Genomic DNA, 115,343 nt, shown 5'->3' with positions numbered 1-115,343 from the left:
GGCGCACGCCAACGCGCTCGGCAATAATGTCCGCTCGCGTCAGGGGCCGGGGCAGGTCCAGCAGGGCGTTGGCATTGGCCAGCACAAAGTCCCGGTCGTCGTCGGTCACTTCCACTTCGGGGCTGTTCACCTGGGTGTCGGTGGTGCCGATGCAGGTTTTCGGGCCCATTGGAATGAGAAAAAACAGGCGCCCGTCGCTGGCAAAAAAAGTCAGCACCCGCTTGTTGTCGGTGATGCGATCCACAATCAGGTGAATGCCCTTGGAAAACAGGTGGCTGTGGCGGGTGTGGATACCATCGCGGCGGTTGTTGGCGTCCACCCAGGGGCCCGCGGCGTTAATCAGCACTTTCGAGCGTATGCTGAATGTCTCGCCGCTTTCGCCGTCGCGGGCCTGGGTGTGCCACTGGCCGTTCTCGAAGGTGGCGCTTTCGGAGGCCACGTAGTTGGCCGCCACACAGCCGTAGTTCAGGCTTTTGCGAATGAAGTTGAAGACAAAGCGCGAGTCGTTGTCGTAGAGGTAGCAGTCGCTGTATTCGAGCCCGCCGGCGGCGTTTTCGGTGTTGATTTCCGGCTCCTGCTCTTCAATGTAGCGGGCGGTGAGGTAGCGCGGGGCTTTGGTGACGCAGCGGCCCATCAGCCAGTACAGCACGCTGCCAAGGAACACAAAGAAGGACCAGAACCGAAAGCCCTTCTGGATGGTGGTGAAAAAGCGGATTTCCTTCACGGTGCTGGGGTAGGCGCGCATCAGGGCGTTGCGCGATTTGCACAGTTTGTTGACCAGCAGGTATTCGTGGCTTTCCAGGTACTTGATGCCACCCCAGGCGAGGTTGGAGGAATTGGAGCTGACCCCGCCGGCAAAGTCGCCGCGATCGATCAGCGCCACCTTCACACCGCGCCCGGCCAGGGCCGCGGCCGACACGGCGCCGTTGATGCCGCCGCCCACAATCAGTACGTCGAAATCCTGCTGCCGTAGCCGCTCTACATTACTGTTGCGAAGACTGATGGTCATCCCTGCCCCTCCGGCGGCGTGGCCTTCACTCTACCGTTGCCAGTGTTGTTCGCACAATGCAATGAAGGCCCGGGCGGCCGGACTCAGCGACAGGTTGGCGCGGTGGTACAACCCCACCCGCTTGTCGATGCGGCCAAAGGACAGGTCGTCCATGATGTGCAGGTCGCGGCAGCGCGGGTGCTCCTTGAGCAGGCGGCGATCCAAGAAGGTCACCCCCATGCCCTGCGCCACCATGTGGATGCGCAGGGACAGGCTGCTGACCTCCCACACGGTGCTGAACTGGTCCCGCAGGCGCTGGATGGAGGGACGCATTTCCGGGTTGTCCAGGGCCGAGGCGATCAGCGGCGTGCGGCGCAACGCCCCCGCATCGCCGGCGATCATGGCGTCGAAGGCCGGGTGGCGCGGGCTGACCACCAGGTGACGGGTGTCTTCATAAAGCGGCACCGTGTGAAAGGCGGACATCTGCTTCTGGAAGGGCCCGAGCCCCAGTTCCACCTGCCCGCCGAGCACCGCGTAGATCATGCTGCGGCTGGGCAGTTCCTGCAGGCGCAGCGTTACAGCCGGGTTCTGTGCGTAGTAAGCGCTTATTAACTCCTGCGCGTGAAAGTAGTTGATGGACCCGCTGATGGCCAGGCTCAGGCGTTCCCTGGCGCCGTCCCGCAGGCGGGCAATGTCCTCCAGGGTCTGCTGCTCCCGCCCCAGCACCTCCACGGCGTGATCGAACACGCGCCGCCCGGCGTCGCTCAGGCTCAGGTTTTTACCGCGCTGTATCAAGGGCAGGCCCAGCTTGGCCTCCAGCCCCGCCACCGCCTGGCTCACCGCCGACTGGCTCAGGTGCAGGGCCTCGGCAGCCCGCCGGAAGCCCCCGGCTTCCACCACGGCGCGGAAGGCGCGCAGTTCGCTGTTCTCCAAACGCATATCAGTTTTACTTATCAATTAATAAGACTGTTTAACTCTACTGATTGAACAGTGAAATTTATACTGGCCGCCGCAACATCGCCCCGCCGCCTGTCACTGGCCGGGCCCCAATGGAGACCCCCTCATGACAACCAACCAAACCCTGGAATCCTTCGACCTCGCCGGCGTGGTGGTGGGCGAAACCGCCATCTCCAACGTGGAGGGCGAGGCCGGCCGGCTGTCCTACCGCGGCGTGGACATCAACGACCTGGTGCAGCGCCCCTTCGCGGAAGTAGCCTGGCTGGTGCTGTTTGGCCGCAGCGCCGACGCCGCCCAGCAGCTGCAGCTGAACCGCTTCCTGTGCGAGCACGCCGACCTGACCCAGGAGGAGTGCGACATTCTAAAGCGCCTGCCCCCGCACCTGCACCCCATGCTGGTGCTGCAGGGCATGGTGCCGCTGATTGAGCTGCCCACCGAGCAGACCCTGGGCCTTGGCCTGGACGCCGAGCAGGGGCTGGTGCTGGCCGCCAAGCTGTCTGGCCTGATCGCCGCCTGGTATCGGGCGGAGCAGGGCCTGGCGCCGCTCGGTGGCGGCCCGGACGACAACTTTCACGCCAACTTCCTGACCCGCCTGCACGGCCAGGTGCCCGATGCCGACGCGGTGAAGATGCTGGACGCCACCCAGATCCTGCAAATGGAGCACAGCTTCAACGCCGGCACCTTTGCCGGGCGTGTCTGCGCCAGCACCCTGGCGCCCATCCAGAGCGTGATTTCCGCCTCCATCGGCACCCTGTACGGGCGCCTGCACGGCGGCGCGGATCAGGCTGCACTGGAAATGGCCCAGGCCATCGGCGAGCCGGAAAAGGCCGCAGCCTACGTGGCCCGCTGCCTGGCGGAAAAAACCAAGATCATGGGCATGGGCCACCGCGAATACCGCACCGTGGACCCGCGCGCCAAGCTGCTAAAGCCCATGGCGACCGAGCTGTGCCACGACGCCGACAGCCGGCGCCTGCTGGACACCCTGATTGCGGTGGAGCAGGCCTGCCAGCAGGAATTTGCCAAGCGCGACAAGGAAATCTGGGCCAATGTGGAGTTCTACAAGGGTGCCGTGTTCCACAGCCTGGGCCTGCCCAGCCACTTCTTTACCGCCATGTTCGCCATGGCCCGGGTGTACGGCTACATCGCCCACTTCCTGGAGTTCAGCCGCGACAGCCGCCTCATTCGCCCCCGGGCGCGCTACGTGGCGGATGACACACCGGCATAGGCAAGCCCGCTTAACAACCCACCCGGCCCGCAAACCGCGGGCCGACTTGCACCCCTCTCATAGCGTGTTATAACTCCGGGACCTCGCCGCCCGGAGTTGCACCATGCCCCGCATCCTGCACACCCGCCTGCACCTTTGCCGTTACCGGCTGTGGCCCGCGCTGCTTACACTGCTCACACTGCTGCTTGGCGCCTGCGGCGGCAACGAGCCAGACCAGGCCCTGGGCACCCTGGAGCGCGACCGCATCATCCTGCGCGCCACCGCCAGCGAGATCATCACCGAACAGCCGCTGCAGGAGGGCCAGCCAGTACGCGCCGGGCAACTGCTAGTGCAACTGGACACACGCAACCAGCAGGCGGTGGTCGCCCGCGCCCGGGCCGAGGCGTCGCGGGCTGCGGCGCGCATGACAGAACTGCGCAACGGCGCTCGCAAGGAAGACATTGCCGCCGCCAGCGCCCAGGTATCCGGCGCCCGTGCCACCCTGCTGGATGCCGAGGCCAGCTACCAGCGGGCCAGCAAGCTGGTGCAGCAGAAGCTGGCCGCCAAGGCCACGCTGGATTCGGCCCTGGCCAGCCGCGACGCCGCCGAGGCCGCGCTGGAAGCTGCCCGCGAGCAACTGCTGCGCCTGACCAACGGCACCCGGCCAGAACAACTGGAGCAGGGCGCCGCCGAGCTGGAGGCCGCCCGTGCGCAACTGGCGCTGGAAGAGCGCCACCTGGACGAACTCAGCGTCACCGCCACCCGCGACGCCTGGCTGGACAGCCTGCCCTGGAATGTGGGCGAACGGGTGCCGGCGGGTGCCACCCTGGCCATCATGCTGGCCAACAGCAGCCCCTTTGCCCGGGTTTACGTGCCGGAACAACACCGCGCGCGCCTGCAGCCGGGCACGGCGTTACCGGTACAGGTGGACGGCATAGACCACCCCTTCACCGGCCGCCTGCGCTGGATTGCCACCGAGCCCGCCTTTACCCCCTACTACGCCCTGAACGCCAGCGACCGCGCGCGGCTGGTGTACCTGGCGGAGTTCGACCTGAGCGACGCCGACACACTGCCCACCGGCGTGCCGGTACAAGTGCTGCTGGATAGCGGCGAAGCCCCCCAGTGAGCGGGCTTGCCATCAGCGCCCGCGGGCTGACCCGCCGCTTCGGCGAGCTCACCGCCGTGGATCACATCGACCTCAGCGTGGAGAAGGGCCGCATCTTCGGCTTTCTTGGCCCCAACGGCTCCGGCAAAACCACCGCCATTCGCATGCTCTGCGGGCTGCTCACCCCCAGCGACGGCAACGTGGAGGTGCTGGGCCGGCGCATTCCCGCCGATGCGGAACCGCTGCGCCGTGAAATCGGCTACATGACGCAGAAGTTCTCCCTGTATACCGACCTCACCACCCTGGAAAACCTGCGTTTTATGGCCCGGGTGTACGGGCTGGGCCGGGGCGAGCGCCGCCGGCGCATAGACGAGGTGCTGGAACAGTTTGCCCTGACAGAGCTGCGCGGCCGGCAGTTGCAGGCCATGAGCGGCGGCCAGCGCCAGCGGGTGGCCCTGGCGGTGGCCACCCTGCACCGCCCCACCCTGCTGTTCCTGGACGAGCCCACCTCGGCGGTGGACCCTGAAAATCGCCGTGATTTCTGGGAAAAACTGTTCGACCTGAGCGAAGCCGGCACCACTATTCTGGTATCCACCCACTACATGGACGAGGCCGAGCGCTGCCACCGCCTGGCCATACTGGAGCGCGGCCGGGTGCGTCGCGACGACAGCCCCCAGGCCCTGATGGGGGCGCTGGACGGGCGCGTGGTGGAGGTGAGCGGCAGCGACCTGCGCACCCTGCGCGCCCAGCTGATGGTGCGGCCCGAGGTGGTTTCCGCCGCCCAGCAGGGCAGCCGCCTGCGGGTGCTGTTCGACGCCGGGGCCGAAGCGCCCCTGGAGCAGCTGCACAGCGCCGCGCAGGGCCACACCTGCCAGCTGGCGAGGCCCAACCTGGAAGACGTGTTCATGGCGGCCACCAGCGGCGGGCGCGCATGAGCAGCCCCGGCCGCATTGCCGCGGTGGCGCACAAGGAATTCCTGCAACTGGCGCGGGACCGCATGAGCTTCGGCATGATTGTGATGATCCCGCTGGTGCAGCTGCTGCTGTTTGGCTACGCCATCAACACCATGGTGCGCAACATTCCCATCGCCGTGGTGGACCTGAGCGGCAGCGCCACCGCCCGGGTGATTACCGAGCAGGTGCGGGTGAATCAAGTAGTGGACATTGTCAGCTACCTGCACACCCCCCAGCAGGCAGAGGCGGCGGTAATTGCCGGCGAGGTGCGCGCGGCGCTGATCTTCCCGCGCGACCTGGCGCGGCGCATTGCCAGCGGCGACACCGTGGGGCAGTGGCTGGTGGATGGCTCCGACACCACCGTCAGCCAGGTACTGCTTGGCCTTCGCAACATGCCCCTGCAGCTGCAGGCCGGCGCCCCGGCGGGGGCCTACCAGGCGAGCGAGCCCAGCTTTGAGGTGAGCCTGTTCTTCAACCCGGAGCGGCGCTCGGCGGTGAACATAGTGCCCGGGCTGACCGCCATTGTGCTGACCATGACCATGATCCTGTTCACCTCCCTGGCGCTGGTGCGCGAGCGCGAGCTGGGCAACATGGAGCTGCTGATCACCACCCCCATTCACCCGCTGGAGCTGATGGTGGGCAAGCTGGTGCCCTACACCCTGGCCGGCCTGGTGCAGGTGGCCATCATCCTCGGCCTGGGCCATGTGATCTTCAAGGTGCCCTTTGCCGGGGGCCTCGGCACTCTGGCGGTGGCCACCCTCAGCTTTGTGGCCGCCAGCCTGACCCTGGGCCTGCTGCTGTCCACCATCGCCCGCTCCCAGTTGCAGGCCATGCAGCTCACCGTGTTCATCCTGCTGCCGTCCATCCTGCTGAGCGGCTTTATGTTCCCCTACGACGCCATGCCCGAGGTGGCCCAGTGGATTGCCGAGGCCTTCCCGGCCACCCACTTTGTGCGCCTGGTGCGTGGGGTGGTGCTGCGCGGGGCACAGCTGGAGCAACTGGCCGGCGACATACTCTGGCTGTGCGCCTTTACCGCAGTGGTGCTGCTGGTGGCCACCGCGCGCTTCAACAAGCGCCTGGACTGAACAGCCCGCACAGGTGGCGCAAAATGGCCACTGGCAGGTATCCATTTTTGTACCTGCGGCGCTGCGCATCACGGCGCCAGGGGATATGCTGTCACCCTGCCGTGTGCCCCAAGCCAACACCGGGCCTTCATGCATTCGATTGCCCTTTAGCCACGCTGCAAGCAGCCCTGTAACCCTTTCGATAACCCTGATCAATAAAAAGGCCAACACCATGAGCTACAACTTCGACCCCGAGATTGCCCCCCTGCTGGAATTCATGCCGCCGGTGGACGTGGCCGACCCGGCCGCCGCCCGGGCCGCCTTTGCCGGCGCCACCGCCGCGCTGATTGCCGACCTGGACACCAGTGGCCTGGACATTGCCGACCACGCCGTGCCGGGGTTGAACGGCGCCCCGGACGTGCCGGTGCGGGTGTACCGCCCGAGCACCGCCAGCGGCCCCGTCCCCGGCCTGGTTTACATTCACGGTGGCGGCTTTGTGCTCGGCAGCCTGGACAGCGAGCACGGCATTTGCGCCAACCTGAGCCGCGCCCTGGGCATTGTGGTGGTGTCGGTGGACTACCGCCTGTCGCCCGAAACCGCCTACCCCGGCCCCCAGGACGACTGCTACGCGGCCCTCACCTGGAGCGCCGCCAAGGCCGGCGAGCTGGGCATCGACCCCCAGCGCCTGGGCATCGGCGGCCAGAGCGCCGGCGGCTGCCTGGCGGCGGCCTGCGCCCTGCGCGCCCGCGACGAGGGCGGCCCCGCCCTGTGCTTCCAGTTTCTGGGCATTCCAGTGCTGGACGACCGCATGGACACCCCCAGCATGCTGCAGTTCACCAACACCCCCTGCTGGGACAGCGGCAAGGCCAAGCTCAGCTGGCAGTACTACCTGGGCGATGGCCTGGCGGCGGGCGATGACAACGTGCCGGCCTACGCCGCGCCGGCCCGGGCCAGCGACCTTGCCGGCCTGCCGCCGGCCTACATCACCACCATGGAGTTCGACCCCCTGCGGGACGAGGGCCTGCAGTACGGCATGCGCCTGCTGGCGGCGGGGGTGCCCTGCGAGCTGCACAATTACCCCGGCACCTTCCACGGCTCCAGCGTGTTCGCCCATACCGCCATCCACCAGCGCGAGCTGGCCGATACCCTGGCCGTGCTGCGCCGGGGCCTGGGGGTCGATAGCGCCGGCTGAAACGGGCGGCGCCTTGATGTGCCCTGCCCGGCGCGCCCGTGCGCGCTGGGCAACACCCCCGGTGAGACGATAGACCACCGAAAACTGGCCTAATTGTCCCTGTCACCCCCCTTCCTGCGGCCCTAGAATCATCCCACAGACAGTGTGTGCTGCCCTGGTAGCGCGCCGACCCTAACAAACCGGGGAGATACCATGAGCCAAGACGCCCTCTACCATCCGCCGCTGATGCCCCACCTGCTGGTGGAAGGCCTGAACCGCTACAACGACGAGCCCTGCCTGTTCCTTGGCGACAAAGTGGCCAGCTACCGCGACGTGCGCGAGCAGACCAGCCAGCTCGTACAGGCCCTGCGCGCCAGCGGCCTGGGCAAGGGCAGCCGGGTGGCGGTGATCTCCACCAACCGGCCCGAGGTGCTGTCCAACATTGCCGCCATGCAGCTGGCCGGTTGCATTGGCACCCCCCTGCACCCGCTGGGCTCGCTGGACGACCACACTTACGTGCTGCAGGCCGCCGAGGTGGATGCGCTGGTGTTCGACCCCACCGCCTTCGCGCCGGTCGCCGCTGCGCTGAAAGAGCGCATCCCCAGCCTCAAGCTGCTGTCCTTCGGCCCGGCGGACTGTGGGGATGACTACCTGGCCCTGGCCGCCGGCTTCACGCCCCAGCCCCTGGTGGCCCCGGATGTGCAGCCCGAGGACACCGCCTCCATCAACTTCACCGGGGGCACCACCGGCAAGCCCAAGGGCGTGATGAGCGCCTACCGCACCACCGCCTACATGACGCAAATCCAGATGACCGAGTGGGAGTTCCCCGAAGAGCTGCGCATGCTCATCGCCACCCCCCTGTCCCACGCCGCGGCGGCCTTCCTGATCCCAGTGCTGCAAAAAGGCGGCGCCTTTTACGTGATGCAGGGCTTCAGCCCCGATGAATTCTTCGACATGGTGGAGCAGCACCGCATTACCGCAACCATGCTGGTGCCGGTGATGCTCTACTTCCTGCTGGATTCCCCGCGCTCGGCCAGCGCCGACATGAGCAGCATGGAAACCATCTTCTACGGCGCCTCACCCATGAGCCCGGCGCGGCTTAAAGAGGGCATCGAGAAGTGGGGCCAGGTGTTCTACCAGTTCTTTGGCCAGTCCGAGGCGCCGATGGTGATTGCCAACATGCGCCGGGCCGAGCACGACCTGTCCAAGCCCGAGCGGCTGGCCTCTTGCGGGCGGCCCTCGCCCTGGGTACACCTGGCCCTGCTGGATGGCGACAACCAGCCCGTGGCACCTGGCGAGCCCGGTGAAATCTGCGTGCGCGGCCCCCTGCTGATGAAGGGCTACAAAGACATGCCGGAGCAGACAGCCGAGGCCTTCGCCGGCGGCTGGCTGCACACCGGCGATGTGGGCCGGCTGGACGACGACGGCTTTCTCTACATTGTGGACCGCACCAAGGACATGATTGTCACCGGTGGCTTCAACGTCTTCCCGCGGGAAGTGGAAGACGTGCTCTCCACCCACCCGGCGGTGGCCCAGGTGGTGGTGGTTGGGGTGCCCGACGAGCGCTGGGGCGAGGCCGTCAAAGCCGTGGTAGTGCTAAAGCCCGAGCAGCAGGCGTCGGAGGCGCTGAGCGCCGAGCTGATGCAGCTGGTGAAGGACGCCAAAGGCTCGGTACAGGCCCCCAAAAGCGTGGACTACGTGGCCGGCATTCCCCTGACCCCGGTGGGCAAGCCCGACAAAAAGGCCGTGCGCGCCAGCTACTGGGAGGGCAGCGAGCGCGGCGTCGGCTGAGCGGCGCTCACTGTGGGCGCTGGCGTGCCCGTCGGCGCCGGATGGGCGCAGCCGTGGGTTGACGTGGGTTGAATAGCCGCACAGTGCCCATCCAAAAGCGCCGGCGGGCGCCCTGCAGGCTGGACAGCCACGCCCCCAACGCCCACCATAGCCGCCTCTGATCCCAGCGGACCCCACCATGCTTAACGACCCCAGCGAAACCTTTCGCGGCCTGACCTACCCCTTCGGCCGCAAAGCCAACCCCGCCCCTGGCCAGCCCGAGCAAATCGCCCCCGGGGTGTACTGGGCGCGCTTTCCCATGCCCATGTCGCTGGATCACATCAATATCTGGCTGCTGGAAGACGGCGACGGCTGGACCGTGGTGGACACCTGCCTGAACCTGCCCGACAGCCAGAAAATCTGGGAGCAGTTGTTCAGCGGCTTCATGGCCGGCAAGCCCGTCACCCGGGTGATCGTCACCCACATGCACCCGGACCACATTGGCCTGGCCGGCTGGCTGGTGGAGCGCTTTGGCTGCGAACTGTGGATGACCCGCGACGAATTCCTGATGTGCCGGGCCATGGTGGGCGATACCGGGCGCCCCGCGCCCGAGGTTGCCATCCGCTTCTACCACGCCGCCGGCTATAACGAAGAACAGTTGCAGAACTACCGGGAAAAATTCGGCGGCTTCGGCAAGGCCGTGTACACCCTGCCCGACAGCTACCGCCGCCTGACCGACCGCGAAACCCTCACCATCGGCGATCGTTACTGGCAGGTGATCGTCGGCAGCGGCCACTCACCCGAGCACGCCTGCCTGTACTGCCCGGGACTGAAACTGCTGATCTCCGGCGACCAGGTGCTGCCGAAAATCACCCCCAACGTCAGCGTGTTCCCCAACGAACCCCACGGCGACCCCATCTCCGAGTGGCTGGATTCCTGCAACCGTATCCGCGCCATGCTGCCCGACGACCTGCTGGTGCTGCCGGCCCACGAGGCGCCCTTTTACGGCCTGCACACCCGCCTCACCCAGATCATCGAATCCCACAAGCGCGACCTGGCCACCCTGTACGACTACCTGAGTGAGCCCCGGCGTGCCGTGGACTGCTTCCCCGCCCTGTTCAACCGCACACTGGAAGGCCACAACTTTGGCCTTGCCACCGGCGAAACCATGGCCAACCTGAACTGCTTGGTACGCCGACGCCAGGCAACCTACGAACTGGATGACCAGGGTGTGAAGTGGTACCGGCAGCTGCCAGAGGGCGCCGCCTTCGACTAGGCGGGCCCTCCCAATGCCCGGCAATACACGCAAAGCAGAACGTCGCGTTGCCTGCGCCGATGCGGGTGCATCGAAACGTTTGAGGGTTTTGGACTGGCTCTAAAAAGGCTGGATCGGCCGGCGCTCAGCTGATACCGGTCAACACCCCCGGCCTCAACCTGTCTTTCGCAGGAAGCCCTGGTTGCCGCCATTGCGGTTCGGTGCAAAGCCATTCGCCTGCAAACTTTCTTCGGCCGTTTCATAGAATACGTCGATTCTGCTGATCTCACGCGCCTGTTGAGCGGTGGCGATTGGGCGGCCGAATTCATTCGAAATTCGCACCAGTTGCTCGACCTGCTCAACCGTGGACATTTTCTCTGTCTGCGCCTGGTTCCAGAGGTTGTCCTCAATACCACAGCGGACATGAAGCCCCATAGCAATGGCTATCATATTGATTGGCAGCACATTTCGCATTGAGCTCTCCAGCGTTACCACTGCACCGTCTGGTACGGCACGTATGAAGTTGGCCAAACTGTAGATATTTGGCGAGTCCATGCCGCCACCGATCGCCACCCAGTTCATCACGAGGGGCCCCTTGTAGATACCCCGGCGCATCAGCCGCTCTACCGACTCGAAGCTGTTCAGGTTATAACACTGGAAAGCACTCTGGATGCCTGCATCCGTCAAACGCCGCACGTGTTCCTCAACCCACCCAGGCTGAGCCGGCACCGTCATTTCCTTGAAGGCGTTGTAGCCTTCGGGCCCTTCCATTGAAGTACCCCTGACATCCTTATCGTCCCAGTGCTCAACAACATTCATCTGTGATGTATTCACAGTCACTGTGACCTGATCGGGCTTGGGCGTAAGTTCCGCCAGCATGTGCCGCGTATCATCGCTAAGCCATTTCGCCACCTCACCTTTCGTTTCTGGCGCAAAGCTGATTGACCCTCCCACCTGGATAATCATCTCGGGTACGGCCTCACGCACACCGGCAATCAATTCATTGAACTTGGAAAGGCGCTTGCTGCCCGAACCGTCAAGTTCACGCACATGTAAATGCAGCACAGTGGCGCCCGCGTTGTAGCAATCCACCGCTTTTTGAACCTGCTCTTCCATCGTAACGGGGATGTCTTCCGGGAAGTCGGATGGAATCCACGACGGGGCATAGGGGGCTGCGGTGATGATCAGAGGCTGCTGGTGTTCGGGAAAGAGGTGGCCATCAAGAAAGTTCATGGAATCTCCATTACAAGGCTATTAATGAGCGAAAACGCCAGAAAAACCGCGTCGACAATAATTACGTTGCGATCAAGTATAGGAATGCAAGATCGGCTTCGCTTAACATTTGGCGTCAAGCGATTTTCATTTCACGACATAGCGCCGCGACGAAAAAACAAAGAATAAGCGTTCATTTAAGGCCCTTCTTCTATAAAGGCTTCTGTTCTGAAGCATCAAAAAGCCGACGGTATAGTGTATAGAGCGTTGGTATGGAACACGCCCGCTCAGACCGACCCTGCGGCGTTGAACGCCAGCAGCTTCAGCGCTGCCTCCCGTACGCCGGCAGGACGTATCGGGAGGTGCACTATCATCGACTCAGGGATTGCCGCAGAACCATCCCGCCGCTCGTGCTGGTGCGCGAGCTGACCGGGTTTACCCACATTCACGTGTGACGGCAGCGACAAGAACAAGCACAAGCCATCAGAAGTTATACATAACATCCACGCCGTAGGTCAGTGGCGCGCCGTGGGAACCGCGAATGCCCGCGGCGTTACCGACGACATCTTCGAAGTACTCGTCTTCATCCGTCAGGTTCTTGCCCCACACTGCCACCTGCCAAGTCTCTGATGGACTTACATACGTGGCGCGAGCACTCAGCAAACCGTAGCCCTCTTGAATCAGAGCGTTCGAACTTGGATGCGCCACAAAGTCGTAGTTGTAGTCGTCCTTATAGGCGTAGGTAAGTACCACCGGTATCCGCGCATCACCCGCGCTGAACTCATAGCTCACGGAGGCAAAGGCCGACCAGTCGGGCGCACGCAGTAGGCTCTCTCCGTCCGCATCAAAGGCCACCGTCGTCATACCAGGTCTACCGGGAGTGACTACATTGTTGAAAATGTTGGCAGACGCGGCAAAGTCCTGATACTCGGAATCGAGCAGATTCAACCCTGCGGTCAGGATCAGGCGATCGGTGGGCAACCAGGTGATGTCGAGATCAAGGCCCATTACCTCCGCATTAGCGGCATTTTCGGTTACGTTGAAAACAGCCCCGTTGTCGTCGGCAACGCCACGTGTAACCTGGAGATCCTGATAATCGTAGTAGAACAGGGCACCATTGAACCGCAGGCGCTGGTCCAGTAACTCGGTTTTCCAACCCAGTTCAATCATGTCGAGAATTTCGGGATCCAGCGCCGCCTGTGCTTCGCCAGTGAGTGGATTGGGTGTGCTGGCGGGGTAGTTGAAACCACCGCTCTTGAAGCCGCGGGCATAGCTCAGGTAAGCCATGCCAACATCAAAGTTGTATTCAAGTGTGAGCTTTGGAGTGAATTCGTTCCAATCTGCTTCGTCGTCAAAGGGATAGGGCACCAGGCTGACGACGCCTGTGGAACTTGGCGCCTTTACGGCCACTTCTTTCTCTTCGCTGCTGTAGCGGCCGCCCAGGGTCAGCGACCAGGCTTCGTTGAAGTCGTAAGTCAACTGGCCGAAGCCCGCATAGGCGGTAGTAAGCGATGACTGATTTCCCTGAGTGAAGATTGTTTCGGTACCAAGCAAGTCCTGCAACCCCACCTCCAGTTCGAACAGGCGGTTGTTTTCCCGAAAGTAGTAAAGTCCGACAATCCAGTTCCAGTCACCGCCAGTGTTAGACAACCACTGGAGTTCCTGTGAGAAACTCTCCGCAGCCTGCGGTACACGGTAGGCATCGCTGTCGCGCCTACTGGTGCCATCGGCATCGACAGAGGCAACCAGGTCAAAATCCCAATACGTTGTAATCGACGCAAAATCAAACGCATCAAATACGCCATCCAGCCTTAACGTGGCCGCATAGTCTTCGGAATCAGCCTTTTGGTTAGTCGCCGTATAGACTTCATCCACATCGTTGCCAGAAAGTCCGCCGTTGGCTACCGCGCGGTTTAATCCCGGCGGGCTGATGTCTACCTGATCGGAGCCTTCAAGATCGTTCCGGTTGGAATATTCCAGCGACAGGCGACCGGTCCACGTGTCAGACATATCCCAGCGGAACTTGGCTTTGTAGCTTTGGTAGTCCTGGTCATCCAGTTCAGCAACGCCTCGTGGGTCAAGATTGTCGGCGTAGCCGTCACGCTGCTTAACCAGCCCCGACAGCCTCACTCCCAGGTCGTCGGTCAACGGCACACTGACAGTGCCGGAAAAGCCCCAATGATCATAGTTACCGGCAGTGGCAGTGACTTTTCCCGTCAACTCGTCGTCTACATCCATGGTTACCACACGAATTGCGCCGCCGGTTGCATTACGGCCATACAAGGTGCCCTGCGGGCCCTTAAGCACCTCGATGCGTTCCACGTCTGCAAAGTCAAAGATGCTGGCTTGGGCACGACCTATATAGCGGTCATCCACATAGGTAGCCACACTCGGATCGAGGCCAGCAAAGGCGAAACGGGTCCCCACCCCGCGCAAGTAGATCTGGGCCGATGTGCCGCTATTATTGACCACCAGCCCCGGTGTAATGCTCTGCAGCGCCTGAGTGTCGGTAATACCGAAATCGACCAGTGCCTCGTTTGAAAACGCCTGCAGCGTGACGGGTATATCCTGCAAACTTTCCGCCCGTTTCTGCGCCGTTACGATGACCTCCTCAAGTTGGGCCTGGGCATTTGCAGCAGCCAACGCCAAACCGATGACACTGGCTGCAGTGGTGAGGAACGCCGGGTATTTATCATTGTAATGACAGACGGTCATTTTTCTCTCCTTCCTTCTAATAAGGCAGTTTAAATAAAGTCATCTCAGGCGTTGGCAGCGATTCTTTGCGGTGTGAATAACATCTTCCGCAATGCGGCCTGGCCACGGTGAAGTGGCCGAAAAATCGCAGCCTTCCAACTAGAGGGTGGGCTGGATATCCAGCTGTTCGATAAACGCGTCAGCCTGTGGCCAATCGCCATATCCGGAGGCCGGATTCAAATGACCAACATCACCCAGATTCACCAGCGTTGCCTGCCAATCCCGCGCCATGGACTCAACCGATTCAAAACTGGCCAAGGCATCGTTGGAACTGCCGGCGACGATGCTCGGAAACGGCAGAGGGGTACGCGGCAGAGGTACCCAGCCGTGGACACGCATGGTTTCGGAAGATGGATAAGGGGACGGCCACTCGATTTCCAAATCGGGGGGCGCCACTAACAGAGCCCCCTTGATGGAGCGTTCATACTGCGCTGCCCAGTGCACCGTCATTAGGACGCCTGCGCTGTGGGCCACCAGAATGACAGGGCCGTCAATCTGCTCAAGTGCCTGGGCAATGGCCTGAACACGGGCGCTGCAACTCAGCTTTTCGGTGGTGAGCGGCGTTACGGTACGAACATTTGGCAGGCGATGGGCCAGCAAAGTCTGCCAGTGATTTTCTACATGATCCCGCAACCCGGGGACGATAAGAACGGTCGTGTTTGCATCCAGATTACTCATAGAGACAACCTTTGTCTGAGTATTAGATTGTTATCTGACAGGCTGAGGCGAGGTGTAATCATGAGTGGTTTTACCCCGTCGGGCTTTTCATTTTGCGACACCGGGTTTTCAAATGGCGACAGACCCGGTGGAAGTCGCGGACCTTCCCATGGGCTTTTGGCGCAGCGCCAGGCGTGGTGTTACCGCGTATGTGAAAGGCTGCAATCTCGGCAGCACTGCTGGGGCAATCGTGCTGTAAATAAAGCCACGGGCAGCCTCTACCTACGCCAGGCATTGATTGCCAAGACGCTCTCTGCATCTAGCGGTTCGTTTTGGATAATGGATGTACGCCAACGGCGTGGAAAGGGTCAGGGCCTGGTCGCTTCGGTTATGTATGCTGCCAGAGCGCTCATCTCCGTTTCGGTGAGTTGCGAGGCAAAACTGGGCATAGCACCCACCCCCTGGCTGAGCGCCGCCAAGACCTGTTCGCTACTGGGTCGCAGCGTATCCAGGTTGGGCCCGATCGCCCCCTGGGTGCCTGCCTCATCAAGCCGGTGACACAGGCCACATGAGGGACGGGTTCGCTCCAGGAATAGGTTTCGCCCCTTGCGCGCCAACGACGACAGTTCTACCGAGCCGCCAGTTTGACGACTGGCGTCACGCTCCGCTGGCGCCAGTGGAATTTTATCGTCGATCACAGGGCGGTTTTTTACGACCTGCAGCGTCAGCGCCGCATCATGCCAGGCATTGTGCCCGTAACCCCGCTGGTTCAGATTCGCCATCCTGGGCTGAACGTCGCCCTCTTTATCGGTCGCACGCGATACGAAACGATATTCTCCCGGATTCAAATGGACCTTAAAGGCAAAGCTCCGCCAGGCGTTGGGCCCGAGATCTGGCCCGAGCAATTCCGCCTGCTGCCAATGGTCTCCGTCATCCCCGGACACATCAACGCTGCTGATTCCCCGCTCTCCGGAGAAGGCGACACCATGCAATACCACATCTCCGCTGGCTATCGGATCGCCATCCGCTCCTGGGCCGTTGATCCAGGACTTTACCGGCATGCGCCACATCGAGGGATGCTGCGGGCCACCCGCCTCACCAATGTTTCTGAATCGATAGCCTGACGCTTGAATGTGTGAAGAGGATTCCCGCTCGGTCAGCGAAAGGCGTTTTACCCATTTCACATTGTTCACGCCATAGTAACCCGGCACGATCAGGCGCAATGGACCACCATGGACCAACGGCAGCGGCGAGCCGTTCATTTCCCAGGCCAACAGACAGTCGCGCAGGCCTTTCTCCAAGGGAATCGAGCGCTCAACAACCAACTGATTGGGATCGACGCCGCTCGGCAGCGGCTCGGCTCCGGTGGCAGTGAGAAAACGGGCTTCAGGCGCCGCTCCTCCCAGGGCCTCAACGACGTCTGCCACCCGCACTCCAGTCCAAAGTGCGCAACCGGCAGCGCCAATGCCCCAGGGAGAACCCGAGGGTTGATGCGCGAAAAATGCTCGCCCGTTTCCTGAGCATTGCAGAACCGTTGCAACTACCTGGATCGGCAATTGCTTGAGTTCCCCCAGGGTGAGCCGCCCGGCACGATTGGTCCCCACGATTTCGAAACGCCACTGATCCGGCTTATCGATTATCGATTCGGGCGGCATCGGCAAATTATTGCGTACAAAGAAAGCCGACTGCGGGGTGATGGGCGCTACACCAAAGCTGGATCGACGGGTCTCAAGCGCCCAGGGTAGATCGTTATGGATGATAAAGTCGCCGGCTCGCTTGCCGGCAGGCAACTCGCGGTGCCGCGGGGTAGCGTAAATGGGAGCACTTAGCGGGCCTGCCATTGCAGCGCCGCCCAGCGCCAGGGTCTTCATCAGCTGACGACGGGTCGGTCTGTACATCATGCACCAGGAAAAGCGTAATTTTTGAACTGTTCGCGCAAGACAATCTTCTGGATCTTACCGGTGGCCCCGTGGGGCAGGGACTCAACAAACTGTACGGCATCTGGTGTCCACCACTTGGCGATCCTGCCTTCAAACCAGCACAGCATCTCCGTCTCGTCCAGGTCATCACCGCCCGGCGCACGCACCACCACCAGCAAGGGACGCTCGCTCCACCTGGGATGATAATGGCCGATCACCGCAGCCTCGGCGACCTTGGGATGATCTGTGGCAACGTTCTCCACCGCAATAGAGGATATCCACTCGCCCCCTGACTTGATCACATCCTTGGTGCGGTCAGTAATCGCCATATAGCCGTCCGGGTCAATGGTCGCAACGTCACCGGTTTCAAACCAACCGTCTTCATCGTGAGCATCGCTTTCGTCTAGCTTGAAGTAACTTGAGCAAATCCAGGGACCGCGCACCTTGAGCGAGCCGAAGGCAACACCGTCCCAAGGCAATTCTGTACCCTGGTCATCGACGATTTTCATCTCCACCCCGAATATGGGACGCCCCGCCTTGAGCCTTACCCTGGCGAAATCTTCCTGGCTGTAGTGGTCACGGCGCTCTTCACTGGTATTGACACTGCCGAGTGGGCTCATCTCCGTCATACCCCAGCCCACGCGGGACTCGACCCCATAGCGTTCGAATTCTTCCATCACCGATACGGGACAGGCCGCACCACCGATGATCACACGTCGGAGTGACTCGACGGTCCTACCTGTGACTTTCAGGTAGGCGAGCAGGGCCAGCCAGACCGTGGGGACACCGGCGGACTGGGTTACGCCTTCCTCGTCAATGAGGCCGGCCAGCGTTTCACCATCGCCAGCTTTGCTGCCAGGTAGCACGAGTTTGGCACCGGCTATTGGACACGAATAAGGTAAACCCCAGGCGTTGACATGGAACATAGGCACGATGGGCATTACCACATCGCTGCGGGCCAGGCCCAGGGCATCGGGCATCATGGAGGCGTAAGCGTGGAGAATGGTAGAACGGTGCGAATACAGTACGCCCTTGGGATTACCGGTGGTGCCGGAGGTGTAACACAGGGCGCAGGCACTGCTCTCATCCACTTGCGGCCAGTTGAACTCCCTGGACTGATGGGCAATCAACGTCTCATAGCACAGCAGATCCAGCGTCTCGCTGCGCGGCATGTGCGAGGCGTCGGCCAGCAGTATCCAACCTTTAACACCCGGGCATTGGTGTGCAATGGCTTCTACCAGCGGCAGGAAGTCTGGATCGAGCAGTACCAGCTGATCCTCCGCGTGATTGATAATGTAAACCAGCTGTTCGACAAACAGGCGTGGATTGATGGTGTGGCATACCAATCCCGAGCAGGCCACAGCATAGTAGGTCTCAAAATGGCGATGGTCGTTCCATGCCAGAGTGCCTACGCGCGCGCCCTCATCGAGATTGAAACGCGCCAGCGCATTGGCCAACTGACGCGCGCGGGAAAAAGCGTCGCGATAGGTATAGCGATGGCGTTGATTGCCTTGGGTGAGCGAGACAATTTCCGCACCGCCATTGACCCGCTCCGCATGGGTCATGATGGACGTCACGCTCAGCTCGGCGTTCATCATTCCTCCAATCATAGACATCTTCCTTCGACTGACAAATTGATAGATTGCATACGCATGGGGGTCGCAGCACTGGTGCTACCCGGCCCTCTATTGGCCTGCTGGCCACTTGGCGCTTGGCGCAAACAGCGAAATAAAAAGCCTCTTGGAGCAACCCTAGTCGATGAGCGAGGCGAAATTCTGCGCAACTGGCCCGGAGTACTCGATAGCCCCGCTCGCCATGGCTTCACGCCAGGAAAGACTGCGCGCCCACAGCTTGATCAAGGTGCCCCGATGTAGCGACAAGGTATGGGTAGCGGCACTGCCGCCCTCGCCTTTGAAGGCAAGGGCATAGGGCGAAATCTCGAAGACATAGGTGTCCGCTTCATCTTTGATGGTCACGGCAAGGTCATACCGGGGTTCGCTCGCATTCTCCACCCGGTAGCGGTAACGCATGTCGGCAAGTAGTGCCGCGGAGTCTCGCCCGGCTGCGAGCAGTTCGGCGCGGGCACTGAGCAGGGTATCCCAGTCAATGCCCTGGGTTTCGTCCTTAAGTCGCGTAAGCAGATAGTTGCGCTCGGCGGCCGATCGGGTCTCGGCGGCAATACGGTGCAGGGCGTCCAACCGAATATCCCGTGCCGCTGAATCGGCGGGGTTCAAATCCAGCACTCGCGTTGCGAGCGACAAAGCCCAACGCGCCTCACCATCGTCCAATGCGTCCTTAGCGGCTTTGAGAATTCGCGGCGTACCACCAGCCAGCGCAAACAAACGCCTGTCTTCTTCTGTCTGGGTGAGGCGAGTCAGCGAGGTGATATCAGAAGCGAAGCCGGTCACTTTCAGCGTTGCACCGCGAATCAACCAGTCGAGACGGTGATAGTAGGGCTGCAGATCCGGATGACTGGCCAGCGGCTCAGGAATTTTCAGCTGGTCAATCATTTGATCGGCGGATTTTCCCTGCGCCGCAAGCCGGAATACCTGATCGGAAAGATAACGGATCACATCGATATTGGCCTGCAGCACATCATCGACGTCATCGGCTCCCAACAGTATCCGGCCGTGGCCAGGCACCACCACCTCTGGATGCAGGGACATGGCCGCGGCCAGCGAATCAATAAAACCCTGGGGCTCGCGCTCGGGCTCAAAACGCGGTGTGACCATAAAGGGGAGCGTGCCACCCAGGGTATCGCCGCTGAACAGCACTTTTTGCTCGGGCAGCCAAACCATCATGTGAGAGGCAATATCCCCAGCCGCCGGGATCATCTCCACCCTCACCCCGGCTATCGTCACGGTGGTGTGCTGGCCGATGCTCACTGTTGGCGAAACGATATCCGGCGTTTGGCCACCCAGCCTGGGAGAAGGGCCGATGCCAGAACCAATCGTACCCTGTGGTCCTTCCTCCAACAGGCTACCCATCTGGGACAGCACCCGCTCAGTGATCAGAAAGAACTTGTGGTTATCCAAATAGTTCAGGTATCTCTGCCAACCTTCAGGTGCATAGATGGCGACATCATCCGTTGCTTTTTCCATGAACACCGAAGAGCCACCAAAATGGTCTCCGTGGACATGGGTATAGACGATGGCCTTGACCGGCTTTTTCAATTGAGAGGCAAGCGTCTCCCAAGGCGGACGAACTGTATCGGGCAGCCAGCCGGTATCGATAACGATCAGTCCATCGTCCCCCTCAACAACAGAAAAGTTGGCGTAATCGGTACCAAAAAACGCGTAAACCCCCTTTGATACCTCGACAGGTGGCGCCTCGCGATCAAACTGACGATGAAATTGCATCAGCTCGGTATTCGCAGAGGTTTCTCCGAGAACGCCAGAAGCAGCAACAACAGCCAGGGTGAACACCAAGGATTGCAGGACCATGGCCGGCCCCGGGGCCAGCAGGCTCTGCCGTACTGATTTACAACGTTGCATATTCGCTCCTGTTTTAAGGCGCATTCCAATGAGTTCAACGCGATGGTTATTTGGCAAACAGCGGCCGACGTGGAGGTGTTGCTCGGTGGCCACCCGGGCGCACAGACAGTACAACGCCCTGCGAATCGCATGAAAATTTCAAACCGAGTTGCCCACCTTTTGGACGTCATTCAAGTAGGTCCATCTGGCAAGGAAGAACACACCTGCCGCCAACAGGCTCATAAAGGGGACCAGCTGCAAAGTGGCCTGCAGGCCAACCATGTCCGAAATCCGTCCTGTAAGCAGAGGGCCCGGCGCCATTCCCAGGAGATTGTTGGCCAGGGTCAGGGTGGCAAATGCCGTGCTGTGTATTCTGTAGTTGGTCAGGTTGGCAACCATAGCGGTAGACGGGCCGTTGGTGCCGCTGACCACCATCATGCCCAGTGTGAGCAGGGCCAACTGCAGGCCGCCATGGGGCAGGGCGAAGGCCAGCGAGAGCAGCAGAAATGTGGACACGCTGTACGCTATTGCCAATGAGACCTTGCGCGCGGGACAGTGGCGAGCGAGATAGTCCGACAGCATGCCGCACAGAATGGTGCCTACGCCGCTGCAAACCAGGAAGAATGCGGCCAACAGTCCGGCCTGGTCGGTTTCCATGTTGTAGTATCGATTAAGATAGCTGGGAACCCACACGATCAGGGTTCCAGCGACGAATAGTTGAAAACCGCTACCTATATACGCGCACAGGACAGAGCGTGTACTGAAAAGTGTACGCAATGGGTTGCTGTCCAACACACCCTTTTCCGATGCCGCCAACCGGCACGACCCTATGCGTTTCTCGGTGACAATGAAGGGGTACAGTACAGCCAGTACCAAACCAAACAATGCCATGCTGCTAAAGGCCGACCGCCAGCCAAAGTGCTCGGCGATTACTCCACCAAAGCCAACACCCAGCACCGAGCCAAACATGCCTCCAGCCATAAAGGCCGAGGCAAGGGTTGCCCGGAGCCCGACAGGAAACACCGATAGCACTACCGCAATGCCGACGCTGCCATAGGCCGCCTCGCCAACCCCCACCAGGAATCGTGCCAGGAACATCTGCTCGTAACTCTGTGCCAGGGCACAACCAAGAGTAGCCAGACTCCAGAGAATCGCCATTAGCGCCAGGCTGCGTATACGCCCCCAACGATCGGCAAGCAGCGACAACGGAAACGTCAGCAGCCCCACCATCAAGGCAACAATACCGCTGAGCAGGCCCAGTTGCTGGTCGGTCAGCAACCACTCATCCTTGATCAGTGGAAAGACGGCATTGAGCACCTGGCGGGACATGTAGTCTGAAATCAGCAGACCAAAGGTCAACGCAAACACCACCCAGGCATAGCGCCTGGTCACAGGGTTGTGCGATGTATCGCTGCTATCCAGCGCTGGAATCGAATGAGCCATGAATGCCTACTATTTTTTTCGTTAGCTGAATGGCTTTGAACTGCTCTTATCATCGGTGGCCAATGTACGCTACCAAGCGCAGCCCAGCTTTTCATTACACGACGAACGCTTTTCATTACACGACATGGACAGGACCCTGCGTCGCACGGCTGCCGATCAAGGGCATCGACAAAACACTACCGGCCAGTGGCTGCGGACAAGATAGCCAATCTATTAGAACACCGAGCAACCGGCATTCAGATTCCGGCGAGTCGGCACCTACCCCATACGAAGAATCATTAACACCATGCCGGCAAGAAAAAGCGTTTCTATAATCATCAGAAGCACAGGCTTAATACCGACGGCAGCCAACTCCCGCAATTGCGTCTTCATGCCCAGCGCAGCGATGGCAATCACCAAAAACCAGCGCGATACCTCATTGCCGAAGCCTTGAACTATTGGCGGCACCCATCCGGTGCTATTGAACGCGGCCAGTAGCACAAACATGACTGCGAACCAGGGCAATAGAGGCGGCCGCTCGGCACCGTTTTCTCCGCCCTGCGCGCGGGCGACCATCACAGCACAGACAATGACCGGCAACAGCATGGCAACCCGCATCAGCTTTACGATGGTAGCGGTATCCCCAGCTTGCGACGAGATGCTGTAACCCGCACCGACTACCTGGGCAACATCGTGAATGGTGCCACCCAGAAAGATCCCGGCGTCGATGTCACTCAGGTCGAACCAGTGCACAATCATGGGATAGACGATCATCGCCACCGTGGACAGAGCCGACACACCCACCACCGTGAACAGGGTCGCCCGTTCTTTGCCCGGGTGCGCCGGCAGTGCCGCGGAAAGCGCCATCGCTGCAGAAGCGCCGCAGATCGCGGTTGCGCCACCGGTCAGCAAGCCGAAAAGGGTATTGAAGCGCATCGCACGTGCCAAAACCATTGATAGAGCGATAGTGATGACCACCATACCGATAACGAGCGCGACCGGGCCCCACCCCAATGAAGCGATCTGATCGAAAGTGATACGCAGGCCAAGCAGCCCCACACCTACACGCAGCACGCTGCGCGCCGTAAACTCGATGCCCACCTTGCAGGGCCCATCCACGGCAAGGAAGTTCATTGACATGCCCAGCAGCAGGGCAAACAACATGACCGGCGCATCGTAGTGCTCCGACAGGAAGGTTGCGGCCGCCGCAACCATCGTGCTGGCGATCACACCTGGCAGTAGGGTCTGAGATCTTGTGCGTAATGTGGTCCAGGTGGTAACAATCATAGAAAATTTCTTTATCGGTGCGCGCGACAGGGTGCAAAACGGGTTGTGCCTCACAAAGTGATCAGCGCCCCGCTCATTGGTGCGCCCCAGCAGCGATGCATTGCAATAGGGTTTGGTGCAGAACGTCCGGGGGATGTGCCCCGGATACGAGCCGGTGCTTATCCACCACAAAACTCGGTACAGAAGAGGGCGCGGGCGAGGCGCCGGATCCGAAAGGCGCAGGATCATTCAGTGCTTGCGCTATCGTATCCCTATCAAAGCCACACTCTAACGCTGCGGCCTGCAGCAGGTTCGCATCACCCAGGTTAGCGCACTCTTCAAAGTGCGCAGAAAAAAGCCGCTCAAGCAGCACATTCGATCGCTCCACGGCCGCTTCACGGTGGCTGCAGGCCTGAAACAGATGATGGGCCATACGCGTATTAGGCATCCGAGGAATGTTGGACAGGTTCAGTGTCAAACCCGCCCGACCGGCGGCCTCCTGCACCTGCAGTTGGCGCTGGCGTACCGCGTCCTCGCTGCCCAGCCGGTTCAGGTAGAAGGCGCGATAGGGCAAACCGTTCGGTGGCAGATCGGGCAGTAACTGTACCCCCTTCCACCGTTGGCGCACTTCGACTTCCGGGTGAGTCTCACGCAGTTGTATAAGCGCACGTTCCAGATTCCTTTTGCCGATCAAGCACCAAGGGCAGATAAAATCAAAGTATATGTCGATGTGAAGGGTGTGCGTCATGCGATTGCCGTCAGTGTTGTATCAATGTCATGTACTCGCCCGGGCATCGCGCCGGCAGTGCCGCTGCACCCGCGCAAGGTGTTGCGCGGCGCCGCCGCGACGCCGATGACCGAGACTAAAATGATCAGCATCGTAGTCCGTATCCTGTGCTTGAGTGGCCAACAAAAGGCACCCAAGTGAATTCCCTGGAATACCTGTGATAGCTGCTCGGAGGATGGGTCAGTACGGCTTGTCACCGATAATGCCAGCACGCTCCATCTTGCGATGACATGGCGGATAGTCCATCACCGCATAATGCTGGGTGCTGCGGTTGTCCCAGATGGCAACACTGTAGGGCTGCCAGCGCCACCGCACTTGGTACTCCGGGATGTAGGCCTGGCTGACTAAATAGCGCAGAAGATCAGCGGCACCGGGATTGGCATCCTGGCCAAAGCGTACTCGATCAGGTGTGTGGTAGTTGCTGAAGTGGGTCGTGAACGCATTTACGAAAAGAACCTTTTCACCGCTCTCCGGATGTGTCCGCACCACGGGATGCTCGGCGTCCGGATACTGTGCTTTCAGTGCCAGTCGCTTGTCCATCGCCATGGCGGCGCCAAAACTGGCCTCGATGGAATGTCGCGCCCGAAGATCGGCAATCTGCTCCTTTATGTGTTTGGGCAGCATCTCATAGGCCAGTGCCATGTTGGCCCACAGGGTATCGCCGCCCACAGGGGGACACTCGATACAACGCAGTACGCAACCGAACGGTGGCGCTTCACGCCAGGTGGCGTCGGTATGCCAGGCATTTTCGTAGCGATCCACCGGTTGATCGGGCTGCTTGTAAATGCGCACCAAGCCAGGATGTTCGGGGTCGGATCCGGCTACCGGGTGATCTTCCAACGCACCAAAGCGTTCTGCAAATGCCACGTGTTCTGCGCGCGAGAAGTTCTGGTCCCGCAAAAACAGCACCTTGTGCCGCACCAGTAGACTGCGCAGTTCAAGAAACAGGCCATCGTCGTGAATGGCGTCAGCAAGATTAACACCGCTGAGTTCGGCGCCGATATTACAGGTCAGTTGATGGATACGCATGTTGGCAGCCTCAGATGACGAAGATGGACGAGCCGGTCGTCTTGCGCGCTTCGAGATCGCGGTGGGCCTGTACCGCATCCTGCAGCGCGTAATGCTGGTTGATTTCGATCTGAATTTGCCCGCTCCCAACAAGGTCAAACAGCTCAGTCGCCAGCGCCGACTTTTCCGCCGGATCTGCGATGTAGTCCGCAAGGGCTGGCCGCGTCATATAAACCGAGCCTTTCATGGCCAGCAATTGTGGGTCGAAGGGTGGAATAGTCCCGGAAGCGGTGCCCACACAGACCATAAGCCCGCGGCGCTTTAGGGAATCCAGTGAAGCATTGAAGGTGCTCTTACCGACACTGTCGAAAACCACGTCAACCCCGGTACCGTCTGTCAAATCGCGAACGCGCGTCGCTACATCGTCGTGGCTGTAATTGATAACGTGCTCGCAGCCGTGAGCCAGGGCGAGTTCAGCCTTTTCCGGTGAAGACGTCGTGCCGATTACCCGCAGGCCCAGCAGCCGTGCCCACTGGCTTACAATCAGGCCGACTCCGCCGGCGGCGGCATGGAGCAGAATCGTGTCGCCCGCCTTGAAGTCATGGATACGGCGAAGCAGGTAAGCCGAGGTAAGGCCGCGCATGGTCATCGCCGCGGCGGTCTCAAAGGCAATGGATTCCGGCAGTTTGATCAGCGGTCCTGCTGGCACCAGCCGTTCGGTGGCGTAGGCTCCGAGTGTGTTGATGAAGCCAGTGTAGGTGACGCGGTCGCCTTCCTTCACGTTGTCGACCTGCGGCCCAACCGCTGTCACTACGCCGGCGGCCTCAACACCCATGCCATTGGGCAGTGAAATAGGATAGGTGCCGTTGCGAAAGTAGGTGTCTGCGTAGTTCAGCCCGACGGCCACCTGCCGCAAACGAACTTCTCCCGGGCCAGGTTCGCCAACCTCGACGCTCTCGTAGCGTAGGACGTCGGGGGCCCCTGTCTCGTACATGCGAACGGCTTTGACCATGGCGGCTCTCCTCTTAGCATTTATTGGATTTGGCGGGTCGTGCTGAGGCATTACTTTAGGCCGCAGAAGATGCTGCAGCTTCACTTTGCGCGACAGCGGCTTTTCATTTCACGACAGGGGGGCGATAATTCCTGGGGGGAAGCGGTTCTTGCCCATACCGTCAATGGAGTAGAGGATGGCCAGTAAGATACGGGCAGCATCGTTAAGACACTACGTAGAGCTGGCCCGGCAAATGGGGCTGGATCCACACCGGCTCTTGGCCGAAGTGGGGCTGAACGCGGCGCTGCTAGAGCAGCCTGACAACCGCATATCCACTGATGCCTCAGTGGCACTTCTGGAAAATTCCGCACTTGCCAGCAACTGCCCTACCTTCGGCCTGCGCATGGCGGAGACACGGCAGCTGTCGGATTTAGGCGCCATGAGTCTTTTGCTGCTGCACCAGCGGACTCTGCGCGACGCCTTACATATCACCATTCACTACCGCCACCTTCTCAATGAAGCGCTGGTAATGCACATTGAGAGCGCCGGCAATCTGGTGATTATCCGCGAGGAGGTGGTGACCGAGAAAGCCATACCCGCGAGGCAATCTACTGAATATGCCATGGGTGTACTGTTCCGCTTGTGCCGCGCCATAATCGGTACCCACTGGCTCCCACACAGTGTCAACTTCACCCACGCCCCACCCCCCGATCTCCAGTTGCACCGGCGCATGTTTGGCGCTCGGGTGGAATTTGGCGCCGAGTTCAATGGTATCGTTTGCCCCGCGGCCGACCTCGACTTGCCCAATCCCCAGGCAGAACCCACCATGGCACGCTATGCAGAGGATTTCGTTTCCTCACTGCAAGGGGTCGAGCCGCTGTCGGAAATACAGGAAGTGCGGCAGGCCATCTATATGCTTCTGCCCATGGGGCGCGCAAGCATTGAGCAGGTTGCCCAGGCGCTGGGGGTTAACGCCAGAACGCTGCAGCGCAGGTTAAAAGATGACGACGCTACCTTTTCAGACCTGATCAACGAAGTGCGCTCCACTCTGGTACAGCGCTACCTCAGCAATCCCCGCTATTCCCTCAATCAAATCGCCGATCTCCTGGGCTATTCTGTACCCAGCTCCTTTACTCGCTGGTTTAGCGCTCGGTTCGGTATGGCACCGGTACGGTGGCGGGCTCTGCACGGCGTTACAACAGCAGACTCGCAAAGGCATGGTAACTAGTGGCGACCGGTTCTCGTGAAAGGGATTGATTCTCCTTGGGCCCATCCCATTCCGTAACGAGAGAATCGCCCAACATCAGTGCTGGCAACTCGATAGATTGTTTCAAAGAGCGTATGCGTGGCAGACAATACCGAAAAAAAGACCATTGAACGACACTATCTCGGCGTCATCAAATCTCAAGCTGACCGTTGCCTAAAAGGCCGTTTAGACCCGGAAAAGTATGACGCACTAATACGTGACATCAATCGGTACACAGAACCCTCGGACGAAGGTGAAGATCCAGTCGCCAAGGTGTTGCAGGCATTATGGAAAGCAACAAACGACGAGTATTTTGGGCTGGCTCCGGAGAAGGTTCCAAAGGGCACTTTTGCCCTGGTTTGCGATTACATGGCACGCGAGGACACACTGCAAGAAGCCCTGGTCAGAGGCGAATTGATACTGGATTTCCTACCACCCTCTTCACTACGACTGAACGTGAAACGCGTTGAGAAGCAGGTACATTTGTCGGTGCGCACCTACATCGGCCCTGAAGACCCGGATCACTTCCTGATCGAATTCTATATGATGCTCTGGCACCGCTTTCTTTCCTGGTGTATCGGAACGCCACTCCCCTTGGTAAGGGTGAACTTTTCGCACGCGCCAATGGAACCAGAAGCCAGCGGCTTCAACCCCTTCAGCTGCCCCGTTCATTTTCGAAGTGACAGCAGCCGCCTGGTATTCCCCGAACTCTACCTGGAATATCCGGTGGCCAGAAGCAGAACCGAACTGCAATGCTGGTTGCGGGAGTCACCCGGTGAAGTGGTCAGTGTCTTTCGAGAATCGGGTAATCTCAGAGCGCGGGTCAGAAGTGAAATTCAGGATGCGCTGGATACCGACGGCTCCATTCCGTCATTTCAAGATATTTGCAAGCGACTGCAACTTAGCCCCCGCGTAGTACGCGATCGATTGGCGCGTCTGGGCACAGACTACCGTCATATCAAGGATGACTATCTTCGCAAGCATGTGGAAGTCCTCCTCCGTGATAGGCAACGGGATATGAAGGAAGTACTGCTACAGTCCGGCTATAGCGACGCAGCGAGTTTAATACGCGCCTGCAAACGCTGGTTTGGCCTCACACCAAAAGGCTATCGGGAGACGCTGTAGGCCCACCGTTGTCCAGCTATCTATGTCGCCAACCGCCTGTAACGATCCAGATCAGTCGCGCAGCCCATTCACTTGACCGATTGTGCAGTCGCATGGGCTACGCGTCTTGCGCAAAAGATAATCCAGCCGCCGGCACACAACCATCGTATTTGCGCTAAGCTCAACACACACCCTGCCGAGGAGAAGGCCATGTCATCCCCGTCACAGCACACAGGCCATTGCCTGTGCGGCGCCGTCAAGATAACAGCCACCTGCAAGAGTGAACACGTTGAAGCCTGCCACTGCGGTATGTGCCGCAAATGGGGCGGCGGGCCGCTGCTGGCGGTGGAGTGCGAGAACGATGTGAACATCGAAGGCACTGACGACGTTGCCATTTTCAGCTCATCCGAATGGGCGGAACGTGGCTTTTGCAGGCACTGCGGTACCCATCTTTTTTATCGCCTCAAGGAAGGCGGCCATTACGCGCTGCCAGTAGGGCTGCTGGATGCCGGAGCAGGCTGGGAACTGACCGGGCAGATTTTTATCGATGAGAAGCCGACCTACTACGACTTTGCACAGAACACGCGCAACCTGACCGGTGAAGAGGTGTTCGCCCAATTCGCCCCGACGCCGGGTGACGGCTGAAGCAGGCAATGCGAAAGCGCCACATTTACACGAGCCCCTGATGCCCAAGAACCAACCACCCTCGCAATGTGACGCCGTGCTGCAGCGCCCACTCAACCCGGACGATGCAAGCGGCTGGACCTTTCTCGTATTGCCGCGTGCGGTGAGCGACACCCTGCCCCGACGCGGGCGAACCTCGGTGGAGGGCACGCTGAACGGCCAGCCCTTTACGGCGCAGCTGGAGCCAGATGGCAACAAAAGCCACTGGCTACGGGTGGATGATGCCCTGCGCAAAGCCGCCGGCGCCGAGGTGGGGGATGCGGTAGCACTCACCATCCAGCCAGTGAAGAAGGAGCCGGAACCGGATGTGCCCGCCGACCTGGCGCAGGCCCTGGCGGCGACGCCAGCCGCCCATACCACCTGGCATGCAACTACCACCCTGGCCCGTGTCGACTGGATTCACTGGATCACCAGCGCCAAGCAGGCCACCACCCGGCACAAGCGGGTGAACGACGCCTGCGACATGCTGGCCTCGGGCAAAAAGCGCGTCTGCTGCTTTGATACCTCGGGCTTTTACAGCAAGGCCCTTGGCGCACCAATAGCCGAGGGCTAGAACCCCGCCCCCCCCCGGCAACAGTTCAACTTGCACGACCACCCGCAGGCCTTTAAGGCCGGCAAGTTTGCTAACCTCAATGGCTTGCCTGTGGTGGAGATCGATAATGAAAAAAACACTGGCGCTGGTTCTGGTGGCGCTTCTGCTGGTTGGAGGATTACTGGTTTACCTCACCTGGGATACCGGCAAACTGGTGGCTTCGCGCCGGCAGCACAACGACGCGCTGATCGCCGAGAAAATGGCCGAGCACATCGGCGTGCTGGCCTACCTCTACGGCTACCCGCTGGTGGACATGGCGCGCCAGATGCACAACGAGACCCACCGCATCAGCGAAGACCAGCAGACCCTGGCCCCGGTGAACCGCTTCTACCGCTTCCCGGACCTTGTCACCCCGCAAACCCAGGCCAACTTCCGCGCGCCCAACAACGACACCCTGTACTACACCGCCTGGTACGACGTGCGCGAGGAGCCCCTCGTTATCCACACCCCGGATACCGGCGGCCGCTACTTCACCATTGCGGTCACCAACCAGTTTGCCGAAGTGACGCACATTGGCCGGCGCACCACCGGCACGGATGAACAGTACTTCGCACTGACCGGCCCCGGCTGGCAGGGCACGCTGCCGCCCGGGGTTCAGCAAGTGCCGGTAGACACCCCCACCGGCTGGCTGCTGGGCCGCATGCTGGTGGATGGCAAGGCCGACTTTGACGAGGCCATGGCCCTGGTGAATGCGGTGTGGGCGGCGGGCCTGTCGGAATTTACCCCCGGCCTGCGCCCGGCCATGCCCACGCCGCCGCGCGGCGAACCGCTGGAACCCCTGGACAGCCTGGCATTTTTTGACATTCTGAACAGCAACCTGCGCACCCTGCCACGCCGCCTTGGCGAAGACGCCCTGATGGCCCAGTTCGACGCCATTGGCGTGGGCCCCGGGGTGGACTTTGACGCCGAGGCCCTGAGCCCGGCCACCCGCCAGAGCCTGCTGGCGGCCATTGACGAAGGCCGGGCCATCGTGGAGGCCTCTACAGCCCGCACCATTGCCGACGTGAACGGCTGGATGATCTCCCGCAACATCGGCCGCTACGGTTTCGACTACATGCACCGCGCCTCGGTGGCGCGCGGCGGCTACGGCAACCTGCCGGAAGAGAGCCTGTACCCGGCCACCCTGTTCGACGCCGAAGGCGCCATGCTGAGCGGAGAACACCGCTACCGGATGCACTTTGCGCCCGGCCAGCTGCCGCCGGTGGACGGCTTCTGGTCGCTGAGCGTGTACACCCTGGACGCCAAGCTCGCCCCCAACCCCATCGAGCGCTACAGCATTGGCGATCGCAGCGACCAGTTGCAATTCAACAGCGATGGCTCGCTGACGCTGTACCTGCAGCACACCCCGCCCGACGAACAGGCCAACTGGCTGCCCACCCCGGCGGGCCATTTTCTGGCTGTGATGCGCCTGTACGAGCCCGCCAAGGCGGCGCTGACGGATGCCTACCAGTTGCCAAGGATTGAGCGCGTTGAACCGATTGAGGATTAGGACGGTATCGCCCTGATACACACCGGCAGCCACGCTGGCCGCCCAACAGCAGGCCCTGCCCGGCTGGGATGGCCGCTATCGGTGCGCGGCCAGGTCGAAGTCGCCCAAGAGCCGCCGCAAGTGCGGGCGTTAAATGCCAGTGACCAGAAAGTCGATTGCAGCGACGATGTCATCGCGACTTGCAGCGAATGCGCTCTCTTTCTTTTGAAGAAAACTGACAGATACGCTGGTTAACTGGTGAGAGAGCAGCACAAAATTTTGGGGCAACAACCTGCAATTTTATGAGCACGGCATGCGCTCGGTGCCGGAGAGCAGCGCCTGGCGGGCACCGGCCTGACCGGCCAGGCCGGCGGCGCTGTGAATTTTTCCGCTGTCATACATTTCCTGATTCACTCTGCTATCATGGCCCACCCCAGCGGCGCACCCAGAATGCCGCGGTCTGAATCACCGCCAATGCCCCCGTAAGTTCGGGTCCGACACACCCCATAACTCATCTTTATTGAGGAATGACGTGTATGAGTCAGTTGGTTGATTTGGTTATTTTTGGCGGCACCGGAGACCTCTCCACCCGCAAGCTGTTGCCGGCGCTGTACCAGTTACACCGCCACGGCCTGGCCGAGCGCATCGGGCGCATCATTGCCACCGGCCGCGGCGAAATGGACACCCCCACCTTCCGCACCGAGGCCGAGGGCAACCTGCGCCGCTTTCTGGCGGATAATCACTGGAACGAGGCTTACTGGTCGCGCTTTCGCGACAGCCTGCACTACGTTCAGGTAGAGGCCGACGACAACAACGACTACGCCGACCTGGCCGCGCTGCTGAACGAAGGCGGGGCGCCGATCCGGCTTTACTACCTGGCCACCCTGCCCTCGCTCTACGGCACCATCTGCCAGCACCTGGACAGGGCCGGGGCCATCAACAGCCACAGCCGCGTGGTGCTGGAAAAGCCCCTCGGCCACGACCTCGAATCCTGCCGCGCCATCAACGAGGATGTGGCCAGGGTGTTCAGCGAAGAATCCACCTTCCGCATCGACCACTACCTCGGCAAGGAAACAGTGCAGAACCTGCTGGCGGTGCGCTTTGGCAACCCCCTGCTGCACCCGGTGTGGAAGAACACCTTTGTCGACAACGTGCAGATCACCGTGGCCGAGGAGATCGGCGTGGAGGGCCGCGGCAGCTACTACGCCAAAACCGGCGCCCTGCGCGACATGGTGCAAAACCACCTGCTGCAGGTGCTGTCGATTGTTGCCATGGAACCCCCCGCCAGCCTGGACGCCAGCGACATACGCGACGAGAAGATGAAAGTGCTGCGCTGCCTGCAGCCCATCACCGCCGCCAACGTCAAGGCCTGCACCGTGCGCGGGCGCTACGACGCCGGCGCCGTGGGCGGCCAGGCGGTAAAGGGCTTTTTGGAGGAGGCGGAGTACAAGGACGCGGAAAACACCGAGACCTTCGTGGCCCTGAAGGCCACCATCAACAACTGGCGCTGGGCCGGCGTGCCCTTTTACCTGCGCACCGGCAAGCGCTTAAGCCGGCGCTACTCGGAGATTGTCATCGAGTTCAAGAAGCAGCCCTTCTCGCTGTTTGCCAACGACCCCAACGAGCTGACCAACAAGCTGGTGATTCGCCTGCAGCCGGACGAAACCATCACCATGCACACCCTGAACAAAAAACCCGGCCTCACCCGCAACCTGCGCCTGCAGCCGGTGGAGTTGCAGCTGACCGACGATCGCAACGACGATGACGACAGCTACGACGCCTACGAACGACTGCTGCTGGACGCCATCAACGGCGACCAGACCCTGTTCATGCGCCGCGACGAAGTGGAAACCGCCTGGCGCTGGATTGACACCATCATCGAGGCCTGGGAAGAAACCGCCATGCCGGTAAAGTCCTACAACTCCGGCACCATGGGCCCCAACGCCTCAACCGCGCTGACCGCACGCGACGACAGGAGCTGGTATGAGTGAGCCAACAGACCCCGGCATGAAACCGCAGTGGCACACCTTCGACAGCCATGAAGCGCTGGCCGTTGCGCTGGCCGAACACCTGGCCGCCCGGCTGCGCACGGATATTGACGCCCGGGGCGCGGCCAGCCTGGCGCTGTCTGGCGGCAGCACGCCCACCCCGATGCTGCAGGCACTGGCGCAGCAGACGCTCAACTGGAGCGCTGTGCACCTGACCCTGGTGGACGAGCGCTGGGTGGATACAAGCCATCCGGACTCCAACGAACGCCTGCTGCGCGAGCACCTGCTCAGCGGCCCGGCCAGCAGGGCCCGGCTCAGCGGGCTGAAAACGCCCCACCCCCGGGCCAGCGAGGGCGAAGGCGAGGCCGCCGCGCGCATTGCCGCCCTGCCCCGCCCCTTCAGCGCCGTGGTGCTGGGCATGGGCAGCGACGGCCACACCGCCTCCTGGTTCCCCCAGGCCGCCAACCTGCCGCGCCTGCTGGACGCCGACGGTACCGAGCTGGTGGCCGCCACCGAGCCGGTGACCGCACCCCATGCACGCATGACCCTGACCCTGCCGGCGGTACTGAACAGCACGGAAGTCATCCTCCACATAACCGGCGCAGAGAAAAAAGCCGTGCTAGGGGAGGCGCTGAGCCGGGGCTACCCGGTCGCCGCCGTGCAGAGACAATCCACAACACCGCTGTCTATCTGGTGGGCACCATGACCAACACACAACTTGCAGATATCACCGCACGCATTGTTGAACGCAGCGCCAATTCCCGCCGCGCCTACCTGGCGCGCATGCAGGAAATGCGCGGCACAGGCCCCCTGCGCGGGGGCCTGCCCTGCTCCAACCTGGCCCACGGCTTTGCCGCCTGCGGCGAGAGCGACAAGCAGAGCCTCAAGCTGACCGAGGCGGCGAACATCGGCATCGTCAACGCCTACAACGACATGCTCTCGGCCCACCAGCCGCTGGGCGTGTATCCGGACCAGATCAAGCGCGCCGCCCACGCTGTTGGCTGCACCGCCCAAGTGGCAGGCGGGGTGCCCGCCATGTGCGACGGGGTCACCCAGGGCACGCCAGGCATGGAGCTGAGCCTGTTCTCCCGCGACATTATTGCCGGCGCCACCGCCATTGCCCTGTCCCACAACATGTTCGACGGCGCCCTGTGCCTGGGCGTGTGCGACAAGATTGTGCCGGGCCTGTTGATGGGCGCCCTGCCCTTCGGCCATTTGCCGGTGATCTTCGTGCCCGCCGGGCCGATGACCTCGGGCCTGTCCAACAAAGAAAAGGCCGCCGTGCGCCAGCAGTTTGCCGAGGGCAAGGTGGGGCGCGACAAGCTGCTGGAAGCCGAGAGCCAGGCCTACCACGGCCAGGGCACCTGCACCTTTTACGGCACCGCCAACAGCAACCAGATGCTGCTGGAAGCGATGGGCCTGCACGTGCCCGGCGCCGCCTTTGAAAACCCCGGCACCGAACTGCGCGAGCAGCTGACCACCGCGGCCACCGAGCGCCTGTGCAGAATCACCGCCCTTGGCAAGGAGTACACGCCGATGGCCGAGGTGGTGGACGAGCAGTGTATCGTCAATGCCATCGTTGCCCTGCTGGCTACCGGCGGCTCCACCAACCACGCCATTCACTGGATTGCGGTGGCGCGCAACGCCGGCATCATCATCGACTGGCAGGACTTCAGCGAGTTGTCGGCCATTGTGCCGCTGATCGCCCGGGTGTACCCCAACGGCAGCGCCGACGTGAACCACTTTCACGCCGCCGGCGGCAGCGCCTTTGTAATTCGCACCCTGCTAGACGCCGGCCTGATGCATGAGGATGTCAACACGGTGTGGGGCAAGGGCCTGCACCACTACACTTACGAGCCGCGCCTGCAGGAGGGCCGCCTGACCCATGTGCCAGGCGTGCGCGAGAGCGCCGACACCGAAGTGCTGCGCCCGGCCAGCGCGCCCTTCCAGCGCGAGGGCGGCCTGCGCCTGCTGGATGGCAACCTCGGCCGCGCGGTGATCAAGGTTTCCGCCGTGGCGGAAGAGCACCACACCGTCGAGGCCCCGGCGCGCATTTTCACCGAGCAGGACGACCTGCGCATTGCCTTCGAGGCCGGCGAGTTGGACCACGACGTGGTGGCGGTGGTGCGCTTCCAGGGGCCGCGGGCCAACGGCATGCCGGAGCTGCACAAGCTCACCCCCTTCCTCGGTGTGCTGCAGGACCGGGGCCACAAGGTGGCGCTGGTGACCGATGGCCGCATGTCCGGCGCCTCCGGCAAGGTGCCGGCGGCCATTCACCTGACGCCGGAGGCCCTGGCGGGCGGCCCCATCGGCAAGCTGCGCGATGGCGACGTGGTGCGCCTGGATGCCAGCGCCGGCACCCTGGAAGCTTTGGTGCCGGCTGATGAGTGGGCCCAGCGCAGCCACGCCGCGCGCCCGCCCCACCACAGCGACTACGGCACCGGCCGGGAACTGTTCGGCTTTATGCGCGATGCGGTGAACGACGCCGAATCGGGTGCCACGGTGTTTTAAAAAGCAATCAGGTGGCCGATCTGTCAGGGCCCGTCGGGGGAATTGGCCCTGACCTTGACCCTGCAGGAAAACTCCCCCAAGTGGCATTGAGGGCGTTTTTGCAGTGCGTGCGCACGGACATTGAACAAGCATCCCGGCATACGTGTTATTCCCCGGTCGCCCCCGGTGCCAGCGCGCCGTTGCGAACGAATACTACCTGTAACATGACATCTCCATCCCGGGCCGCAGCCCAGTGCTCGCCGCCCTCAGCCGGCACTTCGAGAATGGTGCCGGCGGGGTAGACCCGCTCCATCGCCGGGTCCACTTTGGTGCCTTCACCCCAAGAGAGATTGCCAGAGAGCACCGTCAGCAAGCGCAGTCCACCGCCAGCGCCGTGCGGCGGCAGAAAATCGCCATCGCTGAGCCGAAGGACGGCCACCATCGGCCGCTGCTCGCTGTCGATGGCAAGAATGCTACGTTCGGCCACTTCATGCACAGTATCGTACTGGAGCTGGTCGAAGAGGATCGGTTTCGACTCAGCCATGACCGTCGCGGTGGTGGTCAGTGTCAGGGCCAGCAGAATGGCGTTAAGCGGTGTTTTCATCGTCATTTCCTCATGTTGTTAGAAGAGCAGCTCTATGCCTGCGAAAAAGCCGCGCCCGTCGCCGGGTAGATAGGCGGCTTGGTCAGGCCGTGCCTGGTCTACAATCAAGGTAGACGAGGCGTAGTTCTCGTCGAAGACATTGGCGGCTTCGACGAAGAAGGCGGTACGATCATTGAGCCGGTAATCACTGCGCAGGTCGAAAACGGCATACTCTTCGTTGTCCAGCGTGTTGTAGTTATCCAGCGGGTAATCCTTCATCATCCAGCGCAGGTTGGCGCCAAGGGACCAGTTGTGGGTGATGCGGTAGTCTGCGTTGAGGTTCAGCCAGTCGCTTGGCGCACCGGCAAGCCGGTTGTTCCCACGCAGCCGGTCGCCGTCGAACTCGAACTTCTGGTGGTTGTAGACCAGGCGCCCCTGCAGGCGCGAACCGAGCTGCGCCTGCAGGGAAATTTCCGCGCCGGCATGGATGGTCTTGTCGGCATTGGCCGCCGCCAGTGCGACGCCACTCAAGTCGCGCAGGCTAAGCAGCTCATTGTCGACCCGGGAGTAATACAGCGTGGCATCCCAGCGAAACATGCCCGCGCTGCCGCGCCAACCCGCCTCCAGGGTATCGGCGCTCTGAGCGTCGAGATCCGGCGTTGCGAACGCCGCCGCCGGCAAGTTGGGCGCCGGTGGCGCGGGGCGGCCGGCACTGCTAAAAGGCGTACCATTGACCGTGGCCAACAGGTCGTCGTGGGTGGGCGGTTCGAACGCGCGGCTGTACGCTACAAACAGCAGGTGCCGGGGGTTGACCTGCCAACTCAAGGCGAGGGCCGGGCTCCAGCCCGAGTAGCTGTAGTCGTAGCTGTTGGCGACGGTGGGTACAGCGCCGTCCGGCAGCCGGCTGTCAGGGCTCATCGGATGGTAGGAGGCGGTGGGGCGGGTCGCATCACCGAAGACATCGCGATTTTCCCGGGTGGCGTGCGAATAGGCTACCGAAGGCGACAGCGTCAGGGATGCGCCGAGGGGGATATGCAGGCCGAGGTTCAGGGAGGTGGTGTCGGCATCCAGTTCGTTGGCACCGATATGGGGCCCTTTCTCACCCGAAAGATTGATGTAGTAATCGCGATCCGCCGAGCCGGTGAAATGCTGCACGGTAACTTCCAGTAGCGGTAGCGCGCGGCTTTCGTCAGGCTTGTAGGCATAACGCAACACGGCGCTCAAATCATCGCTCTCAGTCTCGCGCAGGCCAGCGGAGATCGGGAAGCGGAAGCTGTCGTCACCGTGGCCGTAGCCCAGTGACAGGTCGACGATATTGGCGCCGAAACGCCCGCTGGCACGCCCACCCAGCAGCAACTGTTCAACGGCGCGCCGCGGCCGGTCGCGAATAACATCGGGGCCGGGATTGGCCAGCCCGATGGGGGTTACGGTGGGGCCCTCGTAGACCGATTCCGGGTCGTCCCGGAGCAGATCCCATGTCAACGGCCCGGCGACATCAAAGTCCAGATCCGTGTAGCTACCAAACAGGCGCACACTGATATTGTCGTTCAATTGCTTGCCGATATTGCCACCCAGGCGATAGCGCTCCGATGCGTTATAGTCACGGTAACCGTCGCGCTGACTGACGTCCGCCTGCAACAGGGCATCGTAGGAACCGGCATCCAGGCCGTACTGGCCGAGGGCACTCACCTGCCCAAAACTGCCACCGCTGAGCGCGAATTTCCCACCCGGCGCACTGGTGCCGGTCGGTGAGATGAAGTTCAGTGCACCACCAAGCACCGTCGCTCCCAAGCGGTTGGCCAGGTAGCCGCGGTAGACTTCTATCGATTCGGCCTGGGCGGGGTTGCCGAGACCGATCACGTAGGAACCATCGGCGCGATTGATCGGCAGCCCGTTTTCCAGCATCAGGATGCCGCGCTCCACTGGGTTTTGCTGCAACCCGGATCCGCGCACCTGCACTCGCGGCTGGTCGTTGCCGCCGAAGAAGTCCTGCACGATAACCCCGGGCGTGGCGGCCAGCGCACGAGACAGGGTCAGGTTGGCGGTGACGGGTATTTCGCTGGTGAGGACGATATCGGCGCCCCCTGCCAGTGACTCCAGGCGCCGCGCGGCCTCGCCCCGCTGGCCGACCACCACGACCTCTTCGATGACTGTCGAGCCCGGGGTCGCCGACTGTGCCAACGCAACGTCGGGCAGTGTCAGGACGCTTGCGCCGAGCACTCCGTAAAGGGCCGCCAGGCGAGATTGGCACCGCAAAGGATGGGCCTTGCTTGCCGTTGTGGGGTTCGGTAAACGCATGGTAATTCTGCCCTCCACCAATTGGCATTGAGAATCATTACCATATACCATCAGCACTCGCTTGCTGTTTGCGCTGGCGCAAACAAGCGCGCACTTTTCAACAGCAACCAAAAACTGTCAGCTCAGTTCCCCCGCTCAGGCAGAGCGTTGCACAGGGTAGAGTCGATCCGTGAACCATCGCGAACAGCAAGACTTACACGACTTCATCGCGGCAACGGCCTTGTTCGAAGGTGTGGCAGGGGAGGGTATCAGCGATATTTGCAAAACCACCCGGACGCAGGCAGTAGCACCCGGCACGCTCGTCTTCAGGCAGGGTGGCGAGGCAAAGCGAGCCTACGCACTGATGGCCGGAAGCCTGCGTATCGTTCAGGCTGGCATTGACGGGAGACAATCGGTCAATCGCTTTATCATTCCCGGCGAAATCTTCGGCGCCGTGCCGATGTTCTGCGACAGGAAATACCCGGCCGACGCCGAAGCCATGGAGGCCTCGACGGTGCTGAGTTGGAGCGAAGCCGATTTGCTGCGGCTGATAGACCAGCACCCACGGATCGCGATCAACATCATCCGCACCATTGGCGCGCGCCTGGCGGAAGTGCAGACCCGCCTCAACGAATTGGCCAGCCTGAGCCTGGAACGGCGCATCGCCAGTGCCCTGCTGCGGCTGGCGAAGCAGGCCGGCAGCCCGCGCGACAGTATGACCGCCATCGACATCCCCCTGCGCCGCAAGGATCTGGCCGAAATCACCGGCACTACCCTGCACAGCGCCAGCCGCACCCTGGCGGCCTGGGAAAGCAATGGCCTACTGGTCAGCCTTGAACGCCGGATCGTCATCAAGGATCTCGCCGCCCTTACTCGTATCGCGCAAGAATCGCCGCCCCGTTAGTAACGGCCCCCGCCCCGCCCGGCCCGGCCCGGAGAGGATCACCAACGGGTTGCGCCAGCGCAAAGACGCGGCGGCACCCCAGTGTCATGCTGGCGATGAATGTCCGCAACTGGCGGGGAGAGATGCAATGAACGACTTACTGCTGATGCGGGCCCTGCATGTGCTCGGCGTGGTTATCTGGATCGGCGGGGTGTTCATGGCCACCACCGTGATTTTGCCCGCTGTGCGGCGCGGCCAGTTAGGTGATGACAAACTTGCCGCCTTCCATGTCATCGAGCACCGTTTTGTGTGGATTGCACGCGCCGCGGTGCTGGTGGTGGGCATCAGCGGCTTCTATCTCATCATAAGAATGCAGCTCTGGCCGCGTTTCGGCGATGGCGATTTCTGGTGGATGCACGCCATGGTCAGCATCTGGCTGTTGTTCGTGTTCGTCCTGTTCGTGGGCGAACCGCTGCTACTGCGGCGCCATTTTCCTCGCTTGGCCGCCTACGATCCGGATCTCGCTTTTGCGATTCTGCATTGGGTACATCTGTTTCTGCTCGCCCTGTCGCTGGTTACTGTACTCGGCGCGGCCGCGGGAGCGCATGGCTGGCGGTTTTTAACGCATTGACGTACACACGCTAGCTATCGCGTATCCGCCATCGGCCAGGCGTGGTACAGGCAGGGTTAAAGCCGCTGAAATTTCCCGGGCCGGTGCCGGTGAGCCTGCGGCCTGACAGATTCTCAAAAAACGGAAATCCCGCCCATAGGCAGGCCAGTAGGCACATTCGTGGGAATTACCACTGCAAGTAACAGGGCGGGAAAATGACTCCACCCGGCAGGGAACCAGGTGGAGCGCGAGCGCTTCAGAGGAAGTCGAAGGTTACGGTAAAGCCCACGGTGCGTGGGGTAACAATACCCACCAGGCCGTCGGGAGAACCGCGCCCCGGGGGTTCGCGCACAGTGAATGCTTCTTCATCGAACAGGTTGTTGACGTAGGCAGAGATGGTCCAAGCACTGCCGCTGTAGTTGGCCGTCAGGCGCGCCAGGGTGTAATCGCCGGCTTTGCGCTCTTCGGTGTTTTCCAAATCACCGTAGTACTCGTCCACGTACTGGGCGAACAGGCCAGCGCTGAAGCTGTCGCTGAAGTGGTAATACAGGCCCACGTTGCCAGTCACGTTGGGCGCGGTGCTGAGATCATTGCCGGTAACGGCGGCATAGCTGGCGCCAGGCTCGGTGATCTCGGTTTCCAGCAGGCCAAGGCCGGCGGTGACTTCCAGGTTCTGCCACAGCAGGGCGCGCGCCTGCAGTTCGAGGCCGTAGGTTTCCACCTCTTCCATGTTGGTGATTTCCCGCGCGGAATTGAGCGCCTGGTAGCCTTCGTAATCGTTGTAGAACAGGTTGGCGCTCAAGGTGGCGTTGCCATCAGCGAAGGCGCTGCGCAGGGTGGCCTCGTAGGTGTACACCTCTTCCTCGTCGAACAGGTAGTAATTGCTTGAAATAAAGGCAAAGGCGCCGCCGGGGGCGTTGTAACCCTTGCGCGCGCTGAGGCCCACGGTGGTGTCATCGGTCAGGTCGTACTGCACAACCAGCTTGGGCAGGGTGAGTGTCTTGTCGTTCTCCAGCACGCTTTCCAACCCCTGGGAGGTGTAGTTGAAGTAGCGATCCTGCTGCTCTTGCTCCACTCGCAGGCCGCCGGTCAGGCGCCAGCGCTCGGTGAGGGCATAGGTGAGCTCGCCGTACACCGCCTTGGAGTCGCTCTCGTCGTTGCCCTGGTAAAGCACGCCGCCGGTGCTGTCAAAGTCCTGCTCGCGTTCAAAGTAGAACAAGCCGACAAAGCCACTAAAAGTATCGCCGGACCGGCCGAGGTTCATCTTGGCATCCACCGTCACGTTCGATTCATCGAAGATGAGATCCTGCTCCAGCGCCGGGTCGGCCTCGTAACCCTCAAAGCCCCACTCGTAGTCCATGGTGGCGGCCAGAATGTCGAAGGAGACGTAGTCGTTGAGGCGATAGTCCAGCCGCAGGCTCACCGTGTCGGACTGGGTGTCGATGTTGCGGAAGAAAGTCCGCTTGTACTCGAAGGGGTCATCGGCGCTATAGAACACGCGCCCGGTATCACCCTGCTCGTTGTTGCTGGAGTAGGTCAGCAGTGCGCTGAAGTCCGCCGTGGGCGCCCACAGCAGCTTGGTCTTCAGCCGCCAGGTGTCGATTTCGTTAGGGTCGTAGTCCGGCGGGTTGCTGTCAAAGCCGCTGGTGTCGGTGAGGGTCTGGGCATCCAGGCTCTCGGCACTCACCCGCAGGCCCAGTGTATCGTCGATCAGCGGCGCGTTGAGCATGGCGGCGGTGTCGAGGTAGCGCTCCTGGTCGCGATAGCCAACCCGCGCCGCGCCGTCCCACGCGCTGAGGTCCGGGTCGTTGGTCTTGATGTACACCATGCCGCCAATGCTGTTGCGGCCATTGCTGGTGGACTGCGGACCGCGATAGACCTCGATCTGTTCGATGTCCCAGATGCCCGAATCACCGGTGAGGTCGGCCACGAAGGGCTCCGCCACCCCGTCGATCAGCGTGGAAACACGGGCCTTGGCGCCACCGGTGATGGAGTTGAAGCCGCCGGCGGAGCCGTTGCCGGTGACACCACGGATGTTGGGCACCGTGCCGGTGGTCACCACCACGTTGGGCACCTCCGACAGCACGCCGTTGACCGTGTAGTTCTGCAGGGAGTTCAGGGCCTCCTCACTGATCACCGACACCGAGGACGTGGTGTCGCGCAACGAGCGCTCGGTTTTCTCCCCAATGACCAGGATGTGCTCCAACACCGCGCGCTCCTCGTCGCGGGTGTCTTGGTCCTGGGCCAATGCGCCCCCCGCGGCCAGTGCGGCGCTGACGGCCACGGCAAGCGCGGACGGTGCCCGGCGCGGTACGTTGTTTGGGTAACGGTTCTCCATGGGATGTGCCTCGTGGTAATTGCCCGGTTGCTCAGGCATTGCAGGTGTCCACCACGCCGGGCACCCCCCTGGTGCCTTGTGCTGCTGGCGCAGCGGCTGACAGTTCAGGCGCGAGAATATAAATGAGAATCAGATGCAATTGCAATATCATGTATGCGAGTGCGATAATTTGCCGCCGTTGCAGCCGCCCCGGCCCGGCCCGCGCTGGCAAGCGCCCGGCCCGGTGCCAGGCTGCGCCAAACCCGGAGACATTGCTGTGAACACCCTGTTGGCGCTGGCCACCCTTGCCTGCCTGATCGCCGCGGCCCTCGGCCTGTACCTGGCCAGCCCGCACCAGAAACTGACCACGCGCACCCTGCCGGCCCGCACCCTCGCCCTGTCTGGCTGTGCCCTGGTAGGTGTCAGCTTCTATCTGCTGAACCGATACTTCGGATCGGCCACCTCGGTATTTCTTCTGCTGACAGCGCTGATGCTGCTGTGGTCGCTGCCGCCACTGGCAGTTGCCTACCTGCGCCACCGGTCGGGGGGCGCCGCATGAAGCCCTTTCGTTACAGCAGCCACGACTGGCTCGGCAAGGCCAGCGCCGGCCTCATACTGGGCTTTCTGCTGGCCCTCAGCCTTGGCGGCCTGCTGGTGCGCTACGGCCTGCAAGGCACCACGCCCTACAGCCTGCAGCACCAGTTCACCATGTGGATGGTGTCGCCGTTGCTGGTGACCATTCTCAGCACCTGCTTCCTGTTCCGCTCCACCGCCCAGGCCTGGCTTGTTCTGGGCGCTGCAAACCTGCTGGCCTGGGGCCTGTTGGTCATCTAGTCGCCGTGGCCGCCCAACTGCACTTTCCGCCCGCCTGACGGGCCATCACACAAGCGGGCCCACCCCTAACGCACAGGCACATCGCATGCGCAGTGACATCATCAAACTCTACAAAGACGTACACACCTGGACCGGCATCGTTAGCGGCCTGCTGCTGTTTATTGCCTTCTATGCCGGCGCCATCACCATGTTCGAAAAGCCCCTGCAGCACTGGGCCTCGCCGCCCTCACCCTTCGGCGCGCCCACGCCACTGCAGGACACCCAGCAACTGATCGACCGCGTGCTGGCCGACTACCCGGACGCCCGCGACGGCTACCAGATTGTGTTCCAGCCCAATGCCCAGTTCCCGGCGCGGATGTCTTGGCAATTGCCCAACCCCGACGCCCACGACCACGACCCGCCGCAATTCATGCACGCCAACCTCACCGCCGATGGCAGCCTGGTGGTTGGCGAGAGCGGCGCCTCGCCGGTATCGCAGCTGGTGGACGATCTGCACCGCCAGGTGGGCCTGATGCTGCCCCACGAGATCGCCATGCCCATCATGGGCGCCGTTGCCCTGCTTTACGGGGTGGCGTTGGTGTCCGGGGTGATCGTACTTGTTCCGACCCTGGTGAAAGATCTGTTCGCCTTTCGGCTGGGCAAGAACCTGAAGCGGTTGTGGCTGGACTTCCACAACCTGCTCGGCATTTTCAGCCTTCCCTTTCACCTCATCATGGCGCTGACATCGGTCATCTTCGCCTTCCACGACCAGATCTACGACGCTCAGGAAGCCCTGGTGTACCGCGGAGAAAACGCCCTCACCCAGCCTTCCCGCGAAGCAGGCAGCGCGGAAAATACCGGCGCCAGGCTGTCACCGGCAGCGCTGGTGGCACGTATGCGCGAGCAGCAACCCGAATTCCAGCCCCAGCGCATGATAATCAGTACAGCGCCGAGGCAGGGTCCCTCCCTGATGGTGTTTGGCAGCAACCCCCGCTACGGCAACCGCTCACCCGACGGCGGGGTGGTAGGGCTTGACCCGTACAGCGGCGATATCGTGGCGACTGACTACATGCCCGGCATGCAAGATGGCTGGGGCGCTACCCTCACCAGCTTTTTTACCCTGCACTTCGGCTCCTACGGCGGTAACACAGTACGCTGGGCCTATTTCTTCCTGGGCTTGGGCGGCGCTGTGCTGTTTTACACCGGCAACCTGCTGTGGCTGGAAACCCGGCGCAAAAAGCAGAAGAAAGCAGCCACCGAAACGGCCGTGCAGCGCCCGTCGGCGCGTTTTCTGGGGCCGCTGACCGTGGGGGTGGCGCTGGGCTGCGTAGCCGGTATTTCCACCAGCATTGCCGCCGCCAAGGTGCTGCCGGCGCTGGTGTCACCCATCGGCCACTGGCACACGGTTATCTATTATCTGGTGTTCTGCGCCTGCATCGGCTGGGCTTTTCTGCGCGGCACCGCAAACGGCGCCGTTGAGCTGTTGCGCGCCGCGGCCCTGGCCACCGGCCTCATACCGCTGGCCAGCCTGGCGGCTCTGGCGCTGCCGGGGCTCAGCTGGAATCACCGCGACGGCGGCCTCATTGTGGATGTTGTGGCGGCACTCGGCGCCGGGGTGCTGGCCCTGCTGGCGCGACGCACAGCGCAGCGCATTCACCGGGCGCCCATCGACAGCATCTGGTGTGTCGCACCGGCGGCACCGCCCCTGCGCGCGGACGCCCGGACCCTGGAGCGTGCATAATGCCAAACGGACTGATAACGCTTGTCATTTACCATCCGGCGCCACCACACTTCTCCACTTTGCAGACAATAGCCCTTATCCCGTAGCAGGAGCACCCCATGCCCGACCCTACCCAAGGCCGCCGCTGGCGCCGTAAACTCCTACCCGCCCTGATCGGCTCACTGGGCCTGTCGGGCACCGTCCTGGCACAGAGCGACGCCGACGCTGGTGCCCGCAGTGCCACCGGCGATACGGACGAGCGCCTGGAACATATCCTGGTGTACGGCGAGAAGCTCAAGCGCCCCTATCTTGAGACCTTCAGCAGCGTGGGCATTGTCACCGCGGAGGACCTGGACGGCTACGACATCGCCGACACCAGCGACGCCTACAAGCGCCTGGCCAATGTGCGCGCCTTCTCCCAGGGCGCCGGCAGCAAGAGCATCGCCATTCGCGGCCTGAACGCCGATGGCGTTACCCAGCCCTCCAACTCGGCGGCACTGATTTCCGTGGTAATCGACGGCGTCACCCAGTCAGCGGAGGGTCTCAAGCGCGGCTCCCGCGGCCTGTGGGACGTGGAGCAGTTGGAAGTACACCGCGGCCCCCAGGGCACCACCCAGGGCCGCAATGCACTGGCCGGTACGGTGAACATCAAAACCCAGGACCCAACCTTTGAGCCCGAGTACAAGTTCCGCGCGCTGTATGGCGAGTTGGAGCGCAAGGAAGTGGCCGGCGCGGTGTCCATGCCCCTTATCAAGGATCAGCTGGCTTTCCGCCTGAGCGGCGAGTACGCGGAGAAAACCGCCGACATCGACTTTACCGACCCGGCCAATGAAATTTTCGCCGAAGACGAGTACCACAATATCCGCGGCAAGCTGCTGTACACGCCCAAAAGCCTGGATGGGCTGGAAGTGCTGCTCACCGTCAGCGACATCTTCGATGCGCCCGCTTCGTCGCCGGTTTCCGGCCCCGACTTCTACGACCGCGAGTTCGCCGCCAGCTCCCAGTTCGCGGAAAAGCGCGAGATGAACCTGCAGAACTACAACCTCGACATCGGCTACGCGCTGGGCAACGGCATGGTGCTGCGCTCAATCACCGGCTACAACGATACCGACCTGGAAATCACCAGCGTGCCCTCGGCCGCGGATGTGTTCTTCCGCCAGGACAACCGCATGGACGGCGACTTCATGCAGGAATTCCGACTGGAGATGAACGAGGAAATCGCCGGCCTCACCGGCGTCGCCGGCCTGTTCTATGGCGACTTTGACCAGCATTCCGAATCCTACATCCTGTACTACCAGGCCTTCCCTGTGCAGGATGGCACCTTCGACAACAGCACCGAAACCTGGGCGGCCTACGCCGACTTCCGCTATCGCCTGACGGATTCACTATCGCTGTTGTTCGGCGGCCGCTACCAGGATGACACCGTACGCAACCAGGCCGATATCGAATCGGCACTGAGCGGCGGCAGCCAATACGACCTGGAATCCGGCTTTGATGTGTTCCTGCCCAAGGCCGGACTGTCCCTGGATATCACCGACAACCAGACCCTGGCCGCTACCGCCAGTCGCGGCTACCGCCAGGGCTTTGCCGAGCGCCGCCTGGGAAGCGAAGGGGGGCTGGTTGATGTCGATCCGGAATTTGTCTGGGCCTATGAAATCGCCTATCGCATTTCCGCGCTGAATAATCGCTTGCTGCTGGGCGCCAACGTGTTCTACAACGATTACACCGATCAGCAAATCACCGTAACCAACCCGGATTTCGCACCCCTGACGAATACCCTGAACGCCGGTGACTCCGAATCCTGGGGCGCCGAAATTGAAGCCCAGTACGCCTTCGACAACGGGCTGCGCATCTATGGCTCCCTGGGCCTGCTGGAAACCGAGTTGGGGGATTTTCCCGCAGAGGACTGCATCAACGGTAGCTGCGAGGGCAACCAGTACTCCGAAGCACCCGAGGTCACCGCCTCACTGGGCGGCGAATATCGCCACGACTCCGGCTTCTTCGCCAGTCTGGCTTCCAGTTACACGGACAGCTTCTACCGGAGTGTCGATAACGCCGACGACCTCGAAGTCGACAGCAGCTTTGTCGTGGATGCCAAGGTCGGCTACGACTTCGGCCACGTCCGCGTCAGTGCCTATGCCAACAACCTGTTCGACGAGGAATATCTCACCGGCATCAGCAACGCCAACTCGGCTTTCATCGGCGATCCGCGCGCCATGGGCGTGGAGGTATCGGCGGAGTTCTAACGACGGATGCGCCAGACCACCCGGCCCAGCACGCTGGCGCCGGGCACCGCCCCGATACACTCGCTGGCCGTGCTGGCGGCGCTGTTGTCGCCGGCCAGTTGCAGGGTATGGCCCGCCTGAATGGCGGCGATACGCTTGATGATCGGCCCCAGGCGCTGGTGTGCCACAGCGATCACGTCACCTTCACGCAGGGCGTCAGCCGTACAGCGACGGGTGACCACGTAGTCGCCGTCATTGAGATAGGGGCACATGCTGTGCCCCGTTACGCGAAACAGCCGCAGGGGCATGGCGCTAATCCAGCTTGGGGTAAACCACCGCCTCCGCCGGCGGATAGGGGCAGGTGGCGGTAAAGGTCGCCACGTCCTTGGTGGTCCAGAAAGCCTCGGCAAACTGGTTGATCAGTTCCAGCAACTTGACGCCCTTATCGCGCTCCAGCCCCTGTTTACAGGCCGAACCCGCCAGCATGATGCTGTGTACCAACGCGTGGGTGTCAGGGAATTTCTCGAACTGCGGCTGCTTGAAATAGTCCCCCCAGATCACCCGCACCTCGTGCTTGGCCTTCTCGGCGTGGGTTTCCTTTTCCGTCACCAGCCGGCTGAGCTGGGCCTGGTCGGCCAGGCTCAGGCTGTCTTTTGCCGCAAGCTCGGCAATCAGGTCCATGAAACGGATCACACTCAAGGCCGCCAGTTGCGCCGAGATCGGATCGTAGATTTTGCACGGAATATCGCAGTGTGCCGCCAGCGTGGGCAGAGCGTTGTGCGCCTCCAGGCGCCGTATCAGCGTATGCAGCAACATGGTGTGCTCCCTATTTTCCCTGTGATTGTCGTGCGCCGCGCTTGCGCAGCGCGCGCACCGCAAGGGCCGCCACCAAACCCACGGCCAGCAGGGTCAGGGCGTGCACCGTGGGGCTGAACCAGTGCCCGTGGTCATGCCCCGGGTGGGCCTGCAGCACCGGCGCCAAGGCCAGTGTCAGCGCCCCAAGAACGCCGTGTTCAACGTGTTTCAATGGCATGTAACCTCCTCGTGGTGTGATGTTGCCAATTGGGTTTTTTGTGCCAGCGCTTCCAGCCGTTGCCGCGATGCGCTCGACAGCTGGCCCAGCCGCTTCAGCTTGTAGAGAATTTCCGCCCCCAGCCTGCGGATGGCGCACTCGGCGGCCCTGCGCGCCTCAAGGCTGCGCCCGCGACCGTGGCGGAAATCCAGCAGTAAATCCTGCAGGCGCCGGTAGGCGGTGATACCCGCGTTGATCCGCGACTGGGTGAAATACAGGTCCGCCAGGTTCTGGTAGCTCACCGCCACCGCCGCCGTGGCGCATTCAACGTCGCGCCAGGCCAGCAGCAGCTGCTCGGCCTGCTCGCAGGCCTGCAGGTAGTGCCGCTCGGCATTCAGGTGGTCCTGCTGAGCGTAGGCCTTGTTGCCCGAAACGATGGTTTGCTTCCATTGCTCGTCCATACCCACCTCCCTGCCAAATTCGCAAATGATAATTATTATCTTTTAGATTATATTCACCCTACAAGCAAGTGCCGGCCTACAAATTGGCCACATTCACGCCGTTGCCCGCCTTCGGCCACCTCAAACCCGGACGAGACCGACCATGGACCAAACACTGCCCCGCGCCGACGGGCCCGAAACGCCCACCGCCATTGGCACGGCAGCCGCCACCGGCGCCCGCCCCTTCAGCTTGGCGCCACTGATGTTTGAAACCTTCACCTGCACTATGGCCATCATGGCCTTTGTGGCCCTGGTGGGGCCGGTGGCGCACACCCTGTCGCTGCAACCCTGGCACATCGGGGTCACGGTGACGGCGGGCGGGCTCACCTGGATTGCCGCGGCCCGTTGGTGGGGCGGCCTCAGCGACCGACGCGGACGCCGCCCGGTGATACTGGCCGGCCTCAGCGGTTTTGCGCTGTGCTACTTCCTGCTCTGCCTGTTCATCGACTACGCCCTGGGCACTGCGCTACCGGCGTGGCTGGCCTTTGCCGGATTGGTGCTGGGGCGCGGCCTGGTGGGCCTGTTCTACGCGGCAGTGCCGGCCACGGCGGCGGCGCTGGTGGCCGACCACGTTGAACCCGCCCGGCGCGCCGGCGCCATGGCGGCGATCGGTGCCGCCAGTGGTGCCGGCATGGTGCTGGGGCCTGGCTTTGTCGGCCTGCTGGCACCCATGGGGCTGAGTGTGCCGCTGTACATCACCGCTGTGATGCCGGTGCTGGCGCTGTTCGCCCTGTGGTGGATACTGCCCCGGCAGGAACAGCGCGCCCCCGCCACCACGGCCCCGCCGCGCCTGGCCGACCCGCGCCTGCGCCAGAGCGCACTGCTGGCCTTTGTGGCCGCCTTCAGTGTGACCATCGCCCAGGTTACGGTGGGGTTTTACGCCCTGGACCGCCTCGGGCTCAGCGCGGGCGCCGCGGCACAGGCGGCCGGCATCGCCCTGACCGTGGTGGGCGTGGCACTGGTGATTTCGCAGAGCGTGCTGCGCTGGCTCAACTGGCCCCCGCTGCGCCTGATTCGCGCCGGCGCGAGCGTCGCCGCCCTGGGCTTTGTCTGCGCCGCCTTCAGCAGCGACAGCTGGAGCCTGTGGCTGTGCTATGGCATTGCCGCCGCCGGCATGGGCTGGGTCTATCCGTCGGTCTCCGCCCTGGCGGCCAACGCCGTTGACGCTCACGAACAGGGTGTAGCAGCGGGCACTGTCAGCGCCATGCAGGGGCTCGGCGCCGTTGCGGGGCCGCTCGCCGGGACGCTGATCTACAGTGTTTCCGTGGGCGCGCCCTACCTTATGATTGGCATACTGCTACTGGCCGCAGGCTGGGTAACAAGGAGCACGCCGTGACAGACGAACTGACGCAACTCAAGGCGGTACAGGAGCGGGTGGGCAAGCTGCCCGGCCCGCGGGACCTGAAAGTCATTGACTACATGGACAAGCACGCCCAGCGCTGGATTGCCCGCTCGCCGCTGCTGTTCGCCGGGCTGGGCGGGACGGAAGGTGTTGCGATCGGCCTCGCCGGTGGCGACCCGGGCTTTGCCGATGCCTCCAATCCACAGCGCCTGCGCGTCCCGCTGGATGCCTTCGACGAGGGCGTCACCCCCGACAGCGGGCAGCCCTTTGGCTCCCTGTTCCTGCTGCCGGGGATGAATGAAACACTGCGGGTCAACGGCCGCATCAGCGCCGTCACCGATGGGTGGTTGGAAGTCCGGGTCGATGAGTGCTATCTGCACTGCGCCAAGGCGCTGATGCGCTCGGCATTCTGGCAGCCCGGGGACACACCACCCGCGCCCCAGGACGAAAGCGGTTTTCTCGCCGCCAGTCGCTTCATGGCACTGGCCACCATCGACAGTGAAGGCAGGGCGGACCTCAGCCCCAAAGGCGACCCCGCTGGTGCCCTGCTGGCCGAGCATCGCGGTGCCGTCTGGTACCCCGATCGCCCCGGCAATCGCCGTATCGACAGTTTCCGCAATATTTTGTCGCGCCCGGCTGTCGCCTTGCTGGCCCTGGTGCCCGGCAGCACACAGGTGGTAGAACTCAGCGGCACCGCCACCATCACCACGGATCAATCAGTGAGCGAGGGCTTCGCCGTGCAGGGCAGGGTTCCCCACCTGGTCACCAGGATCAGCGACTGGCGGGCAACCTTACGACCCAGCGCCGCCCTGCAGCGGGCCAGCCTATGGCCGGCCGGGCCGCCACCAGCGGACATTGACGCCGCCGCCATTTTCAAAGCCCACGTCAAACTGAACAAATCGCGCGGGCTGGCGGCAACGCTGACGCGGGTAGCCACCTCGGTACCGGGACTGATGGAGAAAGGACTCGCCCACGACTACAAGAACAACCTGTACTAGTGAACCGGTACCGTTAAAGGACGAGCGTCCAGCTCCAGGCGTACAGCACCATCACCCCGCAGAGCACGGTGAGCCAGCCGAGGGCCGACCGCCACCGGGTTACCTTTCGCCGCGGGTATTGCGCCATTACCTGCCATCCGTACCAAAAGCCGTCCACACCCAGCCCGGCACTGCGCTGGCGGTGCCGGTGGTTCCTCAGGAAGTTATAGTGCAAATGATAATTATTTACAAATAAGAAACGTACTTAATGCTCATCGCCCCACCTGCGGCGGGGCGGGCAGGGCCTCAGGCAGTGATGTTGGCCAGGATGGCCAGGGTGTTCTCGCGATCCAGCAGGCGCGGCACCGGGTAGTTTTCGCACTCCGCCATGGCGAGGTTGCAGAGGTAGTCGTAGTCACCGGCCTGGATTTTGTCGGAGCGCTCGGGGATGCCGACCCTGGCGCGCAGATCCCTAACGGCCTGGATGAAGGCCTCGGTCAGCTGCGCCGGGGAATCCCCCTCGCGGCCAACCCCGATCAGCACCGCCAGCCGGGCCAGTGAGTCCTGGGCCTCTTCGCGGCAGAATTCCAGCACGTGGGGCAGCACCAGGGCATTGGCCATGCCATGTGGAATGCCATACTTGCCGCCCAGCTGGTGGGCAATGGCGTGCACATTGCCCACGTTCACCTGGTTGATGGCGATGCCGGCATAGTAGGCGGCGGTGGACATGGCCTCCCGGGCCTCGCTGTTGGCGCCGTCGTTCACCGCGGTCTCCAGGTGCTCGAAAATCAGCTTGATGGCCGCGCTTGAATGGGCCAGCCGGGTGCCCCGGTCCCAGGTGCAGATGTAGGCCTCGATGGCGTGGGTCAAGGCATCCATGCCGGTGGCGGCGGTAATCGGCGCGGGCATGCCGGCGGTCAGTTCGCAATCCAGCGCCGCCGCGCTCGGCAGCAGGGTGGCGCCGGAAATAATGCTTTTTTCGTGGGTTACCGGGTCCGAGATAACGGCCCCCATGGTGGCTTCCGAGCCGGTGCCCGAGGTGGTGGGCACGGCGTAGATGGGCATCACCTCAAAGCGCACTTTGCCAAGGCCCACCCACTGGCGGGGGTCTTCATCGTTGCAGGCCGAGGCCGCGATGATTTTTGCCGCGTCGATGGAAGAGCCGCCGCCAATGGCCAGCACCGCGTCGCTGCCGTGGGCCTTCAGCGCTTTCACACCCTCGGCCACGTGGTCGAAGGTGGGGTCGGGCATCACGCCGTCGTACCAGGCCAGGTCGACACCGGCGGCCTGCAGTTCCTGCACTACCTTGTCGGCAATGCCCAAATCGCGCAGGGGTTTGTCGGTGACCACCAGCACCCGCCGGGCCCCGCTGCGGGCGATGTGGCGGCACAGCTGGGCAGCGCTGCCCTTGCCGGCAAAGGCCAGGTAGGCGGCGGCGGGGCCAAGGCCGGCAAAAACCTTCATCAAGCCGATCAGGAAACGGTGTTTGAACTGGCGTAACGCAGAGGACATGAGGCACCCCGAGGATTATTAGTATGGTGTGGTGTAGCCGGCTTACCGTAGCGTGTTCAGCCGTTGGATGCCATACCCACCAGGCTGCGCGCACCGGACACCATCACCACATCGCGCCCGGCGGCCTTGGCATCGTACAGGGCAACATCGGCGCGCTTGAGCAGGGAGGCCAGGTCGTCCTTGTCGCGCCACTCGGCAATGCCAAAGCTGGCCCGCAGTTCCAGCTCAACACTGCCAAAGCGCAGGGGCTGGCGCGCCAGGGCGGCGCGAAAACGCAGGGCAATGGCCTCGGCCTCGGCGCTGCTCATCTCGCCGAAGGTGACCGCAAATTCCTCGCCCCCTATGCGCCCGAGGGCATCCTCCACCCGCACCGATTCACGCAGAATGCGGGCAAAATGCTGCAGCGCCCGGTCGCCCATGGAGTGGCCGTAGCGGTCGTTGATGCGTTTGAAGTAGTCGAGATCCGCAATCATCAGCGACAGCGGTTTATCGGCCCGGCGGCAGCGGGCCCACAGCCCCTCGGTGGCCTGCATGTAGCCGCGCCGGTTGTTGAGGCCGGTGAGGGAATCCACCAGCGCCATGGTACTCAGGCGGCTGGCGAGGTCGGTGGCCAGCAGGAAGATGACGGAGATGCCAAGGGCAATAAACAGGGTGGGCATCAGCCCGAAATTCACCGCGGTGTAGAGCTGGACCATCTGCTCCCGGGCGTCGCTGTTCAGGTTCAGGGCAATCGCCGCCGCCAGCCCCTGGGTCAGGCCAAACAGCAGGTGAATGACCGCCGCCACCACCTGGGCCAGGCGCGGCTCCCGGGTGCTGCGCACCAGGGCCAGGGCAATGTGGATCATGGCCAGGCAGGCAAAGCCCGGCGCCAGGGCGGTGCGCAGGTTGTCCATCGGAACCCACAGGATGAACACCGCCGACAGCAGCGACAGCCCGGCAAAACAGGCCAGCAAGTTGCGCCAGTCGGTGTGCAGCCTGAGCCGCTCGCTGTGGCCCCACAGGGCAAACAGCACCAGCGCGAAAGACACCATGTTGGCGCTCTGCCAGTAGAAGTCGTTCGAGGGCAGCGCCTCGCGCAGCAGGTTGATGAGGTATTGCAGGGCCGCCAGGGAAAAGGCCACCGCCCACATCAGGGCGTGGCGAGGTCTCTCGAACAGGCGATACGCGAGATAGTTTGCCCCCGCAAGGACAATGCTGATCACCACCAGGGACGCCAGCAGGTAGTCAATAACCGGGCCCACGGGGGATCAGGGTGCAGCCAGGAGAATCATGCGGCGAATAATTACCCAGCTGTGGGACGGTATTCAACCTCTTGGGACATTTTGCCGCAAAGCCGCGGGGCAATTCTCATTACCCCGCCACGTGCTACGCGGGTTCCATCAACCCCGGCGCGGACCGCCGTTGCTGCCCGGCCAGCGGGAGCCGGAGATGGTATCGGCGAAGGGCATGAAGCCTTCCGGGTCCAGCTTGCCGGCCAGGGTGATCTCCCGGTTCAGGAAGATCGGCCACCACAGGTGAGCCGACACCTGCTCGCGCATGGGCAGGCGCGAGGCCAGCGGGTCCCAGGGGCTGTCGCGCAGCACCAGTTCGCCGTCCACCGCTTCCTTCCATGCCGTGCCGTAGGTACTTTTTACGTGTACCACGTGGGGCGGGAAGTCGTAGCCACGGGCCGGGTCGGGCATCACGCCGGTGGCGCGGGATACCTTGATCCACCACTCGTTCTGCACCCATTCCTGCTGCGGCACGTTCTCGCCGCGGGACAGGCCCTTGAACTCCACAAAGGTGTAGCCCTGGTGGGTACAGCGAGCCGACACCTGGGGCCCCAGGCGGAAGTACTCGGTGGTGCAGGGGTACTTGGGCTGGCCGTTGGTTTCCTGGCTGATGAAAATCGCCGACTCCTGGTCGATACCGTAGCCCAGGGTGTACTCGCCCTCGATGCCGTTGTAGTCCGCATTCACGGTGGTGACGATGCCGTACTCGGGCTCGTCCGGCACCGGGAAGTTGTAGACTGTCAGGTTCACATGCGGATCCTTGCCCGGGGTGATTCCCGGCGGCAGCAGGGCCGCGATTTTGTCCGGGTCGGTGCGATAGACAATCTTCAGCATCGGCCAGTTGACGATGTCACCGGTATTGCCCTGGGGGCTGGTGGCTTGCTCGCTCATGGTGTTTACCTCTTCGTTATGTTCTCAAGGTTGACGGGTTTGCCAATTCACAGGTTCGGTTGCGCGCTATCCCCCCACCTGATCCGGCACCGGCGTCTGCCGGTTCATGATCATGTCGCAGCGCGCGCGGATCTTCGCATCCGTCTCCGGCGTGGTTTTCAGCAGCCAGAAGGCGTCCTTCTGCAGGCCTTCCACCGCCATCTCGGCCACTTCGTCCGGGTGGGTGGTCTGCAACTCAATGCCGAACTCGGCGGCCATGCGCTTCATGTCTTCCACCGAGTTGATGCCGGATTCATTCCCGGTGGCATCCTTCTGCAGGGCCTCGGGCCGCACCCGGCCCGAGTTGAACAGGCCGGTATCCACAATGTGTGGCCCCGGGAACAGGGCGCTCACCTTCACTGGCAGGCCGCCCGCCTGCACCTGGTAGTGCAGGTTTTCGGTAATGGTGTGCACCGCCGCCTTGGTGGCGGTGTAGATGGGCTGGTCGGGGTACACCAGCAGCGCGCCGTTGCCAGAGCCAGTCACCACAAAATGGGTGGTGTCGGTTTGCGCAACCAGCCGTGGCATGAAGGCGCGAATGGCGTTGATAACGCCCCACAGGTTGACGTTCAGGCACCACTGCCAGTCTTTCTCGGAGTAGTCCCACAGGGCGCCGGACTCGCCCGCACCAATGCCGGCGTTGGCAAACACCAGCTGAATGCCGCCGAAATGGGCCTCGGCGGTTTCGGCTAGGGCAATGTTGCTGTCCAGTTGGGTCACGTCGCAGTGCGACACCACCGCCTCGATGCCCGCCTCGCGCAGGTCTGCATCCACCTGCTCCATCGCAGCGGTGTCCACATCACCCACCACAATTTTTGCCCCGCGCTTGCCCAGGGCAAAGGCCAGCGAGCGTCCAACACCGCTGGCGCCACCGGTAATTACCGCTACCTTGCCGGTGAAATCCTGCATCAGGCGACCTCCCTCACGTCCACGTAAAACTGCCGCACCCATTTGCGAAACAGCACCAGCGTCTCATCGCCACGGCAAAACAGCGGCTTGTGTTTGTGTACTTTGTTGGCCCAGATGGGATGATCCTGGCTGAGCCCTTCAATGATGCCGTTCATCACCGCATCACCCGCCATGTCTTCGATTTCGCGGCGCACGGTGAGGGTCCAGCGCAGCAGTGTGGTGTGCCGGTCAATGGGCTGGGCACTGTTGTACACCACCATCTGCGCCTCCGGCGCGTAGGTGGTGCGCACCAGGGCCAGGCCGGGCTGGAACACGGTGGCGTGCAGCTGGTTGGGGAAGTCGGTGTCCTTCATGTCCGAGCGCAGGTGCAGGGTGCGGCCGTCGTCGTCGATGGTCACTGTGGACTGCGGTGTGTGCATCTGCTTGTGCACATACTGGAAGTGCACCGGGTCACAGGAGTTCTCCGCAATGTCCTGGATGTGGGCCGGCACCTCGAACTCCGCGTAGCGCGGCGGGGTCCAGTTGTCATCGTCCAGCTCCACCAGATCCGGCAGGGGGAATTGCGGGGCGGTGTTTTCCGGGTGGAACCAGATGTAGATCTCGCCGTTTTTCTCTTCCACCGGCCACATGCGGATCTGGGCGCGGTCGGGGATTTCGTCGCAGTAGGGAATCTCCACGCACTTGCCGCTCATGTCGAAACGCCAGCCGTGGAAAGGGCATTGCAGCGACTCGCCAACCACTCGCCCCTCCACGCCAAGGTGAGCGCCAAGGTGGGGGCAGAAGGCGTCCTGCAGCACCGCCTTGCCGGTGCGGGTGCGGTACAGGGCCAGTTCGCGGTCGAAGGCGTGCACGCGCTTCACCTCGCCCACCTGTAGTTCGTGGCTGCGGGACACGGAATACCAGCCCATGGGAAAGTCCGGGGTGGTATTGGTCTTGGATTCGCAGGCAGCAATGATCTGGGTCATGGTTGTTCTCCTTGGCGTTGTCGCCAGGCCTGTTAGTGATACAGCTCGCTCAATGGAAGATGCTGGCGTCGGGGCCGATGTCGTCCGCCACCGCCTGCAGGGCGGCGCGGTCCAGGCCGTACCAGTCCACGGCGTTGTCGCCGAGAATCTTGCGCCCGTCGTCCTCCGGCAGGCCGGAGAAGGTCTCTTTGAAATAATCCGCTGTGTTGGGCCAGGTGCCCTCCGGGTGGGGGAAGTCGCTGCCCCACATGAGCTTGTCGAGACCGATGACGCTGCGCAGTTCAATGTCGCGCCGCGGCACGCAGGAGGCACCCACCGCCACGTTGCGCGCAAAGTACTCGCTGGGCGACAGGGACAAATGGCTGCGGAAATCGCCGAGCTTGGCGGAAAACTGCACGTCGTGGTAGTTGTGGTCCAGCAGGCGCAGCCAGGGCGGCAGCATGAACACAGTGCCGCCCTCGGTGAGCACGGCTTTCAGTTTGGGGTAGCGCTCGAACACCCCGCCCCAGATCATGAAGGTGAGGGGCCGGTACAGCCACCACATCACCTCCGACACGTAAATGCCCATGGCCCCGGGCAGGCTGTCGCTGCGGTCTTCCTCGGGCCAGTTGGTGCCGAAGTATTCCGGGTGCGGCGCGGGGCCGGAGTGGAAGTGAATGATAACGCCGAGGTCTTCGCACACGGCCCAGAAAGGGTCGTACTTGCGATCGTGGTAGGGGGCGTGCTCTTCCCACAGGGTGGGGATCATCACCGAAGTCAGGCCGTTGTCCACGCACCAGCGCACCGCATCCACCGCCTGCTGCACATCCCACAGCAGGGGAATGGACGCCACGCCGATATGGCGGGCCGGGTTGTTGGCACAGAACTCTGCCAGCCAGCGGTTGTGGGCCATGGCCCCCGCCCACTGCAGCTCCGCCACGCCGTTGCGCGGCGACAGGCCAAGGCCGGCGCCAAAGGGCGGGGTGTTCATTTCGGTGATGCCATCGGGGAACACGATTTCAGCGGCAATGCCGTCGCCTTCCAGCATTTTCAGGCGCTCTTTATAATCCCAGGCGCCGGTCAGCTCGCGCTCGATGGGCGCCCGCCAGGCGTCGTTGATCTCCTTGATCAAAAAGCTCTGTTCGGCTTTTTGCATCATCTCCATCTGGACCGGCACCGCCAGATCCAGCATCTCGTGATACTTGGACTCGACATAGGGTTTATAGTCTGCGATGCGCAGACCGGCGTGGCAGTCGGACGACACCACGATCAGGCGTTCAGACATGACAGCAGCTCTCATCTCTTGCGGGCTTTGTGGTTATGGACGGCAAAGGGTGGCCCGACGCTGCACCGTTTGCTCTCGTCATGCACTGGCGACCGGGGCCGCAGGGTGTACGCATATGCGCATGGTTGCACATATGTATACAAACTAGTTTAATGCCTACAGGAAAGCAAGGGCCTTACGGAAAATTCATGGAGACATCAGCCCCCCTCGATCGCAGGGAAAAACGCAAGCTGGAAACCCGCGCCCGGATTGAGGAGGCAGCCTATGCCCTGTTCGAGCGCCAGGGCATTGAAGACACCAGTATTGAAATGATCTGCCGCGAGGCAGACGTGGCCCGGCGCACCTTTTACAGCCACTTTCCCAACAAGCACGCCCTGCTCGGCGGCCTTGGCGTGTCCCGCCTGTACAGCCAGGCGGAACCGATGCTGCGCAAGCTCATGGACACCTTCGACAGCACCCGGCAGCGGCTGGAGGCGATGATCGACTACATCGAAGCCAACTTCGCCAAGTACAAGGAGATTGATCGCCAGCTGATGATTTCCGCCCCGGCCACTTTTGCCAACGACCCGGAGCAGCAGCGCCAGATCAACAGCAGCGCCGTGGACAGCTTTGCCCGCCTGATCGCGGCGGGGCAGCAGGCAGGCGATGCCAGCCGCGCCTACTCACCGGAAATCATGGCCACAATGATTGTGGGCACCCTCAACTCCCTCACGGTGAGCTGGGCCATCGACCCCGACTACCCCATCTTCGCCCGGCTGGAAGAAGCCCGCGGCCTGTTTGAAGCGCTGATCTGCGCCGATTAGGCGCCCGGGTAAACGGAGACTAGGCGCCAAGGTAAACGGAGACTAGGCGCGCAGGCAGGCAGTAACGGCGTCGACATCCTCCGCCGTGTTGTACACATGGGGCGACAGGCGCAACCCCTCGGCGCGCTCGTCAAAGGCCACACCGGCCTGCCGCAGACGCGCCACGGCGCCGCTGCCAGCGGGCTTTAGCACCACAGTGCCACTGCGCAGCGCGGGCGCCGCGGGCGAGCGCAGTTCGCCGGCGTCCAGGCTATCGATCAGCCGCTGGGTCAGGGCCAGGTTATGGCGGCGAACGCGCTGGATGCCGATGCGGTTGATCAAGGCGATGCTGTTGGCCGCCAGCACAAAGGGCATCACCGAGGGCGTGCCGCCCATGAAGCGGGCGGCGTCCGGTGCGTAGTCGAAGTGGTGAATGTCGAAGGCAAAGGGGTCGCGGTGGGAAAACCAGCCCACATCCAACGGCTCCAGTGCCTCGAAGCGCTCCGGCGACAGCCACAGAAAACCCGCCCCCGGGCCGCCGCAGCACCATTTCACGCAGGAGCCCAGCACCACGTCGGCCCCCCACTGCTGCAGATCAATGGGGATCACCCCCAGGGACTGGGCCACATCCACCACGCTGAACACGCCGCGCTCGCGCGCCAGCGCGGCCACCTCGGCCACCGGCGCCAGCTGGCCGGTGTTGGACCAGGCGTGGGTGAGCAGCACCGTGTGTACATCCTCTGCCAGCGCATCGGCCCAGACCTGTACGTCCTGCAGGTTGTGCTGCGCCGGCAGCATGCGCGGGCGATAACCCAGCTTCTGCGCCTGCTCAATCACAAAGCCCAGGGAGGGAAAGTCGCGCTCGCTGAACACAATGACATTCCGATTGGCATCCAACCGCTGGGCGCCGAGCACCTTGGTCAGGCCGCTGGACACATTCACCTGGGGGCAGATGGCTTCGGGCCGGGTGTTCAGCAGGCGCGCCAGGGCCTGGGGGAAGGCCTGCAACGCCGCCATCCACTGGGGCCAGGGTTCGCCCTGCCCCGCTTCCCAGGGTGCAAGAAAGCCCTGGTGCAGGGCCTCCTGGGCGCTGGCCGGCATGCGCCCCACCGAGTGCGACAGCAGGTAGATGCCGGGCGTGGCGGCGTAGCAGGCGCGCCAGCGCGGCTCCAGCAGGCCGTCGGTTGCCTCAGTCACGCCCCGCCTCCAGCAGGCCGCGCAGGGTGGCCAGGTCGCGGTAGCGCGAGGGAATGTCATCGCGCTCGGCGCCGGCGCGCAGATCACACAGGGTTTTCAGCGCCTTCAGCAGCACCGGCAGGGGCGGGCCGCTGGCGGTAAGGCCCTTGTCCTGCGCCAGCTCGCCCTCGTCGGCGGGTTTGACGATGAACTTTTCCACCAGCTGTTCGTGGTGCTGCAGGGCGGTGCGGCCGTGGGCCTCGCACACCTCAAGGAACAGGCGCAGGTTGTGCTGGTACCAGGGTGCCGCGCTGTTTTCGCTGTCATCCAGGAAGGCATCCAGCAGGCTGCGCCGGCGCATGCAGTCGCGCAGCACCAGCTGGTCGTCCGGGCGCATGAACAGGAATTTGTCCACCAGGATCTGGGAGTAGTAGGGGTCGTCTGCCCGGCACAGGCCCAGCAGCAGGTCGATGACATTGATGCCGGCAAAATCCCCGGCGTTGGCGCCGCGGTATTCGCGCAGGCCAACCCGGTGGGGTTTGTAGTAGGGGCGCACGCAGTAAAAGAAGCGCTCCACGTCCAGCGCCTCGAACAGTTCGGCGTTGTAGCGGTACACCTCCTCCAGCGAGGCCCTCGCCTGGCGCAGCAGGTCTGCCGCCACCGGGTGGGAAATACCCAGCGGCAGCAGGTGCAGCAGGGCCTCGGCGGCGCGGATGTAACCGAAGGCGCCGCGGGTGTTGTAGGCGATAAAGGTGAGCTCGTCCTCAAGGTCGGTGAAGGACTTGAACACCCCGCCCAGCGCGCGGTTGTGGGTTTCCAGGTGGGCCGAGGCAAAGCGCGGCACGGTGCCAAGGGATGCGCCGAGCTGCATGGCCAGGGCCGAGGCCTCGGTCAGCGGCGAGCGGGTTTCCCGGCTGGGTTCGGTCAGCTCGTGGCGGCGGCAGGCGGCCATGTAAAAGCCCACGTTGCCGAGCAGGTCGAAGTTGGCGTCAAAGCCCTCGTCGGTATTGCCCTCGGCAAGCAGCGCGACAATGTGCTCGCGGCCCTCGGCCAGCAGTTGCTGCTTGAGCGCATCACCCACGCCGGCCACGTTGGCGCGGTTGTGCTGGGCGAAGTACAGGGCCTCCAGCTCGCTGTTGATGTCGCGAAAGGCACCGCGAATCCACTGGTCAAAGGCGGCGGCATTGGCTGTCATCATGGGGCGCTTCCCTCCTTCGATGCGGCCGGGGCGGTGGCGTGGTTGTACTGCACGGCACGGGCATCGCGCATTTTCAACAGGCGCACCAGTATGCCGGCATTGATGAGCATGATGCAGCCGTACAGGGTGGGCACAATGGCCAGCTCCCAATCGTTGAGTATAGAAAGGCTGAGGAAGGTGGCCATGGTGGCGTTTTGCACGCCAATCTCCACCGCCAGGGTCATGCGCTCGCCACCCTGCAGGCGGGCCGCCCAGGCCAGCGCCAGGCCGCCCCCCATGGCCAGCAGGTTCAGCAGGTAGATCACCGGGCCGGCGGTGAGCAGGTTGTCCTTGAGCAGGTCGGCACTGGTAATGACCGAAAGGCCGATCACCAGTACCAGGATGAGCACCGACACCGGCCGCAGCGCCTTGACCAGGGTTTGCGCCAGCACCGGCAACAGGTGGCGCAGGGTCATGCCCAGTGCCACGGGTATCACCGTCATCTGCAGCAGGCGCTGCACGGTCTGGCCCACGTTCATAACCGGGGCGTCGCCACCGGTGTAGAAGTAATCCAGGCCCAGGCCAATCAGCAGCGGCGTGGTGACAATGGTAATCAAGCTGGAACAGGCGGTGAGGGTGACCGACAGGGCCACATCCCCGCGGGCGGCAAACACCACCGCATTGGAGGTAACGCCCCCCGGGCAGGCGGCGAGTATCACCAGCCCCACTGCCATGGCCGGCGGCAGCTGGAACAGCAGGGCCAGGGTCCAGGCGATCAGCGGCAGCAATAACAGCTGCCCCCCCAGCCCCACTGCCGTTGCCCTGGGACGGCGCAGCAGGCGGGTAAAGTCCGCCAGCTTCACCGACAGGCCCAGGCTGAACATAATGGCCATCAGCCCCAGTGGCACCACCCGGGTGTTGACCAGGGTAATTACATCTTCCGACACACCTTGCTCCCTTTGCGATCGCGGGCCGGGGCTCAGGCGCCCCAGACCTCCCGTTGCAGGCGCAGGAAGTTCTGGCCCAGCACTTTTTCGATGATCCGCGCCGGGTGCCCCGCGGCGGCCATCATATCAGCCAGCTGGCGGAACTGCCCCGGCCCCTGCAGGTCGGGGATGAAGGGCACCACCCCGGGCTTTTCGCCACGGGCGGAGATGCCCGCGGCGCGGCGGGCGGCAATCTCCGCATCGATGGCGGCGTGGTAGGCGGGCAGGTCATCCACCGCGGTGGTGCCGCCGTCGGTGCCAATGCCCACATGGTCCTCACCGCAGACCTTGATAGCGTGTTCGATATGGCGCACCACATCGCTGGCATCGGGGAAGCTGTCGGCCTTCAGGAAGGGCATGAAGTAAATGCCGGCCACCCCGCCGCGCTCGGCCAGCGCCCGCAGTTCGGCGTCGGTCTTGTTGCGCGGCAGGTCGCTGAGGGCGCGACAGCCGGTGTGGCTGATGCAGACGGGCCCCGCCGAGGCCGCGATGGCGTCCAGGCAGGTCTGCTCGCCGCTGTGGCTTAGGTCCACCAGCACCCGCTCGGCGTTGAGCGCCGCCACCACCTCGCGGCCAAAGTCGGTGAGGCCGCTGTTCTCGGCCACCATGGAGCCTGCCCCCACCGCGTTGCGGTCGTTGTAGGTGAGCTGGATGATGCGCACCCCAAGGCCAGCAAAAATGCCAACCCGGCTGGCATCTGAACCAAGCATGGTGGTGTTCTGGAAGCCGAAGATAACCCCGCTACGCCCGCTGCGCCTGGCTTCAAGAATGTCGCCGGTGGCAAGCACCTTGAGCAGCCTGTCCGGGTGCTGCTCGATAATGCGGTTCCAGGCGGCAATCTCTGCCACGGTGTATTCAAAGGGTTCCACCGGCCCGGACACATGCCCCATGGTGACGTTGATGGCGCTGGTGCCGGAGGCGTTCAAGTCCTTTAGCGCGCGCTCATCCAGGTGCTCATAACTGCTGCCCACCGGGCCCGCCGGCGCCGCCGCTGGCTTAAGGCGCAGGTTGGGGTTGCCAATGCCGCCAAGGTTGTTGATGACCAGCGTGTTGCCAAAGGCATAGCCGCCGCTGGCGGCGAAGGCCGGCGACAGCGCACCCATGCCACCCACGCCGCCGACAAAGGCCGCGCCGGCCACTGAATACCGCAGCAGGTGGCGGCGTGTCAGTCCGTTCATGTCAGCGCTCCTCGAAGGTGTAGACAAGGTTGATGCCCACGGTGCGCGGCTGGGTGGTGAAGATGCGATCGGGAATGCCCTCGCGCGCTTCCACCTCCCAGTTCACCGGCTCGCGCACATCGGCGATGTTGGTGACATACAACGCCGCCTCCCAGTTGTTCAGGCTCAGCCCCAGGCGGGCGCCGCCAAGGATGTAGTCGCCGTATTCGCGCGCATCGCTAGAGCGCTTGGAGAAGGTGGTAAGGGCCGTGCCCACGTAGGAGGCATCCAGCGAGGCATAGGCGTTGTAGCCGCCGAGCTCAAACTGCTGCTCGACAATCAGGCCGGCGGAGAAGGGGAAGGTGTCCGGCAGGCGGTCGCCGTCGCGGCCGGCGGTGATGTCGCCGGCGTCATAGGCCGGCGTGTTCTCGGCCAGCTCCTGCTCGGAGTAGTTGGCGTTGAAGCGAATGGTCAGCCCCGGCAGCGCCGCGGGGCGAATCACCGATTCCAGCTCCACCCCCATCAGGTCGGCTTCGCCGGCGTTGGTGATGTACTCAAAGGCCTGGGTGGAGTCCAGCAGGCCGACCTGGATGTCAGTCCACTGCATGGTGTACACCGCGCCGTTCAGGCGCAGCTGGCCATCGAGCCAGTCGCTCTTCCAGCCAAATTCATAGTTGTCCACCAGGTCCGGCTCGAAGCCGCGAGACACCGGGCGGCCGCTGGGGGTCTGCAGGTTGAGGGTGTTGGCGCCGCCCTCGCGAAAGCCCTGCGAGTACACCAGGTAGGTGAGGATGTCGTCGCTGAAGCGGTAGGACGCCTGCAGTTTGTAGATCACATCGCTGTTGTCGGACTCCAGCGGCACCTGCAGGCCGGCGGGCTCACCAAAGGGCGAGGCGATTTCATTGGCCTGGGACCAGGTATCCACCTCGAAGGCGCGAAAGCCGGCCAGGAGCTCCAGCTGCTCGGTCACTTCCCAGGTGAGTTCGCCGAACAGGGCCTGGTTGGTGAATTCGGTTTCGGCCCGGTTATCAAAGAAGCTGGCGGGGTTGGCAGGCACCAGCCCGGTGTCGGTATCCACAAAATAACCGATGGAGCTGCTGCTGGTTTCACGCTCCTGGTAGAAGCCGCCGACAATCATCTGCAGTGGCCCGTCGAAGCGCGAGGCGTAGCGCAGCTCGGCACTGAACAGCTCGTTGTCGCGGTTCTGGTTGACGCTGCCGGGCATCGGAACAAACTGCGACACGTCGAAGGAGAAGAAGGTCGCGCGGTCGTACCAGGAGGCGGTGGCGGTGATGTCGCCGGAATCCAGCTCGTGGTCCAGCGTCAGGTTGTACATTTTCAGCTCGTCCTCGAAAGGCAGGCGCACCTGGCCGGGGCGCTCGTCTTCACGCTCGTTGACCAGCGGCTGGTCGTCCACTTCCAGATTCTGGTACCAGGCCGAGGCGTTGAGCATGGTGCGCTCGCCCAGCATCAGGGTGCCCATCAGGCGGCCGCCGTAGCTCTCTTCGGTGTTGGTGCTGCTCTCGCCAAGGTCGGGCAGTTCCACGTAGCCGTCGGCATCGCGGTAAAAGCCCACCGCGCGCAGGGCGAAGGTGTCTTTCACCACCGGCGCGTTCAGCATGCCGTTGAACTGGTAGGCCTCGCCGGCGTCGCGGGAGCGGGTGCCGGCATCCATCTGCACCGAGCCTTCCAGCGCCGACAGGTTCGGCTTGTTGGTGATGTAGCGCAGGGTGCCACCCTGGGAGCCGCTGCCGTACAGGGTACCCTGGGGGCCGCGCAGCACCTCCACCCGCTCCAGGTCGTACAGCTGCAGGTCGGTCTGGGCGACGTTGGTGCCGCCGGTACCGGTGGCGGGGATTTCGTCGAAGTAGGTGCCCACCTGGGCGGCGCCGGCGGAAGACGCCAGGCCGCGGATGATCACCTGTTCGTTGCCGGGGCCGTTATCCACCGCGCTGAGGCCGGGAATAAAGCGCGCCATGTCCTGAATGCCCATGGCGCCGGTCTGCTCCAGCACGGCGCCGCCAATGGCGGAGATGTTGGTGGGAATATCCTGCACCGTGCTCACCCCGCGCTTGGAGGCGGTAACCACCACCTCCTCCAGGGCGGGGTTGGTGTTAGCCGGGCCAGAGCCGGTCTGGGCAATGGTCGAGCCGCCGGCCGTGGTGGCAAGTGCGGCTACGAGAAGGCGCTGTCTGAAATGGGTCATGGCTGTGTGTTCTCCTGTCGTTGGCTGGATGCGCCTTGCGGGCGGAATCCGGCTGGATCTTGTTGTCAGTTGTTGTCGGTTTTGTTGTGAGTCTTTTTGTCGGCGTTGTTGTCGGTTTTGTCATCCGAGCCGCCTTTGGCGGCCTGCGGCGCGCCGGCATTGGCGGCGGAAAACTGCCGCCGCGGATAGGGTTGGCCGTGCTTCACTGTCAGCTCCAGGGTGTGCAGGGCATCAAGGCTCTGGCTCGGGTCGTCCCGCAGCAGCAGGAAGTCGGCGCGTTTGCCCACCTCGAGGGTGCCGGTGTCATCACCGATGCCCAGGGCGCGGGCGCCCACGGCGGTGGCGGAATGAATCACCTGCAGCGGCGACATGCCCGCGTGCTGGGCCAGCGCCTGCAGCTCGTCGTACAGGGCCGGCCAGGGATGCTCCCGGGGGTTGACGAAATCGGTGCCGGTGGCGACAGCCACACCGCGCTGGCTGGCTTCGCGGACCAGTTGGCCGGCAAAGGCCAGCGGGCAGCCCGGGTAGGCCTGGCCGGCGTTGGCCACGTCATCACTGAAGCGCTCCTCGGCCTTGCCATACAGGCCGATGGTGGCATCGAGAATGGTGCCGCGCGCGGCCATGTCGTCGAACACGGCGGTAATACGCTCATCCGCCGGGTTGATGCTGGCGTAGTCCGGTTCGGCACTGTGGTGGTAAATGGCCGGCACGTCGCCGGTGGTTTCAAACACCAGCCGGCAGACGTGGGAGATCACATCCACACCGGCGGCCACCACCTCCCGTGGCGCGGCGGGAAACACGGTGGAATGGGCCCACACCTGCAGGCCCTGGCGGTGGGCTTCGGCGCTGATGCGCGCCACTTCGGGCGCGGGCAGGTTGGCGTAAATTTTGATTGCGCTGGCCCAGGTGCCCTTGGCCCGGGCCACCGCCAGGGGCATATCGGTGTCGGGGGTAATCGCCTGCATCCAGGGCACCTCCCCGGGCACGGCGCCACGGGCCGATGAGGCCGGGCGCGGGTCCTGGAAGAAGCTCTCACCGGCCATCAGCGCCACGTAGTACACATCCGGCCCGGCAATGCGGTTCAGGCGGGTGTCCCGGGCCAGCCCAGCCAGCACCCGCACATCGCCGGCCATGTCGCGCACCGAGGTCACCCCGCCGTACAGCTGGCGCCGCAACAGCAGCAGGGGCTCCTCGTCTTCCGGCGAGGTCGCCAGGTGGACGTGGGTATCGACCAGGCCCGGCAGCACGTAGCGCCCGGCGCCATCGATCACTTCCATGCTGTTTGCCGCTGCCTCCGCCGCCAGCGCTGCCGCCTCGGCGCTGGGCAGAATGGCGCTGATGCGCCCGTCTTCCACCAGCAGGGCCTGGTCGCGCCGCAGGGGCGCGCCAGTGCCATCAATCAGGTTCAAGTGGGTATAAAGCTGCGCGGCGGGCGCGGAAGACTCAACAGGCTCGGCGCTGGCGCCAGTGCCGCCAGCCAGCAGCAGCGCGGCCAGGGCCGCCGCCCGGCCCAGTGCCGGGCGCGAGCACCGGGAAAAAAGGGAAAAGACTGTGTGCATCAGAAGGGAATCTCCGTACCCAGGTTGTCTTGAACGGCGCGCTCATACAGGTAGTGCGCCACCACCAGATCCTGGGCGGCCACGCCCAGTGATCGGTACACGGTAATGTCGCCGTGTTGGCGCCGGCCGCCCAGGGTGCCCAGCAGCACCTCGCCGATTTCGCCGCGCGGGAAGCTGTCGCTGATCAGGCCCTGCTCCAGGCCCGCGCACAGTTCGCCGGCCTGGTCCCAGGCCGATGCCCGGGCATCCAGAAAATAGCGGCACCGGGGCAGTGCCGCCGTGGTGATTTCCTGGCGGTCGCGGGTGCAGGCCCCCACCAGGTTGAGGTGCATACCGGGGGCCAGCATGTGCTCGTCGATCACCGGCGTTGGCGATGAGGTCACCGCGCACACCACGTCCGCCCCGTCCAGGGCGGCGCGGGTATCGCCAAAGGCCGCAAGCGCCACGCCGTCCGGCAGTTGCAGGCCGGCGAAAAAGTCCGGCGCGCGGGCGGTATCGCGAAAGCAGACGCGGATCTCCTGAAAATTGCGCACCGCGCACAGGGCCTCGGCGTGGGCGGCCGCCTGCTCGCCCGAGCCCACCAGCGCCAGCACCTGTGCGTCCTGGCGGGCCAGCAGGTCGGTGGCCAGGGCGCTGGCGGCGGCGGTGCGGCGGGCGGTAATCACCCCGGCATCCAGCATGGCCAGGGGCTGGCCGTGCTCGGCGTCAAACAGCAGCATACAGCCACTGTGCGAGGAATAGGGGGTGCCCTCGTTGGCGGGCATGATGTTCACCACCTTGATGCCAAAGCAGGCCGGGCGCTCGATGAAACCCGGCATCATGCCCAACATGCCGCCCGGCATGTGCATGCCCCAGCGCAGAGGCGCGATGGTCTGGTTTTCGCTGACCAGGCGCATGGCCTGGGCCACCAGGCCAATGGTGGATTCCCAATCCAGCATGGCGCCAATCTGGCGCCCGTCCAATACCCGCAACACACTACTCCACAACTAACAGCAACGGCGCCGAGTATTCAGCGCCACGCCGCGTGCGTCCAATACTGCTGGCGTATGGTTTTGATAGCTTTGGCGAATGGCCGGCTCAGGCCCGGTTGCGCCGACGGGCGTAGTCCGCGCTCACATCGCGAAAGCGGGCCACCGCCGTGGCGGGATTCTCGGCATTCAGTATCAGGTGCACATCCACCGCCGCCAGCGGCTCTACCGCCACAAAGCTGACCTCGGTGTGCCAAGCGGCGGCGGTGCAGGCCGGCACCAGCGCCACCCCCACCCCGGCGGCCACGTAGGCCAGCAGCACGTCGGTCTGCTCCGACATGGCTACAATGTCCGGGCGAAAGCCCGCCTGGCGGCACTGGCTTACCACCTTGTCGTAATTGGAGGGAAACAGGTGGCGCTGCAGGGTGACAAACTTTTCGTCGCGCAGCTCGGCAATGTCCACCTGCTCGCGCCCGGCCAGGGTGTGGCCGGGGTTCACCGCCAGCACCAGCGATTCGTGCACCACCAGTTCAAAGGCCACCTTCTGGCTGCGAAAGCGATCCGACAGGGGCTGCACGGTGAGATCGACAAAACCCACATCGATGCGCCCGTCCAGCAGGGCCTCGTACTGTTCGTCGGAGCGCATGATCACAAATTCCAGCTTCACCAGTGGGTGGGCGGCGTGAAACTCCCGCACCAGGGGAATGATCTCGCGCAGGATGGCCGAGCCCATGTAGCCGATCACCAGGGTCTGTGCCTCGCTGTGGGCCGCCTGGCGCACATCGCCCACGGCCTTTTCCACCTGGTGCAGGATGGCTTCCACACGCTGGTAGAACAGCTCGCCGGCCGGGGTCAGGGCCACCTTGCGGTGGCTGCGGTCAAACAGCTGCACACCCAGTTCATCCTCCAGGTTGTGGATTTGCTGGGTCAGCGGCGGCTGGGAGATGTTCAGCTTGCGCGCGGCGCGGCCGAAATGCAGGGTTTCGGCCACGGCGGCAAAGTAACGCAGGTGTCGCAGTTCCATCGCAGGGGGTCGGCTCAGACTCGGGCTTTGGCTGGGCCGCCTAGCCTACCCCCATTGGCGATGTTGTGCATGCATCCCGCCGGCGGCCTAGCTCCTAGGCACCGCGCCCTGCTGGCGCGCCTGCAGCATCATCTGCATCTGGGTCATCAGCTTGTCGATGGAAAAGCTGGCGGTGGGCTGGCGCGGCGGGAAGGCGCGGAAGGTCGCCAGCCATTCACCCAGGTAGCGCTGGATGGGCACGAACATCCACAGCTGGTCGCCAAAGAAGCGCGAATAGAGCCCGGAGTCGATGGAGGTCTCGTAGGGGTCGCTGCGCAGGTGGATGATGCGCGGGAAGTTCAGCGGCTCCCGCGGCCCGGTCCAGCCCTCCATCTGGAAGGCAAAGTGGATTTTCCAGTCCTTCCAGCGCACGGCGTTGAACTGGCCGTTGTCGTCGAAGTAATACACCATCTCACGCTTGCCGGGGCCCTTGCCGGCCAGCAGCTCAGTCTGGTCGTAGCCGTCCAGATGCACCTTGTACTGCTTGCCACCAGCGCTGTAGCCCTGCTTCAGCTTGCCGGCCACGTCCTCTACCCCCGCCGCGGCCAGCAGCGTTGGCATCCAGTCCAAGTGGGAGAAAATATCGTTGATCACCCGTCCCTGCTCCACCACGCCCGGCCAGCGGATCATGGCCGGCACGCGGAAGCCGCCCTCCCAGGTGGAGCCTTTTTCGCCGCGGAAGGGCTCGGAGCCGCCATCGGGGTAGGTGTTGGACTGGGCGCCGTTGTCGGTGCTGTAGATGACAATGGTGTTATCGGCGATGCCCAGTTCATCCAGCTGATCCAGCAACTGGCCAACGTAGTGGTCGTGCTCGTTCAGACCATCGGCATAGAGCCCGTAGCCGGTGCTGCCGGCCCACTCGTCGGACAGGCGGGTCCAATTGTGCATGCGAGTGGCGTTGTACCAGACGAAAAAGGGCTTTTTGGCCACGACTGACCGGTCCATGAAGTCGATGGCGGCGGTGGTGAACTCCTGATCTACCGTTTCCATGCGCTTGCGCGACAGGGGGCCCGTATCCTGAATGCGCCCGTCCGCGTAGGAGCGGATAACCCCGCGGGGGGCAAATTGCTTACGGAAGGCCGGGTCTTTGGGGTAGAAGTAGGTTTCCGGCTCTTCCTCGGCGTTCAGGTGGTACAGGTTGCCGAAGAACTCGTCAAAGCCGTGGTTGCTGGGCAGGAACTCGTCCTTGTCGCCCAGGTGGTTCTTGCCGAACTGGCCGGTGGCATAACCCAGGGGCTTGAGCAGCTCGGCGATGGTCGGGTCCTCCGCCTGCAGGCCAATCTCGGCCCCGGGCATGCCCACCTTCAGCAGGCCGGTGCGCAGGGGGTGCTGGCCAGTGATAAAGGCCGAGCGCCCGGCGGTGCAGCTCTGCTCGCCGTAGTAATCGGTAAACAGCGCACCTTCCTTGGCAATGCGGTCGATATTGGGCGTGGAGCCGCCCAGCATGCCGCGGTGATAGGCGCTGAGGTTGGACCAGCCGATATCATCGCCCCAGATCACCAGAATATTGGGCCGCTCGGCTGCCGCGGCGAGCACGCTGAACAGGCACAGCGCCACCACGGCGCACAGACGTTGAACAAACACGGGATACCCTCCTCGTCAGGTGTTAGCGCGCCGCAGTCTAGCCGCCCGGGGGCACCGGCACAGCCCTGCGCGCACCCGGCACGGGGTATGGCCTGTTTAGTTGTACCGCCGCCGGGCCTGGCGGGTGCGCGCTTGTGCGGGCTTCAGGCCGGGCTGTGCGCTGCCAGCAAGGCTGCTATCTCGTCGCAACTGTCGCGGTAGAGCCCCAGCGCCCAGTCGCGCACGGCTGGTTCCTCCGGGAGCGCCGCCACCCGCACCTCCAGCGTATCCAGCCAGGCCATCTGCGCGCGAAAGTAACTGGCCGCCAGGTTGGACACCATGGCCGCCGACGGCGCGGTCTGCTCCAGCACCAGGCCCTCGTCCACCACCCGCTGCAACTGGGCGTGGGCGTCGGCCAGGCCTGCCAGGGCCTGCTGACGCATTTCGCTCACCCGCAGCTGCAGGGCCGCCGTGTCGCGGTAGTCCGTCAGGTAGAACTTGAGCAGCGCTTTATGCTCGATGCGCACCGGCTCCCCCGGCCTTTTCAGCCAGCGCTTCAGCTCGCGCCGCCCGGCGGCGGTAATGCGATACACCTTGCGCTGGCGGCCGCCGGCGGCGCCCGGGTGGACGGTGGCCAGGCCGAGCTTCACCAGTTTTTTGGGTTCGCTGAACAACTGGCTGCGGGTGCGCGGCAGAATGTAGCGAATCACACTGCGCTCCATAAATGCGGCCAGCTCGGCAGCTCCCCAGTCGCGCTTGGCCAGCAGGCCGAGCAGGCTGTAGGCCGTTGTGTTCAGGGGGCTGTTGGGAGCACTGCCAGGCGTAGTGTCCATGCTCGGGTTCGCCATCACCGGTTCTCCATCACTTGCGCAAAAGTCCACTTTGGACCAACATAAGTCCAAACTGGACTAAAAAGTATCATGCCATGAAAAAACGGCTTCTGCTCGCCACCCTTGCGCTGCCGCTACTTGCCACCGGCAAGGCCGGCGCCGCCAGCCCCGCCGCCGACCACCTGGCCGCGGCCATCCGCCTGCCCACCATCAGCCACCAGGACCGCTCGCAGATCGACTACGCGCCCTTCGATGCTTTCCTGCGCTTTGCCAGTCAGAGCTATCCCGCCGTGCACCGCCAGCTGCAACGCGACATCATCAATCACTACAGCCTGCTGTTCACCTGGCCCGGTAGCGATCCCGCGCTGGCCCCGGTGCTGTTTGACGCCCACTACGATGTGGTGCCGATTGAACCGGGCACCGAGGGCGACTGGCGCCACCCGCCCTTCTCCGGCGCCATCGCCGACGGCTATATCTGGGGGCGCGGCGCCCTGGATGACAAGGCATCCGTCATTGCCACCCTCGAAGCCATGGAGCAACTGGTCAGCAGCGGCTACCAGCCTCAGCGCACGCTGCTTTTCTCGTTTGCCCACGATGAGGAAATCGGCGGCCACGAAGGCGCCGCGAATATTGCAAGCCACCTGGCTTCCAACAATATCGAGCTCGCCTATATGATCGCCGAGGGCGGCATTATCATCGAGGACAACCCCCAGCTGCCGGGCCGCCCGATGGCCATGATCAACCTGGCGGAAAAAACCTACGCCACCCTCACACTGACCGCCCGGGGCGAGGGCGGCCACTCATCCATGCCGCCGAAGAACAACGCCATCGTCACCCTGTCCCGGGCCCTCGCCACGCTGCAGGACAACCCCTTCGAGCCGGAACTGACAGCGCCGGTGCGCCTCATGCTGGCCACCCTGGGGGAGCAGGAGGGTGGCCTTAAAGGCTTTTTGATGCGCAACCCCTGGCTGGGCAAGCCGCTGCTGCTGTCCACCATGGCCGAGGATCGCGGTACCCAGGGGCTGGTGCGCTCCACCACCGGCATCACCATGTTCAACGCCGGCGTTAAAGAAAACGTAGTGCCACAGGTGGCCGAGGCCAAAGTGAACTTTCGCCTGCTGCCCGGCACCAGCGTGGAGCAGCTCATCGAGCGCGTCACCCGGCTTATCGACAACCCCGACATCGAGATCAGCAGCGAACGCTGGAAGGCGTCGCCGCCCACCGCAAACATCGACGGACCCGGCTACGGCGTGATCCGCCGTGCTATCGCGGACACCGCAGCGCAGGCCCTGCCGGTGCCTGGCATGCTGATGGCAACCACCGACACGCCCCACTACCGTGAGCTGGCCGCCGACATCTACCGCTTCCACCCCATTACCTTGAAAATGGAGCAGGCCGACTCGGTGCACGGCACCAACGAACGCATATCGGTGGACAGCATCGAGCGGGCCGTGCTGCTATCCCGCGCGCTGATTACCGGCGCCGGCGCCGCGCCCTGAGTCATCCCGCGCCGGCAGCGGCTTTTACCGCTGAGGCGATTGGCTCTACACTGGCCGCTTTCCCGTGGAGGGACTGAAAATGCTGCTGGGCAAGGTCAGTCAGTTGTGGCGCTATCCGGTCAAAAGCCTGGGCGGCGAGGCCATGGAATGTGCCAGGCTCACCCACAGCGGACTGGTTGGCGACAGGCACTGGGCCATCTACGACCCGCAAGCGCCGGTCATACGCAGCGCCAAGCAGTGGCCTGCGCTGCTCTCAATGCAGGCGCGCTATCTCTCGGCCCCCGGTGACGGCGACTACCACCCGCGAGTTGCCGCGGTGAATCTGACAGCAGCCGATGGCACGCAGTGCGCCAGCGACAATCACCACCTAACTGCATGGCTCAGCCGGCAGTTAGGTCACCCTGCGCAACTGCGCGCGCGAGAACCCGCCGCCAACCTCGACTTCTACCGGCTGCCGACAGCGCGCAGCACAGAGGATATTGCAGCGGAACTCGGACTCTCCGCCAACGACTCCCTGCCCGACTTCAGTATCGACAGCACAGAGTTGGCCAATGCGCTCGCCACCTGCGCGACCCCGCCGGGCGCCCTGTACGACGCCTACCCGCTGCACGTGCTCACCCAGGATTCTCTGCACTACATCGAGCAGGCATCCGGCCTGAATACAGATTGTCGTCGCTTTCGCCCAAACCTGTTGCTGGAAACGGCACACCCCTCGCCACGCTTAACGGAACAGGAATGGCTCGGAGCCAGTCTCGCCATTGGCGAAGCCCTGATTCACATTCACACGCCCACGCTACGCTGTAGCATGCCAGGGCGGGAGCAGGCGGGTTTCGGGCTTGCCGCCCAACCCGCATTGCCAAGGGCCATTGCCCAACTGGCGGGCCGCAACCTTGGGGTCAACGCACGCGTTCTTCGCCCGGGCACCGTTACCGTGGGCGACCCCGTCTACCTCACCCAAGGCGACCCATAAGCGAAGGAGGCACGCATGGCAATCAAGCACATACAGCCCAGGGGCCTGTTCACCGCGAAGGGCATGAGCCATGTCGTGGTCAGCGAAGGCCGCCTGGCCCATATTGCCGGGCAGGGCGCCTACGACGAGCACTTTACCCTGATTGGCGCCGGCGATTACGTCGCCCAGACGATCCAGGCCTACCAGAATCTACGACAGGCCCTGGCCGCCGTTGGCGCCCGCCCCGAGCAGGTGGTCAGCTCAACCATTTACCTCGTTGGACTCAACGCCCAGGTCACCGAACAGTTCGTGAGTGCCATGAACCAGGCCCTGGACGGCAAGCCCTTTCCTGCGCACGCCTCGACCCTGGTTGGGGTGTCGCAGCTGGCCTATCCGGACATGCTGGTGGAAATTTCCGCCGTCGCCGCCCTGGACTGAGCCGCATGTAGCGGAACCCGCCCCTGTCAGCGGCTGGCCATATCATCCAGCCAGACTTGAAGCGCTCTGCGCCCCCACTGCCAGAGCCGCCGCCTATGGCGCGGCGCAAAGCGGGCAGGAGTCGTACAGAAACTGCCACTGCAGCGCTGCCGCCGCCTTGATGCGCTCGGCATCCTGTGGCAGCAGGAAGCCGGCGGCCACGGCGGCATCAGCGCTCTCGGCCACGGCGTTTTCGTAACCCGCCTGGTCGGTATAACGCGCGGCCATGTGGTCGGCAGAGAACAGCTCGGTGGTGCCAAACAGGAAGCAGAAGGGGTCGCCGCCGTTGGGCTCGCCGGTCAGTATCCCGGGCGGTGCATCCACGTAGGGGGTGCGAATACCGCCGGTGGCAATGCCGTCGCTGTCGCGCAGCAGGGCATCGCCGGCATCGTTGACCGCCAGTCGCGGCGCCGCAGGTGGCGCGGTGCCGTCTTTTACCCAGGCCTCCAGGGCGCGCAGGGCGGCGTTGAACACCCAGGGCATGGGCCCTGCGTTCATCGGCCGTTCGCACTGGATGAAACCGAGAATCGCGCTCTGTTCCACCACCACGGCAAAGTAGGGGTCTTGGCCGGTGTCGGCGCGTCCCGCCACAAAAGAGTAGTAATCCCCGTGGGCCGAGCCGGCCACTTCCCACAGGCGGAAGCGATCGCTGTCATCCTGGCGGTCGGTCACCGCGCCCAGGGCAATCACGTCGGTTTCTGTCTGGAAGTTCAGCACCGGCACGTTCAGGTCATCGCGAATCGTCACCACCGGCGGGGTGGGAATGTCCACCTGCGGCGCCTGGGCCAGGGCGGGGCTGCCATCGCCACGGCTGTGCACCAGGTAGCCATCGAAGGCGTTGTACAGCGGGTGTACGGCGTTGATGAAGGTCACCAGGCGGCCGGCGGACTGGGATTCGCCAAGGGCGATGATCCGCTGGGGCACCAGGCCGTTCAGCAGGTCCAGTTCCGCCGGGCGGCGCAGGGCCTGGCCGGCCTGGGCAAAAATGTCGTAGGCGAAGCTGTCGCCGGGGTGCTCCAGGCTGGCGTAGCGTTCCGGCTGGGCGGCTTTCAGGTGCAGCGGCACCAGGGGGTTCTCGGCGCCTTCGATGCCGACAATCTGCGCCGACACGCCGGCCCACACATGGCCGGCGCGCAGCATTTCCACATGGCCGGAACCATAGCTGGGCGGGGTGTCGAAGCCTGCGGTCACGTTCAGCCATTCCAGCAGTACCGTGCCGCTGAAATCCGCCGCGTTCTGCGGGCGATACACCACAATGCGCGTGCGGTACTGCGCCTGCTCGCCGGGCTCCACCTCCCAGCGGCCATCGCTGCCCAGCTCACCGAGGTTGGTAAAGGCACTCGCGCTACCGCTGATGAAGTACTCCTGCTGCTCGTAGCCCACCTCGGCCAGATCGAAACTGGTGGACAGCAGGGCAATGGCGCCCGCGTCTGGGGGTGCGGCCACCGCCGGCTGGGGAATGCTCAGGTACTGGGGTTCGGGGGGCGCGGTGTCTCGCGCCCGGTCGCTGGAATCACTGCAGGCCACCAGGGCCGCCATCAATGCCAGCGCCAGCGCCGGCCTTGCTGTCTGTCGTTGCATGAAATCACCGTCCTTATTGTTATGGCGCACGCTACCCACAGCCTAGCCAATGGGCGCCGCTGCGCCAATGCCCGGCGCGGCCAGTGCCAATGGCCGTTTTTCCACGGCAATTTCCCGCCCAGCTGCTAAGCTTGGCTGCAACGTTGACCATACTGCGAGAAGCCGCCATGTTCTTCCCCCGCCGCACTCTTTTCTCCGCCTTGCTCGCCGCCCTGTTTGCAGCAAAAGCCAGCACCAGCCTGCCGGCCCTGGCCAAAGACGACTACCCGCGCCAGGCCCTGTTTGGCGATACCCACGTACACACCGGCTGGTCCGCCGATGCCGGCATGGACGGCGCCGTGGTGGACCCCTTCCAGGCCTACCAGTTTGGCCTGGGCCAGGCGGTTACCTCCAACACCGGGCAAAAGGCCCAGCTGCAGCGCCCCTTCGACTGGTTCATGGTGACCGACCACTCCGACGGCATGGGCGTGATCAACCAGATTATTGACGGCAACCCGGAGATGATGGCGGTGCCCACACTCAAGCGCTGGCGCGCGGCACTACAGGAAGGCGGCGCGGCCGCTGCCTCGGCCAAGAGCGAACTGGTGCGCATGCAGTCCAACGGCGAGTTGCCGAGCCAGGTCACCGACCCCAAGTGGATGCAGTCCGCCTGGACCGAAACCATCAAGGCCGCCGAGCAGTATTACAAGCCCGGCGAATTCACCACCTTCATCGCCTACGAATGGACGGTAAATGCCGATGGCGGCGACAACCTGCACCGCAACGTTATCTTCCGCGATGGCGGCGAGCGCGCGGCGCAGGTGCGCCCCCTCACCACCTTCGAAACCCAGGCACCGGAAAAACTGTGGGCCTGGATGAAGGCCTACGAAGACAAAACCGGCGGCCAGGTGCTGGCCATTCCCCACAACGGCAATATGTCCAACGGCCGCATGTTCGAGGAACAGCAGTTCGACGGCTCGCCAATGACCCGGGAGTGGGCCGAAACCCGCGCCCACTACGAGCCGCTGTACGAAGTCACCCAGATCAAGGGCCAGAGTGAATCCCACCCTCTGCTGTCGCCCGAGGACGAATTCGCCAGCTGGGACCTGTGGGACAGGGGCAACCTGATCTTGAAGCCCAAGCCCGAGGGCTCCTACCCCAGGGAGTACTGGCGCGAAGCCCTGAAGGTGGGCATGCGCATTGAAGGTGAACTGGGCGCCAACCCCTTCCGCTATGGCGCCAATGCCGGCACCGACACCCACACCGGGCTCGCCGCCAGCGAGGAAGACAACTTCTTCGGCAAGTTCAAAACCTTGGAGCCGCGCAAGGAGCGCTGGAACTTCCCGCTGCTGGAAGGCGAAACCGACAACTACATGGGCTGGGAGATGGCGGCCTCTGGCGCCATGGGCGTGTGGGCCACCGAGAACACCCGCGAGGCCATCTGGGACGCCATGAAGCGCCGCGAAACCTTCGCCACCACCGGCCCGCGCATGACCCTGCGCTTCTTTGCCGGTTACGACTTCACACAGGACGACCTGGGCGCCGACCTGGCCCGCGCCGGTTACCAGCGCGGCGTGCCGATGGGCGCCGACCTGGCCGCCGATACCGAGGGCCGCGCCCCCACCTTTATCGTAGCCGCCCAGCGCGACCCGCAGGGCGCCAACCTGGACCGGGTGCAGGTGATCAAGGGCTGGGTGGACGCCGCGGGCGAGCTGCACGAGCAGGTGTTCGACGTGGCCTGGTCGGGTGAGCGCCAGCCAGACGCTGGCGGCAAGCTGCCCGCGGTGGGCAACACGGTGGACCTCGACAAAGCCAGCTACGCCAACAGCATTGGCGCCGACGCCCTGACCGCGGTGTGGTCCGACCCGGCGTTTGACGCCAGCCAGCGCGCCTTTTACTACCTGCGGGTGCTGGAAATCCCGACCCCGCGCTGGACTCTGTACGACAAGGTACGCTTTGGCGCCGACATGCCCAACTCGGTACCGCTGGTACACCAGGAGCGGGCCTTCAGCTCGCCCATCTGGTACGCCCCGGCGGCCAGCGAGTCCTAGGCGGGCTGCCGGCACTTAAAAGGCAAATTCCTCCTCCGCCAGCGCCATCACCGATGCCGGTGGCGCCATGGCCGCCGCCGCATGGGCCCGGGCCCGGGGCAGCAGGCGCTGGAAGTAGAAGCGCGCGGTGGCCAGCTTGGCGCGGTAAAACGCGCCGTCACTTTCGCCCTCACCGTCACCCTCACCTTCAGCCCGCTGCAGGGCCGCCAGGCTGGTTTCGGCAATGCGCGCCCACACCCATGCGTAGGTGACGTAGCCTGAGAACATCAGGTAGTCCACCGATGCCGAGCCCACGGCCTCGGCATCGGCCATCGCGGCCTCTCCCACCTTCATGGTGAGATCGCCCCACTCGGCGTTCAGCTCGGCCAGCGGGGCCACAAACTCTGCCATTGCCGCATTGCCCCCCTGGGCCTCGCAGTATTTGTGAATCACCTTGGTAAAGCCGCGCAGCAGCTTGCCACCGCTGCCCAGCACCTTGCGGCCGATCAGGTCCAGCGACTGGATGCCGGTGGTGCCTTCATACACGGTGGAAATGCGGTTGTCCCGGGCGATCTGCTCCATGCCGTGCTCGGCAATGTAACCGTGGCCGCCAAACACCTGCATGCCAAGGTAGCTCACCTCCTGGGCTGTTTCGGTGCAAAAACCCTTGGCAATGGGGGTCAGCAGTTCCAGCAGGGCGCTGGCCGCCTCGGCGTCTTGCGCGCTGCCGTGGGCGATCACATCCGCCTGCTGGGCCAGCCAGTACAGGAAGGCGCGGCCGCCCTCGGTAAAGGCCTTCTGGGTCATCAGCATGCGCCGCACATCCGGGTGTACGATGATCGGGTCCGCCGGGCCGTCGGGGTTTTTGGCCCCGGTGAGGGAGCGCATTTGCAGGCGCTCCCGGGCGTAGGCCAGGGCGCCCTGGAAGGCGCGCTCGCACATGGCCAGGCCCTGCAGGGCGGTGCCGATGCGGGCGGTGTTCATCAACTTGAACATCAGCGCCAGGCCCTGGTTCTCGGCCCCCAGCATAAAGCCCCGGGCGCCGTCGTAGTTCATCACGCAGGTGGCCGAACCCTTCAGGCCCATTTTCTTTTCGATGGAGCCGCAGCTGACGTGGTTGAACGCCCCCAGGGTGCCGTCTTCCTCCACCCAGAACTTGGGCACAATAAACAGGGAGATGCCCGCGGTGCCGGCGGGGGCGCCCTCGGTGCGGGCCAGAATGGCATGCACGATGTTGTCGGTAATGTCCTGGTCGCCGCCGGAGATGAAAATCTTGGTGCCGGTAATGTTCCAGGTGCCATCGCCATTGTCGCTGGCCCGGGTGCGCAGCAGGCCGACATCGGAGCCACAGTGGGCCTCGGTCAGGCACATGGTGCCGGCCCATTCACCGCTCAACAGCTTGGGCAGAAAGCGCGCCTTCAGCGCTTCGGTGCCGCCGTTCAGCAGGCAGGTGACCGGCGCGCCGGACAGGCCGGTGTACATGCTCCAGGCCCAGTTGGCGGCGCCCACCATTTCGGTGACGCACAGGCCCACCGAGGGCGGCAGGCCCTGGCCGCCATCGGCCACCGGCACCGTGAGCCCCTGCCAGCCGCCCTCGCCCCACTGGCGGAAGGCCTCGGCGTAGCCGGCCGGGGTGCTCACCCGGCCATCGGCAAAGTGGCAGCCCTCGGCGTCGCCGCTCTGGAAGGTGGGGGCAACCACCTCCTCGGCAAACTTGGCGGCGTTGTCGATGATGGCGTCCAGCAGGTCGGGGGCCACGGCGGCATCACCCGCCAGGGCACTGTAGTGGCTGTCGGCATCAAGAAATTCGCGCAGCACAAACTGAATGTCGCGGCGGGGGGCGGTGTAACTGGCCATAACACTATCCTGTGATGTCATCGCCCGCTGGCGGGCAAGGCGGTTGCAAGTGCGCCCAGTCTAGGGGCTCTCGGGCGCAGCAGCCACGGCGCACCGGGCCACAAAGCACTGGCATTTGCTCGCGCTTGCGCCGCCCCCCGGCTCCGGTACTATGCCGCGATGGCCGTTACCGACACGCTGATCTACCTCGACCCGGATTCCACCCTGGGCCTGCAAGCCCAGATACGCCAGAAACTGGTGGACGCCATCATGCTGGGCACCTTCCCGGAGGGCCGCCGGCTGCCCTCCTCCCGCAAGCTGGCCGAACAGCTGGGCGTGGCCCGCAATACCGTGGTGCTGGCCTACCAGCAGTTGCTGGACGAGGGCTATCTGATCAGCCGCGAGCGCAGCGGGCTGTACGTCAACGAAAAGGTGCGCCAGGACCGGGTGGGCTTTGAGGGCAGCGAGCGCCAGCGCGGCGCACTCTCACCCCGCTGGCGCCAGCGCTTTCGCGGGCGCAGCGCGCCGGAGCCCGCCTTCAGCTGCCCGCCCAACTGGCAGCAGTATCCCTATCCCTTTATCGAGGGGCAGTTCGACACCTCCCTGTACCCGGTGAAGGAGTGGCGCGAGGCGAGCCGGCTGGCCCTGGGCGTGCGCGAAATCAACCAGTGGGCGGGCGAAAGCGGCGATGCCGACGACCCCATGCTGATCGAGCAGATTCGCAGCCACATCCTGCCGCGCCGGGGTATTCAGGCCTCGCCGGATGAAATCCTGATCACCGTCGGCACCCAGCAGGCCCTGTACCTGGCAGTACAACTGCTGGTGGATGCCGATGTGCCGGTGGCGGTGGAAGACCCCGGCTACCCCGCCATGCGCCGCCTGCTCACCCAGCGCGGCGCGCCGCTGGTGCACCAGCCGGTGGACGAGGAAGGGCTGGTGGTGGACGAGCGGCTGGACAGCTGCCAGCTGATCTACGTCACCCCCAGCCACCAGACGCCCACCGCCGTTACCATGAGCATGGCCCGGCGCCAGGCCGTGCTGGCCCTGGCGGAGCGCAACGACGCGCTGATCATCGAGGACGACTTTGAATTTGAAAGCAATTACCTGAACGCCCCCCACCCGGCCCTGCGCAGCCTCGACGGCGACGACCGGGTGATTTACATGAGCTGCCTGAGCAAGGTGCTGTCGCCCGGCCTGCGCCTGGGCTTTATGGTGGCGGCGCCAGAGGTGATTCGCGAGGCGCGCAAACTGCGCCAGTTGATGGTGCGCCACCCGCCGCTGAACAACCAGCGCACCGCGGCGTTCTTCCTGTCGCTGGGCCACTACGACACCTTTCTCATGCACCTGCACGACACCTTTCGCGAGCGCTGGATTGCCCTGCGCCGGGCGCTGAACTACTACATGCTGTTTTACGTGGAGCTGGCGCCGGCCCAGGGCGGCAGCGCCCTGTGGGTGCGCGGCCCCAAAGACCTGGACGACACCTTTGTGGCCAAGGAAGCGGCCCGCCGCGGCATTCTGATTGAACCGGTGCGCCACTACTACGCCAGCGCCGACGACGCGCCGCGCAACTGCTTTCGAATGGGCATTACCGGCATTCCCCTGGAGCGCATTCGCGAGGGCGTGCTGAAGCTGCGCGAACTGTTCCACGACCTCACCGGCAACAAAACCGAAACCTTCGCCGATGCCCGCGGCAGGCACCTCACCGGCCAGGCCCTGCGCGATGCCGTTACCGACACCACCATGATCTGCATCATTGCCTACGGCGACCCCTGCACCATTGCCATTCACCAGGGCGGCGCCCTGGTGGGCATTGCCGGCTACTCCAACGAAGACCGCGACCAGGGCGAATGGTGGATAGAGAACAACCGCTGGCACCGGCGCTGGTCGCGCTGGGCCTGGGGCGAAACCGGCGTGTACGACGTGCGCCTGGACGGCGACATCATCAAACTGTTTGATGAAGACGGCTGGCTGATCGACCGCGCCATCCTGCGCCGCAACCCGGTGGCGGTGGACGAGGGTGCCCACGCATGACCCTGCCACCGGACGCCCGACAGCAAAAACGCATGGGGCTGGTGATGCAGGCCCTGGCCTGGATTGTGCTGATGGCCCTGCTGGGCGCGTGGTTCTCCGGGCTGCTGGAGCGCCAACAGAACCCCAACCGGCCGGTGAACAGCCAGGTGATTGAGGGCGGGGTGCGCGAAGTCATCCTCAAGCGCAATCGTCAGGGCCACTACGTCACCAGCGGGCGCATCAACGGCGAAGCGGTAGTGTTCATGCTGGACACTGGCGCCACTGGCATTGCCATCCCGGAGTCCGTGGCCGAGCAGTTGCGCCTGCAGCCGGGGCAGCGCCTGACCACCCAGACCGCCAACGGCCTGGCCACCGCTTTTGCCACCCGGGTGGACCGGGTCAGCGTGGGCGACATCGCCCTGGAGGACATGCCAGCGGCCATTGTGCCGGGCCTTGGCAGCGGCCAGGTGCTGCTTGGCATGTCCTTTCTCAAGCACCTGGAATTTACCCAGCGCGGCGACACCCTGACCCTGCGTCAGTACCCGCCGGGCAGCTGAACAGCAACTGGCCTAAACGCGGCTGTGCGACTGGCCCTATCTCGCGCGCAGCCCGCGCCCTACAGTATCGGCCATGCCAGCGCCGTGCCAGCGCTACAAAACAAGCACCCATAAACATCCAGGCCCGGGGGACACCATGAGCCGCTTCGCCATCGCCGCTGTGCAGCTGCAGCTGTCGAACCAGGACAACCGCAGCCTGATCGAGCAACACATCCGCCGCGTGCGCCGGCGCTTTCCCTGGGTGCAGATGGTGGTGCTCGGCGAGCTGGCCACCCGCGGCGCCGACCCGGCGGCGGCAACGGTGCTGAGCACGGGAGCCGACCCCGCCAGCGATGGCATTGTGCCTTTCTACGCGGCGCTGGCGCGCGACACCGGCCTGTGGCTGGTGCCGGGCTCGGTGTACGAGCGCGCGGGGCAGGCCACCTACAACACCGCGCTGGTGTTCAACCCGGCCGGCGAACTGGTAAGGCGCTACCGCAAGATGTTTCCCTTCTGCCCCTACGAAACCGGCGTAACGCCCGGCGCCGAATTCTGCACCTTCGACGTTGACGGTGTCGGCCGCTTCGGCCTGTCCATCTGCTACGACCAGTGGTTTCCGGAAACCTCGCGCAACCTGGCCTGGCTGGGCGCCGAGGTCATCCTGTGCCCCACCATGACCAACACCATCGACCGCGACCTGGAACTGAGCCTGGCCCGCGCCAACGCCATCACCAACCAGTGCTACTTCTTCAACGTGAACATGGCCGGCGAACTCGGTAACGGCCGCTCCATTATCGTTGGGCCCGACGGCCAGATTCTGCACCAGGCAGGCGAGCTGCATGAGGTGATGCCCGTCGAGATCGACCTGGCCCACGTGCGCCGCGTGCGCGAGCGTGGCGTGTTTGGCCTGTGCCAAACCCTCAAGAGCTTTCGCGACAGCACCATGCCGCTACCGGCCTTCGATTTACCCGGGCGCGGCCAGGGGGCACTGGCTGAGCTGGGCGCTTTGCGCATGCCGCCCCGGGAGGGCGAACCACAACTGGACTAACGCACAGGGCGCAACTGGCTCTAGGTCTGCCGCGGCGCCTGGTCAATCCTTATTCACCATTCTCCATTCACCACTCACACAGCACGCCAACAGCCATAACAACAGTTTCGGGGGAAGCACCATGACGTCTGCACCTATCCAAACCCACCCTTTCCGGCGCCGCCTGCTGGCCAGTGCCGTTGCCGCCGGCCTGCTGCACGGCGCTGCACCACTGCAGGCCCAGGGCACCCAGCTTGAGGAAGTGCTGGTCACCGCCTCGGCCAGGGAACAGTCGGTACAGGACATTCCCTACAACATCTCCGCCATGGCCGGCAGCGAGATGGAAGCCCAGCAGATCACCGACCAGGCCGACCTGCTGCGCGCCATTTCCGGCGTATCGGTGGTGGATCGCGGCTATCGCAACTCCGGCACTGTGAACAGCATCATCATCCGCGGCCTCAACGTGGACAGCTCCCTGAACGGCGACGTCTCGCTGAACGCCGTGCCCACCGTGTCCACCTATGTCGACAACACGCCGCTGTTCGCCAACTTCGTGCTGCGCGACATCGAGCGGGTGGAGGTACTGCGCGGCCCGCAGGGCACGCTGTACGGGTCTGGCTCCCTCGGCGGCACCGTGCGCTACATCACCCGCAAGCCCAATACCGAGGAATTCGAGGGCCAGCTGAGCGGCAGCTACAGCCAGACCGACGGCTCCGAGGGTGACAACACCGATCTGTTCGGCATGCTGAACATCCCCATCGGCAACCGCGCGGCCCTGCGCGCCTCTGCCGGGCGCATCGATAACGACGGCGTGATCGACTACGTCAACGCCTACCAGCTCAACGCCTTCGGCGAGCCCCTGATCGACGCCGGCAACGGCAACTGCGTGAGCCCCCGCGATGCCAGCAACGACCAGTTGCTGAACAACGGGGCCTGCTACCGCAACGCCGAAGACGCCGACGATGTGGAGATTGAATACGCCAAGGCCGCCCTGGCCTGGGACATCACCGACCGGCTCAGCGTGCGCGGCAGCTACCACCACCAGCAGGACGAGGTGGGCGCCCGCCGGGCCACCACCCTGGGGGACAACAACCAGCCCCAGGACTCCCCGCTGTATCGCAACTACGGCGAGCACGAAAGCGGCCAGGTTCTGCTGGAACCCTCCTCCCGCGAGGTGGACCTGATGAGCCTGGACGTAGAATGGGACCTCGGCTTTGCCACCCTTACCTCCAACTCCTCCTGGTACGACCACGAGGGCGCGGGCGACTCCGACAACGGCGGCCTGTGGGTGAGCGGCGGCGAGGACGACCCCGCCGCCTCCCGCGACTGGATAGAATCCTTCGGCTACAGCGGCTGGCCGCGCCCGGCCCAGCGCGCCGAACGCGGCTACGAAGACGACACCTTTGTGCAGGAGCTGCGGCTGATCTCCAACGAATCGGTGGCCGGCTTCGACTGGCTGATCGGCGGCTTCTACATGGACCAGGACCTGGTGGTGTACCAGAACAGCTGGAACCCGGGCATGAATGCCTTCAACGAGGCCTGCCGCGCCACCGGCTCACCGGTGTGCGACAACTTCTGGCCGCGCTTCTACAGCGGCCTTACTGAGCGCGACTTTGAGTACCGGCGGGATGTGCAGTTTGAGGAAGTCGCCGTCTACGGCGACCTGACCTACAACGTCTCGGATACCTTCCGCGTCACCGTGGGCGCGCGCTGGTTCGACAACGAAACGGTGAACGACACCCTGATGGGCTTCCCGTTGGTGGAGGGCTGGACCTCATCCGAGGTGCCCCAATCCACCGACGACGACAGCGACATCCTGCTCAAGCTCAACCTCAGCTGGGATGTGAGCGATAGCGCGATGCTCTACGGCACCGTGTCCGAGGGCTACCGCCGCGGTGGCGCCAACGCCATCCCGAGCCTGGAAAACGGCGACAACTTCGGCGAGCCAAACGCCGAGGCCATCCGCAACTACGACAAGGACACCGCCACCAACTACGAAGTGGGCGTGAAGGGCCGCCTGGACAGCCTCAGCTACACCGTGTCGGCCTTTTACGTGGACTGGCAGGACCCACAGCTGAACGCCACCTCCGACTGGTACGGCTTCTTCCTGGCGGCCAATGGCGACGAGGCCAGCACCCAGGGCATCGAGATGGAGCTGGACGGTTATCTGGGCGAGCGCTTCCACTACCACCTGGGCTACACCTACGTGAAGGCCGAGCTGGACGCCGACTTCATCAGCCCCCAGAGCGGCGGCGTCATCGCCCCGCAAGGGTCCACCCTGCCCGGCACCCCGGAAAACGTCTTCTCCGCCTCGGTGGACAACACCTGGGCGCTGGGCGAGGACTGGTCGCTGGTGGCCCGCGCCAGCGCCTACTACCAGTCCGAGGCCGAGAACTACATCAACCAGCGCTCGGTGATCAACCAGACCTTCGACAGCTTCTGGCTGTTCGGCGCCTCCCTGTCACTGGTTGCCGGCAACTGGGACCTAACCCTCTACGGCAAAAACCTCGGCAACGAAGAGGGGGTGACCGGGGCCTTTACCAGCGGCTACTGGAGCTACGACACCGGCGTATTCGAGCAGTGGTACGGCAACGGCAACCGGCAGATGATCGTGCAGCCGCGCACCCTGGGGCTGACGGCCAACTACCGGTTCTGATGGGAATTCTGGATGCCAGTCCATTCATACCCGCTGGCGCCAGTGAATAGCAGGGTCACTGGCGAAGTCTTGCTAGTTCAAACGGCTTTGTTGACTGGGCGAACCAATCGATGACCCGGCAAATCTTTAAGGTACTGCCAGACTGCTGTGCGCGACAGGTGGAGCCGACTTGCAACGTCGCCAATGAGGTCACCTCCAACCGGGCAAAAAACGGCGGACTTTGAGCACGGCCTCCATGCAAAGCTCCTGTCGTGTACGTCGGGTTCACAAAACCGAGATTGAATAGAACAGGGTGGCTAGCTTTCAACGCCGACCACCCAGAATTCCGGACAGTGTTCCACGCCGACTCACAGTCGCACAACGGCAAAAGCGAAAAGATCCAATGCTATTCTGAACGAATTTCTGAATACATCAGAAGCGCTAAAGTTGTGGCCTAAAAGCGTTGCGCACACCCCTTGGCCTTGCTACGTTGTTGAAGTGAGAGGCTCCAAATAGTCTCCGCGAACAGTAAACCGCCAAGGCCCATAGCCTAGGCAGCGGGGTGTCCTATTATGGATAATAAAATGATGCCCGCACACTACCTTGAAGGGCTACTCGCACTGGCAAGGCGCCCCCGAGAGGAGTTGGTGCAGCTACTGAAGACCCATCAACTGCCGGAATCTCTATTGACTCCCGGAAGTACCCTTCAAGGAGTCAGTGTTCTGGCAGCTGGGCGCTTGTTTACTGATTTGGTCCGACGCTCCCAAGAGGACATCCACAGCACTGCTCAAAACGTCGAGAGCATATTGAGCTTAAGCAGCTACCGCCTTCTATATACCTACATGCTGACTGGCAAAACCCTTGAGGAGGCGCTTCAAAAAGGACGGCAATTCTATACGCGCTTTCATCACGGTCAGCAGATCAAACTTGAAAGAGAGGGCGATCACTATCGCGTGATACTGCAATTTGACGACCAGAAAGCGACCGACATCCTCTCTCTTGAACAGTTTTCATTTAGCCAGCTTTTGTCCCTTCCAGGTCGATTCGGACGTATTTCCAACCTGTACATATGGCACCGCTTTGCCAGTTGGCTGATTGGCAACTTCATTGATCTACTCGCGGTACATGTCGATCTACCTCCTTCCCGGAATTGGTCTGAGGGAAATAATTTCTTCGGTTGCACCATGTATTTCAATGCCGATTGTTGCGCTCTGGAATTTTCCGCTCACTATCTAGAACGTAGAGTCAGCCGAAGCAATGCTGATCTCGAAAAAATGCTGGCAAACTTTCCAGATGACCTGGTAACGGTGGATTTTCTGCGCGACAGCACGGTCTCACGCGTGCGTTGCGCGCTGTTCGAATCAACCCGGTCGTCACTGCCCGGTTTAGAACAGGTTGCAGAGGATCTGCACATGACCTGCGCCACATTGCACCGTCGTCTCGCTGAAGAGGGCACGTCATTCCAGCAGGAAAAAGATCATTTCCGGCGCCAGCGAGCGGTTGCTTTGCTACGTGAAAATCAGCAGCCTGCGGCCAATATCGCCGAGCAACTTGGCTTCTCCGATGTATCCACATTTAGCCGGGCATTTAAACGTTGGACCGGCGTTACACCCAGTGCATTTCGCCAGCAACAGCACTGCGACTGACCTATTTGCGAAAATTTGCCCAATAATTTGCCAAGCTTGGCAATGTCACCAACTCCTCCTGCTCATTAATACTAGGCGCGCAAAAACAGCCCTGTAGACCGGCAGGAGATAACAATGGATTACTTTGTGACTGGTGGAACCGGCTTTCTGGGTCGGTTTCTTGTTGAGAAGCTGCTGCAACGTGGCGGCAACGTGTATGTACTTGTTCGCCCCACCTCTCGTGAGCGCTACAATGCGCTAGCTAGGCGACTGGGTTCACCGATCGGTCTAAACCCGGTCTTTGGCGACCTAGAAAAGCCCGATCTGGGGCTAACACCCCAAACAATTGCAAATCTCAAAAACCAAATCGACCATTTCTTCCACGCTGCGGCAATCTATGACATTGCAGCCGACGCTCAGGCGCAACATGTTGCCAATGTGCTGGGCACGCGCAACGCCATCAACTGTGCACAAACACTGGTAGCAGGCTGTTTTCACCACATCAGTTCCATCGCAGCGGGCGGTCTGTTCCGTGGTACGTTTCGTGAAGACATGTTCCATGAGGCGGAGAATCTGGACAATCCGTATTTCCTCACCAAACACGAATCCGAGGGGCTGGTGCGCAACGAGTGCACAATACCCTACCGAATCTACCGTCCTGCAAGCATTGTCGGACATTCGGGCACAGGTGAAATCGACAAAATCGACGGTCCCTATTATAGCTTTACAGCAATCCGAAAAATGCGTGACCTGTTGCCGCCATGGTTTCCGTTGGCCAGCGTGGATTCGGGCAGCATCAACGTCGTTCCAGTGGATTATGTTGCCGATGCCATAGACTACATCGCTCACAAAGAGGGGTGCGACGGAGGTTGCTTTCATCTGGTAAATCCCCGGCAGTACAGTTTCGGGGAGATGTTTAACATCTTCGCTGCAGCCGCTCACGCGCCACGCATGGCCATGCGCTTCGACTCATCTGTTTTTCGATTTCTGCCGAGCGGTCTACTTTCCATGGCCGCCAAACTACCGCCAGTCAAACGCATGATTGCAGCCATCTGCGACAGCCTTGGCATGCCAGTAGAAGCTTTAGGCATGATGAAATGGTCGACCCGCTATGATGCGCGGGAAACAGAGCGAGCTCTTCAAGATAGCGGAATCAGTCTACCGCCCTTGGAAGACTATGCAGCGAACTTGTGGGATTACTGGGCACGCAACCTCGACCCAAATCTATTTGTGGATCGCTCTCTCGCGGGCAATGTCGCCGGTAAGCGGGTGGTCATCACTGGCGCTGGCTCAGGAATTGGAGCTGCTGTAGCTGAACGCCTCGCACTGGCCGGCGCTGAAGTCATCATCACAGGCCGCACCCTTGAGAAGCTGGAAGAGACGCGCGACCAGATTCTCGCAAAAGGCGCCAAAATACACGTCTACGCCACCGACAATGCCGATATGGAAGCCTGCGATAGCTTTATCAAGCAGGTTCTCATCGAGCACGGTACTGTTGATATCCTGATCAACAATGCTGGTCGTTCAATCCGGCGCTCCATCGAGCTCTCCTACGATCGCTTCCATGATTTTCAACGCACTATGCAGATTAATTATTTCGGGGCGCTACGTTTGACCCTCGGCTTTCTGCCTGGAATGTCGGTGCAGCGAAATGGCCAGATCATCAATATTTCCTCCATGGGCGTTATCGGCCCGCCACCGCGATTCTCTGCCTACGTTGCTAGCAAGAGTGCACTGGAGGGATTCACTCGGGTCGCAGAAGCTGAGTTTTTGGATCGCAACATTGCTTTCACCAATATCAATATGCCCTTAGTGCGAACGCCTATGATCGGTCCGACAGCGGCATATGACTTTGTTCCTGCTCTGACGCCCGGAGAGGCTGCGGAGATGATCGTCGAAGCCATTATTGACCGCCCAAGCCGCATCACTACACCCATGGGCAAGTGGATGCAGGTGGCAGGCACCTTCCTTCCCAAGGCGCTCGCCCATGGCATGAACGCCAGCTTCCGTATGTTCGACGACTCCAACGCCGCCAAAGGTATCGAGGGTAAGGACAAGGTCGATCCGACCAGTGAGCAGGTAGCATTGGCCGCGCTGATGAAAGGCGTCCATTTCTAGAGGGGGACCTATTGTGAGTTCATTTAATCTTGCCGATTTATTTGAACTGGTCGTCGACTGCTGCTCAACGCGAGAGGCGGTAGTCTGTGGCGATCAACGTAGAACCTTCAGCTCTCTTGAGAGCCGCAGCAATCAGCTAGCGCACGTATTGCAAGCGAAAGGTATCGGTCCCGGGGACCATGTGGGCATATATCTATACAACAGCTGTCAGTACATCGAAACCCTGCTGGCCTGCTTCAAGTTACGTGCCGTACCGATAAACATTAACTATCGATACGCTTCTGATGAGTTGATCTACTTACTAAACAACGCCGATATCAAGGCCTGCATATTACAGCAAGAGTTTGAGCCGCTATTGGTATCAGTGATGACCCAGTGCCCGACGCTCATCACCAGTCTGGTTGTTGTGGATGATCGCAGCGCCCCGCGCTCGGCAGGAAGCCGCAGTGGGGACTATGAAGAGCAACTGGCCGCCCACAGCAGCCAGAGGAACTTCCTGGCACGCAGCGACGATGATACGTTCATTCTTTACACAGGTGGCACCACAGGCTATCCCAAAGGAGTGGTCTGGAGCCACCGTGACATGTTCTACGCAGCACTCGGTGGTGGCGCCGTGTTCTCCCCCGCCGGCCCTTGTCGCGAACCAGAGGATATCCTTAGCCGTCTGTTACCAGAACCCATTCGCGGACTTGCGCTGGCCCCTTTGATGCACGGTGCTGCCGTGTGGTACGCGCTGATGATGTTGCTGAGTGGCAGCACTCTGATTCTCAACCCAAACCGTTCGTTACGCGGCGAGCAAGTTTGGGATCTGGTTGAAGCAGAGCAGGTTAACGCTATTTCGTTGGTTGGCGACGCCATGGCCATTCCACTTTTGGAGGCGCTGCATGAAAATCCGGGGCGTTGGCAACTGGGCAGCATCGTCAATATCGGATCGGGTGGGGCAGTATTTTCCGCGAGCAACCAGGCGGCCTTTCGCGAGCAGTTTCCAGAGGCGGCGGTGGTGGACGGTTTCGGTTCTTCGGAGTCCGGCCAGATTGGCCAGGCCAGCGGCTCGTCCGGCGCGGGTCTGACCAGCTTTCCCGCCTCAGACACGATCACTGTGTTGAGCAACACAGGTCGAGCGGGCTGGGGTCACGCTACCCCCGGAGAGCGCGGCATTCTGGCTCGCAGCGGTCACATCCCAAAGCATTACTACAATGCGCCTGAAAAAACCGCTGAAGTGTTTGTCATGGTGGATGGCCGACGTTGGCTGCTAACCGGCGACAGTGCACGGCAAGACAAGAATGGAGAGATCGTAGTTTTCGGGCGTGGCTCCAACTGCATCAATTCTGGCGGAGAAAAAATATTTCCCGAAGAGGTCGAACAAGCCCTCAAAGCGCACCCGGAGATACTTGACGCACTGGTGTTTGGTCGCAAAGACAAACGCTGGGGGCAGAGAGTTGTTGCTTTGATCAGCACCCGTAATGGCAGTGAGCTTAATTTGGATACCGTGCGAGGCGCACTGGCCGACAATTTATCCAGCTATAAGCTCCCGCGGGAATTGCACTGCACTGGTGATATCCCTCGCCTTATTACCGGCAAACCTGACTACGCAACCGCCCTGAGCATTGCCGAGGCCGCCATCCCGGGGCACGGAAGGACCTGATTATGGAGCAGCTCAATGCAGTAGACACCTCGTTCATCTACTCTGAGTCACCCTCGCTTCCGATGCATTTTTCGTCGGTAGCCATTTACGATCAAGCGACTGCGCCCGGTCAAACGGTACGTTTCAAGGATATTCTTGCGCTTTACGAGGACGCGGTATATTCCGTGCCTCTCTTTCGTCGCAGGCTAGTGGAAGTGCCACTTTCCCTAGATAAGCCCTACTGGATAGAAGATCCGGACTTCGATATCGAATTCCACGTACGACATATTGCCCTACCTGCGCCGGGCGATTGGCGGCAGTTCTTTATCCAATTGGCGCGTTTGCAGGCTCGTGAGTTGGATCGCTCGCGTCCACTCTGGGAAACTATTGTTATCGAGGGGCTTGATGCCCTTGAGGGCTTACAGTCCGGCTGTTTTGCTGTGATGACAAAAATGCACCACGCTGCATTGGACGGGCAGTCAGCGAATCAACTCTTCCTTCACGTGCATGAATTTAGCCCTACCCTTCGCGAGCGGCTAGTCGATAAGCCACCGCTGATCGTAGAATCGAGACCCAACACGCTGGGTCTGCTGACCCGAGCCGCCAGCAATGGCTTTATTCGCAGTGGGAGAATTCTGAAGACCGGGCGCAAGGCTCTCGGCGCAATGCACCGAGTTAACCAGGCTGTAAAACGTGGCGAACTGGCCAGCCCGCCAGAATCACCATTGACCCGCTTCAACCGGCCGGCTTCTCCGCACCGAGTTGTCACCTCGGTAGCGCTGCCACTAGAAGATGTACAGCGCCTGCGGAAAGCCCACCCTGGCGCGACCATCAACGATTTTATGCTCGCAGTGCTCGGCGGAGCCCTACGCCAATACCTCTTGAATCATCAGGAGCTGCCAGAAGCATCCCTCGTGGCGCAGACGCCTGTTGACTTACGGGCCCACGGTTCGAAAGGGACGGGCAACCAGATCAACGCGATGAATGTTTCCATTGGCACCGATATCGAGCATCCTTTAGAACGCCTGAGTGCGGTGCACAACAGCTCTGACAGTGCCAAACGATACCACCGGGAATTAGGCGTAGACCTGATGACGGAGGTAGGTGAAGCACTGCCGCCCCTTCTGGGCCGGGCATGGTTCGCCCTACAAAACGGGAGCGATCACCTCCCTGCACTGAAACGTCACCTGCCGGTGCCGCCAGCGACCATCATCAGCAACGTAGCCAGCTCTCCAGTGCCGTTTTATCTATGCGGCGCCAAATCAGTCGGTGGGCTCGGTCTGGGCCCATTAATGCCTGGCACCGGTCTATTCCAGACTGTGGTCAGTCACGACAACACAATCACCATCTCCGCTACGTGCTGTCGAGACATAATGCCCGACCCCGATCATTACCAGCAGTGCATTCGAGATAGCTTTGAAGAGCTCAAAGTTGCCTGTGAAACAAGTCTCTCGCCGCCTCGTAGACGCACTAAAAGTCCACGTCGCCAGGCTGCGGCAACCAAGCGTCGCAGTCGACCAAAAGCAAGACGAACATAAATAGAGTCTATCTGGCTGCGTCACCCCGGATGAAATGGCTTAAATACCTCAGAGGAAGCGCACACCTCCAGCAACTTATTGGCCAAGAAACCATGTGAATTAATGTCTACTTACATAAGAAGGCACAAGCCATGCCGAGATACCTGATAAATAACACTCCTCAACCGACCGGAGAACATGAAGTACATCAAGAAAATTGTACTTGCTTACAAATGCCCCATCCATCTAATCGCATCGACCTCGGCATCCATGAAACTTGCAAGAGAGCTGTCTCTGAAGCCAAACGCCGGTATCCTACAAAAATCATAGTCGGATGCTGCTACTGCTCTACGCCTTGTCACACATCTTAGGTCGCATAGAGCGAACCATAAGTAAGATCGTTAGAACGCCTATCATTGCATCCTGATAGGGTAAGATAGGCTAGAGAACCGAAAGTACCTGGATTAAATCACGAAGAACCGCTATTCCGGATAGCGTTTTTCCTAGGAATCAATGAAGTACCAAAAGTAAAAAAATCGCCACAATCGAATTTTCTTTAAGACAACTATCTTAAGACCGTGCTCTGCACCTATAACAGAAACAATACTATTTCCATCGTAGTAGATTTTCTTAAACCCAATTACCAGCTACAACGCTTACTCAGTGCTAGGCTAGTTTAAATTCTCCCAAGCCGACATTACGAGTGGCTTCGGAGCGAGATTTCAAAGATACCAGCAATAGAAAAATCAATGAGAGATATATGGCGCTTAGAGGAATAAACCGAGTTATTGTTGCAGTTCACGACCTTGAAAAGTCCAAAGAGTTTTATTCAAAGCTCCTTGGAGCAACCTTCCATGATGCAAACTGGACAGGAGAGCCATTTGGCATCCATGTTGCTATTAGTTGGGATGCTGGACTGGAGCTGTGCGCTCCGATGCCCGGCCGCAAAGGGGATAGCGCGGTTTCCGCTTTTCTTGAAAAGAATGGAGAGGGGGTCGTAAACGTTTTTTTCGGGGTAAGTAACGCCGAGGCCGCGAAAGAACTGGCAGCAAAGTCGGGTGTAGAAACCGTCCACTCACTCGATTACACGCAAGATGAAATTGACCGTCATTTAGACGGGCTGTTTAAAAAATACGAAGAACACACTCTTAATTCGGCTCAGCAATGTGGCTTCGGCATGACTTTGGCGCAGATTGACCCGAAATAGGAGAGAACTCAGGCTTCCGGCGCCACTTTGGCCTTAAGCTCAGTTTTTTCATCGCAACGGGACTGGCTAAAGCAGGTAATTGCGATCTTCAAAACATCATGAGGTGAGCCGACTACTATCGATCTTTCGCGCATGGTCAGATGCGCCCAGAAAACGCTGTACCATTAGAAAACCAAATATGGCGACATGGTAGCCTAGAAAGCAAAGCACCTGCACGAGTGGGGGCCAGAAAATACCCGCTTATAGAGAGTTAGCTTTGACATTGAATTCGAATATACAAGTTGTGGGTGAAAACATGGATAGCATACTAGATCGATTCCGCTTGGATGGAGCGATTGCCATTGTTACAGGTTCCGGGCGGGGTATTGGTGCCGCTACCGCTGTTGCCCTGGCTGATGCAGGCGCAGATATTGTTGTTACCGCCCGCACAGTTTCACAGATCGAAGAAACTGCCGAACGAGTAAGGGCCCGAGGTAGACGAGCATTGGTTGTAACCTGCGATGTGCTCATGGAGGAGCAACGCGCAGAATTGGTAGAACAGACCTTGCGAGAGTTCGGCCGTCTTGACGTCCTGGTGAACAACGCTGGAGGCTCTGGCCCAATGCCCGCACTCCAAACAAGCGAATCTGACTTCAACGAAACATTTCGATTTAATGTCACGACTGCGTTTCGTATGTCATGTCTCTGCGCACCGCAGATGGTTCACACCAGTGGCAAAGGATCGATTGTTAACATTTCTTCGATCGCAGGGAAATTTGCCCAGGCTGGCTTTGCCAGCTATGGCGTGGCCAAAGCTGGATTAGATTTCATGACAAGAAATTTGGCTCAGGACTTCGCCCCCAAGGTAAGGGTTAACGGAATCGCTGTCGGATCAACGATGACCGCCGCCCTTTCAGGCATCATGACCGACGATTTGGAACGGGCTATGCTTGCACGCACACCATTAGCTCGCCTCGGTCAGCCTGAAGATGTCGCTGCTTGCGCACTGTTTCTTTCTTCCCCGGCTGCCGATTATGTCACTGGAGAAATCTACGGGGTGAATGGAGGATTAACAGGTACACCTATGGAAATGCCACGAGCTGGTTTGTAAACCCGCGATTTTACATAGCCTATCTCGTCATATGAGTGAGACGATGAAGCAAGATAGTGGCATTCCAGGTCTAAATCTACGTCGCATCCACTACTCAATAGGCAGGCGGTGAGTGACCTTGATTTCTTCCATGACAAAACTCGCGGTGACATCGAACAGGTCAGCGTGAATGAGTTGCTGGTAGAGCCGGTCGTAGTCCGGCAAATCGCGCACCACCGCCTTTAGCAGGTAATCCAGCTCGCCCCCCATGCGGTAGGCCTCCAGAATGCCGGGAATGCCCTCCACTACCGCCCGAAAGCGCTTGGCCCAGGCGGCGTTGTGCTGGTTGGTGCGAATGGACACGTAAACGGTCAGCGGCAGGCCGAGGCGGGCCGGGTCGAGCAGGGCCACGCGGTCGCGGATAAAACCCTCGCCCTCCAGTTTTTGCAGGCGCCGCCAGCAGGCGGATTTGGACAGGCCGGCAAGCTCCGCCAGATCCCCCACCGACAACGTTGCGTCGCGCTGCATGTGCTCCAGCAGGACCTTGTCGGTTTTATCCAGTGTGTAGGTCATCAGTTGGCTCCCTTCGCTCGAATTGGCACAATTTACCACCTGGAACCCATAAATCGAATCACTGTCTCGATTTTGGAATAATCAGCGCCCCAAAATGGGAACAATGTTCGGATCACTTCCCGCTAGGCTATGCGGCAGTTTTCGCAAGGATCTGACATGCACTCCCTGATTGATAAAATTCGCCGCGGCGTGATCGGTGCCGGCCAACGCATTCCCACGCCGCTCGGCCCACGGCCGCTGGTTTACGCCGACTACACGGCCTCGGGGCGTTCACTGGACTTCATTGAGGACGCCCTGCGCACCCAGGTGTTGCCCTGGTACGCCAACACCCATACCGAGACCTCCTTCACCGGCGCGCAAACCACTGCCCTGCGCGAACAGGCGCGCGAGACCATTCGCACGGCGGTTGGCGCCAATGAAGACGACAGCGTGATTTTCTGCGGCAGCGGCGCCACCGCTGCAATCAACCGGTTGCTGGATTTACTCGGGCTGCGCCTGCCAGCAGACCTCGACAAGCGCTACGGCCTGAGCGGGCAGATCCCCGCCGCCGAGCGCCCGGTTGTTTTTGTTGGCCCCTACGAACACCACTCCAATGAACTGCCTTGGCGCGAAAGCATCGCCGATGTGGTGGTGATCCCCCTCAACAACCGGGGCACCATCGACAGCGACCACCTGGCCCGCGCCCTGGCCGAGTACGCCCACCGCCCCCTGCGGATCGGCAGCTTCTCGGCGGCGTCAAACGTTACCGGCATTCGCAGCGACGTTGCCGCCATTACCGCGCTGCTGAAAGCCAACGGCGCCCTGGCCTTCTGGGACTACGCCGCGGCCGCGCCCTACGTGACTATCGACATGAACGCCGAACACCCGCTGGACGCGGTGTTTATTTCGCCCCACAAATTTATTGGCGGCCCGGGCACGCCGGGCGTGCTGGTGGTGAAAAACCACCTGCTGCGCAACAGCGTGCCGGCGGTGGTGGGCGGGGGCACGGTGTCTTTCGTGACGCCCCAGGGCCACACCTACCTCAAGCACATCGAGCGCCGTGAAGAAGGCGGCACCCCCGGCATTGTTGAATCCGTGCGGGCGGGGCTGGTTTTTGCCCTGCAACAGGCGGTGGGCATCGGGGAGATCGAGCGCCGTGAACACGACTTTGCCAACCGCGCCCTGCAGCGCCTGCGCGCCATGCCCAACCTGACGGTGCTGGGCGATAGCGGGGCCGAGCGCCTGTCGATTTTTTCCCTGCGCTTTCACCACGGCGAGCGCGACCTGCACTACGGCTTTATCGTCGCCCTGCTGAACGACCTGTACGGCATCCAGGTGCGCGGCGGCTGTTCCTGCGCCGGCCCCTACGCCCACACCCTGCTGGGGCTGGATGCCGACACCAGTACCCGCATCGAGGCACACATGCAGGCCGGCTGCGCCCTGCTGCGCCCGGGCTGGGTACGGCTGAACTTCAATTACTTTATCAGTGACGAGGAGTTCAATTACCTGCTCGGCGCGCTGGAACAGGTTGCCCGCCTGGGCTGGCGGATGCTGCCGCAGTACCACTACGATGCCGCCCACGGTGTGTGGCGCTACCGCGGCCAGTCAGTTGCGCTGCCCTCGCGCCTGGACGCCAGCGCCTTTGCCGATGAAACGCCGCCACTGGCCGCGGCCACGGCGCCGGATTACCCCGCCCTGCTGCGCGATGCCGAGCAAGCACTGCTGACCGCCGACCCACAGGCTGTGGGCCAGGCCCTGACGCTTGATGCAGAGGCCGAGGCCATGCGCTGGTTTGTGCTGCCCCAGGAAGTGGCGGACATTGCCGCATCGGCAGCTGACGCATCGGCACCAGCATCAACAGCGGCAGGCCAGGTGGCTTGATGCTGCTGCTGATTGGCGCTGCCATCGGCCTGCTGCTCACCCTCACCGGCGCGGGTGGCTCGGTGCTGGCGGTGCCGTTGCTCAGCGCCGGCCTGCACACGTCGCCAACCCAGGTGATGGGCCTGAGCCTTGGCTGTGTGGCCATGGCGGCAGCCCCCGGCGCCCTGCGCGGACTGTATCGGCGCCAGATCGACCTGCGCTTGGCGCTGCCACTGGCTTTGTGTGGCATTGTGTTGGCGCCGGTTGGCCGGGCGGTGGCCATGCTGCTGGACCCGCGCCTGGTCACCCTGCTGTTTGCCGCCCTGGCGGTGTTTATCGCCTGGCAACTGTGGCCACGGCGGCAGGCCCTGCCGCTGGGGGCGGCGGTGGCAAAGCCGGCGGTGGCAACGGCGCGGCCCCTGTCGAACCTGGCCTCTGGCGCGTGCCTGGGCCTGGTGTCGGGCTTTTTTGGCGTCGGCGGCGGCTTTCTGATTGTGCCCTGGCTGCTCAGGCAACGCCGCCTGTCGGCCCAGCAGGCCATTGCCACGTCGCTGCTGGTGATCGCCTGCGTCAGCGCCTCCGGCTATCTCTTTCACCTGCAGCAGCAAACCAGCTGGGCGCCGGGCCTGCTGTTGCCGCTCGCCCTCGGCAGCCTGCTCGGCGCCTGCCTTGGCATGGCCCTTGCGCACCGGTTGCACAGCGGCGTTGCCCAGCGGCTGGTAGCCACGGCGGCCATGGCCACCGCCCTCGGGTTGGTGCTACAAACCACATGGAGCTAAACCATGCTATTCCGACAGCTGTTTGACACCCGCAGCTCCACCTACACCTATCTGCTGGCCGATGGGCAAACAGGCCGTGCCGCGCTGATTGACCCGGTGCTGGAACAGACGGACCTTTACCTGCAGCTTTTAACGGAGCTGGATTTAACGCTGCACTACGCCATTGATACCCATATCCACGCAGACCACGTGACTGCCCTGGGGCGCCTGCGCCACGAGACCGCCTGCCAGACCGTGCAGGACAGCCACAGCAGCGCCCAGGGGCTTTGCCTGCAGCCCGCCAACGGCGATGTGCTGACCCTTGGCAACCTGCGGCTGACCTGGCTGCACACACCCGGGCACACCCGCGAATCCGCCTGCCTGTACTGGCCCGCCGGCAACAGCGTGTTCACCGGCGATGCCCTGCTGATTCGCGGCACCGGCCGCACCGACTTCCAGCAGGGCTGCGCACGGCAGGCCTGGCGCAGCCTGCGCGACCAGCTGCTCAGCCTGCCGGACGAGACCCTGGTGTACCCCGGCCACGATTACCGCGGCCTGTGTTGCAGCACCATCGGCGAAGAGCGCCGCTTTAACCCGCGCCTGCAGGTGGCCGATGAAGACCAGTACGCCGCGCTCATGGCCGGTATCGCACTGCCCAGGCCCAAGGCCATGGACATCGCCCTGCCGCAGAACATGCACCTGGGCTGGCCCACGGCGGCGCAGGGCCTGCCGGCCTAGCTGATGATCAGTCGCCAAGGGCCTCTTCAATGTCCCTGAGGCGATCCTTGCCGAAGTAGAGCTCGGTGCCAACAAAGAACGAGGGCGCGCCAAACACGCCGCGCTCCACCGCGTTCTCGGTATTGGCCAGCAGTGCGGATTTGACCGCCTGGGTCTGGGCTGCCACCAGCAGGTCGGCCGCTGGCAGGCCGACGTTTTCCAGTACACTTGCAATGTTATCGACATCGCCCATGTCGCGCCCGTCGCGCCACATGGCGTAAAACAGGGTGTCGACGTAGGCGCGATATATATCCGCACCCATCCCCTGCGCCGCCACAGCACCGCGCATGATCTGCAGGGTATTCACCGGGAAGTGCGGGTTCATGCGAAAGTCCTTCTGCAGGCCATGACGGCGCACAAAGCGCTCCGTCTCCAGCCCCTCGTATTCGAGCCGGTTGCGGATGCCCGCCATGGTCTGCATCGGCGAGGCGTTGCCGGTCAGCTTGAAGATGCCGCCCAGCAACACCGGCTGGTACACCAGCTCGGCACCGCAGCGCCGGGCAATATCCGGCAGCACCCGGTGGGCCAGGTAGGCGTTGGGGCTGCCAAAGTCATACAGAAATTCCAGTTGCTTGCGCATGGCTTGCTCTCCTGTTCGGTTACCAGGTTTCAACGTAGGGGCGGATATCCAGCTCAAAGGTCCAGGCATCGCGGGGCTGGCGGTGCAGCTGCCAGTAGGTTTGCGCCACCGACGCCGGGTTCATCAGCGCATCCTCGGGCAGGGCCTGCACATCAACGCCACCCGTCTCCATGCGCTCGCGCACCCAGGCGGTATCCACCGCGGAATCGATAACGAGATGGGCAACATGAATGTTCTGCGGCCCCAGCTCCCGCGCCATGGACTGGGCCAGTGCGCGCAGGCCGAATTTGGCGCTGGCAAAGGCGGCATAGCCACTGCCACCGCGCAGGCTGGCGGTGGCGCCGGTGAAGAAGATAGAGCCGCGACCGCGCGGCACCATCACGCTCGCCGCCTCGCGCCCCACCAGAAAGCCCGCGAAACAGGCCATCTCCCAGACCTTGCGGTAAACGCGCGCGGTGGTTTCGCGCAGGGGAAAGCGCACATTGGCGCCCACGTTGAAGATCACCACCTCCAGGGGGCCGATTCGCGCCTCGATGTCGGCAAACACCGCCTGCACGCTGTCTTCGCTGCGGGCATCCAGGGTGAAGGCGTGGGCGCGGCCGCCCTCGGCTTCTATCGCCCGCACCAGCGGCGCCAGCTGGTCGCCCTTGCGCCGGCCAAGGCAGACGGTATAGCCCTCGCGTGCGAAGCGTTTGCCAATTTCGGCGCCGATAAAGTCACCGGCGCCCACGATCAGCGCCACTGGCGCGTTGGATTCGCTCATCACTGCTGCCCTCCCGGGGCTCGATTCACCCAGCTACATGGTTGCATCATTAAACCAAAATAGGCTAACGCGATTTGGTTTAATGATGCAACTAGAAAATGTGCACCATGCCCCCTTAGAATGGCCGCCATGAAACTCAAGCGCTTTGACGACATGAACTGCTCCCTCGCCCAGACGCTGGATGTCATCGGCGAGCGCTGGACCCTGCTAATTCTGCGCGACGCCTTCTTCGGCGCCCGCCGCTTCAGCGAGTTCCAGCGCAGCCTGGGCGTCGCCAAAAACATCCTGAGCACCCGGCTGAACCGGCTGGTGGACGAGGGGATTTTGCAGCGCAGCGCGGGCGCCGACGGCGGCCACCCGGAGTATCGCCTGACAGAAAAGGGCCTGGCCCTGCAGCCGGTGCTGCTGGCCATGACCCACTGGGGCGACCGCTACCGGCCACACCCGGGCGGCAAGCGGCTGGAGTTTGTGGAGCGCAGCAGCGGCAAACCGATACGCCCCATGACGGTACTGAACCACGCCGGCAAGCCCCTCAAACCGATGGATGTGAAGGCGGTGGCCGGCCCGGCGCTGGATGACGACTGGCACGCGCAGTGGCTGAGCAAGCCGCGCGGTAACTAGGCTAGACTATGCGCCCCACAGCAACGGCGGAGCATAGGCACCGATGAAAATCACTTCCTGGAACGTCAACGGCCTGCGCGCCGTTATGAACAAGGACTTCGCAGGCTCCCTGGCCGCCCTGAATACCGATATTCTCTGCCTGCAGGAGACCAAGGCCCAGGACGACCAGGTGCTCACCGCGCTGGAGCCCATCGACGGCTACCACGTGTACAGCAACTCGGCGGTGCGCAAGGGCTACTCCGGCGTCGCCATTCTCAGCCGGGAGCAGCCCCTGTCAGTGCAAGCGGATATCGGGGTGGAAGAGCACGACCAGGAGGGCCGCGTGCTCACCGCGGAGTACGCGGACTTCTACCTGGTCACCGTCTACACCCCCAACTCCGGCAGCGAGCTGGTGCGCCTGCCCTACCGGCAAACCTGGGACGCCGCCTTTTTGGTGTTCGTCAAATCCCTGGAGGCGAAAAAGCCGGTGCTGATCTGCGGCGACCTCAACGTGGCCCACCGCGACATCGACATTGCCCGCCCCAAACCCAACTACAACAAAAGCGCCGGCTTTACCCAGAAGGAAATCGACGGCATGGACGCCCTGCAGGCGGCCGGCTTTGTGGATACCTTCCGCCACTTTAATCCGGATGAGGTGAAATACAGCTGGTGGAGTTACCGCGCGGGCGCGCGGGGCAAGAATATCGGCTGGCGGATTGATTACTTTCTGGCAACCGCGGCGCTGGTGGCCTCACGCGTCAGCGCGGCAGAGATTCACAACGACATCATGGGCTCGGATCACTGCCCGGTGAGTGTAGTGCTGGATTAAACGGCAACTGGGCCTCCCGGCACCCGGCCGGGAGGCCAGATCATTCGCCTCAGCCAAACTGGTAGAACGCGACCTTGTTGCCATCCGGGTCGCGGAAGTAGGCGCCGTAGAACATGTCCGGAATGCGCTGGCCGGGTTCACCCTCGCAGGTGGCGCCGAGTTCGATGGCTTTGTGATAGAGCTTGTCCACCAGTTCCTTGGAGCCGGGGTTGATGGCAACCATGTTGCCGTTGCCGGGGTTCGGCGCGTCTTCGTTGTAGGGAATGCACACGCTGAGCATGGGCTCTTCCATGCTTTTGCCGATCATGGCGATGCGGTCCATGTCGATAATCACCTTGGCACCGAGTTCTTCCAGCAGGGCGCTGTAAAAGGCCTTGGCCCGTTCCATGTCCTGCACACCGATAGTGACGTAACCAATCATAATCTTATCCTCGTGTTATCAACTCAGGGTTTAAATCGCTTGTCGCGAATGTAGAGGGTGTAGGAGCCGTCGTCGCGCGGGTTGCGCTTTTCCGTGTCAAACAGCTCGGTGACTTCAATCAATTCGCTCAGCTTGCGATAGCCGTAGTTGCGCGAATCGAAAGAGCTCTGGTTGGCGATGTGCTGGCCCACAAAGGAGATGTTGGCCCAGCCCGCCTCGTCGGAGGTGGCATCCACCGCGCCGCGCAGCAGGTTGATCAGGCGCGCGTCCTGGTTCAGGGTTTTCTTGCTGGCCTTCTTGCTCTGGCTCTGCCCGGCCTTGGCGTCGCTTTTTTTCGGTTCTTCCCGGGGCACCACCAGCGCCTCCAAAAACACGAACTTGTCGCAGGCCGCCTGTAACGAGGTCGGCGTTTTCTGCTCGCCAAAACCGTACACCACCAGCCCCGCCTCGCGGATGCGGGTGGCCAGGCGGGTAAAGTCGCAGTCGGAAGTCACCAGGCAGAAGCCGTCGAGCTTGTCGGTGTAAAGCAGGTCCATGGCATCAATAACCATGGACGCGTCGGTGGAGTTCTTGCCGCGGGTGTAGCTGAACTGCTGGATGGGGCTGATGGCGTACTCGTGCAGGATGTCCTTCCAGGAGCCGAGTTGGGGCGTGGTCCAGTCGCCGTAGGCGCGCTTGACGCTGGCCACCCCGTACTTGGCGATTTCCTGGATCAGGGCCTCGCACAGCTTGGGGCTGACGTTGTCGGCGTCGATCAGCACGGCCAGCTTGCGCCGCTCTTCGCGAAAGGTGCTCATGGGCGGGTATCTCGCGGCTCAGGCCCCGTCGCCGGGGCGGTGTTTGGCGGCATCACATCCAGCGGCATCAGGCGGCCTTCGCAGGCTTCTTCGCGGCCGGTTTTTTGGCGGCGACCGTTTTTTTCGGCGTGGCTTTTTTGGCCGCTGCTTGCTTGGCCGTCGCGTTCTTGGCGGAAGATTTCTTGGCCGTCGCTTTTTTGGCAGCCGGTTTCTTGGCCGTGGCTTTTTTGGTAGCCACCTTGTTGGCCGGCGCTTTCAAACCCAGTGCCCTGGCCGCCGCCGCATTCACGCCCATGCCGGGCACGCTGCCAAGAAACTCGCGCTTGCCCACACCGGCACCGTTATGGCGCAGGATGGCGTAGGCGGTGGTGTAGTGGAAGTAGAAGTTCGGCAGCACCCAGCCGTTCAGGTAGTCCTCGCCGCTAAAGCGCAGTTCGCCAAAGGGCAGCTTGAGGGTGATGTCGCGGCTGTCGCTGCCGTCGTACAGGGCGGGCTTGATGCCGCGAATGAAGGCCAGGGTTTTCTTGATACGCGCCTGCAACTCGGCAAAGCTGGCTTCGCTGTCGGCAAACACCGGCGACTCCAGGCCGGCGAGGCGGGCGCAGCAGCCCTTGGCGTGGTCGGTGGCAATCTGCACCTGACGCACCAGCGGCAGCATGTCGGGCGCCAGGCGCGCGTTCAGGATCACCTCTGGTGCGATGCCGCGAGCCTTGGCATCTCCGGCTGCGACTTTGAGCAGGTTGGACAGGTTTTTCAGCTGGTGGGTAAACACCGGGGCAGTGCTCCGGTACATCGGGTTGGACATGGGGGGCTCCCTGACAATCGACATGGTTGGCCAGCAACCGGCGCCGGCCGCAAAAAAGTGCCCGCTATCATAGACCCTGCCTCCGGCACTTCGCCAGCATCACGCGTGCTCGCTGGCCAGCGCCGGGGGCAATCCGCGATAATGCCGCGGTGAAAACACCGCCTCCTAATCCAACATCCTCAACGGCAGCCGGCTCCGGGCCCGACGACCTTGCCGCGGCCCGCGCCCTGGAGCAGCGGGCCTGGAGCGCCCTGCAGCGCGGCGAGCCGCGACAGGCCCTGCACACCTGCCAGCAGCTGGGGCAGCGCTATCCGGGCTACGCCGCCGGCTGGTACAGCATCAGCCAGATCTGCCTGCGGCTGAATAATGCCGGCGCCGCCCTGGCCGCCACCGAGCGCCTGCTGCAGCTTGAGGCGGACCACCCCCGCGCCCTGCTGCAAAAAGCCAACTGCCTGCTGCGCCTGGGCCGCGACGGCGAGGCGCGGCCGCTGGTGCTGGCCCTGGACCAGGCGCCCCTGTCCACCGCCTACCAGCACGCCACCCTGGCCCTGCTGCAATCGCGCCTGGACCTGCAGCAGCAGGCCCTGGCTCACTATGCCAAGGCAGCGGCCCTGGAGCCGGAGGTGGCCGAGCACTATTACAACCTGGCCACGGTGCATCGCTTCCTTGGCAACATTGATGCGGCGGACGACGCCCTGGCGCACTGCCTGGCCCGCGCGCCGCTGGACGCCGAGGCCCACAAGCTGCGCGCCGACCTGCGCCGCCAGAACACCAGCAGCCACCACCTGGACGCCCTGGACAGCGCCCTGCAACAGTGCGCCAACCAGCCGCGCCAGCAGGCCACGCTGTACTACGCCAAGGCCAAGGAACTGGAAGACCTGGCGCAGTGGGACGCCGCCTTCGAAGCCCTGACCCAGGGCGCCCGCCTGCGCCGGGAGCGCATGCGCTACAGCGTGGACGACGATGTAGACACCATGGCCTGCATCCGCAAGGTTTACCGCGAACCACCACCAGCGCCGCCGGCCGGCGCGCCCCAGAGTACGCACCAGAGTGCGCCCATTTTCGTGATTGGCCTGCCGCGCACCGGCACCACCCTGGTGGAGCGCATACTGGGCATGCACAGCGCGGTACACGCGGCCGGTGAACTTAACCAGTTTGCCACCTGCATGTCCCGGGCGGTGGCCGAGGGGGTAGCGCGCCAGGGCGGGCAGCCGGGGCGCCTCAGCAAACAGCAGCGGGTGCAACTGAGCGCGCAGCTGGATTTTGCCGCACTGGGCAGGGCCTACCTGGCGGCGCTGCCGCCGGCGGCCAACGCCGCGCCGCGCTTCACCGACAAAATGCCGCTGAACTTCCTGTACGCCGGGCTGATTCACCGCGCCCTGCCGGCGGCCACCATCGTGCACGTGCAGCGCCACCCCATGGACGCCTGCTACGCCATGTACAAAACGCTGTTTGCCGACGCCTATCCCTTCTCCTACCGCCTGGACGAGCTGGCGCAGTACTACCTGGCTTACCGCGAGCTGATGGCGCACTGGCAGGCCACCCTGCCCGGCGTGATTCACACCGTGCAGTACGAAGCCCTGGTGAACGCCTTCGAGCCCACCACCCGCGCATTGCTGGCCGCCTGCGGCCTCGACTGGGAAAGCGCCTGCCTGGACTTTCACACCAGCGGCGCCGCCTCCACCACCGCCAGCGCCAGTCAGGTGCGCGAGCCGGTGCACAACCGCTCGGTGGGCCTGTGGCGCCGCTACGAGCGGCAGTTACAACCCCTGGCGGATCAGCTGCAGGCAGCGGGCGTGCCCCTGTAGCGCGCTGGGGCACAATTGGCCTAGCCGCGCCGTGGCAACTGGCCCTATGGCGCGGAGCCTGCCCTTGCTAGGGTGGGCGACGACTCGGGCAAACCAATAACAGAGCCACCCAAGCCTTGCGCCAACCCCTGCCAACGCCATTCACCGCCCTGCTGCTGTGGGCCCTTTGCACCCTGGCGGCCATGCCAGCCGGCGCCAAGGGGGCGCTCGCCATGCAGGCCATGGCGCCCCCGGCCAATGCCGTAGCCCCGCCGGGGCAGCTCGGCGGTCGCCTGCAATTGAGCACATTGCAGGAGCTCACCCTGACGGTGCTGCGCGATGACCACGGCCTGGCCAGCCAGCCGGCGCTGGCCCTGGATAGCCTGCCATTGCTTGATGCCACCTACCTGCAGGTGGATGGCGACCTGGTGCCCCGCCAGCGCGGGCTTGTCACTACCGGCCACCCCCACTGGGACTGGCTGCTGGAGCCCGGCCGCGTGTGGCAGGACGCCGACGGCAGCCGCCACATCAGCCTGCCCTTTGCCCTGCAGGAGAAGAACGCCAACTGCACCCACAATGGCGTGTTGCGGGCCCGCCTGGGCGCAAATGGCGAGGCTTTTCCGGTAACGGTGCTGATGGCCAGCGAAACCTGCCAGTACCTGCAATTCAATCTTGAAGGCAGCCTGAAGGGTCGGTTTTATGCCGAGCCGGTGGCGGATGCCCAGGCAATCGCGGCCGGCCACCGCCGCCTGCTGGCGGCCCGGCTGCCCACCCGCCCCTTAAGCGCCCTGTTCGCGCCCGGCGATCAGGCCGGGCCCGCGGCCTTGGCCGGCCCGGGCCAGCACCTGAGCGCCTGGGGGCTGGCCAGTGGCGATACCCACTATGTGAGCGACTGCCCCACGCGGCGCGGCCCCTACCCCCACTGCGACTTTTTGAGCCTGCCGTCCTACTCGCTGGCCAAATCCCTGGTGGGCGGATTGGGCCTGATGCGCATGGAGCAGCGCGCCCCGGGCAGCCGCACGCAGCGCATTGCGCGGCTGATCCCAGCCTGTGCGCAGGTGCCGGGCTGGGACGCGGTCACCGTTGGCGACGCCCTGAACATGCAGACCGGGCACTACGCCAGTGCCGCGCCCCAGGCCGACGAGGCCAGCGAGGCCATGAGCAGCGGGTTCTTCCTGCCCAGCCGCCACACGCAAAAACTGCGCTTTGCCTGCGGCGGCTGGCCCCGTCGTGGCCCACCGGGCGGCACCTTTGTCTACCACACCTCCGACACCTACCTGGTTGGCGCCGCACTGAATGCTTTGCTGGCACAGCACACCGGCCAGCCCGGCGACTTTTACGACGCCCTGCTGCGGCCCCTGTGGCGGGCACTGGCACTGAGCCCCAGCCTGGACACCACCCGCCGCAGTGCTGGCGCTGGCGGCCAACCGTTCACCGGCTATGGCCTGACCCTGTTGCGCGACGACATTGTGCGCCTTGGCCAGGCTCTGACCCACAACGCTCTCGCCCACAACACCCTCGCCCACAACATTCCGACCCACAACAAGCTAGCCCCACAGCTGGATGCGACCATGCTGCGACAGGCCCTGCAGCAGGAGCCTGAACAGCGCGGCGCGCACCCGGCGCAGGCCCCGGGCATCTACTACCAGCACGGCTTTTGGGGCTACGACGCCACGCGTCTGCTGGGCTGCAGCGAACAGCGGGTGATCCCCTTCCTGTCGGGTTACGGAGGTATCAGCGTATTGCTGCTGCCGGATGGCCGGGTGTACTACGCCTTTGGCGATGGCGGCCAGTTTGCCTTTGCCGACGCGCTGCGCTGGCTGCACCAGCAACAGCCCCTGTGCGCCGGCACGGCAACCAGGACCACCACAGCCACCGCCGCTACAACCACCACAGGACGCCCCGAATGAATCGCGCCGACCCCATCGCCAGCCGCAGTCGCCACTTTCCCACCTTGCCGGCCAACGGTGAGCTGGCCCGGGTGTTGTTGGCCTTCCTCGCCACCGCCGGCCTGTTCTACGTGAACATCATGCCGGCCCTGGTGGATGGCCTGATCGGCGGACTCGGCTTCAGCAACCGCCAGGCGGGGTTTGTCGGGTCTGCCAATGTCTACGGCGCCTCTCTCGGCGCGCTGGCGGCGGTGTTTGTCGTCAAGCGCCTGCCCTGGCGGCCGCTGGCGGTGGGCCTGCTGCTGGGCCTGATCTGCGCCGACTTGCTGTCCACCCTGGTGGAGGGCGCCGGCGCCATGATCGCCCTGCGTTTTGCCCACGGCTGCATTGGCGGCGTGCTGGTGGGCGTGGGCTTTGCGGTCATCGCCCGCACCAGCGAGGCCGACCGCACCTTTGGCTACCTGCTGACGGTGCAGTTCGGCCTTGGCGGGCTGGGCCTGCTCTACCTGCCGGGCCTGGTGCCGGAATTTGGCGTATCCGCCCTGTTCTTTGCCCTGATCGCCTTTTCGCTGGTCACCCTGCTGATGGTGCCCTTCCTCAATGACTACCCGGTGCAGGCCGCGGTGCCGGCCGATGCATCCAGCGCGGCCGACGGCAGCCACCGCCCGGTGCGCCGCCGCGCCCTGCTGGGGCTGGCCCTGGCCGCCACGTTTCTGTTCCAGGCGGCCAACATGGCGCTGTACGCCTACATCATCGGCCTTGGCAAGCACGCGGGACTCGGCCCTGCGTTCATCAGCAACACCCTGGGTATTGCCGCCTGGATTGCCATTGCCGGCTCGGTGGCGGTGATCCTGCTGTCCACCCGCTTCGGGCGCCTGCTGCCGGTGTCGCTGGCCATTGTGCTCACCATTGCTGGCACCTGGATCCTGCACTACAGCCAGGTGGGATGGGTGTACTGGCTGGCCAATGTGGGTGTGGGCATTACCTGGGCCTTTGTGATTTCCTACCTGCTGGGCATGTGCTCGGCCTTTGACAGCACCGGCCAGACCGCCGCCCTTGGGGGCTTTGCCTCCAAAATGGGGTTGGCCAGCGGCCCCATGGTGGGCGCCCTGGTAATTGGCGATGCCAATTACGCCCTGCTCATCAACCTGGGCGTGGTAGCCCTGGTGCTGTCGCTGCTGTGCGTGATTCGCCCGGCCCGCGCCCTCGACCGCGCTCTCAACAAGACTTTCAACCACAACTGAGCCGCGCCACCGGCACCGCTTGCCCAATCTGCTAAGGTAAGTGCAACAACCCGCGGTGATGATGGCCCATGAAAACAGCAAACCATCCGGGGCTCGCCCTCTGCCTGACCCTTCTGCTCGGTGCCTGTGGCGGGGGTGGCGGCGGCGGGGGCGGCGGCAATAACCCCCCCGCCGCCAACCAGCCCCCGGTGGCGGTGGCCAGCGCCCCCACCAGCGCGCCCGCCAACACCCGGGTGGAACTGGACGGCAGCGAGAGCCGCGACAGCGACGGCAGCATCACCGCCTGGGCCTGGGAGCAGGTGGCCGGGCCGGCCCTGACCCTGGACAACGCCGACGCCCCCCGCAGCAGTTTTACCGCCCCGCCGGTAAGCCGCGTGACGGAGTTCGCCTTTACCCTCACCGTCACCGACGATCGCGGGGCCAGCGCCACTGCCAGCGTCAGCCTGCAGGTGCAGCCACCGGCCGACAACACCACCTTCAGCCTGTCCGGCAGCATTCTCACCACCCCCAGCCAGGTGGTGGACGGCGACGTGAACGACCCGGCCACCCGCTACCAGGCCAACGACAGCCTGGGCAACGCCCAGCCGGTGGGCAACCCGGTGACCCTGGGCGGCTACGTCAACCAGCCCGGCAGCGGGGCCGAGGGGCGCTCCTTGGCCGGCGGCGATATCGATGACTACTTTCAGGTGGACTTGCTGGCCGGGCAGAGCATCAGCCTGCTGGTGGCCGACAGCGAGCAAAGCGGCGGCGACGCCGATCTCTACCTGTACGACAGCCGGGGCGAGATCGTCGCCTTCTCGGTGGATACCGGCAACCTGGAGCAGGTCACCGTACCCACCGACGGCCGCTATGCGGTGAACGTGTTCGCCTTTGCCGGGGCGACCAACTACATCCTCGCCATTGGCGACCCGGGCACGCTGACAGGCACAGGCACAATCTCAGCCCCAGGCACGGGCTTCAGCACCGCCGCGCACGCACCGGACTTTGTGCCCGGCGAGGCCATAATCAGCTATACCGACGCGGCCGATCAGCGCCAGGGGCCCGACCTCAGCAGCGAGGATCTGGCCTGGAAAATGGGCATGCGCCAGCGCGCCGGTGGTGCCGGCAGGCCGCGCCTGCTGGCAATGCAAAGCGCGGTCAGGGATCTCGCCCTGATGGCCGGCACGGCCGCCGGGCGCGCCGGGCAGTTTGCCAGCGCCGACCTGGCCACGCGCTGGCAGACCCTGGTGGCCATCAAGCACCTGCGCAACAGCCCGGGCGTGGCCGCCGTCAGCCCCAACTACCGCCTGCGCCCCCACCTCACCACCAACGACCCGGCCCTGCCCTTTCAATGGCACTACCCGCTCATTCAATTGCCGGCCGCCTGGGATATTTCCACCGGCAGCGACACCGTCACCGTGGCGGTGGTGGACTCCGGCATCCTGCGCGACCACCCTGACTTTGCCGGCCGGCTGCTGGGCGGCTACGACTTTATTCGCGACCCGCTGCGTGCCGGCGATGGCGATGGCATTGACAGCAACCCGCAAGACCCCGGCGGCAGCGGAGAGACCGGCAGCAGCTTCCACGGCAGCCACGTGGCGGGCACCGTCGCCGCCACCGGCAACAACGGCATCGGCGGTGCCGGCGCCGCCTTTGGCGTTCGGCTGATGCCCCTGCGGGCGCTGACCGAAAGCGGCGGCACAACCTACGACGTGCTGCAGGCCGTGCGCTACGCCGCCGGGCTCGACAACGACTCCGGCACCCTGCCCGAGCGCCCCGCCGATATCATCAACCTGAGCCTGGGCGGCGAGGGCTTCAGCAGCGTGGCCGACAACCTCTACCGCCAGGTGCGCAGCGCCGGCATTGTGGTGGTGGCCGCCGCCGGCAACGAGGCCAGCCGCCTGCCGTCCTACCCGGCCGCCTACGACGCGGTGCTTTCCGTCAGCGCCGTTGACGCCCGCCGCCAGCTGGCCAGCTACAGCAACCGCGGGCCGCTGATTGACCTGGCCGGCCCCGGGGGCGACAGCCGCCAGGATGTGGGCGGCGACGGCTACCCCGACGGCGTGCTCAGCAACGGCGCCACCGGCAGCGGCGGCGAGCGCGAGTTTGCCTACACCTTCCTGAACGGCACCTCCATGGCCGCGCCCCATGTCAGCGCGGTGATTGCACTGATGAAGTCGGTCAATCCTGCGCTCGGCCCGGCCACCCTCGAACAGCTGCTGCGTGAGGGCCGGCTCACCGATGACCTGGGCCCGCCCGGGCGCGACGACAGCTACGGCTACGGCCTGATCAACGCCTATCGCGCCGTCACCGCGGCGCTGGAAGTCGGCGGCGAAAGCCCGAGCGTGGATGCGCGCCTCAGCGCCTCTGCCACCACCTTCAGCTTTGGCAGCGCGCTGCAGGCGCTGGATTTGACCCTGCAAGCCAGCGGCAGCGTGCGCATCATCGAGCGCGCCAGTTCCGCGCCCTGGCTCGCCCTGGTGCCGGTGGATGTGGCCGACGGCGGGCTGGGCAGCTACCAGTTGCAGGTGGATCGCAGCGGCCTGGATGCCGGGCTCTACAGCGCCACCGTCACCGTGCGCTCCACCGCCAACACCCTGCAACTGCGAGTGCAGATGGCGGTGGGCGACACCAGTGCGAATGGCGACCTCGGCACCCTGTACCTGCTGCTGTACCACCCGGAATCCGACGCGGTGGTGGAGCAGGCCGTGTTGCAGCCCGGTAGCGGTGGCTACGCCTACCGTTTCGAGCGGGTGAGTGCCGGCAGCTACCAGATTTACGCCGGCACCGATGCCGACAACGATTTTCTGATCTGCGATGCCGGCGAGGCCTGCGGCGCCTGGCTGACCTACGGACAGCCGGCGGAGGTGGTGTTGGATGAGGACCGGGATGCCGTCGACTTCCCGGTGGACTTCCTGATTTACCTGCCCGGGGTGCAGGCGCTTGACGATACCGCCGGCGCCGCGCCGCTGCTGCGGCGAACGCCCTGAGCAGATAGCGCGCTGTGCCTGCGCCCCGCTAGCGGGCCGGCGCCGCCGGCCGGCTCAGGCGCGCAAACAGCCAGCCCCCCAGCGCCCCCGCCAGGCACTGGCCGGCCAGCCCCTGCGCGGTGCGCGCCACCGCCACCACGGTAATCTGCAGCGCCAGTTGCAGGGCAAGATGCAGCACCAGCACCGCCACCGCACCGGCCAGCAGGTACCAGAAGGCGCGGCCACCCCCGGCCAGGCGGACCACCAGCGCCGCCACCGCAAAGGCGAGCACAATGGCCAGCGCCAGCAGCGGCAGATAGGAACTGGCCATGCCCAGAATGTCATGCCAGGTGGATTGCAACTGCACCGTGGTCGATACCGCCACCCCCATGCCGCGCAGGTTGTCCATCACCGACGCCGTGGCCAGTGTGACCGCCAGCAGATAGGCCAGCAGCAGGGCCGGAAAAAACGCCTTCAGTACGCGCAACATATGGATGCTCCCCCGATATTCGAGCCTATAATGGCGCGAAGCGCTGCAGGGTGAAAGCCCATGCCAACGAAGCCCAAGGCAGGAGCGCCAATCAGGAAAGCCCAACCAATGACAGGGGAAACAACCATGCCGTTTGCAAACGCCAGCATCAAACAGGGACTACAGGCCATCGGCATTGCCCTGGCACTGGCGTTTGGCGGCAGCGGCCACGCCAGTGCCGGCGACTACCGCCTGCAGACCCTCAGCGAGGGCCTGGCGCACCCCTGGTCTGTCACCCAGCTGCCAGGGGGCGATTTCCTGGTGACCGAACGCGGCGGCCGCCTGCTGCGCATTCCCGCCGATGGCGGCAGCGGCACGCCGCTGGCCGGCCTTCCCGCCACCTACGTGGCCGGCCAGGGCGGTTACTTTGACGTGCGCCTGCACCCGGATTTTGCCCACAACCAGCTGGTTTACCTGTCCTTTGCCCAGGGCAGCCCCGCCGACAATGGCACCGCCGTGATCCGCGGCCGGCTGAGTGATGGCCGCCTGGAGCAGGTTGAAACCGTGCTTGAAGTTGCAGACCGCAAGGACACGCCCCAGCACTATGCCGCCCGGCTGCTTTTTTTGCCCGACAACAGCCTGCTGGTGGCCACCGGTGATGGCTTTGACTACCGCGAGCAGGCCCAGAACCCCGACAGCGAACTTGGCAAAGTGCTGCGCGTTACCGACGATGGCAGCGTGCCGGGAGACAACCCCACCCTCAGCCGCAAGCGCCCCCGGGTGTGGTCGATGGGCCACCGCAATGCCCAGGGCCTGGCCCTGGATGCCGACACCGGCACCATTTACCTGCACGAACACGGCCCCCGTGGCGGCGACGAACTCAACCGCCTGCAGGCGGGGAACAATTACGGCTGGCCCGCCATTACCTACGGGGTGGATTACAGCGGGGCCTACGTCAGCCCCTACACCCAGCTTCCCGGCATGGAGCAGCCGCTGCACTACTGGGTGCCGAGCATCGCCCCTTCCGGCATGGCCTGGTACGGCGGCGCGCGCTTTCCCGAATGGCGGGGGGATTTGTTCATCGGCGCACTGGTGGACAAGGAAGTGCGGCGCCTGGAGATGAAGGACGGCAGGGTGGTGGCGGAAATGCCGCTGTTTGCTGAACTGGGCGAGCGCATCCGCGATGTCTACGCCGCCCCTGATGGCTATCTCTACCTGCTGACCGACAGCGAGAACGGTGCGCTGGTGCGGGTGCGCCCGGCCAGCGAAACGCCCTGACGCACCGCACCGGCAACGGCCCAGCCCCGGACAAGCGGGGCTGACACGCCGCGCGGCTCAAGACGCCTTGGGGGCGGCCTTTCTGCGTGCTGTTTTGGTTTTTGCTTTGGCTTTGGTTTTTGCTTTGGCCTTGGTTTTTGCCGGCGCCTTTTTCCTGGCTGTTGCCTTGGCGCGGGTGCCGGCTCTGGCGTTTGCCTTTGCCTTGGTCTTCGCTTTCGTCTTCACTTTGGTTTTTGCTTTCGCCTTGGCTTTGGGCTTGGATTTGCTTTTCGCCTTGCTCGTGGCGGGCTTCTTCTTCGCCGCGGCTTTTTTCTTGGCGGCGGGCTTTTTCTTTGTCGACGATACCTTGGCGCGCAACTTGGCCTGCTGCTGCGCGGCCTTCTCCACCATGGCGGCGGCGCGCTCGGCGGCCTGGGCCTTGCGTGACTCCAGCGCCGCATCGGCCTGCATGGGCATCAGCTTCTCGGCAGATTCGTAGGCGGCCTTGGCGATACCGGCCACGGCCTCCGCCAGTTCCTGCACCTGCTTCATCAGCTCGTCGACTTTTTTCTGGTTGGCGACCGATGCCTTGCTGCGCAAGGCCGTGCGCGCTTTCTTCAGCCGGGCATTGGCGCTGGTCTGCTTTTTCCGGGCGGCGGAAAGATCCTTCTTCGCCTTGGTGTGGGCCTTTTCGGTTTCGGCCAGTAGCTTCTTGCGCAGTTGTTCCACTTTTTTGTTGGCCTGCTCGGCCATTTTGGTGGCCTGGGCCAGTTCTTTTTCCAGCATGCGTTGTGCACTCCCTGAAAGGATGGGTACCGCAGGGAAAGTGTAGGCCTATTTTGCAGGCTTGTAACGGTCGGCGAATGCCGCCTGGCATGCGCCCGCTGGCGGGGAGGGAGTACGGCCCCGGTGTACCCGGGGCCGGGGGCTTACTTCTTCAGTTGCAGCATGAACTCGGCCGCGGCCTGCAGGCTCTTGGCATCCAGGTGCGACTGCGGCGGCATCTCGGGATAGTCGTCGCGTTTTTTCACCGGGTTGGCGGCGTAGGCGGCGATACCTTCCGGGTCATCCATGTACAGGGCCTGGATGATCTGGGTGGGCGGGCCAATCATGCGCGAGTTGTAGGCGTGGCAGCCGGCACAGATGCCGTAGTACACCAGCTTGCCGGTTTCCATGTGCTCTTTGTTCCGCGGCGGCACGCGCTCGGGCAGGGTGTAGCTCGCCACGTTCATGGTGGTGTCGAACTCACACTCGCTGTATTTGCCAAGGCCAATGGTGCGAAAACGCTCCTTGTTCAGGATACAGCCATCGCTCATGCCCACGGTGTCGACAATGTCCGGGCCGGTGGTTTCCAGCATGGCAGCCAGAATGGCCCGCACCGCCGGCGCCGGGTTCTCGCCGTTGGAGTGCATGATGTTGTTGAGGATCACCGGGCGGTTGGGGTTGGGGTCCGACTCCGGGTCGTTGGCGGCGCTGGTTGCCAGGTCGAAGTTGGTGAAGGTAATGCCCATGGATTCGTTGCCGGAGATGATGTTGCCCTCGATCACCACATCGTCGCAGGCCATGACCAGCACCCCGGTGCCGGGCGGGATGTTGGACACCAGCGAGCCGGGAATGGCGAAGTTCTCATGGTTGTTGTTGACCACGAAGTTGTTGCGGATGATCACATCGCCACAGGTTTTGATGGGCAGCCCCGGGGTGATAAAGGCCAGAATGCCGCCGGTGTTGTTGTAAACGTAGTTGTTTTCCACCAGGGCCTTGCGGCTGTTTTCGATCTCGATGCCGGCCACGCTCTCGAACACTTCGTTGTGTACCACATCCACATTGTCGGACATGCCCACGTAGATGGCCGCGTCCTCGATGCCGGACAGGATGTTGTGCGACACAATGCCGTTCTTGCCGAGTTGGGGGAAGATGCCGTAAACGCCGGTGTCTACCACGATGTTGTTGCGAATGATGAAGTTGTTGCCGGCCTGGCCCATCACCCCGTTGCCTTTGTAGTGGGTGATGTAGAAGTTCTCCACCGTCACGCCGTTACCGGAATACAGGATGGCGTCGTTGCGCACGCCCTCGCCTTCCAGCACCGGGTATTTGCCTTTTTCGATCACGCCGGACAGGGTGATGTTGTCCTTGTCGATGTACACCGTTTCCTTGTAGGTGCCGGGCATGACCTTGATCACCGC

Annotated in this window: 97 protein-coding genes (2 of these 97 cut by a window edge); 48 read left to right on the top strand and 49 right to left on the bottom strand. The window is 63.1% G+C overall.

Translation table 11 applies throughout. The features are described 5' to 3' along the window. Both DDZ17_RS17180 and DDZ17_RS17175 read right to left on the bottom strand, forming a co-directional pair. Positions 1-1,009, bottom strand: partial view of a glycerol-3-phosphate dehydrogenase/oxidase gene (locus DDZ17_RS17180; protein WP_116368189.1) — the 5' portion only. Its footprint begins 599 nt before the window's first position; the window shows 1,009 of its 1,608 coding nt (coding positions 1-1,009); the start codon lies at positions 1,007-1,009; its stop codon lies beyond the left edge, outside the window. A 30-nt stretch (positions 1,010-1,039) separates the two neighbouring features. Next, complete coding sequence (locus tag DDZ17_RS17175; RefSeq protein ID WP_116368188.1) at positions 1,040-1,927, bottom strand: LysR family transcriptional regulator; 888 nt, start codon at positions 1,925-1,927, stop codon at positions 1,040-1,042. Positions 1,928-2,051: 124 nt separating this feature from the next. On the opposite strand from DDZ17_RS17175, the gene DDZ17_RS17170 reads away from it, so the two are divergent. The 7 genes from DDZ17_RS17170 (at position 2,052) to DDZ17_RS17140 (ending at position 10,488) form a co-directional block, all read left to right on the top strand. Next, positions 2,052-3,170 carry a citrate/2-methylcitrate synthase gene (locus tag DDZ17_RS17170; RefSeq protein WP_116368187.1) on the top strand — a complete coding sequence of 373 codons (1,119 nt, stop codon included), beginning with the start codon at positions 2,052-2,054 and terminating at the stop codon, positions 3,168-3,170. Between the two features lie 103 nt (positions 3,171-3,273). After that, positions 3,274-4,275 (top strand): HlyD family secretion protein, encoded by a 1,002-nt coding sequence (locus DDZ17_RS17165; RefSeq protein WP_170150231.1) that lies wholly within the window; start codon positions 3,274-3,276, stop codon positions 4,273-4,275. Continuing rightward, the gene (locus DDZ17_RS17160; protein WP_116368186.1) at positions 4,272-5,189 is read left to right on the top strand and encodes an ABC transporter ATP-binding protein; all 918 of its coding nucleotides are present in this window, start codon (positions 4,272-4,274) and stop codon (positions 5,187-5,189) included. Before DDZ17_RS17165 ends, DDZ17_RS17160 begins: the two co-directional genes overlap by 4 nt. After that, positions 5,186-6,292, top strand: a complete 1,107-nt coding sequence (locus tag DDZ17_RS17155) for an ABC transporter permease (RefSeq protein ID WP_116368185.1) — start codon at positions 5,186-5,188, stop codon at positions 6,290-6,292. Before DDZ17_RS17160 ends, DDZ17_RS17155 begins: the two co-directional genes overlap by 4 nt. A 211-nt stretch (positions 6,293-6,503) precedes the next feature. Continuing rightward, entirely contained in the window at positions 6,504-7,463 is a 960-nt protein-coding gene (locus tag DDZ17_RS17150; RefSeq protein WP_116368184.1) for an alpha/beta hydrolase, read from the top strand. Between the two features lie 192 nt (positions 7,464-7,655). Further along, positions 7,656-9,233 (top strand): AMP-binding protein, encoded by a 1,578-nt coding sequence (locus tag DDZ17_RS17145; protein ID WP_116368183.1) that lies wholly within the window; start codon positions 7,656-7,658, stop codon positions 9,231-9,233. 178 nt (positions 9,234-9,411) lie between these two features. Continuing rightward, the gene (locus DDZ17_RS17140; protein WP_116368182.1) at positions 9,412-10,488 is read left to right on the top strand and encodes an MBL fold metallo-hydrolase; all 1,077 of its coding nucleotides are present in this window, start codon (positions 9,412-9,414) and stop codon (positions 10,486-10,488) included. A gap of 153 nt (positions 10,489-10,641) precedes the next feature. Here the strand turns inward: DDZ17_RS17140 and DDZ17_RS17135 are convergent, their stop codons facing one another. From DDZ17_RS17135 to DDZ17_RS17085, 12 genes are all read right to left on the bottom strand, one after another. Next, entirely contained in the window at positions 10,642-11,700 is a 1,059-nt protein-coding gene (locus DDZ17_RS17135) for a beta-keto acid cleavage family enzyme (protein WP_116368181.1), read from the bottom strand. 462 nt (positions 11,701-12,162) lie between these two features. Beyond that, entirely contained in the window at positions 12,163-14,394 is a 2,232-nt protein-coding gene (locus tag DDZ17_RS17130; RefSeq protein WP_116368180.1) for a TonB-dependent receptor, read from the bottom strand. Positions 14,395-14,532: 138 nt separating this feature from the next. Beyond that, a complete protein-coding gene (locus DDZ17_RS17125; RefSeq protein WP_116368179.1) occupies positions 14,533-15,111 on the bottom strand; it encodes an RBBP9/YdeN family alpha/beta hydrolase in 579 nt (192 codons plus the stop codon). Positions 15,112-15,458: 347 nt separating this feature from the next. Continuing rightward, positions 15,459-16,961: a molybdopterin-dependent oxidoreductase gene (locus DDZ17_RS17120; RefSeq protein ID WP_241505932.1), complete on the bottom strand. Its 1,503-nt coding sequence runs from the start codon at positions 16,959-16,961 to the stop codon at positions 15,459-15,461. Positions 16,962-16,987: 26 nt separating this feature from the next. After that, positions 16,988-18,619 (bottom strand): long-chain-fatty-acid--CoA ligase, encoded by a 1,632-nt coding sequence (locus DDZ17_RS17115; RefSeq protein ID WP_116368178.1) that lies wholly within the window; start codon positions 18,617-18,619, stop codon positions 16,988-16,990. A 141-nt stretch (positions 18,620-18,760) separates the two neighbouring features. After that, positions 18,761-20,452: an MBL fold metallo-hydrolase gene (locus DDZ17_RS17110; protein WP_170150230.1), complete on the bottom strand. Its 1,692-nt coding sequence runs from the start codon at positions 20,450-20,452 to the stop codon at positions 18,761-18,763. A 189-nt stretch (positions 20,453-20,641) separates the two neighbouring features. After that, positions 20,642-21,925 (bottom strand): MFS transporter, encoded by a 1,284-nt coding sequence (locus DDZ17_RS17105; RefSeq protein ID WP_116368176.1) that lies wholly within the window; start codon positions 21,923-21,925, stop codon positions 20,642-20,644. A 258-nt stretch (positions 21,926-22,183) separates the two neighbouring features. Beyond that, positions 22,184-23,191 carry a YeiH family protein gene (locus DDZ17_RS17100; RefSeq protein ID WP_116368175.1) on the bottom strand — a complete coding sequence of 336 codons (1,008 nt, stop codon included), beginning with the start codon at positions 23,189-23,191 and terminating at the stop codon, positions 22,184-22,186. A 73-nt stretch (positions 23,192-23,264) separates the two neighbouring features. Further along, entirely contained in the window at positions 23,265-23,918 is a 654-nt protein-coding gene (locus tag DDZ17_RS17095) for a DsbA family oxidoreductase (RefSeq protein ID WP_116368174.1), read from the bottom strand. Next, positions 23,915-24,049, bottom strand: coding sequence for a hypothetical protein (locus tag DDZ17_RS22925; protein WP_277749333.1), 135 nt, complete (start codon positions 24,047-24,049; stop codon positions 23,915-23,917). Before DDZ17_RS22925 ends, DDZ17_RS17095 begins: the two co-directional genes overlap by 4 nt. A gap of 88 nt (positions 24,050-24,137) precedes the next feature. Further along, positions 24,138-24,986 (bottom strand): TauD/TfdA dioxygenase family protein, encoded by an 849-nt coding sequence (locus tag DDZ17_RS17090; RefSeq protein ID WP_116368173.1) that lies wholly within the window; start codon positions 24,984-24,986, stop codon positions 24,138-24,140. Positions 24,987-24,996: 10 nt separating this feature from the next. Beyond that, positions 24,997-25,977, bottom strand: a complete 981-nt coding sequence (locus tag DDZ17_RS17085) for a quinone oxidoreductase family protein (RefSeq protein WP_116368172.1) — start codon at positions 25,975-25,977, stop codon at positions 24,997-24,999. 175 nt (positions 25,978-26,152) lie between these two features. On the opposite strand from DDZ17_RS17085, the gene DDZ17_RS17080 reads away from it, so the two are divergent. The 5 genes from DDZ17_RS17080 (at position 26,153) to DDZ17_RS17060 (ending at position 31,071) form a co-directional block, all read left to right on the top strand. After that, positions 26,153-27,184, top strand: coding sequence for an AraC family transcriptional regulator (locus tag DDZ17_RS17080; protein WP_116368171.1), 1,032 nt, complete (start codon positions 26,153-26,155; stop codon positions 27,182-27,184). A 117-nt stretch (positions 27,185-27,301) separates the two neighbouring features. Beyond that, a complete protein-coding gene (locus DDZ17_RS17075; protein WP_116368170.1) occupies positions 27,302-28,327 on the top strand; it encodes an AraC family transcriptional regulator in 1,026 nt (341 codons plus the stop codon). A gap of 189 nt (positions 28,328-28,516) precedes the next feature. Next, positions 28,517-28,951, top strand: a complete 435-nt coding sequence (locus DDZ17_RS17070) for a GFA family protein (RefSeq protein ID WP_116368169.1) — start codon at positions 28,517-28,519, stop codon at positions 28,949-28,951. Between the two features lie 40 nt (positions 28,952-28,991). Next, complete coding sequence (locus tag DDZ17_RS17065; RefSeq protein WP_116368168.1) at positions 28,992-29,543, top strand: DUF1905 domain-containing protein; 552 nt, start codon at positions 28,992-28,994, stop codon at positions 29,541-29,543. A gap of 106 nt (positions 29,544-29,649) precedes the next feature. After that, the gene (locus DDZ17_RS17060; protein WP_170150229.1) at positions 29,650-31,071 is read left to right on the top strand and encodes a DUF1254 domain-containing protein; all 1,422 of its coding nucleotides are present in this window, start codon (positions 29,650-29,652) and stop codon (positions 31,069-31,071) included. A 129-nt stretch (positions 31,072-31,200) separates the two neighbouring features. Here DDZ17_RS17060 and DDZ17_RS17055 read toward each other — a convergent pair whose 3' ends face one another. After that, on the bottom strand, positions 31,201-31,323 hold the full coding sequence (locus tag DDZ17_RS17055) for a CcdB family protein (protein WP_241505931.1): 123 nt from the start codon (positions 31,321-31,323) through the stop codon (positions 31,201-31,203). Positions 31,324-31,586: 263 nt separating this feature from the next. Here DDZ17_RS17055 and zwf point away from each other — a divergent pair, with 263 nt between their 5' ends. Genes zwf through edd form a run of 3 tightly spaced genes read left to right on the top strand, consistent with a single transcriptional unit; the run spans position 31,587 to position 35,549 of the window. Further along, positions 31,587-33,041 (top strand): glucose-6-phosphate dehydrogenase, encoded by a 1,455-nt coding sequence (gene zwf, locus DDZ17_RS17050; protein WP_116368165.1) that lies wholly within the window; start codon positions 31,587-31,589, stop codon positions 33,039-33,041. Continuing rightward, positions 33,034-33,744 (top strand): 6-phosphogluconolactonase, encoded by a 711-nt coding sequence (gene pgl / locus DDZ17_RS17045; RefSeq protein WP_116368164.1) that lies wholly within the window; start codon positions 33,034-33,036, stop codon positions 33,742-33,744. The genes zwf and pgl overlap by 8 nt, the downstream gene beginning before the upstream one ends. Further along, positions 33,741-35,549, top strand: a complete 1,809-nt coding sequence (gene edd, locus DDZ17_RS17040; RefSeq protein WP_116368163.1) for a phosphogluconate dehydratase — start codon at positions 33,741-33,743, stop codon at positions 35,547-35,549. The genes pgl and edd overlap by 4 nt, the downstream gene beginning before the upstream one ends. A 145-nt stretch (positions 35,550-35,694) precedes the next feature. Here the strand turns inward: edd and DDZ17_RS17035 are convergent, their stop codons facing one another. Then, positions 35,695-36,132, bottom strand: coding sequence for a cupin domain-containing protein (locus DDZ17_RS17035; protein ID WP_157976699.1), 438 nt, complete (start codon positions 36,130-36,132; stop codon positions 35,695-35,697). 18 nt (positions 36,133-36,150) lie between these two features. Further along, positions 36,151-38,331: a TonB-dependent receptor family protein gene (locus DDZ17_RS17030; RefSeq protein WP_206613576.1), complete on the bottom strand. Its 2,181-nt coding sequence runs from the start codon at positions 38,329-38,331 to the stop codon at positions 36,151-36,153. Between the two features lie 247 nt (positions 38,332-38,578). Here DDZ17_RS17030 and DDZ17_RS17025 point away from each other — a divergent pair, with 247 nt between their 5' ends. Together DDZ17_RS17025 and DDZ17_RS17020 are read left to right on the top strand one after the other, a co-directional pair. Further along, positions 38,579-39,292, top strand: a complete 714-nt coding sequence (locus tag DDZ17_RS17025) for a Crp/Fnr family transcriptional regulator (RefSeq protein ID WP_206613575.1) — start codon at positions 38,579-38,581, stop codon at positions 39,290-39,292. Between the two features lie 127 nt (positions 39,293-39,419). Then, positions 39,420-39,902 (top strand): hypothetical protein, encoded by a 483-nt coding sequence (locus tag DDZ17_RS17020; RefSeq protein ID WP_116368161.1) that lies wholly within the window; start codon positions 39,420-39,422, stop codon positions 39,900-39,902. 235 nt (positions 39,903-40,137) lie between these two features. On the opposite strand, the gene DDZ17_RS17015 is transcribed toward DDZ17_RS17020, so the two are convergent. Further along, positions 40,138-42,258, bottom strand: a complete 2,121-nt coding sequence (locus tag DDZ17_RS17015; protein ID WP_206613574.1) for a TonB-dependent receptor — start codon at positions 42,256-42,258, stop codon at positions 40,138-40,140. Positions 42,259-42,475: 217 nt separating this feature from the next. On the opposite strand from DDZ17_RS17015, the gene DDZ17_RS17010 reads away from it, so the two are divergent. The 4 genes from DDZ17_RS17010 (at position 42,476) to DDZ17_RS16995 (ending at position 46,977) form a co-directional block, all read left to right on the top strand. Beyond that, positions 42,476-42,757 carry a hypothetical protein gene (locus DDZ17_RS17010; RefSeq protein WP_116368159.1) on the top strand — a complete coding sequence of 94 codons (282 nt, stop codon included), beginning with the start codon at positions 42,476-42,478 and terminating at the stop codon, positions 42,755-42,757. Next, entirely contained in the window at positions 42,754-43,032 is a 279-nt protein-coding gene (locus tag DDZ17_RS17005) for a hypothetical protein (protein ID WP_116368158.1), read from the top strand. The genes DDZ17_RS17010 and DDZ17_RS17005 overlap by 4 nt, the downstream gene beginning before the upstream one ends. 85 nt (positions 43,033-43,117) lie before the next feature. Next, positions 43,118-44,752: a PepSY-associated TM helix domain-containing protein gene (locus DDZ17_RS17000; protein WP_116368157.1), complete on the top strand. Its 1,635-nt coding sequence runs from the start codon at positions 43,118-43,120 to the stop codon at positions 44,750-44,752. Positions 44,753-44,850: 98 nt separating this feature from the next. Beyond that, positions 44,851-46,977 (top strand): TonB-dependent receptor, encoded by a 2,127-nt coding sequence (locus tag DDZ17_RS16995; protein WP_116368156.1) that lies wholly within the window; start codon positions 44,851-44,853, stop codon positions 46,975-46,977. Here the strand turns inward: DDZ17_RS16995 and DDZ17_RS16990 are convergent. Genes DDZ17_RS16990 through DDZ17_RS16975 form a run of 4 tightly spaced genes read right to left on the bottom strand, consistent with a single transcriptional unit; the run spans position 46,974 to position 48,429 of the window. Beyond that, positions 46,974-47,264 (bottom strand): S26 family signal peptidase, encoded by a 291-nt coding sequence (locus DDZ17_RS16990; protein WP_116368155.1) that lies wholly within the window; start codon positions 47,262-47,264, stop codon positions 46,974-46,976. The two genes, DDZ17_RS16995 and DDZ17_RS16990, sit on opposite strands and share 4 nt — an antisense overlap. A gap of 4 nt (positions 47,265-47,268) precedes the next feature. Beyond that, on the bottom strand, positions 47,269-47,772 hold the full coding sequence (gene sodN, locus DDZ17_RS16985) for a superoxide dismutase, Ni (RefSeq protein WP_116368154.1): 504 nt from the start codon (positions 47,770-47,772) through the stop codon (positions 47,269-47,271). A 10-nt stretch (positions 47,773-47,782) separates the two neighbouring features. Next, a complete protein-coding gene (locus DDZ17_RS16980) occupies positions 47,783-47,989 on the bottom strand; it encodes a hypothetical protein (RefSeq protein WP_116368153.1) in 207 nt (68 codons plus the stop codon). Next, positions 47,980-48,429 carry a hypothetical protein gene (locus tag DDZ17_RS16975; protein WP_116368152.1) on the bottom strand — a complete coding sequence of 150 codons (450 nt, stop codon included), beginning with the start codon at positions 48,427-48,429 and terminating at the stop codon, positions 47,980-47,982. The genes DDZ17_RS16980 and DDZ17_RS16975 overlap by 10 nt, the downstream gene beginning before the upstream one ends. A gap of 142 nt (positions 48,430-48,571) precedes the next feature. Between DDZ17_RS16975 and DDZ17_RS16970 the strand changes: the two genes are divergently transcribed. Together DDZ17_RS16970 and DDZ17_RS16965 are read left to right on the top strand one after the other, a co-directional pair. Continuing rightward, the gene (locus tag DDZ17_RS16970) at positions 48,572-49,804 is read left to right on the top strand and encodes an MFS transporter (protein WP_116368151.1); all 1,233 of its coding nucleotides are present in this window, start codon (positions 48,572-48,574) and stop codon (positions 49,802-49,804) included. Continuing rightward, on the top strand, positions 49,801-50,808 hold the full coding sequence (locus DDZ17_RS16965) for a pyridoxamine 5'-phosphate oxidase family protein (RefSeq protein WP_116368150.1): 1,008 nt from the start codon (positions 49,801-49,803) through the stop codon (positions 50,806-50,808). The genes DDZ17_RS16970 and DDZ17_RS16965 overlap by 4 nt, the downstream gene beginning before the upstream one ends. Before the next feature lie 285 nt (positions 50,809-51,093). On the opposite strand, the gene DDZ17_RS16960 is transcribed toward DDZ17_RS16965, so the two are convergent. The 6 genes from DDZ17_RS16960 to DDZ17_RS16935 form a co-directional block, all read right to left on the bottom strand. Further along, positions 51,094-52,299: an iron-containing alcohol dehydrogenase gene (locus tag DDZ17_RS16960; protein WP_116368149.1), complete on the bottom strand. Its 1,206-nt coding sequence runs from the start codon at positions 52,297-52,299 to the stop codon at positions 51,094-51,096. A 56-nt stretch (positions 52,300-52,355) separates the two neighbouring features. After that, positions 52,356-53,540, bottom strand: a complete 1,185-nt coding sequence (locus DDZ17_RS16955) for a GGDEF domain-containing protein (RefSeq protein ID WP_116368148.1) — start codon at positions 53,538-53,540, stop codon at positions 52,356-52,358. A gap of 138 nt (positions 53,541-53,678) precedes the next feature. Next, positions 53,679-54,461 (bottom strand): acetoacetate decarboxylase family protein, encoded by a 783-nt coding sequence (locus DDZ17_RS16950; protein WP_116368147.1) that lies wholly within the window; start codon positions 54,459-54,461, stop codon positions 53,679-53,681. Between the two features lie 66 nt (positions 54,462-54,527). Next, complete coding sequence (locus DDZ17_RS16945) at positions 54,528-55,409, bottom strand: SDR family NAD(P)-dependent oxidoreductase (protein ID WP_116368146.1); 882 nt, start codon at positions 55,407-55,409, stop codon at positions 54,528-54,530. Then, positions 55,409-56,374 carry a Rieske 2Fe-2S domain-containing protein gene (locus DDZ17_RS16940; RefSeq protein ID WP_116368145.1) on the bottom strand — a complete coding sequence of 322 codons (966 nt, stop codon included), beginning with the start codon at positions 56,372-56,374 and terminating at the stop codon, positions 55,409-55,411. Before DDZ17_RS16940 ends, DDZ17_RS16945 begins: the two co-directional genes overlap by 1 nt. A 49-nt stretch (positions 56,375-56,423) precedes the next feature. Continuing rightward, positions 56,424-57,638 (bottom strand): amidohydrolase family protein, encoded by a 1,215-nt coding sequence (locus DDZ17_RS16935; protein WP_116368144.1) that lies wholly within the window; start codon positions 57,636-57,638, stop codon positions 56,424-56,426. A 188-nt stretch (positions 57,639-57,826) separates the two neighbouring features. Between DDZ17_RS16935 and DDZ17_RS16930 the strand changes: the two genes are divergently transcribed. Then, the gene (locus tag DDZ17_RS16930; protein WP_157976698.1) at positions 57,827-58,441 is read left to right on the top strand and encodes a TetR/AcrR family transcriptional regulator; all 615 of its coding nucleotides are present in this window, start codon (positions 57,827-57,829) and stop codon (positions 58,439-58,441) included. A gap of 42 nt (positions 58,442-58,483) precedes the next feature. On the opposite strand, the gene DDZ17_RS16925 is transcribed toward DDZ17_RS16930, so the two are convergent. From DDZ17_RS16925 to DDZ17_RS16880, 10 genes are all read right to left on the bottom strand, one after another. Next, on the bottom strand, positions 58,484-59,617 hold the full coding sequence (locus tag DDZ17_RS16925; protein WP_241505930.1) for an aminotransferase class V-fold PLP-dependent enzyme: 1,134 nt from the start codon (positions 59,615-59,617) through the stop codon (positions 58,484-58,486). Beyond that, on the bottom strand, positions 59,610-60,794 hold the full coding sequence (locus DDZ17_RS16920; protein WP_241505929.1) for a PrnB family protein: 1,185 nt from the start codon (positions 60,792-60,794) through the stop codon (positions 59,610-59,612). Before DDZ17_RS16920 ends, DDZ17_RS16925 begins: the two co-directional genes overlap by 8 nt. Further along, on the bottom strand, positions 60,791-61,720 hold the full coding sequence (locus tag DDZ17_RS16915; protein ID WP_116368141.1) for a bile acid:sodium symporter family protein: 930 nt from the start codon (positions 61,718-61,720) through the stop codon (positions 60,791-60,793). The genes DDZ17_RS16920 and DDZ17_RS16915 overlap by 4 nt, the downstream gene beginning before the upstream one ends. Positions 61,721-61,752: 32 nt before the next feature. After that, the gene (locus tag DDZ17_RS16910) at positions 61,753-62,937 is read right to left on the bottom strand and encodes a dipeptidase (protein ID WP_116368140.1); all 1,185 of its coding nucleotides are present in this window, start codon (positions 62,935-62,937) and stop codon (positions 61,753-61,755) included. Position 62,938: 1 nt separating this feature from the next. Next, entirely contained in the window at positions 62,939-65,122 is a 2,184-nt protein-coding gene (locus tag DDZ17_RS16905) for a TonB-dependent receptor (protein ID WP_116368139.1), read from the bottom strand. Positions 65,123-65,187: 65 nt separating this feature from the next. Next, the gene (locus DDZ17_RS16900) at positions 65,188-66,681 is read right to left on the bottom strand and encodes an amidohydrolase family protein (protein ID WP_116368138.1); all 1,494 of its coding nucleotides are present in this window, start codon (positions 66,679-66,681) and stop codon (positions 65,188-65,190) included. Further along, positions 66,681-67,655, bottom strand: coding sequence for an ornithine cyclodeaminase family protein (locus tag DDZ17_RS16895; RefSeq protein ID WP_157976697.1), 975 nt, complete (start codon positions 67,653-67,655; stop codon positions 66,681-66,683). The genes DDZ17_RS16900 and DDZ17_RS16895 overlap by 1 nt, the downstream gene beginning before the upstream one ends. A gap of 103 nt (positions 67,656-67,758) precedes the next feature. Then, entirely contained in the window at positions 67,759-68,673 is a 915-nt protein-coding gene (locus DDZ17_RS16890) for a LysR substrate-binding domain-containing protein (protein ID WP_116368136.1), read from the bottom strand. Between the two features lie 87 nt (positions 68,674-68,760). Further along, positions 68,761-70,296: an arylsulfatase gene (locus DDZ17_RS16885; RefSeq protein ID WP_206613573.1), complete on the bottom strand. Its 1,536-nt coding sequence runs from the start codon at positions 70,294-70,296 to the stop codon at positions 68,761-68,763. Between the two features lie 143 nt (positions 70,297-70,439). Then, complete coding sequence (locus tag DDZ17_RS16880; RefSeq protein WP_116368135.1) at positions 70,440-71,123, bottom strand: PadR family transcriptional regulator; 684 nt, start codon at positions 71,121-71,123, stop codon at positions 70,440-70,442. 77 nt (positions 71,124-71,200) lie between these two features. On the opposite strand from DDZ17_RS16880, the gene DDZ17_RS16875 reads away from it, so the two are divergent. The 3 genes from DDZ17_RS16875 to DDZ17_RS16865 all read left to right on the top strand — a co-directional run bounded on the left by DDZ17_RS16875 (position 71,201) and on the right by DDZ17_RS16865 (position 73,991). Next, positions 71,201-72,604 (top strand): M20/M25/M40 family metallo-hydrolase, encoded by a 1,404-nt coding sequence (locus DDZ17_RS16875; RefSeq protein ID WP_116368134.1) that lies wholly within the window; start codon positions 71,201-71,203, stop codon positions 72,602-72,604. A gap of 64 nt (positions 72,605-72,668) precedes the next feature. Further along, entirely contained in the window at positions 72,669-73,574 is a 906-nt protein-coding gene (locus tag DDZ17_RS16870) for an MOSC domain-containing protein (RefSeq protein ID WP_157976696.1), read from the top strand. Between the two features lie 15 nt (positions 73,575-73,589). Continuing rightward, positions 73,590-73,991, top strand: a complete 402-nt coding sequence (locus tag DDZ17_RS16865) for a RidA family protein (RefSeq protein ID WP_116368132.1) — start codon at positions 73,590-73,592, stop codon at positions 73,989-73,991. A gap of 93 nt (positions 73,992-74,084) precedes the next feature. On the opposite strand, the gene DDZ17_RS16860 is transcribed toward DDZ17_RS16865, so the two are convergent. Next, positions 74,085-75,611, bottom strand: coding sequence for an alpha/beta hydrolase domain-containing protein (locus tag DDZ17_RS16860; RefSeq protein WP_193940615.1), 1,527 nt, complete (start codon positions 75,609-75,611; stop codon positions 74,085-74,087). A gap of 143 nt (positions 75,612-75,754) precedes the next feature. On the opposite strand from DDZ17_RS16860, the gene DDZ17_RS16855 reads away from it, so the two are divergent. After that, positions 75,755-77,641 carry a DUF3604 domain-containing protein gene (locus DDZ17_RS16855; RefSeq protein WP_241505928.1) on the top strand — a complete coding sequence of 629 codons (1,887 nt, stop codon included), beginning with the start codon at positions 75,755-75,757 and terminating at the stop codon, positions 77,639-77,641. Positions 77,642-77,656: 15 nt separating this feature from the next. Here DDZ17_RS16855 and DDZ17_RS16850 read toward each other — a convergent pair whose 3' ends face one another. Then, positions 77,657-79,477: an acyl-CoA dehydrogenase C-terminal domain-containing protein gene (locus DDZ17_RS16850; protein WP_116368130.1), complete on the bottom strand. Its 1,821-nt coding sequence runs from the start codon at positions 79,475-79,477 to the stop codon at positions 77,657-77,659. Positions 79,478-79,636: 159 nt separating this feature from the next. Here DDZ17_RS16850 and pdxR point away from each other — a divergent pair, with 159 nt between their 5' ends. The 10 genes from pdxR to DDZ17_RS16795 all read left to right on the top strand — a co-directional run bounded on the left by pdxR (position 79,637) and on the right by DDZ17_RS16795 (position 94,845). Next, positions 79,637-81,487 (top strand): MocR-like pyridoxine biosynthesis transcription factor PdxR, encoded by a 1,851-nt coding sequence (gene pdxR, locus DDZ17_RS16845; protein ID WP_116368129.1) that lies wholly within the window; start codon positions 79,637-79,639, stop codon positions 81,485-81,487. Further along, complete coding sequence (locus tag DDZ17_RS16840; protein WP_116368128.1) at positions 81,484-82,023, top strand: retropepsin-like aspartic protease family protein; 540 nt, start codon at positions 81,484-81,486, stop codon at positions 82,021-82,023. Before pdxR ends, DDZ17_RS16840 begins: the two co-directional genes overlap by 4 nt. A gap of 136 nt (positions 82,024-82,159) precedes the next feature. Continuing rightward, positions 82,160-83,050 carry a carbon-nitrogen hydrolase family protein gene (locus tag DDZ17_RS16835; protein WP_116368127.1) on the top strand — a complete coding sequence of 297 codons (891 nt, stop codon included), beginning with the start codon at positions 82,160-82,162 and terminating at the stop codon, positions 83,048-83,050. Between the two features lie 121 nt (positions 83,051-83,171). Further along, complete coding sequence (locus tag DDZ17_RS16830) at positions 83,172-85,685, top strand: TonB-dependent receptor (protein WP_116368126.1); 2,514 nt, start codon at positions 83,172-83,174, stop codon at positions 85,683-85,685. Positions 85,686-86,236: 551 nt separating this feature from the next. Further along, the gene (locus DDZ17_RS16825; protein WP_116368125.1) at positions 86,237-87,310 is read left to right on the top strand and encodes a helix-turn-helix transcriptional regulator; all 1,074 of its coding nucleotides are present in this window, start codon (positions 86,237-86,239) and stop codon (positions 87,308-87,310) included. Positions 87,311-87,424: 114 nt separating this feature from the next. Then, the gene (locus DDZ17_RS16820) at positions 87,425-89,407 is read left to right on the top strand and encodes an SDR family oxidoreductase (protein ID WP_116368124.1); all 1,983 of its coding nucleotides are present in this window, start codon (positions 87,425-87,427) and stop codon (positions 89,405-89,407) included. Positions 89,408-89,420: 13 nt separating this feature from the next. Beyond that, a complete protein-coding gene (locus tag DDZ17_RS16815; protein ID WP_241505927.1) occupies positions 89,421-91,052 on the top strand; it encodes an AMP-binding protein in 1,632 nt (543 codons plus the stop codon). Positions 91,053-91,054: 2 nt separating this feature from the next. Further along, a complete protein-coding gene (locus DDZ17_RS16810) occupies positions 91,055-92,569 on the top strand; it encodes a wax ester/triacylglycerol synthase family O-acyltransferase (protein ID WP_116368122.1) in 1,515 nt (504 codons plus the stop codon). Between the two features lie 682 nt (positions 92,570-93,251). Then, positions 93,252-93,755 (top strand): VOC family protein, encoded by a 504-nt coding sequence (locus DDZ17_RS16800; RefSeq protein WP_157976695.1) that lies wholly within the window; start codon positions 93,252-93,254, stop codon positions 93,753-93,755. A gap of 295 nt (positions 93,756-94,050) precedes the next feature. After that, on the top strand, positions 94,051-94,845 hold the full coding sequence (locus tag DDZ17_RS16795; protein WP_116368119.1) for an SDR family oxidoreductase: 795 nt from the start codon (positions 94,051-94,053) through the stop codon (positions 94,843-94,845). Between the two features lie 90 nt (positions 94,846-94,935). Here DDZ17_RS16795 and DDZ17_RS16790 read toward each other — a convergent pair whose 3' ends face one another. After that, on the bottom strand, positions 94,936-95,397 hold the full coding sequence (locus tag DDZ17_RS16790; protein WP_116368118.1) for an Lrp/AsnC family transcriptional regulator: 462 nt from the start codon (positions 95,395-95,397) through the stop codon (positions 94,936-94,938). Between the two features lie 156 nt (positions 95,398-95,553). On the opposite strand from DDZ17_RS16790, the gene DDZ17_RS16785 reads away from it, so the two are divergent. Genes DDZ17_RS16785 through DDZ17_RS16775 form a run of 3 tightly spaced genes read left to right on the top strand, consistent with a single transcriptional unit; the run spans position 95,554 to position 98,732 of the window. Further along, positions 95,554-97,257 carry an aminotransferase class V-fold PLP-dependent enzyme gene (locus tag DDZ17_RS16785; RefSeq protein ID WP_116368117.1) on the top strand — a complete coding sequence of 568 codons (1,704 nt, stop codon included), beginning with the start codon at positions 95,554-95,556 and terminating at the stop codon, positions 97,255-97,257. Further along, positions 97,257-98,015, top strand: coding sequence for a sulfite exporter TauE/SafE family protein (locus DDZ17_RS16780; protein WP_116368116.1), 759 nt, complete (start codon positions 97,257-97,259; stop codon positions 98,013-98,015). The genes DDZ17_RS16785 and DDZ17_RS16780 overlap by 1 nt, the downstream gene beginning before the upstream one ends. A 3-nt stretch (positions 98,016-98,018) precedes the next feature. Then, positions 98,019-98,732, top strand: coding sequence for an MBL fold metallo-hydrolase (locus tag DDZ17_RS16775; RefSeq protein WP_116368115.1), 714 nt, complete (start codon positions 98,019-98,021; stop codon positions 98,730-98,732). Positions 98,733-98,739: 7 nt separating this feature from the next. Here the strand turns inward: DDZ17_RS16775 and DDZ17_RS16770 are convergent, their stop codons facing one another. After that, positions 98,740-99,351, bottom strand: a complete 612-nt coding sequence (locus DDZ17_RS16770) for a 2-hydroxychromene-2-carboxylate isomerase (RefSeq protein WP_116368114.1) — start codon at positions 99,349-99,351, stop codon at positions 98,740-98,742. Positions 99,352-99,370: 19 nt separating this feature from the next. Next, complete coding sequence (locus tag DDZ17_RS16765; RefSeq protein WP_116368113.1) at positions 99,371-100,114, bottom strand: SDR family oxidoreductase; 744 nt, start codon at positions 100,112-100,114, stop codon at positions 99,371-99,373. Between the two features lie 129 nt (positions 100,115-100,243). Between DDZ17_RS16765 and DDZ17_RS16760 the strand changes: the two genes are divergently transcribed. Beyond that, positions 100,244-100,735, top strand: a complete 492-nt coding sequence (locus DDZ17_RS16760; RefSeq protein ID WP_116368258.1) for a winged helix-turn-helix transcriptional regulator — start codon at positions 100,244-100,246, stop codon at positions 100,733-100,735. Between the two features lie 43 nt (positions 100,736-100,778). Next, on the top strand, positions 100,779-101,543 hold the full coding sequence (locus DDZ17_RS16755; RefSeq protein WP_116368112.1) for an exodeoxyribonuclease III: 765 nt from the start codon (positions 100,779-100,781) through the stop codon (positions 101,541-101,543). A gap of 49 nt (positions 101,544-101,592) precedes the next feature. Here the strand turns inward: DDZ17_RS16755 and DDZ17_RS16750 are convergent, their stop codons facing one another. The 3 genes from DDZ17_RS16750 to DDZ17_RS16740 all read right to left on the bottom strand — a co-directional run bounded on the left by DDZ17_RS16750 (position 101,593) and on the right by DDZ17_RS16740 (position 103,566). Beyond that, the gene (locus DDZ17_RS16750; protein WP_116368111.1) at positions 101,593-101,964 is read right to left on the bottom strand and encodes a VOC family protein; all 372 of its coding nucleotides are present in this window, start codon (positions 101,962-101,964) and stop codon (positions 101,593-101,595) included. A 23-nt stretch (positions 101,965-101,987) separates the two neighbouring features. Then, on the bottom strand, positions 101,988-102,761 hold the full coding sequence (locus DDZ17_RS16745) for an NYN domain-containing protein (protein WP_116368110.1): 774 nt from the start codon (positions 102,759-102,761) through the stop codon (positions 101,988-101,990). A gap of 67 nt (positions 102,762-102,828) precedes the next feature. Beyond that, positions 102,829-103,566: a DUF1993 domain-containing protein gene (locus DDZ17_RS16740; protein WP_116368109.1), complete on the bottom strand. Its 738-nt coding sequence runs from the start codon at positions 103,564-103,566 to the stop codon at positions 102,829-102,831. A 149-nt stretch (positions 103,567-103,715) separates the two neighbouring features. On the opposite strand from DDZ17_RS16740, the gene DDZ17_RS16735 reads away from it, so the two are divergent. From DDZ17_RS16735 to DDZ17_RS16720, 4 genes are all read left to right on the top strand, one after another. After that, positions 103,716-105,374, top strand: a complete 1,659-nt coding sequence (locus DDZ17_RS16735) for a tetratricopeptide repeat-containing sulfotransferase family protein (RefSeq protein ID WP_116368108.1) — start codon at positions 103,716-103,718, stop codon at positions 105,372-105,374. Between the two features lie 116 nt (positions 105,375-105,490). Then, positions 105,491-107,263: a serine hydrolase gene (locus DDZ17_RS16730; protein ID WP_116368107.1), complete on the top strand. Its 1,773-nt coding sequence runs from the start codon at positions 105,491-105,493 to the stop codon at positions 107,261-107,263. Continuing rightward, positions 107,260-108,486 carry an MFS transporter gene (locus DDZ17_RS16725; protein WP_116368106.1) on the top strand — a complete coding sequence of 409 codons (1,227 nt, stop codon included), beginning with the start codon at positions 107,260-107,262 and terminating at the stop codon, positions 108,484-108,486. The genes DDZ17_RS16730 and DDZ17_RS16725 overlap by 4 nt, the downstream gene beginning before the upstream one ends. 68 nt (positions 108,487-108,554) lie before the next feature. Next, positions 108,555-111,455 carry a S8 family serine peptidase gene (locus tag DDZ17_RS16720; protein ID WP_116368105.1) on the top strand — a complete coding sequence of 967 codons (2,901 nt, stop codon included), beginning with the start codon at positions 108,555-108,557 and terminating at the stop codon, positions 111,453-111,455. A 28-nt stretch (positions 111,456-111,483) separates the two neighbouring features. Here the strand turns inward: DDZ17_RS16720 and DDZ17_RS16715 are convergent, their stop codons facing one another. Beyond that, positions 111,484-111,924, bottom strand: coding sequence for a hypothetical protein (locus tag DDZ17_RS16715; protein WP_116368104.1), 441 nt, complete (start codon positions 111,922-111,924; stop codon positions 111,484-111,486). 126 nt (positions 111,925-112,050) lie between these two features. On the opposite strand from DDZ17_RS16715, the gene DDZ17_RS16710 reads away from it, so the two are divergent. Next, the gene (locus tag DDZ17_RS16710) at positions 112,051-113,181 is read left to right on the top strand and encodes a PQQ-dependent sugar dehydrogenase (RefSeq protein ID WP_116368103.1); all 1,131 of its coding nucleotides are present in this window, start codon (positions 112,051-112,053) and stop codon (positions 113,179-113,181) included. A 57-nt stretch (positions 113,182-113,238) separates the two neighbouring features. On the opposite strand, the gene DDZ17_RS22485 is transcribed toward DDZ17_RS16710, so the two are convergent. Both DDZ17_RS22485 and DDZ17_RS16700 read right to left on the bottom strand, forming a co-directional pair. Beyond that, complete coding sequence (locus tag DDZ17_RS22485; RefSeq protein ID WP_157976694.1) at positions 113,239-113,946, bottom strand: hypothetical protein; 708 nt, start codon at positions 113,944-113,946, stop codon at positions 113,239-113,241. Between the two features lie 143 nt (positions 113,947-114,089). Further along, positions 114,090-115,343 carry the 3' portion of a parallel beta-helix domain-containing protein gene (locus tag DDZ17_RS16700; RefSeq protein ID WP_116368102.1) on the bottom strand. Its footprint extends 264 nt past the window's final position, so the window shows 1,254 of its 1,518 coding nt (coding positions 265-1,518); the start codon falls outside the window, past its right edge; its stop codon occupies positions 114,090-114,092.

This window comes from Parahaliea mediterranea (assembly GCF_003402235.1).
GTDB classification, from domain to species: domain Bacteria; phylum Pseudomonadota; class Gammaproteobacteria; order Pseudomonadales; family Halieaceae; genus Parahaliea; species Parahaliea mediterranea.
Note: the sequence above shows the minus strand (reverse complement) of the source record. Positions and strands in the feature narration are given on the sequence as shown.

Excerpts from the sequence above, each read along its gene's own strand:
- DDZ17_RS16755 (WP_116368112.1), top strand. The coding sequence starts at position 100,779 with ATGAAAATCACTTCCTGGAACGTCAACGGCCTGCGCGCCGTTATGAAC.
- DDZ17_RS16970 (WP_116368151.1), top strand. The coding sequence starts at position 48,572 with ATGGACCAAACACTGCCCCGCGCCGACGGGCCCGAAACGCCCACCGCC.
- DDZ17_RS17155 (WP_116368185.1), top strand. The coding sequence starts at position 5,186 with ATGAGCAGCCCCGGCCGCATTGCCGCGGTGGCGCACAAGGAATTCCTG.
- DDZ17_RS17145 (WP_116368183.1), top strand. The coding sequence starts at position 7,656 with ATGAGCCAAGACGCCCTCTACCATCCGCCGCTGATGCCCCACCTGCTG.
- DDZ17_RS17005 (WP_116368158.1), top strand. The coding sequence starts at position 42,754 with ATGAAGCCCTTTCGTTACAGCAGCCACGACTGGCTCGGCAAGGCCAGC.
- DDZ17_RS16900 (WP_116368138.1), bottom strand. The coding sequence starts at position 66,681 with ATGCACACAGTCTTTTCCCTTTTTTCCCGGTGCTCGCGCCCGGCACTG.
- DDZ17_RS17000 (WP_116368157.1), top strand. The coding sequence starts at position 43,118 with ATGCGCAGTGACATCATCAAACTCTACAAAGACGTACACACCTGGACC.
- edd (WP_116368163.1), top strand. The coding sequence starts at position 33,741 with ATGACCAACACACAACTTGCAGATATCACCGCACGCATTGTTGAACGC.
- DDZ17_RS16785 (WP_116368117.1), top strand. The coding sequence starts at position 95,554 with ATGCACTCCCTGATTGATAAAATTCGCCGCGGCGTGATCGGTGCCGGC.
- DDZ17_RS16760 (WP_116368258.1), top strand. The coding sequence starts at position 100,244 with ATGAAACTCAAGCGCTTTGACGACATGAACTGCTCCCTCGCCCAGACG.
- DDZ17_RS16720 (WP_116368105.1), top strand. The coding sequence starts at position 108,555 with ATGAAAACAGCAAACCATCCGGGGCTCGCCCTCTGCCTGACCCTTCTG.
- DDZ17_RS22925 (WP_277749333.1), bottom strand. The coding sequence starts at position 24,049 with ATGCTGATCATTTTAGTCTCGGTCATCGGCGTCGCGGCGGCGCCGCGC.
- pdxR (WP_116368129.1), top strand. The coding sequence starts at position 79,637 with ATGGCCGTTACCGACACGCTGATCTACCTCGACCCGGATTCCACCCTG.
- DDZ17_RS16935 (WP_116368144.1), bottom strand. The coding sequence starts at position 57,638 with ATGTCTGAACGCCTGATCGTGGTGTCGTCCGACTGCCACGCCGGTCTG.
- DDZ17_RS17060 (WP_170150229.1), top strand. The coding sequence starts at position 29,650 with ATGAAAAAAACACTGGCGCTGGTTCTGGTGGCGCTTCTGCTGGTTGGA.
- DDZ17_RS17170 (WP_116368187.1), top strand. The coding sequence starts at position 2,052 with ATGACAACCAACCAAACCCTGGAATCCTTCGACCTCGCCGGCGTGGTG.
- DDZ17_RS17120 (WP_241505932.1), bottom strand. The coding sequence starts at position 16,961 with ATGAAGACCCTGGCGCTGGGCGGCGCTGCAATGGCAGGCCCGCTAAGT.
- DDZ17_RS16995 (WP_116368156.1), top strand. The coding sequence starts at position 44,851 with ATGCCCGACCCTACCCAAGGCCGCCGCTGGCGCCGTAAACTCCTACCC.
- DDZ17_RS16830 (WP_116368126.1), top strand. The coding sequence starts at position 83,172 with ATGACGTCTGCACCTATCCAAACCCACCCTTTCCGGCGCCGCCTGCTG.
- DDZ17_RS16715 (WP_116368104.1), bottom strand. The coding sequence starts at position 111,924 with ATGTTGCGCGTACTGAAGGCGTTTTTTCCGGCCCTGCTGCTGGCCTAT.
- DDZ17_RS17065 (WP_116368168.1), top strand. The coding sequence starts at position 28,992 with ATGCCCAAGAACCAACCACCCTCGCAATGTGACGCCGTGCTGCAGCGC.
- DDZ17_RS16745 (WP_116368110.1), bottom strand. The coding sequence starts at position 102,761 with ATGAGCACCTTTCGCGAAGAGCGGCGCAAGCTGGCCGTGCTGATCGAC.
- DDZ17_RS16980 (WP_116368153.1), bottom strand. The coding sequence starts at position 47,989 with ATGCCATTGAAACACGTTGAACACGGCGTTCTTGGGGCGCTGACACTG.
- DDZ17_RS17070 (WP_116368169.1), top strand. The coding sequence starts at position 28,517 with ATGTCATCCCCGTCACAGCACACAGGCCATTGCCTGTGCGGCGCCGTC.
- DDZ17_RS17020 (WP_116368161.1), top strand. The coding sequence starts at position 39,420 with ATGAACGACTTACTGCTGATGCGGGCCCTGCATGTGCTCGGCGTGGTT.
- DDZ17_RS17035 (WP_157976699.1), bottom strand. The coding sequence starts at position 36,132 with ATGAAAACACCGCTTAACGCCATTCTGCTGGCCCTGACACTGACCACC.
- DDZ17_RS17115 (WP_116368178.1), bottom strand. The coding sequence starts at position 18,619 with ATGATTGGAGGAATGATGAACGCCGAGCTGAGCGTGACGTCCATCATG.
- DDZ17_RS16775 (WP_116368115.1), top strand. The coding sequence starts at position 98,019 with ATGCTATTCCGACAGCTGTTTGACACCCGCAGCTCCACCTACACCTAT.
- DDZ17_RS16710 (WP_116368103.1), top strand. The coding sequence starts at position 112,051 with ATGCCGTTTGCAAACGCCAGCATCAAACAGGGACTACAGGCCATCGGC.
- DDZ17_RS16750 (WP_116368111.1), bottom strand. The coding sequence starts at position 101,964 with ATGATTGGTTACGTCACTATCGGTGTGCAGGACATGGAACGGGCCAAG.
- DDZ17_RS16945 (WP_116368146.1), bottom strand. The coding sequence starts at position 55,409 with ATGCAGGATTTCACCGGCAAGGTAGCGGTAATTACCGGTGGCGCCAGC.
- DDZ17_RS16960 (WP_116368149.1), bottom strand. The coding sequence starts at position 52,299 with ATGTCCTCTGCGTTACGCCAGTTCAAACACCGTTTCCTGATCGGCTTG.
- DDZ17_RS16975 (WP_116368152.1), bottom strand. The coding sequence starts at position 48,429 with ATGGACGAGCAATGGAAGCAAACCATCGTTTCGGGCAACAAGGCCTAC.
- DDZ17_RS16840 (WP_116368128.1), top strand. The coding sequence starts at position 81,484 with ATGACCCTGCCACCGGACGCCCGACAGCAAAAACGCATGGGGCTGGTG.
- DDZ17_RS16865 (WP_116368132.1), top strand. The coding sequence starts at position 73,590 with ATGGCAATCAAGCACATACAGCCCAGGGGCCTGTTCACCGCGAAGGGC.
- DDZ17_RS16905 (WP_116368139.1), bottom strand. The coding sequence starts at position 65,122 with ATGACCCATTTCAGACAGCGCCTTCTCGTAGCCGCACTTGCCACCACG.
- DDZ17_RS16920 (WP_241505929.1), bottom strand. The coding sequence starts at position 60,794 with ATGATGACAGCCAATGCCGCCGCCTTTGACCAGTGGATTCGCGGTGCC.
- DDZ17_RS17085 (WP_116368172.1), bottom strand. The coding sequence starts at position 25,977 with ATGGTCAAAGCCGTTCGCATGTACGAGACAGGGGCCCCCGACGTCCTA.
- DDZ17_RS16940 (WP_116368145.1), bottom strand. The coding sequence starts at position 56,374 with ATGACCCAGATCATTGCTGCCTGCGAATCCAAGACCAATACCACCCCG.
- DDZ17_RS17140 (WP_116368182.1), top strand. The coding sequence starts at position 9,412 with ATGCTTAACGACCCCAGCGAAACCTTTCGCGGCCTGACCTACCCCTTC.
- DDZ17_RS16765 (WP_116368113.1), bottom strand. The coding sequence starts at position 100,114 with ATGAGCGAATCCAACGCGCCAGTGGCGCTGATCGTGGGCGCCGGTGAC.
- DDZ17_RS17110 (WP_170150230.1), bottom strand. The coding sequence starts at position 20,452 with ATGGTCCTGCAATCCTTGGTGTTCACCCTGGCTGTTGTTGCTGCTTCT.
- DDZ17_RS17165 (WP_170150231.1), top strand. The coding sequence starts at position 3,274 with ATGCCCCGCATCCTGCACACCCGCCTGCACCTTTGCCGTTACCGGCTG.
- DDZ17_RS16740 (WP_116368109.1), bottom strand. The coding sequence starts at position 103,566 with ATGTCCAACCCGATGTACCGGAGCACTGCCCCGGTGTTTACCCACCAG.
- DDZ17_RS17135 (WP_116368181.1), bottom strand. The coding sequence starts at position 11,700 with ATGAACTTTCTTGATGGCCACCTCTTTCCCGAACACCAGCAGCCTCTG.
- DDZ17_RS16835 (WP_116368127.1), top strand. The coding sequence starts at position 82,160 with ATGAGCCGCTTCGCCATCGCCGCTGTGCAGCTGCAGCTGTCGAACCAG.
- DDZ17_RS16725 (WP_116368106.1), top strand. The coding sequence starts at position 107,260 with ATGAATCGCGCCGACCCCATCGCCAGCCGCAGTCGCCACTTTCCCACC.
- DDZ17_RS17100 (WP_116368175.1), bottom strand. The coding sequence starts at position 23,191 with ATGATTGTTACCACCTGGACCACATTACGCACAAGATCTCAGACCCTA.
- DDZ17_RS16875 (WP_116368134.1), top strand. The coding sequence starts at position 71,201 with ATGAAAAAACGGCTTCTGCTCGCCACCCTTGCGCTGCCGCTACTTGCC.
- DDZ17_RS16990 (WP_116368155.1), bottom strand. The coding sequence starts at position 47,264 with ATGCCCCTGCGGCTGTTTCGCGTAACGGGGCACAGCATGTGCCCCTAT.
- DDZ17_RS17130 (WP_116368180.1), bottom strand. The coding sequence starts at position 14,394 with ATGACCGTCTGTCATTACAATGATAAATACCCGGCGTTCCTCACCACT.
- zwf (WP_116368165.1), top strand. The coding sequence starts at position 31,587 with ATGAGTCAGTTGGTTGATTTGGTTATTTTTGGCGGCACCGGAGACCTC.
- DDZ17_RS17015 (WP_206613574.1), bottom strand. The coding sequence starts at position 42,258 with ATGCCTGAGCAACCGGGCAATTACCACGAGGCACATCCCATGGAGAAC.
- DDZ17_RS16810 (WP_116368122.1), top strand. The coding sequence starts at position 91,055 with ATGGAGCAGCTCAATGCAGTAGACACCTCGTTCATCTACTCTGAGTCA.
- DDZ17_RS17175 (WP_116368188.1), bottom strand. The coding sequence starts at position 1,927 with ATGCGTTTGGAGAACAGCGAACTGCGCGCCTTCCGCGCCGTGGTGGAA.
- DDZ17_RS16795 (WP_116368119.1), top strand. The coding sequence starts at position 94,051 with ATGGATAGCATACTAGATCGATTCCGCTTGGATGGAGCGATTGCCATT.
- DDZ17_RS16950 (WP_116368147.1), bottom strand. The coding sequence starts at position 54,461 with ATGAGCGAGCAAGCCACCAGCCCCCAGGGCAATACCGGTGACATCGTC.
- DDZ17_RS17090 (WP_116368173.1), bottom strand. The coding sequence starts at position 24,986 with ATGCGTATCCATCAACTGACCTGTAATATCGGCGCCGAACTCAGCGGT.
- DDZ17_RS16825 (WP_116368125.1), top strand. The coding sequence starts at position 86,237 with ATGGATAATAAAATGATGCCCGCACACTACCTTGAAGGGCTACTCGCA.
- DDZ17_RS17125 (WP_116368179.1), bottom strand. The coding sequence starts at position 15,111 with ATGAGTAATCTGGATGCAAACACGACCGTTCTTATCGTCCCCGGGTTG.
- DDZ17_RS16790 (WP_116368118.1), bottom strand. The coding sequence starts at position 95,397 with ATGACCTACACACTGGATAAAACCGACAAGGTCCTGCTGGAGCACATG.
- DDZ17_RS16860 (WP_193940615.1), bottom strand. The coding sequence starts at position 75,611 with ATGCAACGACAGACAGCAAGGCCGGCGCTGGCGCTGGCATTGATGGCG.
- DDZ17_RS16780 (WP_116368116.1), top strand. The coding sequence starts at position 97,257 with ATGCTGCTGCTGATTGGCGCTGCCATCGGCCTGCTGCTCACCCTCACC.
- DDZ17_RS17105 (WP_116368176.1), bottom strand. The coding sequence starts at position 21,925 with ATGGCTCATTCGATTCCAGCGCTGGATAGCAGCGATACATCGCACAAC.
- pgl (WP_116368164.1), top strand. The coding sequence starts at position 33,034 with ATGAGTGAGCCAACAGACCCCGGCATGAAACCGCAGTGGCACACCTTC.
- DDZ17_RS16890 (WP_116368136.1), bottom strand. The coding sequence starts at position 68,673 with ATGGAACTGCGACACCTGCGTTACTTTGCCGCCGTGGCCGAAACCCTG.
- DDZ17_RS16880 (WP_116368135.1), bottom strand. The coding sequence starts at position 71,123 with ATGGCGAACCCGAGCATGGACACTACGCCTGGCAGTGCTCCCAACAGC.
- DDZ17_RS16930 (WP_157976698.1), top strand. The coding sequence starts at position 57,827 with ATGGAGACATCAGCCCCCCTCGATCGCAGGGAAAAACGCAAGCTGGAA.
- DDZ17_RS17080 (WP_116368171.1), top strand. The coding sequence starts at position 26,153 with ATGGCCAGTAAGATACGGGCAGCATCGTTAAGACACTACGTAGAGCTG.
- DDZ17_RS16820 (WP_116368124.1), top strand. The coding sequence starts at position 87,425 with ATGGATTACTTTGTGACTGGTGGAACCGGCTTTCTGGGTCGGTTTCTT.
- DDZ17_RS16910 (WP_116368140.1), bottom strand. The coding sequence starts at position 62,937 with ATGAACGGACTGACACGCCGCCACCTGCTGCGGTATTCAGTGGCCGGC.
- DDZ17_RS17095 (WP_116368174.1), bottom strand. The coding sequence starts at position 23,918 with ATGACGCACACCCTTCACATCGACATATACTTTGATTTTATCTGCCCT.
- DDZ17_RS16850 (WP_116368130.1), bottom strand. The coding sequence starts at position 79,477 with ATGGCCAGTTACACCGCCCCCCGCCGCGACATTCAGTTTGTGCTGCGC.
- sodN (WP_116368154.1), bottom strand. The coding sequence starts at position 47,772 with ATGTTGCTGCATACGCTGATACGGCGCCTGGAGGCGCACAACGCTCTG.
- DDZ17_RS16770 (WP_116368114.1), bottom strand. The coding sequence starts at position 99,351 with ATGCGCAAGCAACTGGAATTTCTGTATGACTTTGGCAGCCCCAACGCC.
- DDZ17_RS22485 (WP_157976694.1), bottom strand. The coding sequence starts at position 113,946 with ATGCTGGAAAAAGAACTGGCCCAGGCCACCAAAATGGCCGAGCAGGCC.
- DDZ17_RS17150 (WP_116368184.1), top strand. The coding sequence starts at position 6,504 with ATGAGCTACAACTTCGACCCCGAGATTGCCCCCCTGCTGGAATTCATG.